Source organism: Stenotrophomonas nitritireducens (assembly GCF_001431425.1).
GTDB lineage: Bacteria > Pseudomonadota > Gammaproteobacteria > Xanthomonadales > Xanthomonadaceae > Stenotrophomonas > Stenotrophomonas nitritireducens.
The window spans coordinates 1-86,673 of sequence record NZ_LDJG01000019.1 but is presented as its reverse complement, the minus strand read 5'-3'; the positions used below and the strand labels follow the sequence as shown (position 1 = coordinate 86,673).

At 68.6% G+C, this 86,673-nt stretch carries 73 protein-coding genes and 1 riboswitch; of the genes, 40 read left to right on the top strand and 33 right to left on the bottom strand.

The window, feature by feature from the left end; translation table 11 throughout:
* From ABB22_RS18260 to ABB22_RS13275, 3 genes are all read left to right on the top strand, one after another.
* The coding region (locus ABB22_RS18260) for an L-serine ammonia-lyase, iron-sulfur-dependent, subunit alpha (protein ID WP_152984175.1) at window positions 1-106 on the top strand (106 nt) is incomplete at its 5' end.
* Between the two features lie 151 nt (window positions 107-257).
* The gene (locus tag ABB22_RS13280; RefSeq protein WP_055771042.1) at window positions 258-3,281 is read left to right on the top strand and encodes a ligand-binding sensor domain-containing diguanylate cyclase; all 3,024 of its coding nucleotides are present in this window, start codon (window positions 258-260) and stop codon (window positions 3,279-3,281) included.
* A 117-nt stretch (window positions 3,282-3,398) separates the two neighbouring features.
* Window positions 3,399-4,247 carry a hypothetical protein gene (locus ABB22_RS13275; RefSeq protein WP_057505271.1) on the top strand — a complete coding sequence of 283 codons (849 nt, stop codon included), beginning with the start codon at window positions 3,399-3,401 and terminating at the stop codon, window positions 4,245-4,247.
* A gap of 229 nt (window positions 4,248-4,476) precedes the next feature.
* On the opposite strand, the gene ABB22_RS13270 is transcribed toward ABB22_RS13275, so the two are convergent.
* The 3 genes from ABB22_RS13270 to metX are packed head-to-tail and all read right to left on the bottom strand — an operon-like array spanning window position 4,477 to window position 7,801.
* The gene (locus ABB22_RS13270; protein ID WP_057505270.1) at window positions 4,477-5,544 is read right to left on the bottom strand and encodes a homoserine dehydrogenase family protein; all 1,068 of its coding nucleotides are present in this window, start codon (window positions 5,542-5,544) and stop codon (window positions 4,477-4,479) included.
* Window positions 5,541-6,785 (bottom strand): O-succinylhomoserine (thiol)-lyase, encoded by a 1,245-nt coding sequence (locus ABB22_RS13265; protein ID WP_057505269.1) that lies wholly within the window; start codon window positions 6,783-6,785, stop codon window positions 5,541-5,543. Before ABB22_RS13265 ends, ABB22_RS13270 begins: the two co-directional genes overlap by 4 nt.
* Entirely contained in the window at window positions 6,782-7,801 is a 1,020-nt protein-coding gene (gene metX / locus ABB22_RS13260) for a homoserine O-succinyltransferase MetX (RefSeq protein WP_055771054.1), read from the bottom strand. The genes ABB22_RS13265 and metX overlap by 4 nt, the downstream gene beginning before the upstream one ends.
* A 72-nt stretch (window positions 7,802-7,873) precedes the next feature.
* A riboswitch (SAM riboswitch) is annotated at window positions 7,874-7,993 on the bottom strand.
* A 113-nt stretch (window positions 7,994-8,106) separates the two neighbouring features.
* Here metX and ABB22_RS13255 point away from each other — a divergent pair.
* The 7 genes from ABB22_RS13255 to ABB22_RS13225 all read left to right on the top strand — a co-directional run bounded on the left by ABB22_RS13255 (window position 8,107) and on the right by ABB22_RS13225 (window position 16,468).
* Entirely contained in the window at window positions 8,107-8,934 is an 828-nt protein-coding gene (locus ABB22_RS13255; RefSeq protein ID WP_082443699.1) for a M23 family metallopeptidase, read from the top strand.
* A 63-nt stretch (window positions 8,935-8,997) separates the two neighbouring features.
* On the top strand, window positions 8,998-9,390 hold the full coding sequence (locus ABB22_RS13250) for a GntR family transcriptional regulator (protein WP_055771056.1): 393 nt from the start codon (window positions 8,998-9,000) through the stop codon (window positions 9,388-9,390).
* Window positions 9,387-10,301: an ABC transporter ATP-binding protein gene (locus ABB22_RS13245; protein WP_055771059.1), complete on the top strand. Its 915-nt coding sequence runs from the start codon at window positions 9,387-9,389 to the stop codon at window positions 10,299-10,301. Before ABB22_RS13250 ends, ABB22_RS13245 begins: the two co-directional genes overlap by 4 nt.
* On the top strand, window positions 10,298-11,692 hold the full coding sequence (locus ABB22_RS13240) for a hypothetical protein (protein WP_055771063.1): 1,395 nt from the start codon (window positions 10,298-10,300) through the stop codon (window positions 11,690-11,692). Before ABB22_RS13245 ends, ABB22_RS13240 begins: the two co-directional genes overlap by 4 nt.
* Window positions 11,693-11,799: 107 nt before the next feature.
* Entirely contained in the window at window positions 11,800-13,404 is a 1,605-nt protein-coding gene (locus ABB22_RS13235) for a peptide chain release factor 3 (protein ID WP_055771065.1), read from the top strand.
* 339 nt (window positions 13,405-13,743) lie between these two features.
* Window positions 13,744-14,397 (top strand): PAQR family membrane homeostasis protein TrhA, encoded by a 654-nt coding sequence (gene trhA, locus ABB22_RS13230; protein WP_055771069.1) that lies wholly within the window; start codon window positions 13,744-13,746, stop codon window positions 14,395-14,397.
* Between the two features lie 100 nt (window positions 14,398-14,497).
* A complete protein-coding gene (locus ABB22_RS13225) occupies window positions 14,498-16,468 on the top strand; it encodes an AsmA family protein (RefSeq protein ID WP_055771072.1) in 1,971 nt (656 codons plus the stop codon).
* A 21-nt stretch (window positions 16,469-16,489) separates the two neighbouring features.
* Here ABB22_RS13225 and ABB22_RS13220 read toward each other — a convergent pair whose 3' ends face one another.
* The 3 genes from ABB22_RS13220 to mtgA are packed head-to-tail and all read right to left on the bottom strand — an operon-like array spanning window position 16,490 to window position 18,690.
* Window positions 16,490-16,921: a CBS domain-containing protein gene (locus ABB22_RS13220; protein WP_055771075.1), complete on the bottom strand. Its 432-nt coding sequence runs from the start codon at window positions 16,919-16,921 to the stop codon at window positions 16,490-16,492.
* Window positions 16,881-17,900: a glycosyltransferase family 2 protein gene (locus ABB22_RS13215; protein WP_055771078.1), complete on the bottom strand. Its 1,020-nt coding sequence runs from the start codon at window positions 17,898-17,900 to the stop codon at window positions 16,881-16,883. Before ABB22_RS13215 ends, ABB22_RS13220 begins: the two co-directional genes overlap by 41 nt.
* 58 nt (window positions 17,901-17,958) lie before the next feature.
* Window positions 17,959-18,690, bottom strand: coding sequence for a monofunctional biosynthetic peptidoglycan transglycosylase (gene mtgA, locus ABB22_RS13210; RefSeq protein ID WP_055771080.1), 732 nt, complete (start codon window positions 18,688-18,690; stop codon window positions 17,959-17,961).
* Window positions 18,691-18,764: 74 nt separating this feature from the next.
* Between mtgA and hslO the strand changes: the two genes are divergently transcribed.
* The 3 genes from hslO (at window position 18,765) to ABB22_RS13195 (ending at window position 23,724) form a co-directional block, all read left to right on the top strand.
* On the top strand, window positions 18,765-19,658 hold the full coding sequence (gene hslO / locus ABB22_RS13205) for an Hsp33 family molecular chaperone HslO (RefSeq protein ID WP_055771084.1): 894 nt from the start codon (window positions 18,765-18,767) through the stop codon (window positions 19,656-19,658).
* A 119-nt stretch (window positions 19,659-19,777) separates the two neighbouring features.
* Window positions 19,778-20,641 carry an XOO1806 family protein gene (locus ABB22_RS13200; RefSeq protein WP_057505268.1) on the top strand — a complete coding sequence of 288 codons (864 nt, stop codon included), beginning with the start codon at window positions 19,778-19,780 and terminating at the stop codon, window positions 20,639-20,641.
* Between the two features lie 245 nt (window positions 20,642-20,886).
* Entirely contained in the window at window positions 20,887-23,724 is a 2,838-nt protein-coding gene (locus tag ABB22_RS13195; RefSeq protein WP_057505267.1) for a TonB-dependent receptor, read from the top strand.
* A gap of 135 nt (window positions 23,725-23,859) precedes the next feature.
* Here ABB22_RS13195 and ABB22_RS13190 read toward each other — a convergent pair whose 3' ends face one another.
* Complete coding sequence (locus tag ABB22_RS13190; protein ID WP_055771092.1) at window positions 23,860-24,462, bottom strand: TetR/AcrR family transcriptional regulator; 603 nt, start codon at window positions 24,460-24,462, stop codon at window positions 23,860-23,862.
* 185 nt (window positions 24,463-24,647) lie between these two features.
* On the opposite strand from ABB22_RS13190, the gene ABB22_RS13185 reads away from it, so the two are divergent.
* From ABB22_RS13185 to ABB22_RS18250, 4 genes are all read left to right on the top strand, one after another.
* Window positions 24,648-25,538: an alpha/beta fold hydrolase gene (locus tag ABB22_RS13185; protein WP_055771095.1), complete on the top strand. Its 891-nt coding sequence runs from the start codon at window positions 24,648-24,650 to the stop codon at window positions 25,536-25,538.
* Window positions 25,535-28,006, top strand: coding sequence for an acyl-CoA dehydrogenase (locus ABB22_RS13180; protein WP_055771098.1), 2,472 nt, complete (start codon window positions 25,535-25,537; stop codon window positions 28,004-28,006). Before ABB22_RS13185 ends, ABB22_RS13180 begins: the two co-directional genes overlap by 4 nt.
* Window positions 28,007-28,073: 67 nt before the next feature.
* Window positions 28,074-28,550 carry a hotdog fold domain-containing protein gene (locus ABB22_RS13175; protein WP_055771101.1) on the top strand — a complete coding sequence of 159 codons (477 nt, stop codon included), beginning with the start codon at window positions 28,074-28,076 and terminating at the stop codon, window positions 28,548-28,550.
* 136 nt (window positions 28,551-28,686) lie between these two features.
* On the top strand, window positions 28,687-28,938 hold the full coding sequence (locus tag ABB22_RS18250; RefSeq protein ID WP_055771103.1) for a hypothetical protein: 252 nt from the start codon (window positions 28,687-28,689) through the stop codon (window positions 28,936-28,938).
* Window positions 28,939-28,968: 30 nt separating this feature from the next.
* Here ABB22_RS18250 and ABB22_RS13170 read toward each other — a convergent pair whose 3' ends face one another.
* Window positions 28,969-30,270 carry an NTP/NDP exchange transporter gene (locus tag ABB22_RS13170; protein WP_055771108.1) on the bottom strand — a complete coding sequence of 434 codons (1,302 nt, stop codon included), beginning with the start codon at window positions 30,268-30,270 and terminating at the stop codon, window positions 28,969-28,971.
* 112 nt (window positions 30,271-30,382) lie between these two features.
* Here ABB22_RS13170 and ABB22_RS13165 point away from each other — a divergent pair, with 112 nt between their 5' ends.
* Both ABB22_RS13165 and ABB22_RS13160 read left to right on the top strand, forming a co-directional pair.
* Window positions 30,383-31,990: a GMC family oxidoreductase gene (locus tag ABB22_RS13165; protein ID WP_057505266.1), complete on the top strand. Its 1,608-nt coding sequence runs from the start codon at window positions 30,383-30,385 to the stop codon at window positions 31,988-31,990.
* Between the two features lie 121 nt (window positions 31,991-32,111).
* Window positions 32,112-33,524 (top strand): serine hydrolase domain-containing protein, encoded by a 1,413-nt coding sequence (locus ABB22_RS13160; RefSeq protein WP_055771189.1) that lies wholly within the window; start codon window positions 32,112-32,114, stop codon window positions 33,522-33,524.
* A 423-nt stretch (window positions 33,525-33,947) separates the two neighbouring features.
* Here the strand turns inward: ABB22_RS13160 and ABB22_RS13155 are convergent, their stop codons facing one another.
* From ABB22_RS13155 to nudE, 11 genes are all read right to left on the bottom strand, one after another.
* A complete protein-coding gene (locus ABB22_RS13155; protein ID WP_055771192.1) occupies window positions 33,948-34,427 on the bottom strand; it encodes a hypothetical protein in 480 nt (159 codons plus the stop codon).
* Between the two features lie 452 nt (window positions 34,428-34,879).
* Window positions 34,880-35,203, bottom strand: coding sequence for a hypothetical protein (locus ABB22_RS13150; RefSeq protein WP_152984172.1), 324 nt, complete (start codon window positions 35,201-35,203; stop codon window positions 34,880-34,882).
* Between the two features lie 118 nt (window positions 35,204-35,321).
* Window positions 35,322-35,717 (bottom strand): glycine cleavage system protein GcvH, encoded by a 396-nt coding sequence (gene gcvH, locus ABB22_RS13145; RefSeq protein WP_055771195.1) that lies wholly within the window; start codon window positions 35,715-35,717, stop codon window positions 35,322-35,324.
* A gap of 88 nt (window positions 35,718-35,805) precedes the next feature.
* Window positions 35,806-36,912 (bottom strand): glycine cleavage system aminomethyltransferase GcvT, encoded by a 1,107-nt coding sequence (gcvT, locus tag ABB22_RS13140; protein WP_055771198.1) that lies wholly within the window; start codon window positions 36,910-36,912, stop codon window positions 35,806-35,808.
* Between the two features lie 290 nt (window positions 36,913-37,202).
* Complete coding sequence (locus ABB22_RS13135; RefSeq protein ID WP_055771200.1) at window positions 37,203-37,634, bottom strand: NfeD family protein; 432 nt, start codon at window positions 37,632-37,634, stop codon at window positions 37,203-37,205.
* A gap of 3 nt (window positions 37,635-37,637) precedes the next feature.
* Entirely contained in the window at window positions 37,638-38,609 is a 972-nt protein-coding gene (locus tag ABB22_RS13130; protein WP_055771204.1) for an SPFH domain-containing protein, read from the bottom strand.
* Window positions 38,610-38,669: 60 nt separating this feature from the next.
* Entirely contained in the window at window positions 38,670-38,972 is a 303-nt protein-coding gene (locus tag ABB22_RS13125) for an Mpo1-like protein (protein WP_055771896.1), read from the bottom strand.
* A gap of 39 nt (window positions 38,973-39,011) precedes the next feature.
* Window positions 39,012-39,344 (bottom strand): YnfA family protein, encoded by a 333-nt coding sequence (locus tag ABB22_RS13120; RefSeq protein ID WP_055771209.1) that lies wholly within the window; start codon window positions 39,342-39,344, stop codon window positions 39,012-39,014.
* A complete protein-coding gene (mazG, locus tag ABB22_RS13115) occupies window positions 39,341-40,156 on the bottom strand; it encodes a nucleoside triphosphate pyrophosphohydrolase (RefSeq protein ID WP_055771899.1) in 816 nt (271 codons plus the stop codon). The genes ABB22_RS13120 and mazG overlap by 4 nt, the downstream gene beginning before the upstream one ends.
* Before the next feature lie 14 nt (window positions 40,157-40,170).
* Window positions 40,171-40,977, bottom strand: a complete 807-nt coding sequence (gene cysQ, locus ABB22_RS13110) for a 3'(2'),5'-bisphosphate nucleotidase CysQ (RefSeq protein ID WP_055771212.1) — start codon at window positions 40,975-40,977, stop codon at window positions 40,171-40,173.
* Window positions 40,974-41,522 carry an ADP compounds hydrolase NudE gene (nudE, locus tag ABB22_RS13105; protein ID WP_055771215.1) on the bottom strand — a complete coding sequence of 183 codons (549 nt, stop codon included), beginning with the start codon at window positions 41,520-41,522 and terminating at the stop codon, window positions 40,974-40,976. Before nudE ends, cysQ begins: the two co-directional genes overlap by 4 nt.
* A gap of 124 nt (window positions 41,523-41,646) precedes the next feature.
* Here nudE and ABB22_RS13100 point away from each other — a divergent pair, with 124 nt between their 5' ends.
* On the top strand, window positions 41,647-42,381 hold the full coding sequence (locus ABB22_RS13100) for a 16S rRNA (uracil(1498)-N(3))-methyltransferase (protein ID WP_055771218.1): 735 nt from the start codon (window positions 41,647-41,649) through the stop codon (window positions 42,379-42,381).
* Between the two features lie 808 nt (window positions 42,382-43,189).
* On the opposite strand, the gene ABB22_RS13090 is transcribed toward ABB22_RS13100, so the two are convergent.
* The 7 genes from ABB22_RS13090 to pilG all read right to left on the bottom strand — a co-directional run bounded on the left by ABB22_RS13090 (window position 43,190) and on the right by pilG (window position 55,061).
* Window positions 43,190-43,660 carry a chemotaxis protein CheW gene (locus tag ABB22_RS13090; RefSeq protein WP_055771223.1) on the bottom strand — a complete coding sequence of 157 codons (471 nt, stop codon included), beginning with the start codon at window positions 43,658-43,660 and terminating at the stop codon, window positions 43,190-43,192.
* Between the two features lie 25 nt (window positions 43,661-43,685).
* The gene (locus tag ABB22_RS13085; protein WP_055771227.1) at window positions 43,686-45,041 is read right to left on the bottom strand and encodes a chemotaxis protein CheB; all 1,356 of its coding nucleotides are present in this window, start codon (window positions 45,039-45,041) and stop codon (window positions 43,686-43,688) included.
* On the bottom strand, window positions 45,028-51,564 hold the full coding sequence (locus ABB22_RS13080; protein ID WP_057505264.1) for a hybrid sensor histidine kinase/response regulator: 6,537 nt from the start codon (window positions 51,562-51,564) through the stop codon (window positions 45,028-45,030). Before ABB22_RS13080 ends, ABB22_RS13085 begins: the two co-directional genes overlap by 14 nt.
* 108 nt (window positions 51,565-51,672) lie before the next feature.
* Complete coding sequence (locus ABB22_RS13075) at window positions 51,673-53,709, bottom strand: methyl-accepting chemotaxis protein (protein WP_055771233.1); 2,037 nt, start codon at window positions 53,707-53,709, stop codon at window positions 51,673-51,675.
* A gap of 41 nt (window positions 53,710-53,750) precedes the next feature.
* Entirely contained in the window at window positions 53,751-54,281 is a 531-nt protein-coding gene (locus ABB22_RS13070) for a chemotaxis protein CheW (RefSeq protein WP_055771237.1), read from the bottom strand.
* The gene (locus tag ABB22_RS13065; RefSeq protein ID WP_055771240.1) at window positions 54,281-54,643 is read right to left on the bottom strand and encodes a response regulator; all 363 of its coding nucleotides are present in this window, start codon (window positions 54,641-54,643) and stop codon (window positions 54,281-54,283) included. Before ABB22_RS13065 ends, ABB22_RS13070 begins: the two co-directional genes overlap by 1 nt.
* 16 nt (window positions 54,644-54,659) lie before the next feature.
* The gene (pilG, locus tag ABB22_RS13060; protein WP_054667142.1) at window positions 54,660-55,061 is read right to left on the bottom strand and encodes a twitching motility response regulator PilG; all 402 of its coding nucleotides are present in this window, start codon (window positions 55,059-55,061) and stop codon (window positions 54,660-54,662) included.
* A gap of 249 nt (window positions 55,062-55,310) precedes the next feature.
* Here pilG and gshB point away from each other — a divergent pair, with 249 nt between their 5' ends.
* Window positions 55,311-56,261 carry a glutathione synthase gene (gene gshB / locus ABB22_RS13055; protein ID WP_055771243.1) on the top strand — a complete coding sequence of 317 codons (951 nt, stop codon included), beginning with the start codon at window positions 55,311-55,313 and terminating at the stop codon, window positions 56,259-56,261.
* Complete coding sequence (locus ABB22_RS13050) at window positions 56,258-57,148, top strand: energy transducer TonB family protein (RefSeq protein ID WP_055771246.1); 891 nt, start codon at window positions 56,258-56,260, stop codon at window positions 57,146-57,148. The genes gshB and ABB22_RS13050 overlap by 4 nt, the downstream gene beginning before the upstream one ends.
* Window positions 57,149-57,187: 39 nt before the next feature.
* Here the strand turns inward: ABB22_RS13050 and ABB22_RS13045 are convergent, their stop codons facing one another.
* The 6 genes from ABB22_RS13045 to ABB22_RS13020 all read right to left on the bottom strand — a co-directional run bounded on the left by ABB22_RS13045 (window position 57,188) and on the right by ABB22_RS13020 (window position 67,818).
* The gene (locus ABB22_RS13045) at window positions 57,188-59,125 is read right to left on the bottom strand and encodes a S9 family peptidase (protein ID WP_055771248.1); all 1,938 of its coding nucleotides are present in this window, start codon (window positions 59,123-59,125) and stop codon (window positions 57,188-57,190) included.
* 31 nt (window positions 59,126-59,156) lie between these two features.
* The gene (locus ABB22_RS13040; protein ID WP_082443711.1) at window positions 59,157-61,874 is read right to left on the bottom strand and encodes a TonB-dependent receptor domain-containing protein; all 2,718 of its coding nucleotides are present in this window, start codon (window positions 61,872-61,874) and stop codon (window positions 59,157-59,159) included.
* A 385-nt stretch (window positions 61,875-62,259) separates the two neighbouring features.
* Window positions 62,260-64,611 (bottom strand): TonB-dependent receptor, encoded by a 2,352-nt coding sequence (locus ABB22_RS13035; protein WP_055771253.1) that lies wholly within the window; start codon window positions 64,609-64,611, stop codon window positions 62,260-62,262.
* 147 nt (window positions 64,612-64,758) lie between these two features.
* The gene (locus tag ABB22_RS13030; RefSeq protein ID WP_055771254.1) at window positions 64,759-66,450 is read right to left on the bottom strand and encodes an amidohydrolase; all 1,692 of its coding nucleotides are present in this window, start codon (window positions 66,448-66,450) and stop codon (window positions 64,759-64,761) included.
* A gap of 125 nt (window positions 66,451-66,575) precedes the next feature.
* Window positions 66,576-67,277, bottom strand: a complete 702-nt coding sequence (locus tag ABB22_RS13025) for a glycine zipper 2TM domain-containing protein (RefSeq protein ID WP_055771257.1) — start codon at window positions 67,275-67,277, stop codon at window positions 66,576-66,578.
* 106 nt (window positions 67,278-67,383) lie between these two features.
* Entirely contained in the window at window positions 67,384-67,818 is a 435-nt protein-coding gene (locus tag ABB22_RS13020) for an OsmC family protein (RefSeq protein ID WP_055771259.1), read from the bottom strand.
* A 332-nt stretch (window positions 67,819-68,150) separates the two neighbouring features.
* Between ABB22_RS13020 and ABB22_RS13015 the strand changes: the two genes are divergently transcribed.
* The 3 genes from ABB22_RS13015 to ABB22_RS13005 all read left to right on the top strand — a co-directional run bounded on the left by ABB22_RS13015 (window position 68,151) and on the right by ABB22_RS13005 (window position 70,068).
* A complete protein-coding gene (locus tag ABB22_RS13015) occupies window positions 68,151-68,549 on the top strand; it encodes an HU family DNA-binding protein (protein WP_055771902.1) in 399 nt (132 codons plus the stop codon).
* A gap of 430 nt (window positions 68,550-68,979) precedes the next feature.
* Window positions 68,980-69,390, top strand: coding sequence for a DUF3861 family protein (locus ABB22_RS13010; protein WP_425477804.1), 411 nt, complete (start codon window positions 68,980-68,982; stop codon window positions 69,388-69,390).
* Between the two features lie 90 nt (window positions 69,391-69,480).
* Window positions 69,481-70,068, top strand: a complete 588-nt coding sequence (locus ABB22_RS13005) for a YceB family lipoprotein (RefSeq protein ID WP_055771262.1) — start codon at window positions 69,481-69,483, stop codon at window positions 70,066-70,068.
* Between the two features lie 474 nt (window positions 70,069-70,542).
* Here the strand turns inward: ABB22_RS13005 and ABB22_RS13000 are convergent, their stop codons facing one another.
* Window positions 70,543-71,010 (bottom strand): SET domain-containing protein, encoded by a 468-nt coding sequence (locus tag ABB22_RS13000; RefSeq protein WP_055771908.1) that lies wholly within the window; start codon window positions 71,008-71,010, stop codon window positions 70,543-70,545.
* A 178-nt stretch (window positions 71,011-71,188) separates the two neighbouring features.
* On the opposite strand from ABB22_RS13000, the gene ABB22_RS12995 reads away from it, so the two are divergent.
* The 15 genes from ABB22_RS12995 to ABB22_RS12925 all read left to right on the top strand — a co-directional run bounded on the left by ABB22_RS12995 (window position 71,189) and on the right by ABB22_RS12925 (window position 86,493).
* A complete protein-coding gene (locus tag ABB22_RS12995) occupies window positions 71,189-71,635 on the top strand; it encodes an SUF system Fe-S cluster assembly regulator (protein ID WP_055771265.1) in 447 nt (148 codons plus the stop codon).
* A gap of 17 nt (window positions 71,636-71,652) precedes the next feature.
* Complete coding sequence (gene sufB, locus ABB22_RS12990; RefSeq protein ID WP_055771268.1) at window positions 71,653-73,128, top strand: Fe-S cluster assembly protein SufB; 1,476 nt, start codon at window positions 71,653-71,655, stop codon at window positions 73,126-73,128.
* On the top strand, window positions 73,125-73,535 hold the full coding sequence (locus ABB22_RS12985; RefSeq protein WP_055771272.1) for a lysozyme inhibitor LprI family protein: 411 nt from the start codon (window positions 73,125-73,127) through the stop codon (window positions 73,533-73,535). The genes sufB and ABB22_RS12985 overlap by 4 nt, the downstream gene beginning before the upstream one ends.
* The gene (gene sufC / locus ABB22_RS12980; protein ID WP_425477805.1) at window positions 73,532-74,338 is read left to right on the top strand and encodes a Fe-S cluster assembly ATPase SufC; all 807 of its coding nucleotides are present in this window, start codon (window positions 73,532-73,534) and stop codon (window positions 74,336-74,338) included. The genes ABB22_RS12985 and sufC overlap by 4 nt, the downstream gene beginning before the upstream one ends.
* The gene (gene sufD, locus ABB22_RS12975) at window positions 74,338-75,600 is read left to right on the top strand and encodes a Fe-S cluster assembly protein SufD (RefSeq protein ID WP_055771276.1); all 1,263 of its coding nucleotides are present in this window, start codon (window positions 74,338-74,340) and stop codon (window positions 75,598-75,600) included. The genes sufC and sufD overlap by 1 nt, the downstream gene beginning before the upstream one ends.
* The gene (locus tag ABB22_RS12970) at window positions 75,597-76,853 is read left to right on the top strand and encodes a cysteine desulfurase (RefSeq protein WP_055771279.1); all 1,257 of its coding nucleotides are present in this window, start codon (window positions 75,597-75,599) and stop codon (window positions 76,851-76,853) included. The genes sufD and ABB22_RS12970 overlap by 4 nt, the downstream gene beginning before the upstream one ends.
* A 222-nt stretch (window positions 76,854-77,075) precedes the next feature.
* Window positions 77,076-77,612 carry a GNAT family N-acetyltransferase gene (locus ABB22_RS12965; RefSeq protein WP_055771911.1) on the top strand — a complete coding sequence of 179 codons (537 nt, stop codon included), beginning with the start codon at window positions 77,076-77,078 and terminating at the stop codon, window positions 77,610-77,612.
* A complete protein-coding gene (locus ABB22_RS12960) occupies window positions 77,609-77,941 on the top strand; it encodes a non-heme iron oxygenase ferredoxin subunit (protein ID WP_055771282.1) in 333 nt (110 codons plus the stop codon). Before ABB22_RS12965 ends, ABB22_RS12960 begins: the two co-directional genes overlap by 4 nt.
* 292 nt (window positions 77,942-78,233) lie before the next feature.
* The gene (locus ABB22_RS12955) at window positions 78,234-80,516 is read left to right on the top strand and encodes a TonB-dependent receptor (protein WP_055771285.1); all 2,283 of its coding nucleotides are present in this window, start codon (window positions 78,234-78,236) and stop codon (window positions 80,514-80,516) included.
* 144 nt (window positions 80,517-80,660) lie between these two features.
* Entirely contained in the window at window positions 80,661-81,380 is a 720-nt protein-coding gene (locus ABB22_RS12950) for a tetratricopeptide repeat protein (protein WP_055771288.1), read from the top strand.
* An 8-nt stretch (window positions 81,381-81,388) separates the two neighbouring features.
* Complete coding sequence (locus tag ABB22_RS12945; RefSeq protein ID WP_055771291.1) at window positions 81,389-82,066, top strand: Fe2+-dependent dioxygenase; 678 nt, start codon at window positions 81,389-81,391, stop codon at window positions 82,064-82,066.
* A gap of 93 nt (window positions 82,067-82,159) precedes the next feature.
* Window positions 82,160-82,627, top strand: coding sequence for a hypothetical protein (locus tag ABB22_RS12940; RefSeq protein WP_156358028.1), 468 nt, complete (start codon window positions 82,160-82,162; stop codon window positions 82,625-82,627).
* A gap of 110 nt (window positions 82,628-82,737) precedes the next feature.
* A complete protein-coding gene (locus tag ABB22_RS12935; protein WP_057505263.1) occupies window positions 82,738-85,158 on the top strand; it encodes a TonB-dependent receptor domain-containing protein in 2,421 nt (806 codons plus the stop codon).
* Window positions 85,159-85,303: 145 nt separating this feature from the next.
* The gene (locus ABB22_RS12930; protein WP_055771300.1) at window positions 85,304-85,948 is read left to right on the top strand and encodes a PepSY-associated TM helix domain-containing protein; all 645 of its coding nucleotides are present in this window, start codon (window positions 85,304-85,306) and stop codon (window positions 85,946-85,948) included.
* A 26-nt stretch (window positions 85,949-85,974) separates the two neighbouring features.
* The gene (locus ABB22_RS12925) at window positions 85,975-86,493 is read left to right on the top strand and encodes a DUF2271 domain-containing protein (RefSeq protein ID WP_055771303.1); all 519 of its coding nucleotides are present in this window, start codon (window positions 85,975-85,977) and stop codon (window positions 86,491-86,493) included.
* Window positions 86,494-86,673: the final 180 nt, after the last annotated feature.

The window sequence follows — 86,673 nt, the reverse complement described above, 5'->3', positions numbered from 1 at the left end:
TGAGACAGAGGTCATCAGAGCCATGCGCGACACCGGCCGCGACATGCAGGACAAGTACAAGGAAACCAGCCGCGGTGGGCTGGCCGTCAACGTCATCGAATGCTGAATGCGGCAAACAGGATTCAAGTCGGCACGTACGGGGCCGCTATGGTTTTCGATGTAACCTGACGTCAGTACGGGATTCAGGGGGAATCTCGATCGACAATCCATCCACCATCCGCCATCCGCGCCGGTCGCTGGCAGCCGGCGCCGGACTGTTGGCTCGCCTGTGGCTGCTGGTCCTGCTGGCGGTTTCCCTGCCGGCTGCCGCACTGGAAGCCGGCAAACCTTTCCGTGACTACGTCACCGACACCTGGGGCGTGGACCAGGGGCTGCCGCAGATCAGCGTGCTGGCCATCGCCCAGGATCCTGCCGGCTACCTGTGGTTCGGCACCCAGACCGGGCTCGCGCGGTTCGACGGGGTGCGCTTCGTCCGCTACACCCAGCACGATGCCCCCGAACTGGGCAACAACATCCTGGCCCTGCTCGCCGACGACAACGCCCGGCTGTGGATCGGCACCTCCCAGGGGCTGCTGGTGCTGGAGGACGAACGCTTCCGCGCCATCGCCCCCACCGTCGCCGACCGCCCTGCGCCGGCCAGCGCCCTGCTGAAGGTCGACGACCGCATCCTGGTCGGTTGCGCGGAAGGCATCTGCGCGCCGCAGGAGGGACGGCTGCGGCGGGTGCATGTCCTGCCGGAGCCGGCCCTGAGCCTGCTGGCGCGCGACGACGGGCTGTGGGCCGGCGGCGAAGGACGGGTATTCCACATCGTCGGCGGCAAGGTGCGCGCCCTGCCCCTGCCGGCCGCAGCCAACGGCGCATCGGTCACCGCGCTGGCGCAGGCCGATGGCGATCTCTGGGCCGGTACCCGCCACGGCCTGTTCCGCCTGCGCAACGGCAGCTGGCAAGCGGCGGATGGCCACCTGGGCGACGCCCTGACCGTGGAGGCGATGCAGGCCGACCGCGACGGCAACCTGTGGGTCGCCACGCCGCAATACCTGGAACGGCTGCGCGCCGGCCGTCCGCCCGAACGCATCCGCAACGCGCCCGGCGCCATCGCCGTCCGCTCGATCTTCGAAGACCGCGACGGCAACCTGTGGCTGGGCAGCATGGTCGAGGGCGTGACCCGCGCCTGGAACGGCTGGGCCCGGCGCCTGAGCCAGGCCGATGGACTGGAAGACCCGCTGCTGTGGTCGATCGCCGCGGCGCCCGACGGCGGCATCTGGGTCGGCAGCAGCGATGGCGTCGCCGTCTGGCGCGATGGCCGTTTCCGCAGCCGCGTGACCGGCAACCGGCTGCCGCACCCGGAGGCCTACAGCCTGCTGCCCGAACGCGACCAGACCTGGATCGGCACCCGCGCCGGCGTCGCCGTGCTGCGCGGCGACCGGCTCGAGGAACCGCCCGAACTGGCCCCGCTGCGCGACGCGCAGATCAACGGCATCCTCCGCGACCATGCCGACAGGCTGTGGTTCGCCACCACCCGCGGGCTGTTCCTGCTGGAGGACGGCAAGCGCCTGTCGCGCTATGGCGAACGCGACGGACTGGCCGATCCGCGCATCCGCCTGGTCCACGAAACCCGCGACGGCCGCATCCTGCTGGGCACCTACCAGGGCCTGTACGAATGGCGCGATGGCCGCATCCTGCCGACCGGCCGGCTGGGTGGACTGCCCGACGACACGCCGGTCACCGCCTTCCTCGAACTGGAGGACGGGCGCTGGGTGCTGGGCACCAGCAACGGCGAGAGCCTGCGCCTCTACGATGGCCGTCGCTGGCACTGGCTGGACCGCGAACGCGAACTGCCGGCCAATGTCGCCTTCCATCTGGCCGAGAACGGCAACGACCTGTGGGTCGCCGGCATGCGCGGCGTCTATCGCCTGCCGCTGGCGTCGCTGGACCGGGCGCTGGCCGACCCGCAGCAGCCGCTGGCCGCGCAGATCGTCATCAACTCCGGCGCCGACCGCGCCGGCGGGCAACAGGACAAGTGCTGCAACGGCGCCGGCAACAGCCGCGGGGTGCTGCGCGATGGCCAGCTGTGGCTGCCCACCCGCGATGGCGCGCTGCTGGTGGACGTGGGCACGGCCGCGGACAGCACCCCGCGCAGGATCAGGATCGACGACGTACAGGTCCAGGGCCGCCGCCTGGCGGCCGGCCAGGGCACGCTCAAGCTGCCGCTCGACGCCCGCGACCTGCGCTTCGAATTCAGCCTGCCCGACTTCCAGCCGATGCATACCCCGCAGCTGCGCTACCGCCTGGCCGGCTACGAGAAGGACTGGCACGAGCTGGACAACCCGGCGATGCGCAATGCCAGCTACGCCAGCCTGCCGCCCGGCTACTACACCTTCGAAGTCGCCGATTTCAGCCACCCCGAGCCATTGCGCAACGCCGCCCATGTCGCCGTGGAGATCCCGCGGCGCCTGCATGAGACCCTCGCCTTCCGCCTGCTGGCCGTGCTCGGGCTGGCCGGACTGATCTGGCTGGGTTACCTCGGGCTGCAGCACCGCTACGCCCGCCAGCGCGCGCAGCTGGAACGGCTGGTCCAGGAGCGCACCCGCGACCTGCAGGCCGCCAACGCTCAGCTGAAGGCGATCAGCTTCACCGACCCGCTCACCGGCCTGCACAACCGGCGCTACCTGTCCCAGCAGATTCCCACCGACCTGTCGTTCTACGAGCGCGATGACGGTTACCGGGATGGCAGCGAGGCGGTGGTGTTCGCCCTGCTCGACGTGGACCATTTCAAATCGGTCAACGACACCCACGGCCACGCCGCCGGCGACCGGGTGCTGGAGCAGATCGGCCAGCTGCTCGGCGAACTCAAGCGCAGCGGCGACTACGTGGCGCGCTGGGGCGGCGAGGAATTCCTGCTGGTGTTCCGCCCGCTGCCGCGCGGCAGCCTGGCGCGGCTGGGCCAGCGCCTGTGCACCCGCATCGCCGAACACAGTTTCGACCTGGGCAACGGCCAGCGGCATCGCCTCACCGCTTCGGTCGGCCTGATCGAATGCCCGCTGTTCCCCAGCCATCCGCGCCTGCTCGGCTGGGAGCAACTGGTCACCCTCGCCGACCGTGCGCTGTACCGGGCCAAGACCTCCGGGCGCAACGGCTGGATCGCCTACCAGCCGGTACCGGGCGCGCAGTTGCCCGACGATCTGTCCGCGCTTGCCGGCGACCCTTGGTGGCTGGTGGAAAACGGCCTGCTGGAGATGTTCGGCATCGAAGGCGAAATCCGCTGCGAAGCCACTTCGTAGCCCGTCGCCCGCACGGACGGGCTCCCGCCGCTTTCCGTTGCGCACGCCGCAGCGTATTGCACTGGCTCCCGGCGACGCACCAGAATTCCGCATCGCCATCGAGCTTAGGGGTCAGGGATGCAGAATGGGCAGCAACCCGACGTACCGGCGCCGCCGCGCCGTCCGCGCACGGCCACGCCGGCCCCGCGCGGCGGTGGCGGCCTGACGCTGCCCCGGCTCGTCTCCGCGGTGATCGTGCTGCTGGTGCTCGCCTGGTTCATCGGCAGGAAGCCGGCGGCGGTGGAGACAGCCGTCGCCACGCCGGAAGCCGCAGCGCCCGTCGCGCGACCGCAGGCACACCTCGTCCATGGCGAGAAATCGACCACGCTGGCCGACATCGGCGAAGCCCGCATGATCCTGCAGGAACAAGGCAATGCGCTGCGCGTGGAAGGCGGCGTGGGCCGGAACTTCGCCAACGACCTGAAGGCGATGCTGGATGCGACGCCCTCGGTACGCCGCATCGACATCACCAGCGGTGGCGGCTATGCCGTCTCCGGACTGGAAGCGGCGCGCATCGTCCGCCGCAACAACCTCACCGTGCGCGTGCGCGGCTATTGCGCCAGCATCTGCGTCGCGCTCTGGGCCGCCGCCGCGCAACGCCAGATGGAGGCCGACGCCGTGATCGGCCTGCACCAGCGCAACGCGCAGTGCGATGCCCTGCCGTCGCCGGCGCGGGAGGAATGCCGCTACCAGGACCAGTTCGCCACCGAACACGACTCCAGCTACAGCGCATGGCTGCAGGCAGCCGGCTTCAACAAGCGCCTGCTCGACCTGCAGGCCCGTACCGCCGCGCAGGACATCGCCGTACTCACCGCACCGCAGCTGTGGGACAACGGCGTCGACTTCAACGCGGTCGACCGCGAGGGAGCGCGCATGGGCCGCGCCGAGGTCGAACGCTTTCTGAGCGAGAAGTCCGCACGGCATTGAGCCTGCTGCCAGCCCCCGTCATCGCGGCCCCATGAGCGGCACCCGACCGCGGGTCGGGCGGGGACCTGCATGCGGGCCGGCACCCTCGTGGTTCAGCAGGGCCCAGCCCGCTGCACCGGCACATCGCCGGGCAGTCCACCTGCGGGGCAGGCCCCGCATCCACGAAGGACGTCGCGGCAGCACCTGCCCGCCTGTCGGCAGTCAAAGCGAGCGCGGCCGACCTTCGTCCTCAACGATTGGCGATGTCCAGCACGTCGTCCAGCAGCGCGGCCGCGGTGACTTCGGCACCCGCTCCCGGACCCTGGATCAGCAAGGGTCGTTCGCGGTAACGGTCGCTGTGGATCGCCACGCGGTTGTCGGTGCCGCGGCCACCGGCCAGCGGGTGGTCCGCCGGCAGCGCGCGCAGGCCGACGCTGGCGCCGTGCCCATCCAGGCGGGCGACGAAACACAGCGACAGGCCTTGTTCGCGTGCGCTGAGCAGATGACCGGCGAGCGGCGCGTCCAGTTGCGCCAGGGCGGCATCGACCTGCGCGGCCGGCAACGCGGCCAGCGCCGGCGGCACCAGCGATTCGACCGCCACCTGCTCCGCTTCCAGCGCCACGCCGGCGGCGCGCGCAAGGATCAGCAACTTGCGGCGCACGTCCTCGCCGGACAGGTCGATGCGCGGATCCGGCTCGGTGTAACCGGCCGCGGCCGCCTCGCGCACGCAGGCCGAGAACGGCTGGCTGCCGTCGAAGCGATGGAACAGCCACGCCAGCGAACCGGACAGCACGCCTTCGATGGCATGGATGCGGTCGCCGCCGGCCACCAGTGCGCGGATGCTGGACAGCAGCGGCAGGCCCGCGCCGACCGTGGCCGCATCGCCGTAGCGCGCATTGCCAGCGGCCACGATCCCGCCGATCTGGCGCGCGCGCGCCAGCGTGGTGCCGTTGCCCAGCTTGTTGGCGGTGACCACGTGGATGCCCCGCGCCAGCCAGTGCGCGTGTTCGGCGGCGACGTCCTCGCTGGCGGTGGCATCGACCACGATGTCGCCCGCCTGCAGGCGCCCGACTTCCTCATGGTGCGCCGGCGCCTCGCCCTGCCGGTCCGCGTCGCGGGCGCGCGACAACACGGCCTCGGGCGTATCGCCGCAGGCCAGCGCGATGCGCGAGTTCGCCACCACGTGCAGCGACGGCAGCGTGAGCTGCCGCTGCAGCAGGGCCTGGTAACGGGCCACGAAGGCCGAACCGACGGTGCCGGTGCCCAGCAGCACCAGCCGCGCCTGCGCTGCCGCCTGCGGACGCAGCTGCGCGCTCATGCATCCACCGTTTTTCGCTGGGCATCGAGGCGGCCGTCGGCCAGCACGCGCGCGGCGCGCAGCAGCCCGGCCTGAAGGTCGGCCACCAGGTCCTCGCTGGCCTCGATCCCGACCGACAGCCGCAGCAGGCCGTCGCTGATGCCGGCCTTGGCGCGCGCTTCGGCGGTCATCGCGGCATGGGTCATGGTGGCCGGGTGCGCGACCAGGCTCTCCACGCCGCCCAGCGATTCGGCCAGGGTGAAATAGCGCAGGCCTTCGACGAAGGCGCGCACCGCCGCGTGCGGATCGGCGCCTTCGCACTGCGCCAGCTCGAAGGACAACATCGCGCCGAAGCCCTTCTGCTGGCGCGCGGCCACCGCATGGCCCGGATGCGATTCCAGCCCCGGGTAATAGACCCTGGCCACCACGTCGCTGGTGGCGAGCAGGTCGACCAGGGCGCGGGTGTTCTCCTGGTGCACGCGCAGGCGCGCGTCCAGCGTGCGCAGGCCGCGCAGGGTCAGGAAGGCGTCGAACGGCGAACCGGTCAGGCCCAGCGCGTTGGCCCACCACGTCAGCTGCTGGTGCACCTCGGCCTCGCGCGCGATCACCGCGCCACCGACCACGTCGCTGTGGCCGTTGACGTACTTGGTGGTCGAGTGCAGCACCACGTCGGCGCCGAAGGCGATCGGATTCTGCAGCGCCGGCGACAGGAAGGTGTTGTCCACCACCACCCTGGCGCCGGCCTTGTGCGCGGCGTCGATCACGAAGCGCAGGTCGGTGATGCGCAGCAGCGGGTTGGACGGGGTTTCCACCAGCACCAGCGCCGGCGACTGCGCCAGCGCATCGGCCAGCGCGCGCGGGTCGGTCAGGTCGGCGGTGATCAGCTCGAAATGGCCCTTGGTCGCCAGCGCGTTGAACAGGCGCCAGCTGCCGCCGTAGGCGTCGTGCGGCACCACCAGCTTGTCGCCCGGCTGCAGCAGCGCGTTGAGCACCAGGTTGATCGCGCCCATGCCGGTGGAGGTGATGACGCCGCCGGCGCCGCCTTCCAGTTCGGCCAGCGCCTCGCCCAGCAGGTCGCGGGTCGGATTGCCGCTGCGGGTGTAGTCGTACTGGCGCTTGTTGCCGAAGCCGTCGAAGCTGAAATTGGACGACAGCACGATCGGCGGCGTCACCGCGCCAAAGGCGGTATCACGGTCGATGCCGGCACGCACGGCCGCGGTGGCGCGGCAACAGGACACATCGGAAGCGGTGGACAGGCTCATGCGTTTTCTCCGGGAAGGCGAAGGGCGTTGGCGAGGATCGCGTCGATGCGATCGGTTTCTTTCAGGAAAGCGTCGTGGCCATAGGGCGAGCGCAGCACGCGCAGGCTGCCGCGCGTGCCCAGGCCCTCGACCAGCGAGACCAGGTCGGACAGCGGCACCAGGCGGTCGCCCTCGACCGCCACCACCAGCGTCGGCACGCCGACGGCGGCCGGATCGATGCGGTGCAGGTCGATGGATTCGGACAGGCGCAGGTAGGCGTCGACGCGGGTGCGCGCCACGTACTGCGCGCCGGCGGCGTCGAGGTAGTCCTCGGCGGCCACGCGCACGCGGCCGTTCACCACTTCCGGCGCGGCGTCGAAGCGCTCGCCGAATTCTTCCGGGGTGCGATAGCTGAGCATGGCGAACTGCCGCGCCAGCGCCAGCCCGTGGGTTTCGGCGCACTGCAGCTGGCCCAGTGCGACCGCGCGCCGCTGCAGCGCGCGCCAGGCCGAGGCATAGGGATGCGGACGATGCGCGCCGCTGACCGCGACCAGCCGGCCCAGCCGCTGCGGGTGGCGGATGGCCAGCTGCTGGCCGACCAGCGCGCCGTAGGAATAGCCGACGTAGCCGTGCAGGCAGTCGATGCCCAGCGCGTCCAGCAGCAGGGCGACGGCATCGGCCTGGTCGGCGGTGTCGATCGGCACGTCCAGGTCGCCATCGGCGCCGATGAAATCGAAACCGAGCAGGCGCCGGCGCGCCGGGTCCAGCGCGCGGCCGCTGCCGACCAGGCCGTCGGCCCAGCCCTTCTCGCCGAACACCGCGTTGGCGGCGATGTGGCGGTGCGCGGAAATGCCGCCGGCCACCAGCACCACCGGCGCATGGGCGCGGCCGACCAGTTCATAGCGCAGGCGCAGGACGCGCTCGCCGGCGTGGCGCATCGCCAGGCGCACCGTCACCTCGCCGCGCACGGCGGACGGCGCGGCGTCGATGGCGGCGGGGGAAACGTCGTTGGCGGCGATGGCGGTAGCGAAACTCATGGCGGTATTCCGGTGAAGGAGCGGCCATCGAGCTTCGCGGAGCTCATGCGTTCGCCGTGCGATGCACGGATCGAACCATCTTTCGGCGGACACAGGGGTCACCGCAGGATTTGGCACCAAACACAGACGCTTGCGCAGCTGCTGGTTGCCCCGGCTTCAAAGGGCCTGTCCCTCTGCCGGTCTCGATGGTGGGCACACGATGCCAGCCGCCCCGACCCTTGTCAATCTCTTTATTCGGATAGAGCGATGGAGTTTCCATTGCAACCATGCCGGCATAATCCGGCCACCTCCTCCGTCGCCACCGCATGCGCCGCCTGCCGCTCCTGCTCCTGTCCGCGACACTCGCCCTGCCCGCCCACGGCGATGGCCCCGCGCCGCGCTGGCGCCAGGGCTGGGGGCTGGCCGCCTCCACCCCGGCGGCGCAGGAAAACGGCATCGGCCACGACACCGGCTTCGCGCGTCTGATCCTGCAACGCCGGGCCGGCGGCCACGAGGCGCAGGTGCGCAACCTGCTGGCCGGCCCGGTACAGGTCCGCCTGCGCAACGGCGCCGATGGCGCCGACGTGGTCGCGCCGGTGCTGTTGCCAGCCGGCGGTCAGCGCCAGCTGCTGTGGCTGGCCGACGATGGCGGCCCCATCCGCCTGCTGCTCGACGCCTTTCCCGGCGACCCGTCCGCCCGGCCCGACGCCCATCTTTACCGACTGCCGTTCGACGGCGTCCCGGTCCGCGTCAGCCAGGGCATCGGCGGACCGCGCAGCCATGGCGACGCGCAGAACCGCTACGCCATCGACTTTCCCTTGCCCGACGGCACGCCGATCCTCGCCGCCCGCGCCGGCACGGTGATGCAGGTGGTGGCCGATTCGCCCGAGGACGGCTGCCTGGTCCGGGTACTGCATGGCGACGGCAGCATGGCGCTCTACGCACATCTGCAATCGGGCAGCCTGTCGGCCCGGCCCGGACAGGCGATCCTGGCCGGACAGGTGCTGGCCCGATCCGGCAACACCGGCCACAGCACCGGCCCACACCTCCACTTCGCCGTACAGGCCAACACCCGGCTGGCGCTGGCCTCGATCCCGTTCCGCATGGCCGGACCGCAGGGAGAGCTGCGCTTCCCGCATGCCTCCGTCCCCTGATCCACCGGCATCTGGCCACGCAGGCACTTGACAAAAACCAAGTGTATTGTTGTATTGATACACATGGACGCAAGACTGCTGCACATCAATCCCCAGGATGCCGAGCCGATCTATCGCCAGATCGCCGAGCAACTGCGCCGGCTGGTCAGCGCCGGGCAACTGCGTGCCGGCGACCTGCTGCCCTCGGTGCGCGAAGTGGCCAGCGCCCACGCCATCAATCCGATGACCGTGTCCCGCGCTTACAGCCAGCTGGAGGCCGAAGGCGTGCTGGAGCGGCTGCGCGGCAAGGGCATGGCGGTGGCCGCCGGCAGCCTCCGCCGCGACAGCGTGAACTCGCGCATGCAGTTGGCCGAACCGCTGCTCCGGCAGCTCGCCCGCCATTGCCAAGAACTGGAACTTCCCAGCGATCGCGTGCTCGCGCGGTTGCAACATCTGCTCGACAAGGACCCGACATGAACGCACTGGCCGCACCCGCCTCCGCCATCGCCGCCGATCTCGACCTCGACCTGCCGCTGGGCGCGGACAACCTGCACCTGTCCTATGGCAGGCATGCGGTGCTGCGCGGCGTCGACCTGCACCTACCGCGCGGGCAGGTACTGGGCCTGATAGGCCGCAACGGCGCCGGCAAGAGCAGCCTGATCGGCTGCCTGCTCGGCCTGCTGCGTCCGCAGGGCGGGCAGGCGCGGCTGTTCGGCGCGCCGGCATTGGCGCTGGACGACGCCCGCAAGCAGTGCCTGGGCTACGTGCCGCAGCAACCGCAGTCCTTCGGCTGGATGAAGGTCGGCCAGTTGATGGGCTATCTCGCCCAGCTCTATCCGCAATGGCAGCGCGCTCATGCCGATGCCCTGCTCAAGCGTTGGGACCTGGATCCGGCCCAGGCCATCGGCAAGCTGTCGCCCGGCCAGGCGCAACGGCTGGCGGTGGTGCGCGCGCTGGCGCCGCGCCCCGCGTTGCTGGTGCTGGACGAACCGGCCTCGGCACTGGACCCGGTGGCGCGCCGCGAACTGCTGCGCGACATCGTCGAGCAGGCCATCGACAACGGCACCACCGTGCTGTTCTCCAGCCACATCATCAGCGACCTCGAGCGCGTGGCCTCGCACGTCGCCTTCCTGCACGAAGGCCGCATCCTGCTGAACCAGCCACTGGACGAACTGAAGAGCCAGACCATGCGATTGTTCGTCCCGGGCGCCGGCGCCGCGCAGTTGCCGGCCAGGCTGCCCGGCGAACTGGCGCGCAAGCCGCTGGCTGACGGCGCGTTGGGCCTGGTCGTCAGCCGGCGCGAAGGCTGGCAGGATCTGCTGCAGATGGAAGGCATCCACGCCGATCCGTTGAACCTGGAAGACCTGTTCATCGAGGTGGCCGAATGACCGCCCTCGCCACACGCCGCCCGTCATCGGCGGCGACCGCCCTGCGCACCGTGTTGGCGGCCGGCACCTGGACCAACGGGCTGCTGGCGTTGGCCTGCGTGTTGGGCGTCGCGCTGCCATGGCTGGGCATCGGCGAGGAAAAAGCCGCCGGCCTCGGCTCGGCCCTGGCCGCCGTCCTGGTGATGTTCTGGGCCATGCTCGGCGGCAGCCGGCTGATCGCGCTCTCGGTGCAGGCCACGCAGCTGCGCCTGCCGCGGGTCGCCGGCCAGAACCTGCGCCACGCGGCAGCCGCCCTGCTGCTGGCGGTTGTCGCACCGGCCATCCTGCTGACCCTGTCCGGCACCCATCCGCTGCCGCTCAACCTGGCGATCCTCGGCGTCGGCCTGCTGGCCGGCCTGTTCTGGGTCAGCATCCCGCCGTGGCTGGTTTTCGCAATGATCGCGCTCGGCTATGTGCCCTATTGGCTGGTGCTCTGGCTCGAGCCCGCGTGGACGTTTGAACCGACGCTTGCGCAAGGCCTGGCGTTGGCCCTGCTCGCCCTGCTCGCCGCCAACGCCTGCTGCTGGTGGCGCATGGCACGGCGGCGTGTGCCCGCCCAGGGCTGGCACACGCCGCTGGCGCTGGCCTTCGCCAACGGCGTGCAGGCAACCACGGCCCGGACCCAGCAGGCCCAGTACAGCTCGGCGTTGTTCACGCAGGACACGCCCATCGGCCACGACCTGCACCGGCAGCCGGAACAGGCGCTGGGCATCGCCCTCGGGCCGGGCTTCGGTCGCAGCACGTTCAAGAGCGTGCTCGGCTCGCAGGGGCCGATCCTGGCCGTGGCGGTGTTCTGGCTGCTGCTGGCGCAGGGCAACCAGGAGGGGCCTGACATCCCCCTGTTCTTCGCCCCGTTGCTGGCCATCAGCCCGGCGCTGGCGCCGCTGATGCGGCTGCAGACGCTGTTCCGGCTGCCGGGCATGGGCCTGCACGAACTGGCGCTGCTGCCGGGCCTGCCCCGCCCGGGCGCACCGGCGCTGACCAGGCTGCTGACGCGGCAGATGCTGCTGCGGATGCTGCCAGCACTGGTCATCATGGCCGCCACGGGATTGCTGATGGGAGCCGGGAGGCCTTTCTACTCCCTGCTGTTCTGGAGCAGCTTCGGCAGCCTGATCCTGCTGCAGGGCGCCGGCCTGCTGGCCCTGAACAGCCAGCTGTTCCGCTGGATACTGGGCGCGCTTGCAGTCGCGCTGACCGCGGCGATCTTCGCCAGCATGCTGGCCGGCCTGGGGCCACGCCCACCCGTCTGGCTGCTGCCGGCGTGGCAAGGCGCCTGCGCGGTTGGCGCCATCGTGTCGGGCATGGCGCAGAGCCGCCTGCGCGCACTGCCGCATCCGTGGCTGGCGAACTGAAGCCTTCCGATCCAGACGCGCCATGGGCATCCCGACCGCAAGGGAGCCGGCAGGTATAATCGCCGGCTTCCTTTCCCCAATGCGCGCCCGTCGCGGGTGCTGTCGCCATGTCCGAAGTCGCCTCCGAAGCCGCGCGCCGCCGCACCTTCGCCATCATCTCCCACCCTGACGCCGGCAAGACCACGCTGACCGAAAAGCTGCTGCTGTTCGGAGGCGCGATCCAGATGGCCGGCTCGGTGAAGTCGCGCAAGACCAGCAAGCACGCCACCTCGGACTGGATGGCGCTGGAGAAGGAGCGCGGCATTTCGGTCACGTCCTCGGTGATGCAGTTCCCCTACGAGGACAAGATCGTCAACCTGCTCGACACCCCCGGCCACGCCGACTTCGGCGAGGACACCTACCGCGTGCTCACCGCGGTGGACTCGGCGCTGATGGTGATCGACGTGGCCAAGGGCGTGGAGGAGCGCACCATCAAGCTGATGGAGGTGTGCCGCCTGCGCGATACGCCGATCATGACGTTCATCAACAAGCTCGACCGCGAGGGCAAGGACCCGATCGAGCTGCTGGATGAAGTGGAAACGGTGCTCGGTATCCAGTGCGCGCCGGTGACCTGGCCGATCGGCATGGGCCAGCGCCTGAAGGGCGTGGTGCACCTACTGACCGGCGAAGTGCACCTGTACGAACCGGGCCGCAATTTCACCCGCCAGGATTCGACCATCTTCCCGTCGCTGGACGCGCCCGGCCTGGCCGAGCGCATCGGCGAGAAAATGCTGGCCGACCTGCGCGACGAACTGGAACTGGTGCAGGGCGCCAGCCATCCGTTCGACCTGGACGAATACCTGGCCGGCAAGCAGACCCCGGTCTTCTTCGGCTCGGGCGTGAACAACTTCGGCGTGCAGCCGCTGCTGGACTTCTTCGTCGAGCACGCGCCGGCGCCGCAGTCGCGCGCCACCACCGGCCGCGACATCGCCCCGCAGGAAGACAAGCTCAGCGGCTTCGTGTTCAAGATCCAGGCCAACATGGACCCGCAGCACCGCGACCGCGTGGCGTTCATGCGGGTGTGTTCGGGCAGGTTCAGCGCCGGCATGAAGACCTTCCACGTGCGCACCGGCAAGGAAATGAAGCTGGCCAACGCGCTGACCTTCATGGCCAGCGACCGCGAGATCGCCGCCGAAGCCTGGCCGGGGGATGTGATCGGCATCCACAACCACGGCACCATTTCCATCGGCGATACCTTCACCGAGGGCGAGGCAGTCACCTTCACCGGCATCCCCAACTTCGCCCCGGAACTGTTCCGCCGCGCGCGGCTGAAGGACCCGCTCAAGCTCAAGCAGCTGCAGAAGGGCCTGGCGCAGCTGTCCGAGGAGGGCGCCACCCAGTTCTTCCGCCCGATCATGAGCAACGACCTGATCCTGGGCGCGGTGGGCGTGCTGCAGTTCGACGTGGCCGCCTATCGCCTGAAGGACGAGTACGGCGTGGAAGCCATCTTCGAGCCGGTCGGCGTGGTCACCGCCCGCTGGGTGCATTGCGACAACGCGAAGAAGCTGGAGGAGTTCCGCGAGAAGAACGCCAGCAACCTCGCCGTGGACGCGGCCGGGCAACTGGTCTATCTCGCGCCGACCCGGGTCAACCTGCAGCTGGCGCAGGAGCGCGCGCCGGACGTGCGCTTCGCGGCCACGCGCGAGGCCGCGCACACCATCTCGGTCGAGTAATCGCCCCGGCCCCTCTCCCCCCGGGTGAGAGGGGGGCTTCCCTGCCGTCGCTCCGCCACCTCCGGGCGCCCCCTGCGCGAGGCCCGCGGGCGCGGGACGGGCACCGCGGAAGGCGACAGGCAAAGCTTCCTGCTACCAGGTACCGCCAGGCTCTACCCACGCCCTGGCCCGTCCTGGCGTGGCGTCGCATTCGGCGTCTCCCGGGGCCCCACAGGCAGCTTCGCCGCGCGGCCTGGCAATGCCTGCACTGCCTTCCGGAGAAAGGAGCCCGCCGGACCATCCTGGATCGCCAGCAGGCGTACGGATGCGTCCCGTGCTGCATTGCGGTAACTTGCCGCCATGCCTACCGTCGCCCCCCTGCCGCATCACGTCGCCGACATCCGCGAGGAAATCGCCAGCGCCCTGACCCATGGCCTGGGCGCGGTCACCGCGCTGGGCGCCAGCGCGGTGCTGATCACCCTGGCAGCGATCTATGGCGATGGTTGGCAACTGGCCAGCGCCATCGTCTTCGGCATCGCCCTGCTGCTGCTCTACACCGCCTCCACCCTGTACCACGCCATCCAGCATCCGGTGGCCAAGGGCAGGCTGAAGATATTCGACCACTGCGCGATCTACGTGCTGATCGCCGGCACCTATACGCCGTTCACCCTGATCGGCCTGCGCGGCCCATGGGGCTGGGGCCTGTTCGCGGCGATCTGGACGCTGGCGCTGGGCGGGGTGGTGTTCAAGCTGTTCTATACCGGGCGCTTCAAGCGGCTTTCCACCGCCATCTACATCGCGATGGGCTGGCTGGTGATCGTCGCCATCGAGCCGATGTGGAATTCGCTCGACGGCTTCACCCTGGGCTGGCTGCTGGCCGGCGGCGTCTCCTACACCCTGGGCACCTACTTCTATCACCGCGAATCGGTGCGCTATTCGCACGCCATCTGGCACCTGTTCGTGATCGGCGGCAGTGTCTGCCACTTCGTCTCGGTGACCGCGCAGATCCTCTAGCCTGCACGGCGGCACCGCGCACGCCGCGGCAACGGAACCTGCACGCGGCGCGAATGAGCGCTTCGCGCCGCGTGCACGATGCCGCGGCAACCATGGCCGCGTGAATACTCCGCCTGCACCCGCCTCGCCGCGCGCGTCGCGCTGGCGTTTCAGCCGCCCCGGCAAGCACGGCCAGCGCTGGCTGGCCGCGATCGCCCTGCTGTTCGCGGCCATCGTGGTGCTGTTGCTGCTGTGGGACTGGAACTGGTTCAAGGGCCCACTGGAGCGCATGGTGCAGGCGCGCACCGGCCGCGCCCTGCACATCGGCCATCTCGACGTCGACCTGGGCAGTACCAGCACCCTCCGCGCCGACCGCGTCAGCTTCGCCAATGCCGGGTGGGCGCAGCGACCGGACATGGCCCACGCCGACCGCATCGAGATCGACCTGCGCCTGTGGCCGCTGTTGCGCGGCAGCGTGCAGCTGCCGGAAGTGCGCCTTACCCGTCCCGACGTGTTGCTGCAGACTTCGCCCCGGCGCGGCGAACCCGGCAACTGGTCCTTCCTCGGCAGTGGCGGCGGCCAGTCGCTGCAGCTCAAGCGGCTGCGCGTGGACGATGGCAGGCTGCAGTTCCTCGACGAGGCCGGCCGCACCGACATCCAGCTCGCGGTCCGCAGCGGCACATCGAAGCAGGCCAGCGCCGCGCCGCCGCTGCTGCTGGAAGGAAAGGGCCACTGGCGCGGCGCGTCGTTCAGCGTGCGCGGCGGCACCGAATCGCCGCTGGAACTGGCCGACAGCGACCATCCCTTCCGCCTCCACCTGGACGGCCAGGCCGGCGCCACCCACGCCATCGCCAGCGGCACGCTGACCAACCCGTTCCGGTTGCAGGTCTTCGATCTGCGGCTTCGCCTCAGCGGCAAGGATCTGGAAGACCTGTATCCGCTGGTCGGCATCGCCATGCCGTCGTCGCCGCCCTATCGCCTCGACGGCCGGCTCAAGCGCGAGCATGACGTCTGGCGCTACGAAAAATTCAGCGGACAGGTGGGCGACAGCGATCTCGCCGGCAACGCGCAGATCGACGTGGCCGGCGAACGCCCGCGCCTGGCCGCCGACCTGGTTTCGCGCCGGCTGGACTTCGACGACCTCGCCGGCTTCGTCGGCGCCCCACCGAAAACCGGTGCCGGCGAGACCGCCAATCCCGGGCAGAAGGTCAGGGCCGCGGCGCTGGCGGCCAGATCCACGGTATTGCCCGACACGCCCTACAACCTGGAAAAACTGCGCGCGATGGACGCGGACGTGCGCTGGAAGGCCCACCGCATCAATTCTCCATCGCTGCCGCTGGACGACATGGACGCCCACCTGCTGCTCGACGCCGGCCTGCTGCGGCTGGAACCGCTGAACTTCGGCGTCGCCGGCGGCAACATCCGCAGCACCATCCGCATGGACGCGCGGCAACCGCGCATCACCACCGCGCTCGAGGCCAGCGTGCGCGGCGTGCAGCTCGGCCAGCTGTTTCCCGACGCGCGCCTGGTCAAACAGGCGTCCGGCGGCATCGGCGGCCAGCTGCGCCTGACCGGGAACGGCAACTCGGTCGCCGCCATGCTCGGCAGCAGCGACGGCAACGTGGCCATCGGCATGGGCCGCGGGCACATCGGCAACCTGCTGATGGAGCTGGCCGGCCTGGACGTGGCCGAATCGCTGAAGTTCCTGTTCACCGGCGACCGCCAGATTCCACTGCGCTGCGCCTTCGCCGACTTCGAAGTGAAGGACGGGCGGATGCAGGCGGACGCGCTGGCCTTCGACACCACCGACACCCTGATCGTCGGCGAGGGCAGCATCGACCTCAAGCACGAGCGGCTGGACCTGCTGCTGCGGCCGCGCCCGAAGGATGTCAGCATTCTCGCGCTGCGCTCGCCGCTGCATATCGACGGCAGCTTCAAGAACCCCTCGTTCCGCCCCGACTTCAAGGCGCTGGGCCTGCGCGGCGCCGTCGCGCTGACGCTCGGCAGCATCGCGCCGCCGGCCGCGCTGCTGGCCCTGATCGAAACCGGGCCCGGCAAGGATGCGGACTGCGGCGGCCGTTACGCGAAGTAACGCCGCCGGCACGCCATGGCGTCAGCCACCGACGATGTACTGCTGCAACTGCCCCAGTTCCTGCCGCTGCTGCTCGATCACCGCCTTGACCAGGTCGCCGATGGAAATCACCCCCAGCACGACGCCACCTTCCACCACCGGCAGGTGGCGGATGCGGCGGTCGGTCACCAGTTGCAGGCAGTCCTCCACCGTCGCCGCGGGCGTCACCGTGACCAGTTCGGCGGTCATGATCGAGGCCACCGGCGTATCGCGCGAGGAGCGGTCGCGCAGCACGATCTTGCGCGCGTAGTCGCGCTCGGAAAGGATGCCTGCCAGGCGCGCGCCGTCCATCACCAGCACCGCGCCGATGCCCTTCTCGGCCATCAGGCGGATCGCATCGATCACAGCGCTCTGCGGCGCTACCGCGTGGATATCAGGGGACTTGGTCCCGAGCAACTGACGAACGGTCTGCATGGCGTTCTCCCTTGCTGGCGGATGCGTCCGATAGTGCCACGTCCGCCGGCCGCCAGGTGTCAACCAGGTACAGCGGCCGCTGCTTGGCCTCCATGTACAGGCGGCCCAGGTACTCGCCGATCAGGCCCAGCGCGATCAGCTGCACGCCGCCCAGGAACAGGATCACCGCCATCATCGTCGGCCAACCCGCGACGCGGTCGCCATACAGCGCCGCCTTGCCCACCACCCAGGCGCCAAAACCGAACGACGAAGCCGCGGTCAGCAATCCCAAGTATGTCGCAACGCGCAGCGGCGCGGTGGAAAAACTGGTGATGCCTTCCAGCGCGAAGTTCCACAGCTTCCAGAAACCGAACTTGCTGCGCCCGGCTATGCGCGGCGCACGGTGATACGGCAGTGCCACCCGGCGGAAACCGACCCAGCCGAACAGCCCCTTCATGAAACGCTGCCGCTCGCGCAGCTGCCGCAGCGCCGCCAGCGCGCGCGGCGACAGCAGGCGGAAATCGCCGGTGTCGGCCGGGATCGGCGTCTTCGACAAGCGCCCGATCAACCGGTAGAACGCCGCGGCGGTGGCCCGCTTCAACCACCCTTCGCCATCGCGCGCCAGGCGCGTGCCATACACGTCGTCATGGCCTTGCCGCCACAGCGCGACGAACTGCGGGATCAGCTCCGGCGGATCCTGCCCGTCCGCGTCCAGGATCAGCGCAGCGCCTTCGTCCACCAGGTCCAGCCCCGCGGTAAGCGCGGCCTCCTTGCCGAAGTTGCGCGACAGGCGCAGGGCCGCCACCCGCGGATCGACATCCGCCAGTTGCTGCAGCAGCGGCCAGGTCGCATCGGTGCTGCCGTCGTCCACGTAGAGCACGCGGCCGTCGATGTCGGGCAGCCGCTCCAGTTCGGCGCGGACGCGCGGATGCAGCAACGGCAGGGCGTCCTGCTCGTTGCAGGCGGCGATCACGATGGTCAGCCGGTCGCGGTGTGTCATGCGCGCATTCTACGGAAGATGGGGCCCGGGCCCGACGCGCTTCGCGCGCACGGCGGTTTCAATCATCGCCCACGGCATAGCCGGAACCGCCGAGCTGCCGCGCCTGGCGCTGGATCCAGTCGGCGCGGCGCTGCACGAACGGGCCGGGATTGGTCGCGCTGTAGCGGCGCGGCGACGGCAGCACCGCGGCAAGACGCGCGCTCTCGCCCGCCGACAACCGCGCCGCATCCTTGCGCCAGAACCGCTGCGACGCGGCCTGCACGCCGTAGACGCCATCGCCGAACTCGGCGACGTTGGCGTACATCTCCAGGATCCGCTGCTTCGGCCAGAGTGCTTCGATCAGCACCGTATACCAGGCTTCCAGCCCCTTGCGCAGCCAGCTGCGGCCCTGCCACAGGAACAGGTTCTTGGCGACCTGCTGGCTGATCGTGCTGCCGCCGCGCAGGCGCTTGCCGCGGGCGTTGTGGTCCATCGCCTTCTCGATCGCGTCCAGGTCGAAGCCGTTGTGCAGCGGGAAGCGCTGGTCCTCCGCAGCCACAAGCGAGATCGGCACGCTGGCCGCCATCGCGTCCAGGTCGCGCCACTGGTAATGGATGCGGAACCCCCAGTCGCCCTGTCCCCAGGCTTCGACCTGGCGCAGCGCCATCACCGTGGAAAACGGCGGATCGACGAACCGCAGCACCGCCACCTGCACGATGCTGAACACCGCCAGCGCACAGGGAGTGATCCACAGCCAACGCCGCCACCTGCGTCGCGGCCGCATCTTGCGCTTGTCCTGCTCCGTCCCCATGTGACTGCCTGACTCCATGAATCCCGACATCGGTGCATTATCCGGCACCGGCGTCCCCATACGTGCAGATTCCCATGACCGAAACGTCCGACCTCCTTGTCCGCTTCCTCCTGCCCGAGGCCGGCGTGCGCGGCGTCCATGTCCGGCTCACCGACAGCTGGCGCGAAATCCTGTCCCACGGCGGCTACCGGCCTTCGGCCATGCGCCTGCTGGGCGAGGCCTGCGTCGCCTCGGCCCTGTTCACCGGCCACATCAAGATCGACGGGCGGCTGTCGGTCCAGCTGCGCAGCAGCTCGCCCCTGCGCACCCTGTTCGCCGAATGCACTTCCGCCGGCACCCTGCGCGGCATCGCCCAGGTCGAGGAAGGCCAGGACGCCCCGGCCGACCTGTCCCAGCTCGGCGAAGGCGCCCTGCTGGCCATCACCATCGAAAACCCGGGCCTGGACCCGCGCGAACCGCAGCGCTACCAGAGCCTGGTAGCCCTGCAGGGCAGCAGCCTGGACGAGGCGTTCGAGGACTATTTCCGCCATTCCGAGCAGTTGCCCACGCGCCTGCTGCTGGCCGCCGACGGCGAACACGCTGCCGGCCTCCTGCTGCAGAAGCTCCCCGGCGACCAGGGCGACGACGACGGCTGGGTCCGCGCCGGCGCCCTGTTCGACACGCTGGGACGGGACGAACTGCTGGCGGCAAACGGCCAGGAGCTGCTGCACCGCCTGTTCCATGAGGAACACCCCGAGACCATGGGCGACAAGCAACTGCGTTTCGGCTGCTCCTGCTCGCGGGAGCGGGTGGTCGGCATGCTGCAGTCGCTCGGCGAGGAAGAGGCCCGCGCCGCCGCGGTCGACACCGGCCAGGTGGAGGTGCGCTGCGAGTTCTGCGGACGCGAATATCACTTCCCTTTGACCGAATTCGGCGTATTGTTCGATTTCACACCAGCCAGCCAGGCCGCTCCAGAGCGGCTGCAGTAACGGCACCGACGAGCTGCGTTCCGGGGAGGACGGAGTCTTGTTAAGAAAACATAAACGACATACGATCAGAACCTCACGCGCCGGGAACTCCCCGGCCTTGGCCCTGTCTGATTGAGTCCATGAACACCCTCCTGCGCCTGCCGCTAGCCTTGCTGATCGCCCTCGGGGTGGCTACGGGCGCGCATGCGCAGGGCAAGCCGCGTGCCACCCCGGACAGCACCGTGCTGCCGGTCTGGAACAAGGGCAGCGGCAAGGTAGAGGCCCTGTTGTACCTGGAGCCAACCGGCGAACAGATGGCCGGCGCGCGCTGGCACTTCGGCCGCAATTCCCTCGACGCCGCCTTCGGGCTGTCGTCAGGCGACTCGCTCGGCCTGCTGTGCAACAGCAGCCGCGGCAGCAGCATCAGCGGGCTGGCCAGCCACTGCATGCTCGCCAGCCTCGGCGACGACGATGACATCGCCGCCGGCCGCCACCTGTCCGCGACCACCGCCTTCAACCGCCCCGGCGGGCGCATCGGCCTGAGTGCCGGCACCGGCCGCGACACGCTGCCGGCCTGGCTGTCCGGCAACACCCGCGCGCCTGCCGCGCGCATGGAACAGAACGACCTGACCGTTTTCGGCCAGAAGAACATCGGCCGCGAAGGTTTCGTCTCCATCGGCGGCACCTACGCCAAGGCGCGCCTCGTCCCGCTGAGCGACGCCTCGCCCGCCCTTGTCGACCAATGGGACAGCAAGAGCCTCAGTCTCGGCGGCGGCTACGGCCCGTTCAGCGCCAACATCATCGGCCGCGTCGTCGACGCCCCCGGCCAGGCCGGCAAGTGGGAAGGCATCGGTCTCGGCCTGACCTGGCGCACCCCTTGGAGCGGCCAGCTTACTGTCGGCGCCGAGAACGTCATCACCCGCGGCAAGAACCCGTTTTCTCCCCGCAACGAGAGCAATGACGAGGGCGCGATCCCTTACGTCCGGTACGAGCAGGATCTTTGAGCGTCCTGAGAACGAACTACTCCCAAGTTCATCCGAACGCCTCCGCAAGGGGGCGTTTTTGTTGCACTCGCAACAATTTCTTTGCCGAATTTCACCAAATTCACGCAATTCATTAACGAAGCTTTAATTTCACAAGAGACGGAAGTACTATCGGATCAGCCTCACGGTTTTGGGACCGCATGTTTCGTTCCCACCGCGCAGGCGATTCCACTTGTAACTACCAAGATCACTTGGAGAGAGAGCCCATGTATTGCAAGTCCAACAAGCTGCGTGACGCAGTAGTACTGGCCCTGATTGCGGGCGCCGGCACTACCGGCAGCGCCTTTGCCCAGAACAGCGGTGCTGCCACCAACCTCGACCGCATCGAAGTCACCGGCTCGCGCATCCGCCAGGTCGACGTGGAGACCGCACAGCCGGTCCTGACCATTTCCCGCGACCAGATCGAGCAGCAGGGCTTCAGCTCCGTCGCCGACATCCTGCAGAACATCTCCGCAGCCGGCAGCCCGTCGTTCAGCCGCGCCTCGCCGCTTACCTCCAACCAGGAAGCTGGTGGCCAGTACATCGACCTGCGCAACCTGGGCGCCCAGCGCACCTTGGTGCTGGTCAATGGCAAGCGCCTTGGCATCAGCCCGGCCGGCTACCAGGATATCTCCTCCATCCCGTCCGTCATCGTCGAGCGCATTGAAGTCCTGAAGGACGGCGCCTCCGCGATCTACGGCTCCGACGCGATGGCAGGCGTGATCAACATCATCACCCGCAAGAATTTCGATGGCGCCGAAGCCAACGTCTACACCGGCCAGTACGGCCAGGGCGATGGCAAGAAGCAGACCTACGACTTCATGGTCGGCTTCTCGGGCGAGCGTGGCTCGGTCACCATGGGTGCCGAATACCACAAGGAAGATCCGGTGTGGGCGCGTGACCGTTGGTACACCGCCGAAACCGATCCGCGCGATGTGGGCGGCAACAACACCCCGGTTGGCCAATGGGGCAACTACGATTCTGGCCTGAAGGATTCCAAGGGTAATGTCATCTGGTACGCCCCCAATCGTGGTAGCAATGCCATCGGTAGCGGTAATTTCCATCCGCAGAACGGCGACGACACCAGCAATTCCATCGACCAGATGCAGTTGCTGACCCCGCTGGAGCGCCGCTCGCTGTTTGTCAGCACCAACTACGACATCAACGACAACGTCCGCTTCACCAGCGACTTGGCCTATACAAAGCGTTCGTCGGACCGTCAGATTGCTGGTTATCCGCTGCAATCCAGCGCAACTGGCGCACAGATGTCGAAGAACAGCTACTTCAATCCGCGTCCGGGTACCGACATCAACTGGCGTCGTCGCGGCTGGGAAATTCCGCGCACCACCGCCACCGACCAGACCACGTGGCGTTTCACCGCTGCTCTGGAAGGGTCGTTCGAAATCGGTGACCGCTATTTCGACTGGGATGCCGGCTACCTGTTCAATGAAGCCGACACCAGCATCATCAACAACGGCAACTTCTACATTCCGAACGTCCGCGCTGCGGTGGGCCCGTCGTTCAAGGACCCCACCACCGGCAAGATCGTCTGCGGAACGCCGGGCAATGTGATCGCCGGCTGCGTACCGTGGAACCCGTTTGCCGGCTTCGGCACTGGCGCAGTCCAGAACTCGCTGGACGACCCGGCCGTGCGCAACTTCCTGTTCAAGGAAGAGCATGCCATCGGCAAGACCAAGACCCACGACTACTTCGTCAACATCGCCGGCTCGATCATCACCCTGCCGGCAGGCGACCTGGGCTTCGCGCTGGGCTATGAGCACCGCAAGGAAGAAGGCGGCTTTACCCCTGACGCCATCGCCCAGTCCGGCAATTCGACCAACCTGGCCTCCGGGCCGACCCGTGGTTCGTACAAGGTCGACGAGGGCTACCTGGAACTGAACGCGCCGATCCTGGCCGACCTGCCGGGCGCCAAGGAGCTGACCTTCAACGCGGCGACGCGTTATTCGAAGTTCGACACCTTCGGCAACACCACCAACAACAAGTTCGGCCTGAAATGGCGTCCGATGGACGACCTGCTGGTCCGTGCCACCTACGCCGAAGGCTTCCGCGCTCCGACCATCGGCAACCTGTACGGCGGCGGTTCGCAGACCTTCGCTAACGGCTTCCAGGATCCCTGCGACGTCCTTTACGGCAAGGCCGCCAACTCGGCACGCTGCCTGAAGGACGTCGGCGCGAACTTCCGCCAGCTGAAGCAGGGCTTCGTGCCGATCACCGGCCCGAATGGCAACCAGACCCCGGTACCGTTCGTCTCGGGCTCCAACCCGTTCCTGAAGCCGGAGACCTCCACCTCCAAGACCGTCGGCCTGGTGTACTGCCCGAAGTTCGTGCAGGGCCTGACCATGGCGCTGGACTGGTGGAAGATCCGTATCGACGACACTGTCGTTTCGGATTCGCCGAACGCCATCCTGAATGACTGCTATGTCAACCTGATCGAATCGCGTTGCGCCATGTTCAAGCGTGACCCGGCGCAGGGCGGCATCGTCAGCGATCTGACCTACGGTACCCGCAACGCTGGTTACTACCTGACCGAAGGCTTCGACTTCGACGCAACCTACGGCCTGGATACCGAATGGGGTCATTTCAGCGCCAAGTGGGCCACCACCTATGTCAGCAAGTTCGAGATCAAGAGCACCAACGACAAGGGCACCATGCCCGCCCAGGCCAATGGCTTCGAGGACTACTTCCGCATCCGTTCCAACCTGAGCCTGGGCTGGAACAAGGGTGACTGGGCCGCCAACTACGGCGTGCGCTACTACTCCAGCACCAAGGAAGACTGTACTCCCGGCTACAGCTGTACCGATCCGAACTACTACAGCCCGAACGCCGGCAAGGTCATCCCGCAGAACCGACTGGGCGCCGTCACGTTCCACGACGTGCAGGTCTCCTGGCAGGCCCCGTGGAATGCGCGCATCGCCATCGGTGCCAACAACGTGTTCAACCGCGTCGGCCCGATCATGTACAGCCAGGGCGCGTCGAACTTCTCGTACTACGGCGGCTTCGACACCGGTCGCTTCCTGTACATGAAGTACAACCAGAAGTTCTGATCGGCTGATTGATCAGTGTCTGGAACAACGGCCCCGAAAGGGGCCGTTGTCTTTTGCGCGGGATATGGACCGCTGGACGAAGCGCATAAAAAAGCCGCGGCATGCGCGGCTTTGCACGGATCGATCTTCCTGCGCTCACCCGTTCGGAATCAAGGTCTCGATCACATGCTCGACGTAGGATTCGAACTCCTCGCGCGCCTGCTTCGGCTGCTGTAGTTGCAGGGATAGCTGCAGGAAGCCGACATACGCGGCATAGGCCAGGCGCGCGCGGTGGCGGGCGTCGGTGGAACTCAGCCCGGCCTGGCGGAACGAGGCCATCAGGTAGTCCAGGCGACGCTGCGAGACGCGGTCGATCACCGGGCGCACCAGCGGGTTGTCCAGCGCCTTGAGCAGTTCGCTGTAGATGACATGCGGCGTCACTTCGTGCGCGACGAGCTGGAACAGCGCGCGCAGGCGGGTGCGCGGATCCGGAACCTCTTCCAGGCTTCCGAACACCTGCTGCTGCTCGACCAGCTCCCAGCGCTCCAGCGCGGCCTGCAACAGGGCGTCGCGGGACGGAAAGTGCCAGTAGAAGCTGCCCTTGGTGACGCCGAGGCGGCGGGCCAGCGGCTCCACCGCGACGGCCCCGACCCCCTGCTCCGCGATCAGGTCCAGGGCCGCCTGGGCCCAGTCGTCCGCACTGAGGCGGCTGTTGCGTGTACTGCGGGTTTCCGCCGGGGAAGCTGAAGATTCGTTCATCCGCTGATTTAACCATACGCCGGGGACTGGTTGCAGTATGCGCCGCGCCAATACCCCGCGCGACAGCCCATGGATGCTCGCCAAAGCCATGGCGGACAAGGCATTTTCCATCCATACCACCCAGTATTGACAGGCATGGCCACGAATCCATACCATCAGGTACGGTTCCATCTCTGTGACCTCGCATGCACGCGCAAGACATCCGCCTGGAAGGTGCCCATGGCATCGGACTGGCCGCCTCGAAAACCACCGGAAGCAGGCCGCCGATCCTGTTCGCGCATGGCTTCGGACAGACCCGCGGCGCGTGGACGGCCGCTGCCGAAGCGCTCCATGCCGCCGGCCATGCCACGCTGGCCTTCGATGCGCGCGGCCATGGCGGCTCGGACTGGAATCCGGCCGACCTGCCGTATCACGGCGAACAGTTCACCGACGACCTGATCGTCGTCGCCGGCGAGCTGCCGCGCCCGCCGGTATTGGTCGCCGCATCGATGGGGGGCCTGTTCGGCCTGATGGCCGAGGCCCGCTGGCCGGGACTGTTCTCGGCGATGGTGCTGGTGGACATCACCCCGCGCTGGGAGACCCGTGGCGTCGAACGCATCCTGGCCTTCATGAGCGCGCATCCGGAAGGCTTCGCCTCGCTGGCAGCGGCCGCCGACAGCATCGCCACCTACATGCCGCACCGCCCGCGCAAGAGCGAGGACGCGCTGCGCGCGCTGCTGCGCCCCACCGCCGCGGGCCGCTGGAACTGGCACTGGGATCCGCGGCTGGTGGAAGAGCTGGCGCGCGACAGCGAACAGCACCAGGACGCCATCGCCGAGGCCGCGCGCCGCGTCCAATGCCCGGTGCTGCTGGTCAGCGGCGGCCGCAGCGACCTGGTCACCCCGGAGACCGTGGCCGAATTCCTGGCACTGGTACCGCATGCCAAGCACGTGCATCTGCCCGACGCCACGCATATGGTGGCAGGCGATGACAACGACGCGTTTACCGCCGCCGTGTTGAACTATCTGGACGCACTTCCCCCGGCTTCCGCCGCAGCGTCCGTCCGTACCGAGCACGTTACCGGAGCAAGTCCATGAGTATTGTCGTTCCCTTCCTGGCCCTGCTGCTGGCAGCTGCCTTCGTCGCCTACCACCGCATGCGGCTGCTCACCTGGACGGTGATCGGCGCCGTGCTGCTGGGCATCTGCTGGTTCGCCGGCGTCCACCAGACCGCGGTCATCGTCGCTGCGGCGATCCTGGCGCTGGTCAGCGCGCTGGTGCTGCTGCCGTTCCTGCGCAAGCCGCTGATCACCTCGCCGTTCATGGGCGTGTTCCGCAAGGTGCTGCCGCCGTTGTCCAAGACCGAGCGCATCGCGCTGGAAACCGGCTCGGTCGGCTTCGAGGGCGAACTGTTCACCGGCGACCCGGACTGGCAGAAGCTGCTGGACTATCCCAAGCCGCAGCTCACCGCCGAAGAACAGGCCTTCCTCGATGGCCCGGTCGAAGAACTGTGCCGCATGGTCAACGACTGGGAAATCACCCACGTCCATGCCGACCTGCCACCGGAACTGTGGGCTTTCATCAAGAAGAACAAGTTCTTCGGCATGATCATCCCCAAGCAGTACGGCGGCCTGGGTTTCTCGGCGCTGGCGCACCACAAGGTGATCCAGAAGCTGGCCTCCATCTCCAGCGTGGTCAGCTCCACCGTTGGCGTGCCCAACTCGCTGGGCCCGGGTGAACTGCTCAACCACTACGGCACGCAGGAGCAGAAGGACTACTACCTGCCGCGCCTGGCCGAAGGCATCGAAGTGCCCTGCTTCGGCCTGACCGGCCCGTTCGCCGGCTCCGACGCCACCTCCATTCCCGACTTCGGCATCGTCTGCAAGGGCATGTGGAAGGGCGAGGAAGTGCTGGGCCTGAAGCTGACCTTCGACAAGCGCTACATCACCCTGGCGCCGGTCGCGACCCTGATCGGCATGGCCTTCCGCATGTACGACCCGGACGGGCTGCTCGGCGACACCAAGGACATCGGCATCACCCTGGCCCTGCTGCCGCGTGACACCGACGGCGTGGAAATCGGCCGCCGCCACTTCCCGCTGAACTCCACCTTCCAGAACGGCCCGATCCGCGGCAAGGATGTGTTCATCCCGCTGAGCCAGCTGATCGGCGGCGCCGAGAAGCGCGGCCTGGGCTGGAACATGCTCAACGAGTGCTTGGCCGTTGGCCGCTCCATCACCCTGCCCTCCACCGCCTCGGGCGGTGCCAAGGCCGGTGCGGTGGTGACCGGTGCCTATGCGCGCATCCGCAAGCAGTTCGGCCTGTCGGTCGGCCGCTTCGAGGGTGTGGAAGAAGCACTGGCCCGCATTGGCGGCAAGGCTTACAAGATCAGCGCGCTGTCACAGGCCACCGCGGCTGCGGTTGACCGTGGCGACGTGCCGTCGGTGCCGTCGGCGATTGCCAAGTACCACTGCACCAACATGAGCCGCGAAGTCATTTCCGACGTGATGGACGTGATCGGCGGCAAGGGCATCATCCTCGGGCCGCGCAACTTCGCCGGCCGCAGCTGGCAGGCCGCACCGATCGCCATCACGGTGGAAGGCGCCAACATCATGACCCGCTCGCTGCTGATCTTCGGCCAGGGCGCGATCCTGTGCCATCCGTGGGTGCTGAAGGAAATGAAGGCCGCGCAGGACGAGGACCGCAAGGCCGGCCTGCGCGAGTTCGACCAGGCGCTGTTCGGCCATGTGCGCTTCGGCATCTCCAATGCCGTGCGTTCGCTGTGGTTCGGCCTGACCGGCGCGCGCTTCGGCGCCGCGCCGGGCGACGCCTACACCCGCCGCTACTTCCGCAAGCTCGACCGCTACTCGGCCAACCTGGCGCTGATGGCCGACATTTCGATGATGACCCTGGGCGGCAAACTCAAGTTCAAGGAATCGCTGTCCGGCCGTCTCGGCGACGTGCTCAGCCACGTCTACATGACCAGCGCCATGCTCAAGCGCTACCACGACGAGGGCGCGCCGAGCGCCGACCAGCCGCTGCTGGCCTGGGCGTTCCATGACAGCGTGCACCGCATCGAGGAGTCGCTGTCGGCGGCGCTGCGCAATTTCCCGATCCGTCCAATCGGCTGGCTGATGTGGGCATTGATCTTCCCGTTCGGCCGCCGCGCCGAGGCCCCGGGCGACCGCCTGAGCCGCCGCGTCGCCGCCACCCTGATGTCGCCCAACGAGGCACGCGACCGCCTCGCGCAGGGTGTGTTCCTGACCCCGTGCGAGAACAATCCGGGCGGCCGCATCGCCAGCTATCTGGCCAAAGCGGTCATGGCCGAGCCGGTGGAGCGCAAGTTCCTCAAGGCGCTCAAGACCAAGGGCATCGAGGCGCTCACCTTCTCCGCGCAGCTGGACGAGGCGGTGGCCGAAGGCGTCATCACCCAGGACGAGCGCACCCTGCTGGAAGAACTCCGCGCGATCACCCTGGACACGATCACCGTGGACGACTTCGAACCGCACGAGCTGCGCGCGGCCTCGTACTACGACCGCGAAGGCCGGCAGCCCTCGCAGGTCGCCTGAGTCCAGACAGCCATCGGCAAGCGGAAACGGCGGGCGCATGCCCGCCGTTTCCTTTCGGGAGGAAACCATGACCACCCCATTGCTCTCGCTCTACCGGCGCCTGTCGCGCTGGCCCTGCGGCCGCTGGCTGTTCACGCGCGCGGTGTGTTTCAAGGCGCCCTATTTCGCGAGCATCTCCCCGCGCATCACCCTGCTCGAGGCCGGCCGCTGCGAAGGCACGCTGGCCGACCGCCGCAAGGTACGCAACCACATCGGCACGGTGCATGCGATCGCGCTGTGCAACCTGGCCGAGCTCACCGCCGGGCTGATGGTCGATGCTTCGCTGCCGGCCGACATGCGCTGGATTCCCAAGGGCATGGAGGTGCGCTACCAGGCCAAGGCGCGCGGCACCCTGAAGGCGGTGGCGGTACCGGAGCTCCCTATCGCCAGTGCCACGGCAGGTTACGAGCTGCCGGTGCGGGTCGGCATCCACGATGCCACGGGCACCGAAGTATTCGTCGCCCGCATCGCGATGTGGGTGTCGCCGCGCCGCGGGAACGGATGAGCCATGGCTCCGCCGGACTGCGGGTACGCCCGGGCGGCGTGCACAGGCTGGGCTTCGCGGCATTCCCCTGACCTTCTGGAAACTGTTCGACGGGAAGCGCGACCTCGCCCATGACAGCCCGGCCAACCGCGCGGTCATGCCGGTCCTCAATCGGTGCCGGGTCTATGTGTTCCCGGACATGGGCGCGATGTCGCTGACTTCCAGCGGGGAACTACCCGCTACGCCGCTGGGGCGGGCTCTGCGTGGATTCATGGCGCTGTTCCGGCGGGGACGCGGCAAGGCGCAACTCGCGCTCCTGCGCATCGACGACTGGCGCGTGCACTGGTTGAGCGCACCGTTCGTACTGGGCGCGGCGCTGCAAGCAGTGCCGCTGTGGCTGGTCTGGTGAGCATCCCTCGACGCCCGCCAGGCTCCAGCATCAGGCCGAAGGTCGCGCCTCCTGCGCCGACACGCCTTCGGGACGGCGCGACAGGCGCCAGCCGATGCCGGCGGCGACCACCGCCGCGGTCGCGCTGACGCCGGCGAAACCAGCTGCCCCCATGCCGAGCAGGCGCAGCCAGTTCATGCCCAACGCGATGGACATGTCGCCGAACCGCCACACCGCGGTATCCACCGCGTTCTGGCCCTTGTAGCGCACGTTGCGCGGCACGCGCGTGTACAGGCTGTGCCGCGCCGGTTCGGCCATGCCATAGGCCAGGCCGCGGCTGACGATCAGCGCGATCGCCACGGCCGGCATGCCCAGAAGCAGGGGCGCATGCGGATCGCGGGCGAACAGCACCAGCGCCAGCGCACAGACGCTGACCAGCGCCCAGATCATGATGACGATGCCCGGTCCCTTCCTCGGCAGCAGCCAGCGGGTCAGGGTGAGCTGGGTGATCGCGGTCAGCGCGTTGCCGGCCAGGTCGATGTTGGCGGCGAAGCGCGTGCGCGCCACCGCGTCGGCGAACGTGGCGCCGGAATAGTCGGTCACCAGTGCGTAGTTCACGGTGCCGATGCCGTCGGCCAGCAACAGCAGGATCGACATGTTGCGGATGAACGGGTCGGCGAACACCTGCTTCAGGCCGTCGAACATGCCACCACCGACCGCCGCTTCGTTGCCGGGCTCATTCCGGCGTGCGCCATGCTGCCGCGCCCAGCGCCCGAGCGCGACCACGCAGCCCAGCGCCAGGCACAGCAGCGCCGCCGATACCAGCAGCAGTGGCGCCACGCCGATCACGCCGACCAGCGAACGGGTCAGCACCGGGCCGGTGATCGCGCCCACCGTGCCGGCCACCGCGATGACCGGGAACAGGCGCCGCGACTGCTCGCTGTCCCATATGTCGGACATGAAGCTCCAGAACACCGACACCACGAACAGGTTGAACACGCTGACCCAGACGAAGAACATCACGCCCAGCGTCTTCGGCGCCAGAAGATCCGGCCATGCGAACAACGGCACGAAGCCGACCAGGCAGGCGATGAAGAACACATAGACCACCGGCATGACCACCCGTCGCGGCCAGCGGGTGACCAGCGCGCCGAACAAGGGCGACAGCAGCAGGGTGCCGACGAAGGTCGCGCCGTAGAACCAGGGCAGCTGGGTCGAGCCCACGGCCGCCGCCAACTGCTCGCGCAAGGGGCGGATCACGTAGTACGCGGCCAGCACGCAGAAGAAATAGGCGAAGGACAGCGCGACCGCCAGCCCCTCCCCCGTATGTACCCTGTCCTGACCGGACCGCATCGGCCTGTTATCCGTCGCAACGAAGCGCGCAAGGTATCCGATGCACTGCAACATCGCCAGTGCGGCCATGCCTGCGCCGGCTATGCTGGCCGCACGTCCACGGGGGAGCGCGATGCGGGAGTTCGATTACATCATCGTCGGCGCCGGCTCGGCCGGCTGCGTGCTGGCCAACCGGCTCAGCGCCGATCCGCAGCTGCAGGTGCTGCTGGTCGAAGCCGGCCCGCGCGACCGCCACCCGTTCATCCACATGCCCGCAGGGCTGGCGCGGCTGGTCAACAACCGCCGCTTGAACTGGAGCTACGACACCGCCCCGGAACCCCAGCTGCAGGGCCGGCGGCTCTGGTGGCCGCGCGGCAAGGTGCTGGGCGGCTCCAGTTCGATCAACGCCATGTGCTATGTGCGCGGCGTGCCCGGCGACTACGACCGCTGGGCCGCTGCCGGCGCCACCGGCTGGGACTGGACAGGCGTCCTGCCCTGGTTCCTCCACAGCGAGTGCAACGGCCGTGGCGGCGATGCGCTGCACGGCGATGCCGGCCCGCTGCACGTTTCCGACCTGCGTCACGTCAACCCGCTCAGCCACGCCTTCATCGAAGCCGGCGTGCAGGCCGGGCATGCGCACAATCACGATTTCAACGGCGACCAGCAGCTTGGCGTCGGCCTCTACCAGGTCACGCAGAGGGATGGCGCGCGCTGTTCGTCGGCCACGGCCTACCTGGCGCCGGTACGGCAACGCCGCAACCTGCAGGTGCTGACCGGCGCGCTGGTCGAACGCATCCTGATCGACGCCGGCCGCGCGCATGGCATCGTCCTGCGCCGCGGCGGACAGCAACAGCGCGTGCATGCGCGGCGCGAGGTACTGCTCAGCGCCGGCGCGATCAATTCGCCGCAACTGCTGATGCTCTCCGGCATAGGCCCGGCCGACGCGCTGCGCGCGCACGGGATCACGGTGCAGCTCGACCAGCCCCAGGTCGGCGCCAACCTGCAGGACCACCTGGACATCTGCACGCTGTACCGCACCGTGCCCGGCGTCAGCTACGACCGCGCCAGCGAATTGAAGATCGGCCTGGACTGGTTCCTGCGCGGCCGGCGCGGTGCCGGCTGCAGCAATGTCGCCGAGGCCGGCGGCTTCGCACGCTCGCGCTTCGCGCCCGACGAGCGCGCCGACATCCAGTTCCATTTCGTGCCGGCGATGCTCGACGACCATGGCCGCCGTCGCCTGCCCGGCGACGGCTACACCCTGCATGCCTGCTACCTGCATCCACGCAGCCGCGGCCGCATCGCCCTGGCCGGCCCCGATCCTGCGATGCCGCCAGGCATCCACGCCAACTACCTGGGCGACAGCGAAGGCTTCGACCTGAAGATGATGGTCGAAGCGGCGCGCCTGAGCCGCGATCTCCTGCGCCAGCCGGCCTTCGACCGCTGGCGGCGCGCACCGATCTTCCCCGGGCGCGAAGACCTGGACGACGCCGGACTGGAAGCGTTCGTCCGCGCCAAGGCCGAGACCATCTACCACCCGGCCGGGACCTGCCGCATGGGCAGCGACGATGCGGCGGTGCTGGACCCGCAACTGCGGCTGCGCGGCGTCGAAGGCCTGCGCGTGATCGATGCCTCGGCGATGCCCACGCTGGTCAGCGGCAACACCAACGCGCCCACGATCATGCTGGCCGAGCGCGCGGCCGCGCTGATCCTCGGCCAGGACGCTCCGCCGCGGCCACGATGAGAGTCCCGACGGAAAAACCAGGAATATCAAAGCGATGCCCATTCATTTTCTCGCCGTTTGTGCAATCGCAAAGAGCGGCGCTAGAATCGCCGACAGCCTTAGCTAGCAGGCATCGATCACGATGAAAGACAACAGCAGACGCCGGCATTTCCGTCCGGTGGCATCGGGATTGCTCGGTGTGTTGATGCCCTTCGCACTGTCGTCCACCGCCCAGACCCCATCCACCCCGCAGCCGCTGCCGGAATCGGCGCCGCAGTTGCCGGTGAACCTGGAAAACGCGCCGATGCAGTCGCCGACGCAGCCGATGCCCTACCGGGCGGCGCTGCGCCCGGACCAGGTGCAGGCCCTGCCCGACGGCTTCAATGTCGCCGCCATCGAATCGATGGCCGAGCAGCTCACCTACGGCAACCGCGTGCCCGGCATCGCCATGGCGATCGTGCAGAACGGCCGCATCCTGTCCGCACGCGGCTTCGGCGTCACCGACATCGGCAACCCGCAGCCGGTCGATGCGCATACCGTGTTCCGCCTCGCCTCGCTGTCCAAGGCGTTCGCCGGCACCATGGCCGGCCTGCTGGTCAACGACGGCACCCTGCGCTGGGACAGCAAGGTCACCGACTACATGCCGGGCTTCCAGCTGGCCACGCCCGAAGCGACCAGCCGGCTCACCGTGGCCGACGTGCTGAGCCATCGCGTCGGCCTGCCGTACAACGCCTACGACCGCGACATCGAAGCCAACACCGACTACTACACGCTGACCCGCAAACTCGCCAGCGCGCCGCTCAAGTGCGAGCCGGGCGACTGCTATGCGTACCAGAACGTCGCCTTCAGCCTGATCGGCGACGTGGTCTACGCCGCCTCCGGCAGCTTCTACGAGCAGGCGGTCGAACGCCGCATCTTCAAGCCGCTGGGCATGAACGACGCCAGCCTCGGCCTGGCCGGCATCCAGGCCAGCCCGCGCTGGGCACATCCGCACGTGCGCAGCCGCAACGGCTGGGTGTCGCTGTCACCCAAGCCCACCTACTACCGCGTCGCCCCGGCCGCCGGCGTCAATGCCAGCGCCAGCGACATGGCGCAGTGGCTGCTGGCCCACACCGGGCACCGTCCCGATGTGCTGCCGGCGCCGTTGCTGGCCACGCTGCACGCGCCGCTGGTCAACACGCCCGGCGAGATGCGTTCCGGCTGGCGCCGCGAGCGGCTGGATTCGGCCGGCTATGCGCTGGGCTGGCGCGTGTTCGACTACGCCGGCCACACCGTGGTGTTCCATGCCGGCGCGGTGCAGGGCTACCGCGGCCTGGTCGCCCTGCTGCCCGAGCGCGATCTCGGCATCGCCGTGTTGTGGAACGGCGAGAGCACGCTACCCAGCGGCCTGATGCCCACGATCCTGGATCGCGCCATCGGCCTGCCCACGCAGCGTTGGCTGGATGTGGACACCGACTTCGGCAGCGACAACCTGATGGCCGAGGATGCGCCGGCCAGCGCGCCACGCGGCAAGAAGGGCGTTGCCTCCGGCCGCGCCACCGCCTCCCCGCGCTGACCCGGGCTGCGGCATTCCTTACGGCAAGGCGGCTTCGGCCGCCTTTTTCATGCGGCCCACTCCGCCCTGAAACGGCCGTCCCGCCGCGCTCCATGCGCGGCGCCGTGCAATCGAACGCATGCCCGCGCACGTGCCGGCGTGATCCCGGCCGTGCTCTTCCATCCGCCGCAGAGGGGGTGGATCAAAAAGATGGCGCTGCATCCCGACACCGCGACCTTCGTCGCCGGACCTCTCGCACGGCGTCCTGCAGTCGCACCTTCCCACCGACCCGGCGAGCCTCGCGTCGTTCCATCCAGCGGCCACACCGTCAACGGCCCAGCGTCCGCCCGCGCTGGTCGGAGCGGCGGTGGCAGGCGCGCATAAAAAAACTCCCTCCCCGCTGGGCAGTCGGGGAAGGAGTTCCAGGTACAGCTCAGCGCTGGATCAGATCAGCGGCGCCGGGGTCGCCGGAAGCGCGACCGGGGCCGCCTTCTTCTTGCGGGCAGCCGGCTTCTTCTTGGCAGCAACCTTCTTGGCGGCCGGCTTCTTGGCAGCAGCCTTCTTCGCGACCTTCTTCACCGCCTTCTTCGCGGTGGCCTTCTTGGCAACGGCCTTCTTGGCGACCTTCTTCACCGCCTTCTTGGCGGTGGCCTTCTTGGCGACCTTCTTCACCGCCTTCTTCGCGGTGGTCTTCTTGGCAACCTTCTTCGCCGCCTTCTTCACTGCCTTCTTGGCAGTGGCCTTCTTGGCGACCTTCTTCACTGCCTTCTTCGCGGTGGCCTTCTTGGCGACCTTCTTCACCGCCTTCTTCGCGGTGGCCTTCTTCGCGACCTTCTTCACTGCCTTCTTGGCAGCAGCTTTCTTGGCGACCTTCTTCACCGCCTTCTTGGCGGCCGGTTTCTTCGCAGCTTTCTTCGTGGCCATTGGATGGCTCCTCGTCAGTGATCTATGGAATTGAAATGCCCAGTTGAAGCAAATCCGCGGTGTATCGCGGAGGACCGACGATGCGTCAACCGCATCGTGACGGATACAGAAACACCCGCAGCGTTTCCCGCCACGGGTGCCATGTCTTGTTCGGGGGTGCTTCGCGGAAGGAAGCGGCTCCTGCTCCACCATCTGTGCGCGTGGCGGACGTCCAGGTTGTGCTTCGCATCTGAATGTTGATCCGGCTCACTCGCTTCCGCAGCAAAGGTCTGCTGGGCGAAACCTAATCACGCTTTTTTTTACTGTCAACTACCCGCGCGCAACTTTTTCCAGAAAGCTTCACGTCGACGGCGCCGGCAACACCCGTCTTCGCCGCGTCCGCATCCTCGGATGATGCCGCGCGTACCGCGCATGCGTTCGCGGTGCACGCGAAAAACATCGTAAAAAAAGCACTATTCGTTCGCGGCGCGCGCGCGCTCCACGCCGCATCGCGCGCGCGGCGCACGTTGGCACGCCGCTCCCGGCGCGTGAAAAAAAAATGCCGCCGGACCCTGCATTCCATCCGCCGCGATCGCACTTTCGCGCACCGCGAGTAACGTTTTGCGCAAACACTTCGCGCCCTTGCGAGCCGTTGCCGCCTTCCCGCTCATCGCGACGAGGACATCCCGGTGCCGCTTCGCCGCCCCGCTCGACCGCCATGCGCGGCCAGCGTCCTTCGACAACGACGACCCTTGAACCGACCGATGGATCTGCGCCGTCATGCCGACGATCGCCATCGGCGATACCGGGGACACCGCCATGGCGACAGAGCGGCGACACGATGCGAACGATCCGGACGCCGGAAAAAGAAACGGCCGCACTGGGCGGCCGTCCTGTTCGTCCGATGCGACCCGGTCAGTGGTCGTCGTTTTCCAGCAGCTCGGCGTAGTCGTCCGGACCGAGCAGTTCGTTCACCTGCTCCGGCTCGGACATCTCCACGACGAACAGCCAGCCATCGCCGTAGGCGTCTTCGTTGATGGTCTCCGGCTTGTCGGCCAGGGCTTCGTTGACTTCGACCACGGTGCCCGAGATCGGGCTGTAGACGTCAGAGGCGGCCTTGACCGACTCGACCACGGCGGCGGCGTTGCCGGCCTGCACCGTGTCGCCCACGCCGGGCAGTTCGACGTAGACCAGGTCGCCGAGCAGGCCCTGCGCGTGGTCGGAAATGCCGACGGTGGCGCGGCCATTGCCTTCGACGCGGGCCCATTCGTGGGATTTGAGGAATTTGAGGTCGCCAGGGATCTCGCTCATGGAACTGCTCCGGAAGAAACGGTGGACGGGATGGACGCTTAGTTTAACGGACCGCGCGGGACGATGCCCCGCGCGGCCGGGATGGCGATCAGGCGTTGATGCCGGCCTGCGGCTGGCCGTCGCGCACGAACGGGAACTTCACCATGCGTACCGGCACCTCCTTGCCGCGGATGTCCACGCGCACGTCGCCGGGCGCGCCGGCCGGCACGCGGGCAAAGGCGATGGCCTTGCCCAGCGTCGGCGAGAACGTGCCGGACAGGATCTCGCCCTCGCCGTTGGCGGTGAGCACTTTCTGCCCGTGGCGCAGCACGCCCTTCTCGTCCATCACCAGGCCGATCATCTGCCGCGCGTCGCCGGCGGCCTTCTGCGCCTCCAGCACGCCGCGGCCGATGAAGTCCCGGCCCTCGTCCAGGCTGACGGTCCAGCCCAACGCCGCTTCGAACGGGCTGACGGTTTCGTCCATGTCCTGGCCGTAGAGGTTCATGCCCGCTTCCAGGCGCAGCGTGTCGCGCGCGCCGAGGCCGGCCGGCTTCACGCCCGCGGCCAGCAGCGCGTTCCAGAACGCGACCACCGCCGTCTGCGGCAGCAGCACTTCATAACCATCCTCGCCGGTGTAGCCGGTGCGCGCGACGAACAGCGGCACGCCGTCGGCCGAAGTGACCTCCAGCGCGGCGAAGCGGCCGAGCTTGTCCAGCGCCGCGCGGTCGGCCTCGGCAACCAGGCCGGCGACCAGCGCGCGCGCCTGCGGACCCTGCACGGCGACGATGGCCAGGTCTTCGCGCTCGACGATCTCCACGCCGAAGGCAGCGGCATGCTGGCCGATCCAGGCCAGGTCCTTCTCGCGGGTGGAGGCGTTGACCACCATGCGGAAGAAGTCGTCGCCCAGGAAGTAGACGATCAGGTCGTCGATGACCCCGCCCTCGGCATTGAGCATGCACGAGTACAGTGCCTTGCCGGTGACCTTGAGCTTGTCGATCGAGTTGGCCAGCAGCTGGCGCAGGAACTCGCGGGTGCGCGCACCCTTCAGGTCGACCACGGTCATGTGGCTGACATCAAACATGCCGGCGGCGCGCCGCACCAGGTGGTGTTCGTCGATCTGCGAACCATAGTGGATCGGCATGTCCCAACCGCCGAAGTCGACCATCTTGGCGCCGAGCGAGCGGTGGGTTTCGTTGAGCAGGGTTTTCAGGGTCATGGCCGTTCCATGCGAGGAAAGGCGCCATTATCCCAGATGGCCGCAGGCAAAGCCCATGGCGGTGCGCCGCCTGCACTGCGGGCCATAGAAGATCGAGCGCGATGGCCTGCCGCCCGCAATGGAGCCGGGCAAGCGCAGCGGACAGGAGCGGCGAAGCATCCTCGCCCATCCCCGGGGCCGCTTCCGCACCGGCACTGCGCGCATGCACGGAACCGCTCGCCCGCCGCACGTCTCTGCCGGGTGCGGCGGGCGGGGCGCAGGACGAGCGCGGCGGGGCCGCGAGCGGTCTTTCAGGCTTCCTGCACTTTCAGCGTCATCCCGTCCACCGCCACTACCCGCACGTGGCTGCCGGCAGGCAGGTCCGGGCCGGCCACCACCCAGAACGCATCGTCGATCTTGGCCCGGCCGGCGCCGTTGGCGATGGCCTGGTCCAGCACCACCACGCGCCCGATCAGCTGCTCGGCGCGGCGGTTGAGCAAGGGCTGGTCGCTGGGCCGCGCGCGCCTGCGGAACCAGGTGCGGTAGATCTGGATCGAGACGAAGCTGAGCGCCACGAACAGCACCACCTGCATCAGCACGGCCAGCCCGTCGTACGCCCATACCACCAGGAACACCGCGCTCGCGGCGAAGCCCATCCACAGCATGAACGCGCCCGGCGCCATCGCCTCGGCGGCGAACAGGATCACCGCCAGCGCCGCCCAGGCCACCACCTCCCAGCGCATGGCTCAGCGCCCCAGTGGCGGCGGGTTGCCGCGCGACGGCGCTGCCCTGCGCTCTTCCTGCTTGGCGAACGCCTCCCGGGCCAGTTCGGCGACGCCGGCGATGGAGCCGATCACGCCGCTGGCTTCCATCGGCATCAGCACCAGTTTCTGGTTCGGCGAGCTTGCAAGTTCGCGGAAGGCTTCCACGTACTTCTGCGCGACGAAGTAGTTGATCGCCTGCACGTCGCCCTGGGCGATGGCCTCGGACACCATGGCCGTCGCCTTGGCCTCGGCCTCGGCCAGGCGCTCGCGCGCCTCGGCGTCGCGGAACGCGGCTTCCTTGCGGCCCTCCGCTTCCAGCACCGCGGCCTGCTTCTCGCCTTCGGCACGCAGGATTTCCGACTGGCGCGAGCCCTCGGCCTCGAGGATCTGCGCGCGCTTCTCGCGCTCGGCCTTCATCTGCCGCGCCATCGAATCGACCAGGTCGCGCGGCGGCTGGATGTCGCGGATCTCGATGCGGTTGACCTTGATCCCCCACGGATTGGTCGCGTGGTCGACCACGCTCAGCAACTGCGCGTTGATGGTCTCGCGCTGGCTCAGCGATTCGTCCAGGTCCATCGAGCCGATCACGGTGCGGATGTTGGTCTGCACCAGCGCGATCATCGCCACCTCCAGGTTGGCGACCTCGTAGGCGGCCTTGGCCGCGTCCAGCACCTGGAAGAACACCACCCCGTCCACGCGCACCACCGCGTTGTCCTTGGTGATGACATCCTGGCTGGGCACGTCCAGCACCTGCTCCATCATGTTGACCTTGCGGCCGACGCCGTAGACCACCGGGATCAGGAAGTGCAGGCCGGGCGACATGGTGTGGGTGTAGCGGCCGAAGCGCTCCACCGTCCATTCATAGCCCTGCGGCACCATGCGCACCGTCTTGAACAGGACGATGGCGCCGGCCACGAGCACCACCAGCGCGAGAAAAGCGGCACTGCTACCCATCAGTACACTCCTTGTTAAAACCGTAGTCTTTCCCGGTCGAGTATAGCCAGCCCACCGCGGCTAGAACGGCAGCCGGCCGCGCAGTACCTCGGCGAACATCACCCAGTCGCCGGCGAAGGAATACAACGGATGGCTGAATGTGGCCGGACGGTTCTTCTCGAAGAAGAAGTGCCCTACCCAGGCGAATCCGTAGCCGCAGAACAGTGCCGCCAGCGCCCACTGCCAGCGCCCGGTCATCAAGGCGGCCAGCAGGCACAGCAGGGCGGCGCTGCTGCCGAGCACATGCAGCCGGCGGCAGGTGCGGTTGCGGTGTTCGCGCAGATAGAACGGATAGAACTCGCGGAAGCTGCCGAAACGGGCCATGGCGCATCCCTCGACGGGCGATGCGCGCAGCATAGCGCCCTAGACCGTACCGCCGCGCGGGCCGGCCATGATCACGCCCATGCCCAGCAGGCACAGGCCGGCGCCGAGCAGGTCCCAGCGGGTCGGCGCCACGCCGTCCACCCGCCACAGCCACAGCAGCGCGACGCAGACATAGACGCCACCGTAGGCGGCATAGACGCGGCCGCTGGCGGTCGGGTGCAGGGTCAGCAGCCAGGCGAACAGGGCCAGGCTGGCCGCCGCCGGCAGCAGCAGCCAGGCGCTACCGTTCTGGCGCAGCCACAGCCAGGGCAGGTAGCAGCCGACGATCTCGGCCAGCGCGGTCAGCAGGAACAGCGCCAGCGTCCTGGTCACGGCGCGCCCTTCTCGTCGCGTTTGACCGCCCGCCACAGCGCTTCCTGCTGGTCCAGGTCCAGCGCGGCCATCGCCTGGCCGCGCGCGGCGGCCAGGGCCTCCATGGCGCGGAAGCGGCGCTCGAACTTCTGGTTGGCCCGGCGCAGCGCGCTGCCGGGATCCACCTTGGCATGGCGGGCCAGATTGGCGCAGACGAACAGCAGGTCGCCGATCTCGTCTTCCAGCCGCGCATGGTTTTCCAGATAGGCGGCCGTCTCGAACTCGGCCTGCACCTCGTCGACCTCCTCGCGCAGCTTGTCCAGCACCGGCGCGACGTCGGGCCAGTCGAAGCCGGTGCGCGCGGCGCGCTTCTGCAGTTTCAACGCGCGCTGCCACTCGGGCAGCCCACGGGCGATGCCGGCCAGCGCCGAGCCATCCGTGTCGCCCGCGTCGGCGCGCTCGCGCTGCTTGATCTGTTCCCAGTTGGCGACGACCTCGCCCGCATCGTCGGCCTGCGCATCGCCGAAAACGTGCGGATGCCGGCGCAGCATCTTGCCGCTGATCGCCGCGACCACGTCGGCGAAGGCGAACGCGCCCTGCTCGCTGGCCATCTGCGCATGGAACACCACCTGCAGCAGCAGGTCGCCGAGTTCGTCCTTCAGGTCGGCCAGATCGTTGCGGTCGATCGCGTCGGCGACCTCGTAGGCCTCCTCGATCGTGTACGGCGCGATGGTCGAGAAATCCTGCTCCAGGTCCCACGGGCAACCGCCCTGCGGATCGCGCAGGCGCGCCATGATCCGCAGCAGGGTGCCGATGTCGCCCGGCTCGCCCATGCCGCCGGTGCCGCTCACAGCCCGGCCACCCAGTCGCGCCACGGCAGCGCCGGATCGCCCAGCGCGACGAAGTCGCCATTGAGCAGGCGTGGACGCTGGTTGTAGTGGAACGGCTCGCCGCTGTCGGCGGCCAGCAGCGCGCCACCGGCCGCTTCCAGCACGCACTGCCCGGCGGCGGTATCCCATTCGCTGGTCGGGCCCAGGCGCGGGTACACGTCCAGCGTGCCTTCGGCGATGCGGCAGAATTTCAGCGAGGAACCCTGCGCGACCAGTTCGATCTCGCCCATGCGCGCGAGCAGTTCACCGGTGCGTGCATCGCGGTGCGAACGGCTGGCCGCCACCCGCAGCGGCAGCGCCGGCGGCCGCCGGGTGATGATCGCGTCCTCGCGCCCGCCCTCGCGGCGCCAGGCGCCATCGCCACGGGCGGCGTGCCAGACGATGCCGGTCACCGGCGCCTGCACCACGCCGAACACCGGCACGCCGCCGCGGATCAGCGCGATGTTGACGCTGAATTCGCCATTGCGCTTGATGAACTCGCGGGTGCCGTCGAGCGGATCGACCAGCCAATAGTCCTGCCATTGGCGCCGGGTCTCCCACGGCAGCTGCGCCGATTCCTCGGACAGCACCGGCAGGTCCGGGGTCAGCTGCGACAGGCCGCGCACGATCACTTCGTGCGCGGCCAGGTCGGCGCTGGTGAGCGGGCTCTGGTCGTCCTTGTGCGCGACGTCGAAGCCTTCGGCATAGACCTGCATGATCGCCGCACCGGCCTGCTGGGCGATGGCGATGACGGCTTCGCGAACGGCCGTGTCCAGGGCGCTCATCGCGTCTTCCCCAGCCATTCGCGGGCGATGAACAGGGCGGCCAGCGAGCGGCCTTCGGAGAAATCCTCGCGCAGCATCAGACCGTCCAGGTCGGCCAGTTTCCAGGGCACCACTTCCAGCTCCTCGGGTTCGTCGCCGGCAAGGCGTTCGGGGTAGAGATCGCGCGCCAGCACCAGCCACGACTGGTGGCTCATGTAGGTCGGCGCCAGGGTCAGGGTGCGCAGCACGTCGATGCGGCGCGCACCGTAGCCGGCTTCCTCCTTGAGCTCGCGGTCGGCTGCCTGCTCCGGCGTCTCGCCGTCATCGATGCGGCCTTTCACCAGTCCCAGCTCGTAGCGGTGCAGGCCGGCCGCGTATTCGCGCACCAGCAGCACCGTCTCCTCGTCCAGCATCGGCACCACCACCACCGCGCCGTGTCCGCGGCTGACCAGCCGCTGGAAATGGCGGCGCTCGCCGTTGGAGAACTCCAGGTCCAGGTGTTCCTGGTGGAACGGACCGATGTCCTCTTCCCGCACGCGGTGGATGACCGGAAGCCGCCGGCTCATGCCCGGCACCGGGCGGAGGGAGGGCGGATCGCTAGAATGCGCACTGGCAGATACGTTTCCATGAGCCCGAAATGCTAGCAGACCCCGCCGTCACGACGTCGATCCCGCCTCGAGGAAGCCGCGCATGCGCCTGACCCGCTGCCCTGTCGAACTGCCGCTGCGCATCGGGCAGACCCTGCCGCTGCCGGAGGAAGCCGCCAATCACCTGGTGCGGGTGATGCGCCTGCGCGAAGGTGATGCCTGCGTGCTGTTCAACGGCGATGGCAGCGATTACACCGCGACGCTGGTCGCGGTGGGCAAACGCGAGGTGCAGGTGCGCATCGACGCCGCGCAGGCGCTGGACAACGAATCGCCGCTGGCCATCACCCTGCTGCAGGGCATCGCCCGCGGCGAGAAAATGGACCTGATCCTGCAGAAGGCCACCGAACTGGGCGTGACCGCCATCGTGCCGGTGAACGCCGAACGCACCGAGGTGAAGCTTGACGCCGCGCGCGCGGAAAAGCGCATCGCGCACTGGCGCAGCGTGATCGGCTCGGCCTGCGGCCAGTCGGGCCGCGCATGCATTCCTGCGCTGTCGCCGCCGCAGGTATTGGCCGCCGCGGCCGCGATGCTGCCCGCGCACAGCCTGCGCCTGACCCTGGACCCGCAGGGCGAGCACCGCCTGTCCGCACTGCCGCCCGCGCCAGCCGGCGGTGTGGTGATCGCCATCGGTCCGGAAGGCGGCTGGTCGCCGCGCGACCGCCAGCAACTGGCCGACGCCGGCTTCCAGGGTCTGCAGCTGGGCCCGCGCATCCTGCGCACCGAAACCGCCGGGCTGGCCGCCATCGCCGCATTGCAGGCGCGCCTGGGCGACCTGTAGGGCGGCGCAACGCTACGCTGCGACGTTAACGTGCAAGCCCCGCCGGGCGTTGCCCGGCGCTACAGGGCCACAGCGCTCCATCCTCTTGTAGAGCGGGACAACGCGCCGCTGCGGCATCACCGCGCAAGCCCCGCCGGGCGTTGCCCGGCGCTACAGGGCCACAGCGCTCCATCCTCTTGTAGAGCGGGACAACGCCCCGCTGCCGCATCACCGCGCAAGCCCCGTCGGGCGCTGCCCGGCGCTACAGGGCCACAGCGTTCCATCCTCTTGTAGAGCGGGACAACGCCCCGCTGCCGCATCACCGCGCAAGCCCCGCCGGGCGCCGCCCGGCGCTACAGGGCCGCAGCGCTTCATCCCCTTGTAGAGCGGGGCAACGCCCCGCTGGGGCATTACCGCGCAAACCTGACCAGGCTCTGCCCGGCGCTACGGCGCGGAGGCGCTAGAGAACGATTCGCCCGCAGCCACATGCAGGCAAGCGCCGCGGGGGCCTTTGATCCAGGCAAGGGGCTGCGGAATCCTGAAAGAAGATCACCACCGCAGAGGCCGCCCGGACAATGGCCAGCACGTACGCTCCATGCAGCCGGCACCGCAACGGCCACATATGGCGCCTGGGCTGCGCGCCCATGATCGCCACGAACAGATCGACCCCGACCGGGTCGATGAAAAGGGCCAGCGGTCTCGACCCAAGGGGCCAGTTGCACACCACGATAGTCAGGACAATGACGGCCGCAGACATCCAGCGGCGTCATTGCCGGGGCTGCATTTCTATTCGACGGGCGCCATGCCGGCGTTCCCGTCCCGACAAGGCTCAGACCACAGCGGCCAGCGCGGCGAGCACCGCGCTTTCGATCGCGTCCAGGTCCGGCAGCAGCGCGCTCTGCTCGCCCAGCAGCACGCGCATGTGCACGCCCTGCGGCAGGCTTTCCTCGGAGGCGTCGGCCAGCAGGCCGTCGCGGGGAACCGCGATCAGCTGCGGGAAGGACTGGGTCAGCAGCGCGAAGTACGGCATCTCCGGGTTGCCGCCCAGCGCCTTGAGCACCACCACCTTGTTGCTGCCGGCGACGGTTTCGTCGCCACCGCTGAAGCGGGCATAGGACAGCAGCGGCACCTCCCAGCCCTGCCAGGCGATATAGCCGGCCAGCCAGTCGGGCGCGCCCTCGATGGGTTCCACGGTCACCCGCGACATCATTTCGGCGACGGTGGCGTTGGGCAGCAGCACGCGTTCGGCGCCGGCCTGGATCAGGACGCCACGGACTTCATCGTTGCTTGCATAACTCATGGTCGATTCCTTGATCGTGTGCGGCTCAGTCGAAGCTGCGCTGGACGAGCTCGCCGGCGAGGTATTCGGGCGGACCGGCCGGATGGCCGGCCACGGCCAGCTGGCTGGCCGCTTCCGGGTCGTAGCAGCCATCGCCGCTCTGCCCGGCCACCCAGCCGCCGCGCCCGGCGAATTCCAGCGCCGCCGGCACCAGCGACGGATCGGCGCCACTGAGCATCACCACCGCCGAGCGCTCCACCGGCAACGCCGGCAGCACCGGCGCCGGCTCGTCGGCGAAACGCAGCCCACCGGCCTGCGCCACCACCCCGACACCATCCTGCAGCACATAGACATTGCCGCCTTCCAGCGCCTGCCCCGCTTCGGCCAGGGCGACCGGCAACATGGCCACGCGCGACATCTGCTTGACCAGATTGGCGTAGCGGCCGCCGTCCAGGCGCATCTGCACCAGCACCGGCAGCGGATAATCGTCCGGCAGCGCGCTCAACAGGCGACGCACCGCATCCGGTCCGCCGATGCCGGCCAGCAGCAGCAACGCGCCCTGGGCGGGGGCATCGGCCGCCGATTCCAGTTCGACCAGCGACAGCGCGCCCAGCGCGCCGGTACCGATGGCGTCGGCCGCGTCCCTTTGCGGCGCGCCGTCCACCTCCGGTGCTGCCACCGGCGACGGCGCGGCATAGGCCTCGTCCTCGAGCAGCGACCAGCTGTGGAAGCTGCCGGGCAAAGGGGCGGGAGCGGCCACGGCCGGCTCCGCGGTGTCCGCCAGCGGCGGCAGTTCGGGGGGCAGCACCGGTACGGCCTCGGGCGCCGGCCTGGACGGTGCCATGGCCATCAATTCCTCGAAGCTCAGCACTTCGGGACGGTCGACGGCGGCCGGCGGCGCATACAGCGTGTCGGCCGGCACCTCGTCGATGTGCAGCACGGCCTCGTCGACATGGAACTGCAGCGGCGCGTCGGCATGACGCTCGTCCGGGCGCTCCGGCATGCCCGGCTCGATCAGCGGCAGCGCTTCTTCTTCCTGTCCCGGCGGCATCACCTGGTCGTGGCCCTGCAGCTTGGCGGCAAGGTGGCGCGTCCAGCGCTGCGCGTCCCAGCCTTCGCGGCGCGCGGCCAGCTCGGCCTCCTCGAACATCAACTCCAGCTGCGGCGCTTCCAGCGCCGGGGCCAGGCGTTCCAGCGCGTCCTCCACCGCCGGCTCCAGCGCCACCAGCACCATCGCCGGCCCGACGGCCTGCAGCGCGGCCGGGTCCAGCGCGCCCGGATCCTCTTCCAGCACCAGCGCGCCGCCAGCGGCGAGCACCGCTTCCCTCAGGCGCTCGCGGGCCGCGCCGGGCCGCGCCAGCAGGGCGACCGGCCTGGTGGCGGAGCGGTCACTCGCGGACACGGGCGATCCCCAGCAGGTCATAGACATTGCGCATCAGATCCAGCTCCTGGTACGGCTTGCCGAGATAGCGCTGCACGCCGATCTCGAATGCGCGCTGGCGGTGCTTGTCGCCGCTGCGCGAGGTGATCATCACGATCGGCACCTCCCTGTAGCGCGGGTCGGCGCGCATCGCGGTGGCCAGTTCGTAGCCATCCATGCGCGGCATCTCGATGTCCAGCAGCATCAGGTCCGGTACGCGCTCCTCCAGCCGTTCCAGCGCCTCGACGCCATCGCGCGCAACCACCACCTCGAAGTTGTGGCGTTCCAGCACGCGGCCGGTGACCTTGCGCATGGTCAGCGAGTCGTCCACCACCATCACCAGCGGCACATGGCGCTGCTGGCCGATCGCGGCGACTTCCACCGGCTGCTGCGGCTGCGACAGGTGGCGGCGCACCAGCGGCGCCACGTCCAGGATCACCACCACGTTGCCTTCACCGGTGATGGTGGCGCCGTAGATGCCCGGCACCGAGGCGATCTGCAGGCCCACCGGCTTGACCACGATTTCGCGGTTGCCCAGCACCTGGTCGATCGCCACGGCGGCGCGCAGGTCGCCCGCGCGCACCAGCAGCAGCGGGATCTGCGGCTGGCCTTCGGCCTTGGCCGCGGCCTGCCCGACCAGCGTGCCGAGGTCGTGCAGCGCGAAATCCTCACCGTTGTAGTGGTAACCGCCCTCGCCGGACTCGAAGCGCTCGCGGGCGATGCGGCCGATGCCGCTGACCGAGGCCACCGGCACGGCGAAGGTGGTCTCGCCGATGCGCACGAACACGGCCTGGGTGACGGCCAGCGTCTGCGGCAGGCGCAGGGTGAAGGTGACGCCCTGACCGCGGACCGAGTGGATGTCCACCGAGCCACCGAGCTGGCGGACTTCGTTGCGCACCACGTCCATGCCCACGCCGCGGCCGGCGAGCTGGCTGACCTGCTCGCTGGTGCTGAAGCCGGAGGCGAAGATGAGGTTGTCCAGCTGCGCGTCGTCGAGCTGTTCGCCGGGCTGGATCAGGCCGCGCTGCTCACCGCGGCGGCGGATCGCCTCGCGGTCCAGGCCGGCGCCGTCGTCGGCCACTTCCAGCACGATTTCCGAACCTTCGCGGCGCAGGCGCAGGGTGATGCTGCCTTCCTCGGGCTTGCCGGCGGCGACGCGCTGTTCCGGCGTCTCCAGACCGTGGGCTACGGAGTTGCGCAGCATGTGCTCCAACGGCGCGACCATGCGGTCGAGCACGTTGCGGTCGAGTTCGCCGTGCGTACCTTCCAGGTTCAGGTGCACCTGCTTGTCGATGTCGTGCGCGGCTTGCCGCACCACGCGGCGCAGGCGCGGCACCAGGCCGTCGAACGGCACCATGCGCGCGCGCATCAGGCCGTCCTGCAGTTCCGAGCTGACGCGCGACTGCTGCTGCAGCAGGGCGTCGTAATTGCGCGACAGGTCGTCGAGCACGCCCTGCAGGCCGCCAAGGTCGGCCGCCGATTCGTTCAACGCGCGGCTGAGCTGCTGCAGCGTGGAGAAGCGGTCCAGCTCCAGCGGATCGAACGCCTGGTCGGCCTGCTCCTGCTCGCGGCGGTAGCGGGCGACGATCTGCGCCTCGGTCTCGAGGTCCAGGCGGCGCAGCTGGTCGCGCAGACGGGCGTTGGTGCGGTCCAGCTCGCCCATGGCGCTGCGGAACGCGCCCAGCTGCTGTTCCAGGCGCGAGCGGTAGATCGCGACTTCACCTGCGTGGTTGACCAGGCGGTCGAGCAGGTCGGCGCGGACGCGCACCTGTTCCTGGGTACGGGTCGCGCCTTCCTCGTCGACGGCCTGCGCTTCGACCACCGGTGCCGACAAGGGCTCGGCGGCGATTCCGGCAGGCGCCAGCGTCTGCGGTTCGCTGGCCCGCGTATCGGCGGCGTAAGCCGCTTCCATGGCGGACGGAACGTCCAAGGCGGCAGCGTCGCCGGCCTCTGCCGCCGACAGCGGCGCCACATCGGTGACCGTCGCTTCCGGTTCCGGCAACGTTTCCGCTTCGGCGACCGGCGTCGATTCGACCGGTTCCGCCAGCTGCGTCGCGGCGTCCGGCATGACCATCGCCGCTTCCAGCGCTTCGGCGCGACCAGCGGTGCGGGTTTCGAACGCCTCGATGAGATCGGCCGGCATCTGCACCGCGCGGTGCGCGCCGGTACGGATCAGCAACTGGTGCAGGCGGTCGAAACCGCGCTCCAGCAGCTGCACGTCGCCGCGGCCGATCTCGGTGCGACTGGCCGCCACTGCTTCCAGCAGCGATTCGATGCCGTGGCCAAGGTCGCCGATGGCGTTGATGCCGGCCATGCGCGCGCCGCCCTTGAGCGTGTGCAGGTCGCGCTGCAGCCCGGCCAGCAGTTCGCGGTCTTCCGGCGCCGAACGCAGTTCGCTGATGAGCCGGTCGCAGTGGTCGAGCAGGTCCTTGCCTTCCTCGACGAAGATATCGACCAGTTCGCGGTCGAGGTCGTCGAAGTCGAGCGGGCCGGCATCGAAGGCAGCCGCTTCGGCGGCGGCCGCGGGAGCCGCGGCTTCCTGCACCGGCGTGGTCAGCGGCGCCAGTTCGACCGGCGCCTCGGCGACCGGTACTTCGGCTTCGGCTTCGGCTTCGGCTTCGGCTTCGGCTTCGGATTCGGATTCGGATTCGGATTCGGATTCGGATTCGGATTCGGCGACAGTTTCGTCTTCTGCGGTCTCGACGGCGACTTCGACCGTTCCCTCATGCCCGGCAGCTGCTTCGGCAACTTCCGGCATCAGCTCGTCCGGAGCGACCGTTTCTTCCACGACCGGTGCGGCATTCAGGTCATCGGACACGGCGCCGGCATCGCCAGCCAGTGCTTCCTCGATTGCAGGCGCCTGCGCGGCACCGGCATCGTCCACCTGCGGCTGTCCGGAAGGCTCCGGTTCCTCGACGGATACCGCGACCGGCACCTCGTCCAACGCCCCCTCGACGGTCTCGACGTCGGCCGGCGCTTCTTCCATCACCGGCTCGGCCACCAGTTCGGTGCCCGCGTATTCTTCCGGCGCGATGCTGTCCAGCGACGGAGCGGTTCCGGCGTCGTCCATCGATCCGCCCGGCGCCGGGTGCGTATCCAGCGCATCGTGCGGCAGGCCCGGGACTTCCGGCTGCGCTTCGCTTTCCGGCTCGGCCGGCCAGTCGAAGACCGACACCTCGGCCGGCGCTTCGCTGCCGGCAGCAGGCGCTTCGGCTTCCACCGGCGGATGATCGGCGGCGTCCTGAGCCGGCAGGCCGGCGAACGAGGCCTCCAGCAGCGCGGGATCGAAATAGGCGGAAAGGTCGCCGATGCCGGCCAGTTCCCCGGCCACCGGCAGCGATGCCGGGGCCGGTTCCGCGTCGGCGGCGGGCGCTGGCACGGCCGCCAGGTCTTCGTCGTCGATCCCCTCGTGCACCTGCGGCGGCCACTGCACCTCCGGCAAGGCATCGGCCAGCGCCTGCAGGCGCGCGGCCAGCGGTGCGAACGACGGGATCAGCGGCGACGGCGCCTGCAGCGCGGTGATGGTGGTGGCCACGGCGATGGCGGCCTCGCCCAGCGCGGAGACGCCGTCGGCAGACGGGACCACCGCGTTGGCGAGCGAGCGCTTCACGAACGACTCGACCGGCGCGGTCACCGCGGTGATCTCCGGCACCTCGGTCATCGCGAAGGCGCCGCTCATGGTGTGTACGGCGCGCAGCAGTTCCTCGCTCACCGGCTGCGGCTCGGGGCGCGACTGCGACAGCCAGGCCTCGACCGTGGCCAGGTGCTGGCCCACTTCGGCTTCAAGGATCTCGCGCAGCACGCTGTCCACCGAAGCCGGCGTACCGCTGGCGGCAGGAGTCGCGGCCACCGGTGCGGCGGCCGGGGGCGCAGCGGGCGCCACGCCGGCGCCAGCGACATAAAAGGCCTCCTCGCCGGCGGCGACGCGGTCGGCGATGTCCTGCAGGCCCGGCACATCGGCATGGATGCGGCCGTTGTCGCGCAGGGCGGCATTGAACTGCGGCAACACCTCATAGGCCTGGTTGACCAGGGCCACCACCGCCGGGCTTGCCGGACGGCTGCCGTCGAGCACGCGGTTGAGCATGCTCTCGATCTTCCAGCTGAACTCGCCCAGCGTGCGCGCGCCGACCAGGCGGCCGCTGCCCTTGAGCGTATGGAACACGCGCCGCACCGGGCGCAGGCGTTCCACGCTGTCCGGCGCGGCGCGCCATGCCGGCAGCAGGCGGCCCAGGTTCAGCAGCTCTTCGTCGAACTCTTCGATGAAGACATCGCGGATGTCCTGGTCGATCTGCTCGGCATCGTTGTCGAAGCCGCCGTCCAGGCCTTCGCCGGCCTGTGCGGGAGGGACAGCCGTTTCGGCCGGTGCCGGCACGGCAGGCGCCGCGTCGACCGGGGCCGCGAGAGGATCGAAGGAGGCGGCGGCCTTGTCCAGTTCGGCCATGAAGGCCGCCATTTCGCTGTCCGCCGCGGGCGCCTCGCCGGCCGGGCCTGCGACGGCCGGAGCTTCGGCTTCCGACGTGGCGGCGTCGGTGGGCGCCGCGTCCACCATGACCGGCTCGGCAACCGGCTCCTCGGGAGTGAATTCGAACGACGATGCATCGATGGGCAGCAGCGCATCGGCGCCGCCCGCTGCGGATGCTTCCTCGACCGGCGCCCATGGCTCGGCACTGACCGGGTCGAAGGCAAGGAATTCGTGGGACCCGGTATGCGCCTCGGCGGTATCTTCGCCGGCATCGGCGACGAAAGGCTCCAGCACGATGTCCGTATGCGACGCCGTTTCCGCTTCCGCGGCGATCGGGTCGAAGGCCAGGAATCCGCTGGAAGCCAGGTGATCCGCCTGCGGCAGGCCAGCGCCGGGCGTCGTGCCCGGCGCCGGCTCGAAGCCGGCATCGAAGTCCAGCGGCGCGACGGTCGGGGCATCGCCTTCCGTCGCGACGGACAGACCTTCGGCAGCCACCGGATCGAACGCCGGGAAATCAGAAGCGGCATCCAACGGCGGCAGCGGCGGTGGCTCGGTGGCCGCTACCGGCGAAGCCGGCGCCGTGAACGCATGGATGGCGTCGCCGAACACCAGCGGCCGGGCCGGCGGCGCGAAGGGCGCGGCGGCGGCTTCCTGTACCACAGGCGCGGCGGACGGCTGCCGCGCGTCGTCGACGGAGGGCGCGACGTCCTGCGTTTCCCGCAGGTCCGGGGCTTCCTCCACGGCAAACGCCGCGACCGTCTCCGACATCGCCGGAGCGGCCTCCTCCTGCGCACCTGCCACGGGCACCGGCCAATAGCGCAGCGCCTCCAGGCTGCTGCGGGTGATGTCCAGGATTTCCTCGCGGCCCGGGCGCCGCTCGCGCAGCGCTTCGAGGTAGTACTCGAGGCTGGCCATGGCATCGGCCAGCGTGTCCAGCTGGCGCCCGCCGGGAATGCGCCTGCGCCCGATCAGTTCGACGCCGATGTACTGGCGGATGCCGTTCATGTAGTCCGCCGGCGCCTGCAGATCGAGCATGCGCAGCGCGCCGGAAACCTCGTCCAGCAGGCGCGGCACGTCCTGCAGGCGCGCGTGCTCCCAGTTGGTCTCGATGAAGGCGACGAAGGCCTCGCGCGCGGCCGCGAAATTGGCGATGGCCTCGTGCGCCAGCACCTCGACCGTGCGCCGGGTCTCCACCGCGGCCGGATCCTCGTCGCCCTCCAGGGTGGCGCCGAGGTAGGCGACCTGGTCGTCCAGCGAGGCGTCGACGTAAAGCAGCGCGCCGGCGATGTCGAGCAGCAGGTTGTCGTCCATGGGACGGCTGCCATCCACCACTTCGCGCAGCGCGTCGCGCTGCTGCGCGACCACGCCGCGGGCCACGCCCAGTCCCATCACGCCCAGCGTGTCGGACACGGCGCCCAGTTCGTTGACCTGGGCCTGCAGGTCGGCGGTCGCGCCGCCCAGGCGCACGTGCAGGTCCAGCGCATCCTTGATGCGCAGCAGTTCTTCCTTCACCGCGTTGCCGACAGTGTCCAGCAGTTCGCGGTTGCGTCCCTGCAGGCTGCCGCGCGCGTGTTCCAGTTCGGCCTCGCTGGCCTTGCCCGCTTCCGGGTCGAAGGCCAGCAGCACGCCTTCGTTGATGCCCTCGGCGGCGCGCGCGGCGCGGATCTCGTTGAGCAGCGGCAGCAGCACGATCGGAATGTCGCGGTGGCCGTTCTGCAGGCGCTCCAGGTAGTCGGGCAGCAGCACGGTGCCGCGCATCAGGGTGGCGCAGGCCTCGTCGCGGTCCGGCACGGCGCCATCGCGCACGGCGTCGGCCAGCAGTTCCAGTTCCTCGGCCACCATCGCCGGGGCATACAGCTCGACCATGCGCAGCGTGCCCTGCACCTGGTGCAGGTAGCCGGCGCAGAAGCGCATGCGGCTGGTGTCGGCCGGGTCCTCGACGAAGTACTCGATCTCGCTGCGCGCCTGGCGCAGGGTCTCGTCCAGCTCGGGCTTGACCCAGCCCAGCGCCGCGTGGCTCATCGCATCGCGCAAGGTACTCATCGCACTCCCCCGTGCAGCATCGTTCGCATGCCGTCCGGGCGGCCCTGCTCTGCGGTATGACGACACATCATCTGCTGGTTCCTTTCCATCCCCGCCCGTTCAACCGGTTCAGGCCGGCAGCTTGAAGTCGGCCACCGAACGGCGCAGGTCCGCGGCCAGCTGGTTGAGCTGTCCAAGCGAATCGGCGGTCTGCCCGGCACCCTGCGAGGTCTGGCCGGTGATCTGCCGGATCACGCCCATGGTCTGGGTGATGTCGGTAGCGGCGGCGGCCTGCTGGTGTGCGGCGATGGAGATGTTCTTGATCAAGGTGTTGAGCGCGTTGGACACGCGTTCGATTTCGGTCAGCGCGGTACCGGCGTCCTCGGCCAGGCGCGCACCCGACACCACTTCGGCGGTGGTCTGCTCCATCGAGGTCACCGCTTCGTTGGTATCGGCCTGGATGGCCTGCACCAGGCCTTCGATCCGGCGGGTCGCGCCGGAGGTGCGTTCTGCCAGCCGCTGCACTTCGTCGGCCACGACCGCGAAGCCGCGGCCCGCCTCGCCGGCCGATGCCGCCTGCACCGCCGCGTTCAACGCCAGGATGTTGGTCTGCTCGGAAATGTCGTTGATCAGTTCCACGATCGAGCCGATTTCCTGCGAGGACTCGCCCAGGCGCTTGATGCGCTTGGAGGTTTCCTGGATCTGGTCGCGGATCTGGTCCATGCCCTGGATGGTCTGGCGCACCACGCCGGCGCCCTCGGTGGCGATGACCACCGAGCGCTGCGCCACTTCGGCCGACTCGCTGGAGTTGCGCGACACCTGCTCGATGGAGGTCGCGATCTCGCCGATGCGGTCCGAGGCGCTGGTGATCTCGTCGGCCTGGTGGCCGGCTGCTTCGGCCAGCTGCATGGCCGTGGCCTGGGTTTCCTGCGCCGACACCGCCACCTTGCTGGAGATGTCGTTGATCGTGGTCACCAGGTGCCGCAGTTCGTCCACGGCGTAGTTGATGGCGTCGGCGATGGCGCCGGTCATGTCCTCGGTCACCGAGGCCTTGACCGTCAGGTCGCCTTCGCCCAGCGAGCTGATTTCGTCCAGCAGCCGCATGATCGCCTGCTGGTTGCGGCTGTTGAATTCCACCTGGGTCTGGTAGCGCAGTTCCTGTTCGCGCGACCGGCTGCGCACCGTGCTCCACACGAAGCCGATGATCGACAGCACCGACAGCGCGCCGAACACCACGCTCCACCAGAAGTTCGGGAAGATGCGGGTGTCGCGGGTGGAACCGAATGCGGAGAAGGCATCGAACAGCTTGCGGCTGTTGTCCAGCATGCGGTCCGAGCCGCTGGCCAGCGCCGCGGCCGAGGACTGCGCGGCGAACAGGTTGCGCGAGCTGGCCAGGATCGCGTCGGCGTCCTTCTTCATCTTGGTCCACTGGGTGGTCGACTGCTCCAGCGCCACCTGCGCGTTGGGGTTGCGCACCGCGGCGATGCCCAGCTCTTCGTTGCCGCTGCGCAGGCCTTCGAGCACCTGGGTGAACACGGTCATGTCGCGCGCCAGCGCATCGCCGGCACCGCTGGCGCCGGGGCCGCCAGCACGGATTTCGGTGACGCGGCGGGCCATGGAGCCGACCACCACGACCTGCTGCAGGCCGTTGTAGATCTGCGTGGACTGGGCGCCGCCGGCGGTCATCGCGCGCACCACTTCGTTCAGCTGTGCCTGCAGCTGCGGCACCGCGCCGACGAAGCTGTCGGCGTTGCCGGCCAGCGCCAGGACGGCGGGCTCGCTGGCCACGATCTGTTCGGCGTTCTTGGACAGCGGCTGCCAGGTCTCGACCAGCTGGCGCAGCGGTGCGGCCACGCCGGCTTCCTCGCCGAAGCGGCTCTTCAGCTCGCCCACGGTGCGGTCGACCTTGGCACGGGTGTCCTTGAACGCGGCGTAGGCCTCGCGGTTGCCCGCCACCGCCTCGCGGCCCTGGTTGGCCAGCTGCTGCGACAGCACCTGCAGGTCGGCCGCGCCGGTGCCCGCGCCTGCCAGGCGGCTGCCCTGCCAGGTCGCGACGCCGGTGTTGGCGCCGAACACGATCATCGACAGTACCAGCAGGCCCAGCCAGAAATTGGTACCCACGTTGCCAAGCTTGCCGGTCTTGGCGGCGTCCGGAGCAGTACTCATGTTTCGACCTCGGTATCCAATACGGAAAGGCGGGCCCGCACTCAGGCGGCGGCCTGCCGGAATTCAGGCGTGCGCGACAGCAGGGAAAGCGAGAACACGCCCCAGTCGTGGCCGCCATCGTTGAAGGCATGCTCGACGAAATGGGCGTAGCGGCCCTGGGCGATGTCGCCGGCCGGGACCTGGGTGGACAGTTCGAAGCTGCGCTGTCCGTAGAGTTCGTCGATGCTGATGGCGACGTCGCCGCCGGTCTGGCGCATGATCAGCACGCGGTGGCCTTCCTGCTGGACGGTGCGCTGCCCTTCCAGGAAGTACTTCAGGTCCACCACCGGGAACAGGTTGCCGCGCAGGTTGCCCACGCCCAGCAGCCACGGCTGCGCGCCGGGCACCGGCGTGACCGGCGGCATCGGCACGATCTCGACCACCTCGCGGAAATCGGATACCAGGCGTCGGCCGCCGATGCGGTAGCCGACGCCGCGCCACACGTCGGTGGAGAAGTGCCGCTCCGGCAGCTGTACCGCGTGCGCCAGGCTGCGCTGCTCGTAAGCCTCGAGGATGTCGAAGGGAGATCGCATCAACCCACCAGTTTGTTGATCCGCGCGATCAGGTCGTCCTCGCGCGGCGGCTTCACCACGTAATCCGACGCGCCCTGGCGCATGCCCCAGGCCATGTCGGTCTCCATGCTCTTGGTGCTGACGATCAGCACCGGAATGCCGCGGGTGGCCTCGTCGCGCGACAGCGCGCGGGTGGCCTGGAAGCCGCTCATGCCCGGCAGCACCACGTCCATCAGCACCAGTTGCGGCGCCTGGCTGCGCGCCATCTGCAGGCCGTCCTCGGCATTGTCGGTGGCGAGCACCTCGTGCCCGGCCTTTTCCAGCCACTGCGTGAACACCGCCCGGTCGGTCGGTGAGTCCTCGATCAACAGGATTCGAGCCATGTGCCTTACCCCCTGGTCAGGCGTTGACGTATGTGCGGATGGCGCCCAGCAGTTCTTCGCGGGTGAATGGCTTGGTCAGATACTGCTCGGAGCCGACGATGCGCCCGCGCGCCTTGTCGAACAGGCCGTCCTTGGAGGACAGCATGATCACCGGCGTGGACTTGAAGAGCTGGTTGCCCTTGATCAGCGCGCAGGTCTGGTAGCCGTCCAGGCGCGGCATCATGATGTCGACGAAGATGATCTGCGGCTGCTGGTCGGCGATCTTGGCCAGTGCCTCGAAACCGTCGGTCGCGGTCACGACCTCGCAGCCTTCGCGCTTGAGCAGTGTCTCGGCGGTACGCCGGATGGTCTTCGAATCATCGATGACCATCACCTTCAGCCCTGCGAGTTCCCCACCCGCAGCCATGTTTTCAACCATTGCGATATTCCCCGGGCGCGCAGCGCGCCATCTGAATGTGGCGCTGCTGCGAAAGCGGTCTATATCCCAGCCCTGCCGCGAACTGTCAAGAGCTGTCGTCGTTGCGGGGGCGGCGCCGCGCGCAGTGTGAACCCCATCGCAGTCGTTGCGCGGGGCCATTCAGCCCCCGCAACGCTCCGGACCGCACATGGCGCTGGGCGCCCGTCGCGCCGGGACGCTACCATCGCCGCTTGACCCGAAAGGCCGTGGATCATGCTGGACGTCATCGTGGTGATGGACCCCATCGCCCAAATCAAGATCGCCAAGGACACCACCTTCGCCATGCTGCTGGAAGCCCAGCGGCGCGGCCATCGCCTGCATTACGTGCGCCCCGGCGGGCTGGCGCTGGAAGGCGGCACCGCCGTGGCCGAGACCGCGCCGCTGCAGGTGCGCGACGACCCGGCCGGCTGGTTCACCCTGGGCGGCTACGTCCGCACCGCGTTCGGCCCCGGCCAGATCGTGCTGATGCGCAAGGATCCGCCGTTCGACGGCGAGTTCCTCTACGACACCCAGGTGCTGTCGGTGGCCCAGGCGGCCGGCGCCTGCGTGGTCAACGACCCGCAGGGGCTGCGCGACTACAACGAGAAACTGGCCGCGCTGCTGTTCCCGCAATGCTGCCCGCCGACCCTGGTCAGCCGCAGCAACGCCGCGCTGAAAGCCTTCGCCCACGAACACGGGCAGGTCGTGCTCAAGCCGCTGGACGGCATGGGCGGGCGCTCGATCTTCCGCAGCGGCACCGGCGATCCGAACCTCAACGTCATCCTGGAAACGCTCACCGACGGCGGCCGCCGGCTGGCGCTGGCGCAGCGCTTCATCCCCGACATCAGCGCCGGCGACAAGCGCATCCTGCTGATCGACGGTGAGCCGGTGGACTACTGCCTGGCGCGCATCCCGCAGGGCGACGAATTCCGCGGCAACCTCGCCGCCGGCGGCCGCGGCGAAGGCCGTCCGCTGAGCGAGCGCGACCGCTGGATCGCCGCCCAGGTCGGCCCGGAGATGAAGCGCCGCGGCATGCGCTTCGTCGGCCTGGACGTGATCGGTGACTACCTCACCGAGGTCAATGTCACCAGCCCGACCTGCGCCCGCGAACTCGACGCCCAGTTCGGGCTGAACATCGCCGGCCAGCTGTTCGACGCACTCGAGGCCGGCCTGCCGCGATGAGCGCATCCGCCGATGCCCTGCCGCCGCCGGCACGGGTCACCGAGCCGCAACGGCTGGGCGCCACGCTGACGCTCTCGCTGCTGGTGCACGGCGTGCTGATCCTGGGCGTGGGCTTCGCGGTCGGCGGCAACGCACCACTGGTGCCGACGCTGGACGTGATCTTCAGCCAGACCAGTACGCCGCTGACGCCGAAGCAGGCCGATTTCCTGGCCCAGGCCAACCAGCAGGGCGGCGGCGACCACGACACGCCGCAGCGTCCGCGCGACAGCCAGGCCGGCATCGTGCCGCAGCCCGACGACGGCCTGGCGCCGGTGCCGATGCAGCGCCAGGACGCGGCGGAACCTCCGCCGCCGCAGGCGCGCGTGGTCAGCAGCACGCAGGGCGAACAGGTCCTCGCCGCGGCGCAGCCGCAGCCCGTGCCCGAGCGCCCCGACATCAATGCCCCGATGACGGCGCGCGAGCAGCGCGATGCGGAGATGGCGCGGCTGGCCGCCGAGGTGCACCTGCGCTCGGAGCAGTACGCCAAACGCCCGAACCGCAAGTTCGTCTCGGCCAGCACCCGCGAATACGCCTACGCCAACTACCTGCGCGCCTGGGTGGACCGCGCCGAGCGCGTCGGCAACCTGAACTACCCCGACGAAGCCCGCCAGCGCCGTCTCGGCGGCCAAGTGGTGATCACCGTCGGCGTGCGCCGCGACGGCAGCGTGGAAAGCAGCCGCATCCTGCGCAGCAGCGGCACGCCGCTGCTGGACGCCGCCGCGCTGCGGGTGGTGGAACTGGCGCAGCCGTTCCCGCCCCTGCCCCGCACCAGCGACGACATCGACATTCTGCAGGTCACCCGCACCTGGGTGTTCCTGCCCGGCGGGCAACTGCACGACGATCGCTGATCCCCGGGCGCCGGCAGCGGCCGGCACCCGGGGCCATGCTCAGTCCAGCAGCGTCTTCTTCCAGAACTCGATCCCGGCCCAGAAGATGTAGTCGCGGTTCTCGCGCTTGTTGAAGCCGTGGCCCTCGTTGTGCGCCAGCACGTGCCAGGCTTCACCGCCCTGCCCGCGCAGCGCCTTGACGATCTGCTCGGCCTCGGAGGCCGGCACCCGCGGATCGTTGCCGCCGGCGGCGACCATCAGCGGAATGCGGATCTTCCCGACATTGCGCAGCGGCGATATCTCCGCCAGCCTGGCGCGCTGCGCCGGGTCGCGCTCGTCGCCGTACTCGACCCGGCGCAGATCGCGGCGGTAGGCCTGGGTGTTCTCCAGGAAGGTGACGAAATCGGAGATGGCGACGGCGCAGCTGGCCGAACGCAGGCGGTCGCTGTAATGCACCGCCGAGGCGTAGCACATGTAGCCGCCATAGCTGAAGCCATAGACCGCGAAGCGCGCCGCATCCAGCTGCTGGTCGCCCGCCAGCGCGTCGATGAACGCGCCCACGTCCTTGACCGAGTCCTCGCGCTTCCAGGGGCCGTTGTCCAGGTCCAGGAAACGGGCGCCGTAACCGGAGGAACCGCGCACATTGGGCAGGAACAGGGCCACGCCCAGTTCGTTGACCAGGTAATTGTCGGCCCCCAGGAAGCCCGGCCGGCTCTGCCCTTCCGGGCCGCCATGGATGTCCATGATCAGCGGGCGCTTGCCGGGGAAGCGGGCGGGATCGGGGCGGTAGAGGAAGCCGGAGACCTTCTCGCCGTCGAAGCTGGTCACTTCCACCAGTTCCGGCTCACGGTTGCGCTCCAGGTCCAGGCCGCCGGCCTCGCTCCAGGTCCAGCGCTTGACCGCCAGGGTCTTCGGATCGACCGAATAGACGTCGCCCGGCACCCGCGCCGAGGACATGCTCAGGCCGATCTGGCCGGTCGCGGACAGCTGCAGCAGCCTGCCGAAACTCCAGTCCAGCACGCCATCGGGCAGCCCCTCGACGGTGCGCATCGCGCCGCCCGTGCCGTCGCCGATGCGCAGGCGCGAAACGCCGGCCTCGTTGATCGCATAGGCGACCATGCTGTCGTCGGCGCTGACCACGTAGTCGGTGACGTCCCAGCGCGGCTCGCGGCTGACCGCCCTGAACGCGCCATTGCGCGGATCGAGCTTGCCGAGGCGGACGAAATCCGAATCGCGGTTGGACAGCACCCAGATCTGGCCGTCGGCGGCATAGTGGGCATCGCCGTAGGACGCCACGCCCTTCTTCGGCGTCAGCACCCGCAGCCCGCCCTTGTCCAGGTCGATCTCGGCGACCACGGCGTGGTTGATCGAGATACGGTTGATCGCCAGCGCCCTGCGTCCGTCGGCCGAGAAATCGGAGATGTTCCAGCCGCCGCCGCTGACCTGCGCCACCATCCGGTCGCTGCCGGGCGTGCGCGGATCGAGCACGTACAGGTCCATGTCGGCGCCGTTGCGGCGCGAGGACGCATAGCCGAGCAGGCGGCCATCGCGGCTCCAGCTGCCGAACCAGTTGCGCGACTTGCCGTCGGTCAGCAGCTCCAGGGCTCCATTGTCCAGCCGGTACAACTGGTAGAACTCGTTGCCGCCGACGTCCTTCTGGATCACCAGCGGGCCGCCTCCCGGCGCCTGGCTGGCGAACGGCACCGGCTCGGCCTCGAAGCTGAGCTGGGTCCGTGCCGCGCCCGGGCCGGCCACCGTGTGCAGCTGGTCGGTGTTGCCGAAGCGGGTCTTGACCAGCGCGGTGCGGCCGGTGGCGTCCCAGCCGAGGAAACTGGCGCGGCGGAACTCCAGGTAGGGACGGGTATCGCGGGCGGTGGCCTCCGGGATCGGCGCGACGCCGTCGGCGGTCACCGCGCCGGGGATGGAGACGGCGGCCGCGGCGGTGTGGGCCGCCGCGACGAGCGCGGCGGCCAGGAGGGTGTTCAGTGCTCTTGCCATGTCTGTTCCTGTGCGTTGCGCGGATCGACGATCAGAACTTCACCCGCACGCCGGCGGTGTAGTAGGCGCCCATGACGTCGTAGTACGGCGAGAACGTCGAGGCGATCGGCGCCTTCTTGTTGAAGACGTTGTTGGCGTTCGCATACAGCTCCACCTGCCCGGAGCGGCCCAGGCGGTAGGCGCCGCCGAGGTCGACGTAGGTGTAGCTGGCGATGTGGTTGTTGACGATGTTCTGGTTGCGGTCGTAATCGCCGGCCGAGATGTAGCGCGCGCGCGCGTTGACCGAGAAGGCCTCGCTGTCGAACGCCACGCTGCTGACCGCACGCCACCTCGGCACGCCGAGGCCGAAGGCATAGCCCTGCGAACCGACGTACTCCATGCTCTTGACGCCGTCGTCGGTGCTCATGCGGTTGACCCAGGTCGCCAGGGTGCGAAAGCGCAGGCGCCCGGAGACGCCGAACAGGCTGGCGTCGCGGCGGTACGAGGCTTCCAGGTCCACGCCATCGGTCTTGTACTGGGACAGGTTGGTGTAGCTGGAAACGATGCGGACGATGTTGCCGCCGGCGTCGCGTTCCACGCGCGCGCACAGCGCCGCGTTGCCGGCCGCGCAGCGGGCGAGGATGTCCTGCAGGCCGATCGTGGTGATCACGTCCTTGATGTCGATGTTGAAATAGTCGACCGAGAAATCCAGCCCATCCACGCTCTTCGGCGACCAGCTCAGGCCGGCGGTCAGGGTATCGGCGGTTTCCGGCTTCAGATCGGGGTTGCCGCCGCCGTTGCTCAATGCATAGACGGTCTGGTTGTTGGTCGGATCGGTGACATAGCTCCAGCCGGTCGTCGTCGTGGTGAACAGCTCGCTCAGGTTGGCCGAGCGGATGTCGCGCGAACGGGCGATGCGGCCACGGAAGCCGTCGAAGAACTCGTTGGTGAGGCCGAGTTTCCAGGACCAGATCGAGCCGGTGGTGTTGTAGTCGGAGATGCGCGCGGCGGCGCTCAGGGCCAGGTTGTTCAGGCCCGGCACGTCCTTGACCAGCGGCACCAGCACTTCGCCGAAGGCCTCCTTGACGTTGAAGGAGCCCTTCATGGCGCTGAAGTTGAACGACCGGAACGCCTTGGCCGCGTCCAGCTCGCCGACGCGCTGGTCGATCGCCTCGTGCCGCCCTTCCACGCCGAACGCGACCGAGACCGCGCCGGCCGGCAGCTCCCAGGGCTCGCCGCGCAGGCTGGCGCCGAACACGTCCAGCGTGGTCTTGGCGCGCTGCTGCGGGGTACCCGTCACGTAGTCGATGGCCTCCTGCGACGGAGCGCCTTCGCCGAACACGTTGATCGGCACGCAATGCACCGCCGGATTGCCCAGGCTGACGCGGCAGACCGGCTTGCCGGTGGCCGGATCGATCACCGAATCGACCGCGTTGGCCCAGGCGTCGCGCAGGATGAACCCCGGGGTGTCGAAGTTGGCTTCGGCCTCGCCATGGCTGTAGTAGGCGCTCCAGCGCCAGTCGCCCGCGTAGCCGTCCAGCGCCAGGGTGGCCTGGGTGGTCCTGCGTTCGAAATCGATGTGCGGATAGTTGATGTCGTTGTTGAAGCGGCCGATGTTAATCGTCTCACGCCCTTCGGCCAGCATCGCATCGCGTACCTGCTGCGGCAGGAAAGCGTTGTCGATCTTGACGGTGAAACCGTCCCCGCGGTTGTGGTCGCCGAACCATATGTAGTTGTTGAACATCCGCGAGTGACGCACTTCGGCGGTCAGGCGCACATCGTCGTTCAGATCGTAACGGCCGCTGGCCAGCGCCGAGTATCGCTTCTGCGGCGCGCTGAGCGGGCTGTAGTCGTCGTTGGAGGGGCCCTCGCCACCGCTCATCAGCGCACCGACAACGCGGCCGTACTGGAAGTCGCGCAGCGAACCATCAGGATTGAACGCCTTGCCCGCCAGTGCAGACGTATCCTTGGCACCGCCGGGCAGCTTCCGCGGCAGGATCAGGCCACCGTATGCCGCATCGGAAAAGCCCACATCGGGCATCAACTCAAGCTGCGTGCCGTTCGACAATGTCGACCAGCGGCCGGCGCGGCTGCGCGAACTGCGCGGCACGATGCCGTCGTTGTCGAGGAACTCGCCACCGACCAGGAAATGGCCGCGCCCGTCGGCGAAGTCGGTTCCCCAGGCGGCCTCGAAACGCTTTTCCTTCGCATCGTCGTAGGTCGACTGCCCGGCCTGTGCGCCGGCCTTGAAGCCGACGAAGTCGTGGTCGAGGCTGATGTTGACCACGCCACCGACCGCTCCCGAACCCCACGCCGCGGAGGCGCCGCCGGTCACCACGTCGACGCTCTTGACGACGATCGACGGGATCGTGTTCAGGTCGTTGTCGCTGGAGATGCGGCGGCCATCCTGCAGCACCAGGGTGCGCGAGATGCCCAGGCCGCGCAGGTCGACCGGCGCGTTGCCCGCGCCGGTGTTGGAGCCGGTGGTCTGCGGCGAGCTGGTGGCGCGGAACTGCGGCAGATCGTTGAGCGCCGCGCCGATGTTGGTGCGCGAATCCAGCATCAACTCTTCGGCGGTGATGGGCAGGGTCGGCGTCGGCGCCACCAGGTCGGGGCGGTCGATGCGCGAGGCGGACACGCTGACCGCGGCGAGATCGCTGACTTTCCGGTCGCTGCCTTCGTCCTTGCTCTGGGCATGGACGCTGGCCGAGGCGGCCAATGTCGCCAGGACGCACAACGTCAGGGGATGAAGCGGGAGTGGCTTGCGCATGTGTTCGTTACTCGAATTCGCGATGGCTGGGGGACGCCCGGCTGGGGGCGCGCAGACAGTGCCAACTCGCAAACGAACAATGAGTACCGTCTACGGAAAGACGAATTTTCTTTCCGGTGAAACAAGAAACCACCAACGATCGAAGCGCCCGTGCAGCGACGCCAAAAGCGCGCAGAAACGCTTGCTCCGCAAGGTGCCGCGCATTCCACGCGGCTCCGTACTCGAACCCCACCCTCTCGCCCGCATTGTGGAATACATCACACTCGACAAGGACACGGCGAGCGGATCGTTTCTTCCGCAACCTCGCCGGCGTTGTGGATTCCGGCCCGGAACCGCGCCAGCCTTCCCGCCCGCGATAGGGGCGGAAAGGCTGGTCGCGACCGGCTCAGCGCCAGTTGTAGTTGAACGACACGCCGACGATGCGCGGCTCGTTGTACACCGCCGCCATGTAGTTCTCGATCACGCCCTTGAGGTTCTTCTCGTTGGTGATGTTGCGCGCGAATGCCGCCACTTCCCACGCACCATAACCGCCGCTGTAGCCGACCCGCAGGCCGCCCTCGAAGTTGCCGTTGGAATGGAACTCGTCGGTGCTGTACAGGACGAACTGGGTCCGGCCCTGTCTGTTCCAGTCGGTGGCGAGGAACACCGCACCGTCGTCGCCCACCGGGATGTCGTAGCGCGCGGCGAGGTTGAGGTTGTACTTCGGCGCGTTCGGCAGCGGGTTGCCGTCGATCTGCGCGTAGACGTTGCTGCCGATCTTGATGGTCGGGTCCTTGACCGTGCACACGACCACGCCGTTGAGCGCGCAGACCTGCGCATACACGCGCTTGTCCTGGATCTTGCTGTGCAGCAGGCTCAGGCCGGCGCTCAGCGAGAGGTTCGGGATCGGGCGCCAGTCCATGTCCGCCTCCAGGCCATAGGCGCGCGCCTTGTCGGCGTTGAACAGCACGCCGTTGCCGTTGGAATCGTTGCCGTTGAGCTGGATGTCGTCGACCGCATAGGTGAAGCCGCTGACGTTCAGGCGCAGGCGGTTGTCGAACAGGCTGCTCTTGATGCCCGCCTCCCAAGACAGGATGGTCTCCGAATCGGCGGTGGTGAAATCGGAATTGAACACCGCCGAACGGCCCTGGATGGTCGGCCCGCGGAAGCCGCGCGCCACGCGCGCGTAGACGCTCAGTGCCGGATTGACCTCGTACATGGCGCTCAGGTCCCAGCTGGGCTGGGTATCGGACATCTCCACGTTGTGACGGCCCTTGTAGGTCACCACGCCGGCGGCGGTATCGGCGGTCTTGAGCAGGCGCGTGCTCTTCTCGTCCCGGGTCGCGCGCACGCCGGCGGTCAGGGTCAGCGCATCGCTGGCCTTCCAGCTCACCTGGCCGAAGCCGGCCCATGATGTGTTGATGTTGCGCAGGCGCACCCAGTTGTTCGGGTTGCGCGCCGCGCCCTGCAGGAACCAGGCGCGCTGGTAGAAATCGGTAGTGTCGCGCCCATCGAAATAGAAGGCGCCAACCTGCCAGGACCACGGATCGATGGTGTTGCTGGCCAGGCGCAGCTCCTGGGTGAACTGGCCCAGGTCGCGCACCTGCCCCATCGACTGGCCATAGCCGTTGGGCACGCCGTTGACCGGGAAGTCGGCCGCGGCGCCGCCATCGGTATCGCCGCGGCTGTAACCGGAGGTGGTCTCGTAGGCGCTGATCGAGGTCAGCGTGGTCGCGCCGAAATCGTAGACCGCCTTGATCGAGCCGCCGTGGGTCCGGTACGCCTGCGGGTTGTTGTCGGCTTCGTCGTAGGCGACCTTGTCGCGCGCCACGTCGACCTTGTTCGAGCCCTTGTGCATCGCCCCGCGCAGGAACAGCGTGGAGGTGCCGTCGTAGTCGCGGGTATGCGCCGAGGCCAGCAGCGAGAACTGCTCGCTGGGCTTGAACAGCATCTGCAGGCGCAGGTTGCGGTCGTCGTAGCCGCCCATGGCGTTGTTCCTCGGGCTGACCGTGCCGTCGGCGCTGGGGCCGCTGTAGGTATTGTCCACCCAGTCGCCGCGGTGCTGGTACAGCGTGGATACGCGGAAGGACAGCACGTCGTTGATCGGCCCGCCGATGCCGCCGTCGATCGCCACGGTGTCGTGGCTGCCGTAGCTGGCGTTGACCCGGCCGCTGAACTCCCCGCCGGGCTTGACCGTGTCGAACTTGACGATGCCGGCGGTGGTGTTGCGGCCGAACAGAGAGCCCTGCGGGCCGCGCAGCACTTCCACCTGGTCCACGTCGTAGACCGGGTTGGACTTGAGCACCACATGCTCGAGCACGACGTCGTCCTGGATGATCGACACCGGCTGCGAAGCGCCCAGGTAGAAGTCGATGTTGCCCAGGCCGCGGATGTAGAAGCGCGGGAAGATGCGGCCGGTGGTGGTCTCGGCGTAGAAGCCGGGCACCTTGCCGGACAGCGCCAGCAGGGTGTCGTCGCCGCCCTCGGTATAGGCGCGCATCGCCTCGCCCTGCACCACGCCTACCGACACCGGCACGTCCTGCAGGTTCTGCTCGCGGCGCTCCGCAGTCACGGTGATCGTGTCCAGCGCGGTGGCGGCGCTGCGCGCGGCCGGGTCGGCCGCCTCTTCCGCCATCGCCGCGGTGGCGCCCATCGACAGCACGAGCAGGGCGCAGGCCCGGGAAAGAGGGGAGCGACGCGGGAAGAAACGGTGGGATGGGCTGCGGTCTACGGCACCGGAGCAGGAGCGGAGCTGCATGGAGTTCGCCTTGATGTTGGCGTGGGGGAAGCCCTCCGGCCGTGGCTGGCCCGATGGCGCGCGATTGAAGCGCGCAGAGCATGGGCAGCCAAGGTTGCAGCATGGTTTCAGCGCCGCGGGGCGATGGCCTCCGCGGCGCCGGGAAGGTCAGCCCTTGTCGGCTGGCGCTGCGGCCTTGTAGACCGGTTCGCCGTCGACCCAGGTGGACAGCACCTTCAGTTCGTCCAGGCGGCCAGCGTTCTCGTCGAGCGGATCGCGGTCGAAGATCACGAAGTCCGCGCGCATGCCGCTGCGCAGTCGGCCGACCTGGGCCTCGTCATGCCCGGCATATGCGGCGTCGCTGGTGAAGCCGCGCAGGGCCTCGGCCGCGCTCAGGCGCTGCTCCGGCTGCCAGCCGCCCGGCGGCCGGCCATCGCGGTCCTGCCGGGTCACCGCCGCGTACAGGCCCAGGCGCGGATCGACCTGTTCGACCGGAAAGTCCGAACCCAGCGCCAGGCGCGCGCCGCTGTGCAGATAGCGCTGCCACGCATAGGCGCCCTTGATCCGCTCCGGCCCCACGCGCTGCTCGGCCCAGCCCATGTCCGAGGTGGCATGGGTGGGCTGCATCGAGGCGATCACGCCCAGCCGGGCGAAACGCGGGATGTCCTGCAGCGTCACCACCTGCGCATGTTCCACGCGCCAGCGGTGGTCGTTGCCCTTGTGCGCGCCCAGGACCTTCTCGTAGGTGTCGAGCACGATGCGGTTGCCGCGGTCGCCGATCGCATGCGTGGCGACCTGCACATTGCAGCCATCGGCCTTGCGCACGGCCACTTCGAAATCCTCCGGCGAGGTCATCAGCAGGCCGCGGTTGTGCGGATCATCGCTGTAGTCGGCAAGCAGGGCCGCGCCGCGGCTGCCCAGCGCGCCGTCCATGAACAGCTTCACGCCATGCATCTGCAGGCGCCCGCCCGGATGGGTGTACAGGCCGTTGGCGCACAGATCGTCGAGCGCGCCGTGGTTGCCGTCGGCGTAGGCATCGATGCGCAACGGCAGCTTGCCCTGGTCGGCCAGCCGCTTCATCACCGCCAGGTCGCCGCGCGAAACGCCCATGTCGTGAACGCCGGTGAGCCCGTTGCTGACCGCCAGCTGCACCGCGGCCTGCAGGCGCTTCTCGCGCACGGCCTCGTCCGGCGCCGGGATATGCGCGCCCACCAGCGACGCCGCACCGTCCACCAGCACGCCGGTCGGCTTGCCGGCGACGTCGCGCAGGATGCGCCCGCCCTCGGGCTGCCAGTCGCCGGACAGCGGCTTGCCCGCCTTCTCCGCGATCCGCAGCGCGGCGCCGTTCACCCACCCGGCATGGCCGTCGATGCGCTCCAGGTACACCGGCCGCTGGGGAAACGCCGCGTCCAGATCGGCCGCCGTCGGGAAGGCGGTGTTGTCCCAGCGGTTCTGGTCCCAGCCCGCGCCGAGCAGCCATTCGCCCGGCGCCAGCGTCTTCTCGAAAGCCTTCAACCGCTCCACCACTTCGGCGCGGCTGCGCGCGCCGGTGAGGTCGGCCTGCGCCAGCGTGTCGCCAAGTCCGACCAGGTGCGCATGCGCATCGATCAGGCCCGGCACCACGGCGACCTTGCCCGCATCGATGCGCGCGGCCTGCGGATAACGCTGCAGCACCGCCGCGCGTTCGCCCACCGCGAGAAGACGGCCGTTGTCCGTGTCCCACGCCAGCGCACTGGCGGTGGGCTGCTGTGGATCGCCCGTGCGGATGGTATCGGCGAGCAGCACCCGCACTTCGGCCGAGGCCGGTGCCGGATGCAGGCAGGGAAGCAGGACGGCGAGACAGGCGGCGGTACGGCGCATGCGGGAACACTCCTGGCCAACGGGAACGGCGACTATGCCGCCATCGGCCAGGCGTGACAACGAAACCGCGGAATCGATGTACCGCAATGCCGGCGCATGGCGACGGCACCGGGCGCCATCCAGGATCAGTCGGCGCTGACGTCCACCCGCACCCGGATGCGTTCGCCCGGATGGTAGTCGCGACGGGTGTGGTACTCGCGGCCGCCGTACTCGTAGGTGACGTCGTAGCCGTCCACGCGCTCGCTCTCGTAACCGTAGCCATCACGGCCGTAACCCCCGCGCCCGGGCTCGCAGACGCGCACGTCCGAACGCCGGTAGACCGGACCGGTATTCGCGTCGTAGATCGCACGCCCGGCGGCACCGCCGGCGACGGTGCCGATCGCCGTGCCCAGGTAGCGCCCATCGCCGCCACCGATGCGGCTGCCGATGATGGCGCCGGCCAGGCCGCCGATCACCGTCGCGACCTGGCGACCGCCATCGCTGCCCTGGCGGTAACCGCCTGCATACCGGTCGTCGCCGTAATCGCGGGTATCGCGACGCTCCTGCCGGTAGCCATCCGGCCCGTATGCGTAATCGCCATCGCTGCGCTCGTAGCAGCGCCCCTGGCGGTCGCCGCCATCGACGATGATCGGATCCACGCGCACCACGCGCGCGTAGTCGTAGACCGGGCCGTTGTCGCCCGTGTAGTAGCGGTCATCGTCCTGGCGCCAGTCGCCGCTGGTCGGCGACGGACGATAGCGGCCGTCGTCATAGCGCTGCGCCGAGGCGGAAAACGCCAGCAGGCAACCGAAGACCAGGACACCTGCAAGAGGCAATGATCGGGACATGGCGGCCGTACCGGCGGGTTGGAATGGACGGATGCTCGGGCGCGGCGCGTGAAACGCCCCTGAACCGGAACGCCGGGGCGGCACGACCGCCGCCCCGGCCGCGGGATCAGGCGGAGAACTCGGTCTCCAGGCTGATCGGCACCGCGCTCAGCGCCTTCGATACCGGGCAGTTCTGCTTGGCATCGTCGGCCACCGCGCGGAACTTCACCTCGTCCATGCCCGGCACCACCGCCTTCACCTTCAGGCGGATCTGCGACAGCTGCGGACCGCCATCCATGGACAGGTCGACATCGGCGCGGGTGTCGAGCGAGCGCGGCGGGAAACCGGCCTCGGCCAGCTTCGCCGACAGCGCCATGGTGAAGCAGCCCGCATGCGCGGCGGCGATCAGTTCTTCCGGGTTGGTTCCCTTCTCGTCGCCGAAGCGGCTGGAAAAGGCGTAGCGCGTGTTCTCCATCAGCCCGCTCTGCGGCGTGCTCAGGCGCCCCTGTCCGCTCTTGAGGTCGCCCTCCCAGTGCGCGGTGGCGTGGCGTGAAATACCCATGGCGTCTCTCCTGTGCATGCGTGGAAGGTCGCTCCAGCGTATGGCAGCGTTCGTTAGCGCCTTGTGCGCCGCAGCGGCACCGCGCACCGCGACCGCTCCCCGACGACACCGCCGTCCATGCCGCGCATCCGCGACGGACGCACCGGACCCCTGCTTTTCCCGCCTGTTTTGCCGCGGACGCCGCCTCATGCCCCGGCTGGAAAGCGGTTGGATGCAATTTTTATGGGGTTTTTGTGCTCCGCCCTATTGGCGATGCACCGCGCATGCCCTACATTTCGCTTGCCGACGGGGTCGGCATGACCAACAACCAACCGTTCACGGAACAGGAAATCATGGCAAAGACCGCTAAGAAGGCTGCCCCGAAGAAGGCAGCGAAGAAAGTCGCTACGAAGGCAGCCGCCAAGCCGGCCGCTCCCAAGCCGATCAAGGAAGCCCTGACCAAGTCGGGTCTGGTTGCGCACCTGGCCGAGGCGACCAGCGTCGCCGCCAAGGATGTCCGCTCCATCCTGGCCGCGCTGGAAGGCGCCGTCGCCGCATCGGTCAACAAGAAGGGCGCAGGCAGCTTCACCCTGCCGGGCCTGTTGAAGATCTCCACCGTGAGCGTGCCGGCCAAGCCGAAGCGCAAGGGCATCAACCCGTTCACCAAGGAAGAGCAGTGGTTCGCCGCCAAGCCGGCCTCCACCAAGATCAAGGTGCGCCCGCTCAAGAAGCTCAAGGACGCCGCGGTCTGATCCGCACGCCCTTGGACGAAAGAACGGGACGGCCATGCCGTCCCGTTTTTTTTTGCGCCGCCCATGGCGCTCCCGCGGACCATCGATGTGCCCTGTCAAAACCGCTCCCGACGGTTTTCTGCGCGGCCTCCACGGCAGGCGGCGTTCTTCCAGGGGCAGTTCGTCCACCGGCCAGGGCGCAACCATCCGGGCTGCGACAATCCGTTGCCGGAATGGCTGCAATCCGTTTTCCAGCCACCGCAATGCATCCGCGGGAGAGCCCCCGGGGTGAAGCGTGCGCCGAAGCCCCCGGGCGCGGTGGAGATCCACGAGAGGGAGCCCACGGTCTGCGCCGCAGCTCGTGGAACGCCCACGCGGGGAAATCGCAGGAGCGGTTTCCAGCATTGCGACGCGACGCCCCACAGGGGTGCCGCCAGGAATGACGGGGGTAATGCGCTGGCGCTTCGCGCTGGAACACAGCGTCATGGGCCGGCGCCTCGCCCGGGCCGCCTGCCGGGCCTATGGTGACGACCAAGCCACAGCCACCTCCCACGTCATGTCCAGCAGCAAGCACCGTTACCGCATCACCGTCACGCCGATCGAAGCCGATGGCCTGCAGTGCAGCGGCCGTTGCACCATCGAATTCGAACAGCGCAGTCCCCGCAACTGGATGCGCGAACTGGAAGGCGCACAGCGGCAGCGGCGCCTGTCCTGCAACGAGGATGCCGGCGTGGTGGTGGCCACCGGCCTGCTGGAGACGCTGGCCGCGGCAGCGCGCGAAGGCGACCACCCGCTGGCGGCGCTGCAGCCGGAGCTCGACGGCCTGATCGCCAAACTGCAGGCGCTGCGCGAAGCGCAGTAGGCGCGCTGGCGATGCTGTTCCGCTAACCGGCCATTCACCGCTTCCAGGTATCGTGCGTTGCTTCCGTCGCACTCTTCCCAGGCCGATACGATGAACTTCCGCTCCCTGCTGCTGCCCGCCGTCGCCTGCGTGGCCATGGCCACCAGTGCCCATGCATCGCCGCAGGTCAGCGGCCGCAAGCTCATGGTCGACGCAGCCGACGTGCAGCATTACCTGGATGGCAGCTTTCCGCGTTCGCAGAAGGCGCTCGGCGGGCTGCTCGCGCTGACGGTCAGCCAGCCGCGGCTGACGCTGCCGGCCGGCAACCGCCTGAACCTGCAGTTCGACCTGGCCATGGCCGCCGCCGGCGGTGCCCCGACGCAGGTGGGCAACGTGCAGCTCAGCAGCAGCCTGCGCTACGACGCGGCCACGCGCGGCTTCCACCTGGAACAACCGACCGTCGACGCCTTCCGCCCGGTGATGGCCGGTGCCGAGCTCGATTCCGGCACCCGCGGCCTGCTCAACAGCTGGCTGGCCGACTATGCGCGCCGCGAGCCGATCTACCGCATCGATCCGGCCATCGCCAACGTGATGGGCGCGCTGCAGGTGAAGTCGGTGGGCATCGAGAACGGCCGCATCGCGGTGGACTTCAACCAGGACCTCGGCCGGCTGGTGCCGCAGGGGTTGCTGGGAAACTGATCCAGCCGGCCGGAAGGCATTCGCGGCGGGGAGTCGTTCCCTCAGAAGCCGGGATGGTCCGCAGCGCCGGCGGGGCTCCAGCGGACAACCCCCCGTGGAGCGTTGCCCGCGCTACGCGGTGACGGATCGCCGCGGTGCGCTGTAGCGCCGGGCAACACGCCCGGCGGGGCCTTTGCCGGGAACGCTCCAGCGGGGCGTTGCCCCGCTCTAGAGGGTGGCGGGGTTCTGTAGCGTCGGGCAGCGCCCGGCGGGCTTTCCCGGCGAAGCTCTAGCGGGGCGTTGCCCCGCTCTACACGGGCAGGGTTCTGTAGCGCCGGGCAGCGCCCGGCGGGCTTTCCCGGTGAAGCTCCTGCGGGGCGTTGCCCCGCTCTACACGGGACAGGGTTCTGTAGCGCCGGGCAGCGCCCGGCGGGCTTTCCCGGTGAAGCTCCAGCGGGGCGTTGCCCCGCTCTACGCACGACACCGGAGAGAAGCTCAGCGCTTGGGCTGCAGCATCGTGCCGGTGCATTTGGGCGAGCCGCAACGGCACTCCCAGATCTTCTTCAGGCGCGGGGTATGGCGCTCGGCCAGGGTGATGCCGTAGTTGTAGGTCAGTTCCTCGCCCGGCTTGATCGCGCGGATCGCCTCGATGAACACCTTGTCGGCGGTACGGTCGTCGCCTTCGGCCTCCTCGATCAGCGCTTCGCAGTTCGGGTCGCAGCTGTGGTTGATCCAGCGCGCGTCGTTGCCCTTGTGGTTGGCATCGATGACGTAGTCGTCGTTCAGCGTGAACAGGAAGGTGTGGCCGCTTTCCACGTCGCCCGCATCGTCGGCGTCCACCTCGGCATGGGTCCGGCGCAGGCCCTTGTACTCGATGACGCGCTCGCCCTTGGCGATGGCCGCCAGCGCGAACACGCCATTGCCGTGGATGGTGGATTTGCGCGCCTGGATCTTCTTGGGCATGTACATGGCCGGGAAACGATGAGGAAGGGGGATTCTCGCGCAGTCGCGCGGGCTTCCCAAGCCCGGGCGAACGATGCGGACCGCTTGACCTGCATCAACACCCCGCCACGGGCCGGGTTTGAGGCGCCGCGCACAAAAGCGTACAATTTCGGTCCACATTGATTTCCACGCCCCACCCATGCTCCGCGTCACCAAGCTCACCGACTACGCCAGCGTCGTCATGACCGTGCTCGCCACACGGCCGGACGAGGTGCTGAGCGCGACCGAACTGGCCGAGGCCGCCGGGCTGGAGCCGCCGACCGTCAGCAAACTGCTCAAACCGCTGGCGCAGGCCGGGCTGGTCGAGGGCCTGCGCGGCGTACGTGGCGGTTACCGCCTCACCCGCCCCGCCACCGAGATCAGCCTGATCGAGATCGTCGAGGCGATGGAAGGCCCGCTGGCGATCACCGAGTGCAGCCAGGGCCAGAGCCAGTGCGGCATCGCCAGCCAGTGCGGCGTGCGCTCCAACTGGCGGCTGATCAACGACGTGGTCGCCGACGCCCTGCGCGGCGTGACCCTGGCGCAGATGCTGCACCCCCTCCCACTTGCCGACCGTCGACGCATCGACGTCAGCATCGTTTCCTGAATTCCGTAGGCAGCCTCATGGCCACCGAGACCATCGAAAACGTCGGCACCGCCGACACCCCCAACCGCGAGATCCACGAACAGCTGGGCCGCAAGTACGAGGCCGGCTTCGTCACCGACATCGAGTCCGATTCGTTCGCGCCCGGCCTGGACGAAGACGTCATCCGCGCGCTTTCGGCCAAGAAGGAAGAGCCGGAGTGGATGACGCAGTGGCGCCTGGACGCCTACCGCCACTTCCTGACCATGCGCCAGCCGGACTGGGCCAAGCTGCAGATCGGCCCGATCGACCTGCAGGCGCTGAGCTACTACTCCGCGCCTAAGGGCCCGAAGTACAAGTCGCTGGACGAAGTGCCCAAGGAACTGCTGGACACCTACGACAAGCTCGGCGTGCCGCTGCACGAACGCGCCAAGCTCGCCGGCGTGGCGGTCGACGCCGTGTTCGACTCGGTTTCGGTCGGCACCACCTTCCGCAAGGAACTGGCCGACAAGGGCGTGATCTTCTGCTCGATCTCCGAGGCCATCCGCGAATACCCCGACCTGGTCCGCCAGTACCTGGGTTCGGTGGTGCCGGTGGGCGACAACTACTTCGCCGCGCTCAACTCGGCGGTGTTCTCCGACGGCAGCTTCGTGTTCGTGCCCAAGGGCGTGCGCTGCCCGATGGAACTGAGCACCTACTTCCGGATCAACGCCAACAACACCGGCCAGTTCGAGCGCACGCTGATCATCTGCGAGGACCGGGGCCACGTCTCCTACCTGGAAGGCTGCACCGCGCCGATGCGCGACGAGAACCAGCTGCACGCCGCGGTGGTCGAGCTGGTCGCGCTGGAAGATGCCGAGATCAAGTACTCCACGGTGCAGAACTGGTACCCGGGCGACGAGAACGGCGTCGGCGGCATCTACAACTTCGTCACCAAGCGCGCCGAATGCCGCGGCGCGCGCAGCAAGGTCACCTGGACCCAGGTGGAGACCGGCTCGGCCATCACCTGGAAGTACCCGTCCTGCGTGCTGCTGGGCGACGACTCGGTGGGCGAGTTCCACTCGGTGGCGCTCACCCACCACCGCCAGCAGGCCGATACCGGCACCAAGATGATCCACGTCGGCAAGCGCACCAAGAGCAAGATCGTCTCCAAGGGCATCAGCGCCGGCCGCGGCCAGAACACCTATCGCGGCCTGGTCAAGGTCGCCGCCGGCGCCGACGGCGCGCGCAACTACACCCAGTGCGACTCGCTGCTGATCGGCAAGAAGTGCGGCGCCCACACCTTCCCCTACATCGAGGTGAAGAACCCCAGCGCCACCGTCGAACACGAAGCCACCACCTCCAAGATCTCCGACGACCAGATGTTCTATTGCCGCTCGCGCGGCATCGACCAGGAGAACGCGGTGTCGATGATCGTCGACGGCTTCTGCAAGCAGGTGTTCAAGGAGCTGCCGATGGAGTTCGCGGTGGAAGCCAAGAAGCTGCTGGAAGTGTCGCTGGAAGGCTCGGTCGGATGAGCCGCCTGCCCCTTCTGCTGCTCGCGCTGCTGCCCTTCGCGGCCCCCGCCTCGCCATTGGGCAAGGCCTGCGACGACGCCCGCAGCCAGCTGGACATCAACGAATGCGCGGCGCGCGAGGCCGGGAAGGCCGATACGGAGCTCAACGCCGTGTACCGGCAGGTGATGCAGAAGCTGCAGGGCCAGCCGGTCGCCATCGAAAAGCTGCGCGGTGCCCAGCGCCTGCGGGTCCAGCTGCGTGATGCCGACATCGACGCGCGATACCCGGTCGGCAAGGACGAGAACCCGCGCGTCCTGTATGGCTCGATGTACCCGGCGCTGTATTCGGCCGACAAGGCCGAGCTGACCCGGCAGCGCACCCACTGGCTGCGCGCCACTTTCCTTGATCGCGCCGAAGGCGAACTCTGATCGCCCCGCCCCCCATTCAAATCGAAGACCGTACCCTCATGCTGAAGATCGAAAACCTCCACGCCAGCATCGCCGGCAAGGAAATCCTCAAGGGCCTTTCGCTGGACGTGAAGCCCGGCGAAGTGCACGCCATCATGGGGCCGAACGGCGCCGGCAAGTCCACGCTTGGCAACGTGCTTTCCGGGCGCGACGGCTATGAAGTCACCGGGGGCAGCGTGCGGTTCGAGGGCGATGACCTGCTGGACCTGGAGCCGGAAGCGCGCGCTGCCGCCGGCCTGTTCCTGGCCTTCCAGTACCCGGTGGAGATCCCGGGCGTGAACAACACCTACTTCCTGCGCGCCGCGCTCAACGCCCAGCGCAAGACGCGCGGCGAGCCGGAGCTGGACTCGATGCAGTTCCTCAAGCTGGTCCGCCAGAAGCTGGCGGTGCTGCACCTGAAGGACGAACTTCTGCATCGCGGCGTCAACGAAGGCTTTTCCGGCGGCGAGAAGAAGCGCAACGAGATCTTCCAGCTGGCCGTGCTGGAACCGAAGCTAGCGATCCTCGACGAGACCGATTCGGGCCTGGACATCGACGCGCTCAAGAGCGTGGCCGACGGCGTCAACGCGCTGCGTTCGCCTGAACGTTCGTTCCTGGTCATCACCCACTACCAGCGCCTGCTCGACTACATCAAGCCGGACGTGGTGCACGTGCTGGCCGACGGCCGCATCGTCAAGACCGGCGGCCCGGAACTGGCGCTGGAGCTGGAAGCCCACGGCTACGATTTCCTGAAGGACCGCGTGGTCCGCGAGGCCGCCAAGTAATGAGCGCGCTCCTGGATTCACTGGCCGCCGGCTTCAGCGGCAGCGATGCCCGCCGCACGCTGCTTGATGCCGCGCTGCAGACCGGCCTGCCCGCTGCGCGCAGCGAGGCCTGGAAGTACACCTCGCTGCGCCAGCTCGAACGCCGCACGTTCGCCGCAGCGCCGCCGCAGGCCGCGGACATCGATGCCGCCCTGCTGGCCCACATCCCGGCGCCGCGACTGGTCTTCGTCAATGGCCGCCACAGCGCTGCGCTGAGCGATCTGTCGGCGCTGGCCGCAGGTGTGCAGGTGCGCACCCTGGCTGCGGTGCAGGCCGAAGAGCCCGAAGCCCTGCGCTTCCTCGATCGCCGCTTCGAGCGCGCCGATGAAGTGTTCGCCCAGCTCAATGCCGCACTTGCCGATGAAGGCGTGCTGGTACAGGTGGCCGAAGGCGCCCACAGCGAGACGCCGCTGCACCTGGTCTTCGTCAGCGCCGCCGATTCCGCCGACCGGGCCTGGCACCACCGCCACCTGATCGAGCTGCGCCGCGGCGCCGTGTTCGGCCTGGTCGAGCATCACCTGTGGGCCGGCGACAGCGCGCACCTGGACAACACCCTGGTGCACGTCCACCTGGCCCAGGACGCACGGCTCTCGCACGCCCGCGTGCAGGCCGACGGCGCGCGCGCCACCTCGCTGCTGCGCACCGACGCGGTGCTGGCCCGCGATGCGCAATACCGCCGCATCGACCTGGAGCTGGGCGCGGCGCTGACCCGCCACGAACTCAACGTGCGCCTGGAAGGCGACAACGCCAGGCTGGTCGCCAACGGCGTGCTGCTGGGCACCGGCCGCCGCCATATCGACACCCGCCTGGGCATCGAGCACATCGCCCGCGACACCAGCGCCGAAATGCTGTGGCGCGGCGTGGCCGCCAACCGCAGCCGCGTGGTGTTCCATGGCGGCATCCACATCCGCGAAGGCGCCGATGGCACCGACGCTAACCTGTCCAACAAGAACCTGCTGCTGTCCGCCGATGCCGAGATCGATACCCAGCCGACGCTGGTGATCGATGCCGACGAGGTCAAGGCCGCGCACGGCGCCACGGTCGGTCAGCTCGATGCCAATGCGCTGTTCTACCTGCGCTCGCGCGGCGTGCCGGCCGACCAGGCGCGCGCCATGCTCAGCGCCGCGTTCTGCCACGAACCGTTGGCCGCGGTGGAGGGCATCCTGACCGAAAAGCTGGTCCGCCACCTGGACCAGGCACTGCAGCAGGCAGGCGTGGCATGAACCTTTCCTCCCCGCGCCCGATCCCGTCCTCGCCCGCCGCTCCGGACTGGGAGCGCGTACGCGCCGATTTCCCGCTGCTCATGCGCGAAGTCAACGGCAAGCCGCTGGTGTACTTCGACAATGCCAACACCGCGCAGAAGCCGCTGTCGGTGATCGGCGCGGTGGACGAGTTCTACCGCCGCTACAACGCCAACGTCAGCCGCGCCGTCCATGCCCTGGGCAGCGAGGCCACCGAGGCCTACGAGGGCGCGCGCGGCAAGCTGGCGCGCTTCCTCAACGTGCGCGCCGACGAGCTGGTCCTGTGCAGCGGCACCACCTTCGCGATCAACCTCGTCGCCTATTCGTGGGCGCTGCCGCGGCTCAAGGCCGGCGACGTGATCCTGGTTTCGCGCATGGAGCACCACGCCAACATCGTGCCCTGGCAGCTGGTGGCGCAGCGCACCGGCGCGAGCATCCGCGTGGCCGAAATCGCGCCCGACGGCACACTGGACATGGACGCGCTGCATGCGGCCATGACGCCGGAGGTGAAGCTGCTGGCGCTGGCGCATGTCTCCAACGTGCTGGGCACGGTCAATCCGGTACGCGAGATCTGCCGCGAGGCGCGCAGGCGCGGCATCGTCACCGTCATCGACGGCTCGCAGGCCGCGCCGCACCTGGAACTGGACGTCGCCGCCGTCGGCTGCGACTTCTACGCGGTCACCGGCCACAAGATGTGCGGCCCCACCGGCACCGGCGCACTGTGGGCGCGCCGCGAACTGCTGCAGGAAATGCCGCCGTTCCTCGGCGGCGGCGAAATGATCAAGGAAGTCAGCTTCGACGGCACCGTGTTCAACGATGCTCCCCACAAGTTCGAGGCCGGCACGCCGAACATCGCCGGCTTCATCGGCCTGGGCGTGGCGGCGGACTACCTGGACGGGCTCGGGCGCAATCACGTCGCCGCCCGCGAGCAGGAACTGCTGGCGCACTTCACCGAGGAGCTGCAGCGCATCGACGGCGTGCGCATCTTCGGCACGGCCCCACACAAGGCCGCGGTGGTCTCCTTCCTGGTCGAAGGCGCGCACGCGCACGACCTGGCCACCCTGCTCGACCTGCAGGGCGTGGCGGTACGCTCCGGCCAGCACTGCGCGCACCCGCTGCTACAGTACTACGGCGTCGCCGCCACCTGCCGCGCCTCGCTCGCCTTCTACAACACCCATGAAGAGATCGAAGCCTTCATGGCTGCATTGAAGAAGGTACGCACGCTGTTGGGGTGAGCGCTCCATGGCGCAGCGCGCTCCCCGCTCCACAGGGAGTGGAGAGGGAGGCTCTGCAGCGCCGGGCATGGCCCGGCGAGGCCGGGTGGGGAGTGCCCCAGCGGGGTATTGCCCCGCTCTACACGGGACGGAACAGGAAAGCCCCGTAGCGCCGGGCATCGCCCGGCGAGGCATTGCCGGGAGCGCTCCAGCGGGGCGTTGCCCCGCTCTACAATGTCCGGCATGGACGCCCTCATTTTCCGCACCGCCACACCGGACGACGTTCCGGCCCTGATCGAACTGGTCACCTCCGCCTACCGGGGTGACACCTCGCGCGTGGGCTGGACCACAGAGGCCGACATCCTCGATGGCCAGCGGGTGGATGCCGAAGGCATCCTCGCCGACATCGGCCGGCCGCGCAGCCTGATCCTGATCGCCGAGCAGGCCGGGCAGATGCTGGCCTGCTGCCATATCGCCGACGAGGACGGGCATGGCTACTTCGGCATGTTCGCGGTCAGTCCGAAGGCCCAGGGCGGCGGCGTCGGCAAGCAGGTCATGCAGCAGGCCGAGCGCCACGTGGCCGGGCAGTGGCGGCTGCCGACCATGCAGATGACGGTGATCGACTGCCGCGACGAGCTGATCGCCTTCTACGAGCGACGCGGCTACGCCCGGACCGGCATCAAGAAGCCGTTCCCCTACGGCGACGAGCGCTTCGGCATCCCCAGGCGTGACGACCTGCGCTTCGAAGTCCTGGAAAAGCGCCTGGAGCCGGCTGCATGAGTGCGACCTGGACCTATGTCTGCGCCAGCGGCGAACTGCTGCCGGGGGAAATGAAGACCGCCTTCGACGAAGTCACCGGCGCGCCCATCGTCGTGTTCAACCTGGACGGCGAACTGTACGCACTGGAGGACCAGTGCACGCACGAGGAGTTCGAGCTGTCCTCGGGCAACCTCGACCCGGCCGAGGGCAGCGTCGAGTGCATCCTGCACGGCGCCCGTTTCGACATCCGCGATGGCCGCGCCCTGTGCGCGCCGGCCTATACCCCGGTGCCGAAATTCCCGGTCAAGTGCGAGGACGGCGGGATCTGGGCCCGCGACGACCGCGACTGAGGACCGCCCCGCACGGCAGCGGCGCGGCTGCCCATGCCGCGGGGCCTGCCGGAGCGCATTCGCAGGCGGGCCCGCCTTTTTGATCCTTGCCGATGCCCCGATACGGGGCTGCATGGCCGGCTCCGGCTACCGCCCACCCAATAATCTCGTTGTTATTGATAACGATTATCGTTAGGATGCGCATCTGCCTCCACCAGCGGCGCCCATACCCGGGCGCCGCTGGGCGATCCGGACGGCATCCACTTCCCCTGCTCTTTGCAAAGGGATCTTTCCCTTCCTTTCCCGACCGCCCATGAACCACATCACGTCCCGCAAGTACGCACCGCGCGCCACCCTGCTGGCCACGGCCACCCTCGCCGCCGGCTTCTCCTCCCTGTCGGCCCAGGCCGCGGACGCCGACAGCGGCGACGCGCCGGCCACCGAGCTGGACAAGGTGCAGGTCCGCGGCAGCTGGTTCGCGCCGTCCTCGCCCAAGTTCACCGCCGAACTGCTGGATACGCCGAAGTCGGTGTCCGTGGTCACCGAGAAGACCATCCAGGAAATCGGCGCGACCAATCTGGTCGATGCGCTGCGCATGGTGCCGGGCATCACCTTCGGTGCCGGCGAAGGCGGCAATTCCACCGGCGACCGTCCGTTCCTGCGCGGCTTCGACGGCCAGAGCAACATGTTCGTCGACGGCCTGCGCGACGTCGGCACCCAGACCCGCGAAGTGTTCGACCTGGAACAGCTGGAAGTGGTCAAGGGCCCGAGCTCGGCCTACGGCGGCCGTGATTCCGGCGGCGGCAGCATCAACCTGGTCAGCAAGACCCCGAAGCTGAAGAACGAAACCAACGTCAGCATGGGCGTGGGCACCGACAGCTATGCGCGCGGCACCGTGGACGCCAACTACGTGCTCGGCGACGGCATTGCCGCACGCCTGAACCTGCTCAAGCACGAGTCGGACATCGCCGGCCGTGATGCCGCCAATGTCAGCCGCTGGGGCATCGCACCGTCCATCGCCTTCGGCCTGAACGGCCCGCTGCAGCTGATTGCCAGCCACTACCACCTGGAAACCGACGACCTGCCCGATGCAGGCGGCTTCCCGTACGGCAACCCGGCCACCGGCACCACCACCGGCAAGCCGCTGGTGCCCAACCGCAACAACTACTACGGGCTGAAGGACCGCGACTTCCAGCGTACCCGCGCCGACATCAGCACCATCGACGCCAGCTATGACCTCGGCGGCCACAAGCTGCGCAACATCGCGCGCCTGGGCAACACCAGCAACGACTACCTGTGGACCCAGCCGGACGACAGCAAGAACAACCCGCTGCAGTACGGCACCTTGTGGCGCCGTACCAACAACCGCGCCATCGATACCAAGACCTTCGCCGACCAGCTGAGCCTGACCGGTGCGTTCCAGACCGGCGGCCTGAAGCACAGCTACAGTGCTGGCGTCGAGTACAGCGAAGAAAAGAGCAGCAAGGGCGGCTACGACATCGGCGGCGGCGGCACCAACAACCCGATCAGCAACAACCAGGTGTGCAAGACCACCGGTGCTGCGACCGGCTACAACTGCACCGACTTCTACAACCCGAACCCGAACGATCCGTGGTCGGCCACCCACCCGGTGACCCGCACCAACAAGGCGCTGGATGTCGAGCAGACCACCAAGACCAAGTCGGTCTATGCATTCGACACCATCGAGCTGAGCGAAAAGTGGCTGGTCAACCTCGGCCTGCGCTGGGACGACTACGACACCGAACAGGTCACCCCGGTCCTGAACAAGGCTCCGACCGTGCTGCGCAACAGCGACGGCTTCCTCAACTACCAGGCCGGCGTGGTGTTCAAGCCGACCGCCAATGGCAGCATCTACCTGTCCTACGGCACCTCCTCGACCCCGCCGGGCATGGACAGCGGTGAAGGCAACGACTCGATCAGCGCCGCCATCCAGAACCTCAAGCCGCAGGAAACCAGGAACTACGAACTGGGCACCAAGTGGGACCTGTTCGACAAGCGCTTGAACCTGACCGCCGCGATCTTCCATACCGAGATGAGCAATGCGCGTGTCGTGATCGACACCGGCAGCACCCAGAACGCTGGCAAGAAGGCGATCAGCGGCGTCGAGATCGGCGTCAATGGCCAGATCACCGACCGCTGGAACGTCGCCGGTGGCTACACCTACATGGATTCGGAGCTGAAGGACAACGGTTTTGTCTGCTCCATTTCCAGCCGTACCGGTTGCCCGGCTCCGGGCGTGTGGATCGTCTCGCCGAACAACGGCAACATGTTCCCGAACACCCCCAAGCACGCCGCCACGCTGTGGACCACCTACATGCTGCCGTTCGGCCTGACCATCGGCGGTGGCGCCAGCTATGTCGACAAGCAGTACGGCGACGTGGCCAACACCAAGTGGATCCCGGCTTACACCCGTTGGGATGCAATGGCCAGCTACGCCATCCAGGACAACATCAGCCTGCAGCTGAACGTGCAGAACCTCACCGACAAGACCTACTTCACCAAGGCCTATGCCTCGCACTACGCAGCGATCGCACCGGGCCGCGCCGCCACGCTGGCACTGAACGTCAAGTTCTGATGCAGGCATGAGCAGCAACGGCGGCAGGCGCAAGCCTGCCGCCGTTCTGCGTTTCCGCTGGCGGCCACGGCAGGCGACCCAGTTCACCCGCAATGGCAACCATCGGCCGACCCTGCCGATTCAAACCAGGTCACAGGCACGACCATGTCCACTCCCCTTCCAAGCGATGCCACCGCGCTGGCGCGGCAACTGCTCAGCGATCCCCAAGCCACCTTCGCGCAGATCCGCGAGGCGGCACTGGCGGGCCAGCTGGATGCACAGCTGCTGCTGGCCCAGCTCTATATCGAAGGCAAGGGCGTGGCGCGTGATGAACACGCCGCACTGCTCTGGTACGAGACCGCCGCCAACAACGGCAGCGCGCTGGCGATGAACATGCTCGGCCGCTGCCATGAGCTGGGCCAGGGCTGCGCACCCGACGCCACGCTGGCCGCCGTCTGGTACCGCAATGCCGCCGAGGCCGGGCTGGACTGGGGCATGTACAACCATGCCAACCTGCTCGCCACCGGCCGTGGCGTGCCACAGGACCGGCCGCGGGCGCTCGCGCTGTATACCCAGGCCGCGCATATGGGCCATGCCAAGTCGATGAACCTGCTGGCGCGCCACCTGGAAGACGGACTGGAAACCGGGCGCGATCCGCAGGCCGCGCTGGACTGGTATCGGCGCTCGGCCGAAGCCGGCGACTTCCGCGGGCAGGCCAACTACGCCTCCATCCTTCTGCAGGATGGCCGTATCGACGAAGCCCTGCATTGGCTGCGGCTCGCGCTCGCGCACGGCAGCCCTGCGTTCATGACCCATATCGTCCCGGAACTGGCCGCGTCGCCGCATCCGCGGGTGCGCGGGCTGGTCACCCACCTCGCAAGCTGAGGCCTCCCATGCTGCTGCACATTCCCAACGTACTCACCCCCGGGCAGGTCGCCGGATTCCGCGCCAGGCTCGACGCCGCGCAGTGGACCGACGGACGCGAAACCGTCGGCCACCTCGGCGCGCAGGCCAAGCGCAACGAGCAGTTGCCCGAGGAGTCGCCGCTGCGGCGCGAACTGGGCGAGACCCTTCTCGTCGCGCTGGCCAAGAACCCGCTGTTCTTCAGCGCCGCGCTGCCGCTGAAGTACCTGCCGCCGCGCTTCAACCGCTACGCCGGCGGCGGCACCTACGGCTTCCATGTCGATGGCGCGGTGATGAACCTGTCCCAGGGCGAGCAGCTGCGCTCGGACGTGTCGTGCACGCTGTTCCTCAACGCCCCGGACGAGTATGAAGGCGGCGAACTGGTCATCAGCGACACCTATGGCGAGCACGAAGTGAAACTGCCGGCCGGCGACCTGATCCTGTACCCCTCCAGCAGCCTGCACCAGGTCACCCCGGTGACCCGCGGCGCACGGCTGGCCTCGTTCTTCTGGGTGCAGAGCATGATCCGCGACGACGCGCGGCGGCGGATGCTGTTCGAGATGGATACCTCCATCGAAACCCTGCGCCGCGGCAATGCCGATGCCGACGCGGTGCTGCAGCTGACCGGCGTGTACCACAACCTGCTGCGGCAGTGGGCCGAGGTCTGAGCATGGCTCCCCTGCGCCCGGTCTGACCTGCGTCAAGCCGGACTCAAATGCAATGAATTCTTATTTGCACCAGGTAACGAATCCCAACTACAATTGAGCGACACCACCGGCCCATCCGGCCGGTGCCTTGCGCCAACGGGGATTCAAGTGCGCCATCTGCTCCAGCCATATCGCCTGCCAGCCGTAGCGCTCCCGCGCGCCGGCCTGCGTGCGCCGTTGCTGGTACTGCTGGCGATGTTCTCGATGCTGATGCCCGGCTGGCCGAGCGCGACCCTGTCGACGGCAGCGGCCGGACTGGCCGTCCATGCGCCCGTCAGCGGCGAGGAAGGACCGACCGGCGAATCCGCCGAACGGGAAAATCCGGCCAAACTCCGCCGCGCAGCCACGCTGCAGGCGCCCCGCGCCGCCTGGAGTCGTCCCGCCCCGCCGCGCCCGTCGGCATCCGCGGGCGATCAGGCAGTCGCCCTGCGCTCCACCGTACCGGTCGCCGCACCGACGCCACCAGATGCCACGCCGGTGCGCTGGCGCCTGCAACGCAGCCAGGCGCCTCCTCTGGCCTGATCGTCCACCGCGGTAGCGCGGCGCGGATCCAGTTCTGTTCATTCCCGTCATGGCGCCCGCAGGCGTCACGGCCAGCCACGCCTTTTCCCTTTCGTTTTCGAGGTCATCCCATGGCTCTGCGCCATCGTTTCCGCGTGCCCGCCGCACGCACTTCCCTCGCCATCGCTGTGCTGACCGCCATGTCGGCCCACGCCTCCGGCGTACCAGCCGGCCAACCGGCCACGCTGGATACCGTGGTGGTCACCGCCTCGGGCTTCGAGCAGAAGATCACCGACGCGCCGGCCAGCATTTCGGTCATCACCCGCGAGGAACTGGCAAGGCGTCCCTACATGACCCTGCTGGACGCGGTACGCGACCTTGAAGGCGTGGACGTGGGTGAAACCCGCGACAAGACCGGCCAGGGTACCATCTCCATGCGCGGCATGGGCTCGGACTACACCCTGATCCTGGTCAACGGCAGGCGCCAGAACAACCACGGCGACATCTATCCCAACAACTTCGGCGGCAACCAGTTCAACCACATCCCGCCGCTGGATGCGATCGAGCGCATCGAGGTGATCCGTGGCCCGATGTCCACGCTGTACGGTGCCGATGCCATGGGCGGGGTGATCAACATCATCACCAAGCGCACCCTCGACGGCTGGCACGGCTCGGCCAGCGTCGCCCGTACCGTCGAGACCAGCGACGAGTTCGGCGACGACAGCACCATGGACTTTTTCCTCACCGGCCCGCTGCTGCCCGGCGTGCTCAATCTCAGCGCGCGCGGCAGCTGGTACGACCGCAAGGCGTCCAACCCGACCTACGCGCCGGTCACCGATCCCGCCGGCGGCCTGCACACCCGCCCGCTGGGCTTCGGCAGCGGCGGCAAGACCGTGGACAACACCAACAAGGCCGGCGGCATCACCCTGACCTGGATGCCCACCGACAACCAGACCGTGTCCCTGGACTACGACGCTTCGCGGCAGGAATACGACAACAGGATCAAGCTCAACGACAGCGGGGTCGAGGAATATCCCGTCGGCACCGTGGACAACATCAACAGCGTCTGGCGCGCCTCCAACTTCTGCTTCGGCGCGGCCGGCGCCAACGCCAATGCCTGCCGTGCGAACGGCGGCAGCTGGGCGCGTCGCGCCGATCCGCGCGTCGGCTACAGTCCGTCGCAGGAATTCACCCGCGACGCCTGGGCGCTGACCCACGAAGGCCAGTGGGATTTCGGCAACAGCTTCGTCTCGCTGGCGCACGTGGCCACCAACAACGATGGCCGCACCCTGCCGTTCACCGTGGCCGAGCGCGAACAGCTGCTGGCGATGATCGACGGCACCGGCCAGTACGCCGGCATGGATCTGGCCGAGCGCCGTGCGCTGGCCGAGTCCACCTTCCTGCCGCGCCCCAAGCGCACGCTGGAGAGCGCGCAGTACACCCTGGACGCCAAGCTCGACATCCCGTTCCAGGCCGCCGGCGAGCACACTCTGGTGGTGGGCACCCAGGTCATCCGCGGCGAATTGACCGACGGCGTGTTCGGTACCGAGAAGGGCACGCCGGGCCTGAAGCAGGAGCACGACATGTACTCGCTGTTCGTCGAGGACAACTGGAAGGTGAGCGCGCCGCTGACCCTCACCGTCGGCCTGCGCTACGACGACCACGCGGTGTTCGGCGACCACCTGAGCCCGCGCCTGTACGGCGTCTATACCCTCAATGGGCAGTGGACGGTCAAGGGCGGCGTCAGCACCGGCTTCAAGACGCCCAAGACCACCGACCTGTACGACGGCGTCACCGGTTTCGGTGGCCAGGGCACCTCGCCGTTCTTCGGCAATCCGGACCTGAAGCCGGAAACCAGTACCAGCACCGAGCTGGCGGTCTACTGGCAGCATCCGCAGGGCCACAATTTCAATGCCACGCTGTTCCACAACCGGTTCGACGACAAGATCGACAGCCAGCCCTGCGGCGCCGGCCTGGCGCTGAGCTGCACCAGCAGCGGCGAGTACGCCGAGCTGGGTTATTCGAGCAGCAGCCGCACGGTGAACATCGACGAAGTGGTGATCCGCGGCGCCGAGCTGTCCGGGCGCTGGAAGATCAGCGATGCCTTCGGCTTCCGCGCCAACTACACCTTCACCGACAGCGAGCAGAAAAGCGGCGCCGAGAAGGGCCTGCCGCTGGGCAACAGCGCGCGGCACATGGCCAATGCCACCCTCGACTGGCAGGCCAACGACCGCTTCGGCCTGTTCCTCACCACCGAGGCGCGTTCCAGACGCTACCGCGGCGTCAGCGCCGTCACCGGCAACGAGCTGTACTACAGGGACTACACGGTGCTGCACCTGGGCGCGTCGTTCGAGGCCACCCGTTGGCTGACGATCAACGCGCGCATCAACAACCTGCTCGACCGCGACTTCACCACCTACCAGGCCTCGTTCAACGACCTCAACGGCAACGGCATCTACGGCGACCTGACCAACGAAGTGCTGTTCGAGGACGACTACAACAACAAGGACAAGGCGCGCAGTGTCTGGCTGAGCCTGAACATGCGCTTCTGATCCGTCCGCCGTGGTGGAGGAAGACCCGTCCCTCCTCTCCGGGAACGGATCTCCTCCTGCCCGGCAGGCAGGGAATGAAGCGATACAAATTGCGAATCATTCTCATCAATGTTCTAATTCCACCTCTTTCTGCCGCATCGCGCACGTGTCCCCAGAACGCTCTCCCACCGATCTCGTCCAGCAGCAGGCCAGCCGCGGTTTCTGGCTGCGCACGCTGCACCAGTGGCACTGGATAAGCTCGGCGGTCTGCCTGGTCGGCATGCTGCTGTTCGCCGCCACCGGCATCACCCTCAACCACGCCGCGAAGATCGAGGCCAAGCCGCAGGTCACCAACCTTCACCTGGAGCTGCCGGCACCGCTGCTGCAGGCGCTGGCTCCACATGAAGACGGCAACGCCCCGCTCCCGGCCAAGGTCGCCGATTGGTTGTCGCGCGAGCTGGAAGTGGCCATCGGCCGACGCGCGGCCGAGTGGTCGCCGGAAGAGGTCTACCTGTCCATGCCCGGCCCCGGCAGCGACGCCTGGCTGAGCATCGACCGCGAAACCGGCGCGGTGGAGTTCGAACAGACCCGCCGCGGCTGGGTGTCGTATTTCAACGACCTGCACAAGGGCCGCAACGCCGGCGCTGGCTGGGGCTGGTTCATCGACCTGTTCGCGGTGGCCTGCCTGGTGTTCTGCATCACCGGCCTGTTCCTGCTGCACCTGCATGCGCGGCAGCGGCGCATGACCTGGCCGCTGGTCGGCCTGGGCCTGCTGATCCCGCTGCTGATCGCCCTGCTCCTCATCCACTGAACACGCTTCCCCTACGGAGTCGCACCATGCGCGTCACCCTGACCATCGCCTTGAGCGGGCTGCTCGCCGCCCCCCCGGCGGCCTATGCCGCCAGCCTGGACATCAACGTCGAGATCCCCAAGCTCAACGTGGCCGAATACCACCGCCCCTACGTGGCGGTGTGGATCGAGGACGCCGGGCAGAAGTCCGCCGCCAATCTGTCGGTGTGGTACCAGCAGACGGCCAATGCCGAAGGCCACGGCACCAAGTGGCTGCCGGACCTGCGCCAGTGGTGGCGCAAGAGCGGCCGTACCCTGCAGGTGCCGGTGGATGGCGTGACCGGCCCCACACGCCCGGCCGGCAAGCATGCGCTGGGCTTCAGCGACAGCCAGCCGCAGCTGCGCGGCCTGCCCGCCGGCCAGTACACGCTGGTGGTGGAGGCGGTGCGCGAAGTCGGCGGCCGCGAGCTGCTGAAGATTCCCTTCGAGTGGAAGGGCAAGGCCGGCAACGGCACCGCCCAGGGCCAGAGCGAGCTCGGCCTGGTCACCCTCGCCATCAAGCCCTGACGTTCCGAACAAGGAGAAACACGCCATGAAACGCACCACCCTGCTCGCCGCGCTGATCGCCGCCACGCTTCCGTTCTCCGCCCCTGACTCTTATATACATCTCCGAGCCCTCGAGACTAAGGCGATGTTCGTACGCCGTCTTCTGCCTGAAAAAAAAAAAGAACCAAACCGTCACAGAAA

Excerpts from the sequence above, each read along its gene's own strand:
- ABB22_RS13275 (WP_057505271.1), top strand. The coding sequence starts at position 3,399 with ATGCAGAATGGGCAGCAACCCGACGTACCGGCGCCGCCGCGCCGTCCG.
- ABB22_RS13270 (WP_057505270.1), bottom strand. The coding sequence starts at position 5,544 with ATGAGCGCGCAGCTGCGTCCGCAGGCGGCAGCGCAGGCGCGGCTGGTG.
- ABB22_RS13265 (WP_057505269.1), bottom strand. The coding sequence starts at position 6,785 with ATGAGCCTGTCCACCGCTTCCGATGTGTCCTGTTGCCGCGCCACCGCG.
- metX (WP_055771054.1), bottom strand. The coding sequence starts at position 7,801 with ATGAGTTTCGCTACCGCCATCGCCGCCAACGACGTTTCCCCCGCCGCC.
- ABB22_RS13255 (WP_082443699.1), top strand. The coding sequence starts at position 8,107 with ATGCGCCGCCTGCCGCTCCTGCTCCTGTCCGCGACACTCGCCCTGCCC.
- ABB22_RS13250 (WP_055771056.1), top strand. The coding sequence starts at position 8,998 with ATGGACGCAAGACTGCTGCACATCAATCCCCAGGATGCCGAGCCGATC.
- ABB22_RS13245 (WP_055771059.1), top strand. The coding sequence starts at position 9,387 with ATGAACGCACTGGCCGCACCCGCCTCCGCCATCGCCGCCGATCTCGAC.
- ABB22_RS13240 (WP_055771063.1), top strand. The coding sequence starts at position 10,298 with ATGACCGCCCTCGCCACACGCCGCCCGTCATCGGCGGCGACCGCCCTG.
- ABB22_RS13235 (WP_055771065.1), top strand. The coding sequence starts at position 11,800 with ATGTCCGAAGTCGCCTCCGAAGCCGCGCGCCGCCGCACCTTCGCCATC.
- trhA (WP_055771069.1), top strand. The coding sequence starts at position 13,744 with ATGCCTACCGTCGCCCCCCTGCCGCATCACGTCGCCGACATCCGCGAG.
- ABB22_RS13220 (WP_055771075.1), bottom strand. The coding sequence starts at position 16,921 with ATGCAGACCGTTCGTCAGTTGCTCGGGACCAAGTCCCCTGATATCCAC.
- ABB22_RS13215 (WP_055771078.1), bottom strand. The coding sequence starts at position 17,900 with ATGACACACCGCGACCGGCTGACCATCGTGATCGCCGCCTGCAACGAG.
- mtgA (WP_055771080.1), bottom strand. The coding sequence starts at position 18,690 with ATGGGGACGGAGCAGGACAAGCGCAAGATGCGGCCGCGACGCAGGTGG.
- hslO (WP_055771084.1), top strand. The coding sequence starts at position 18,765 with ATGACCGAAACGTCCGACCTCCTTGTCCGCTTCCTCCTGCCCGAGGCC.
- ABB22_RS13200 (WP_057505268.1), top strand. The coding sequence starts at position 19,778 with ATGAACACCCTCCTGCGCCTGCCGCTAGCCTTGCTGATCGCCCTCGGG.
- ABB22_RS13195 (WP_057505267.1), top strand. The coding sequence starts at position 20,887 with ATGTATTGCAAGTCCAACAAGCTGCGTGACGCAGTAGTACTGGCCCTG.
- ABB22_RS13190 (WP_055771092.1), bottom strand. The coding sequence starts at position 24,462 with ATGAACGAATCTTCAGCTTCCCCGGCGGAAACCCGCAGTACACGCAAC.
- ABB22_RS13185 (WP_055771095.1), top strand. The coding sequence starts at position 24,648 with ATGCACGCGCAAGACATCCGCCTGGAAGGTGCCCATGGCATCGGACTG.
- ABB22_RS13180 (WP_055771098.1), top strand. The coding sequence starts at position 25,535 with ATGAGTATTGTCGTTCCCTTCCTGGCCCTGCTGCTGGCAGCTGCCTTC.
- ABB22_RS13175 (WP_055771101.1), top strand. The coding sequence starts at position 28,074 with ATGACCACCCCATTGCTCTCGCTCTACCGGCGCCTGTCGCGCTGGCCC.
- ABB22_RS18250 (WP_055771103.1), top strand. The coding sequence starts at position 28,687 with ATGCCGGTCCTCAATCGGTGCCGGGTCTATGTGTTCCCGGACATGGGC.
- ABB22_RS13170 (WP_055771108.1), bottom strand. The coding sequence starts at position 30,270 with ATGCGGTCCGGTCAGGACAGGGTACATACGGGGGAGGGGCTGGCGGTC.
- ABB22_RS13165 (WP_057505266.1), top strand. The coding sequence starts at position 30,383 with ATGCGGGAGTTCGATTACATCATCGTCGGCGCCGGCTCGGCCGGCTGC.
- ABB22_RS13160 (WP_055771189.1), top strand. The coding sequence starts at position 32,112 with ATGAAAGACAACAGCAGACGCCGGCATTTCCGTCCGGTGGCATCGGGA.
- ABB22_RS13155 (WP_055771192.1), bottom strand. The coding sequence starts at position 34,427 with ATGGCCACGAAGAAAGCTGCGAAGAAACCGGCCGCCAAGAAGGCGGTG.
- ABB22_RS13150 (WP_152984172.1), bottom strand. The coding sequence starts at position 35,203 with ATGGCGATCGTCGGCATGACGGCGCAGATCCATCGGTCGGTTCAAGGG.
- gcvH (WP_055771195.1), bottom strand. The coding sequence starts at position 35,717 with ATGAGCGAGATCCCTGGCGACCTCAAATTCCTCAAATCCCACGAATGG.
- gcvT (WP_055771198.1), bottom strand. The coding sequence starts at position 36,912 with ATGACCCTGAAAACCCTGCTCAACGAAACCCACCGCTCGCTCGGCGCC.
- ABB22_RS13135 (WP_055771200.1), bottom strand. The coding sequence starts at position 37,634 with ATGCGCTGGGAGGTGGTGGCCTGGGCGGCGCTGGCGGTGATCCTGTTC.
- ABB22_RS13130 (WP_055771204.1), bottom strand. The coding sequence starts at position 38,609 with ATGGGTAGCAGTGCCGCTTTTCTCGCGCTGGTGGTGCTCGTGGCCGGC.
- ABB22_RS13125 (WP_055771896.1), bottom strand. The coding sequence starts at position 38,972 with ATGGCCCGTTTCGGCAGCTTCCGCGAGTTCTATCCGTTCTATCTGCGC.
- mazG (WP_055771899.1), bottom strand. The coding sequence starts at position 40,156 with ATGGGCGAGCCGGGCGACATCGGCACCCTGCTGCGGATCATGGCGCGC.
- cysQ (WP_055771212.1), bottom strand. The coding sequence starts at position 40,977 with ATGAGCGCCCTGGACACGGCCGTTCGCGAAGCCGTCATCGCCATCGCC.
- nudE (WP_055771215.1), bottom strand. The coding sequence starts at position 41,522 with ATGAGCCGGCGGCTTCCGGTCATCCACCGCGTGCGGGAAGAGGACATC.
- ABB22_RS13100 (WP_055771218.1), top strand. The coding sequence starts at position 41,647 with ATGCGCCTGACCCGCTGCCCTGTCGAACTGCCGCTGCGCATCGGGCAG.
- ABB22_RS13090 (WP_055771223.1), bottom strand. The coding sequence starts at position 43,660 with ATGAGTTATGCAAGCAACGATGAAGTCCGTGGCGTCCTGATCCAGGCC.
- ABB22_RS13080 (WP_057505264.1), bottom strand. The coding sequence starts at position 51,564 with ATGAGTACCTTGCGCGATGCGATGAGCCACGCGGCGCTGGGCTGGGTC.
- ABB22_RS13075 (WP_055771233.1), bottom strand. The coding sequence starts at position 53,709 with ATGAGTACTGCTCCGGACGCCGCCAAGACCGGCAAGCTTGGCAACGTG.
- ABB22_RS13070 (WP_055771237.1), bottom strand. The coding sequence starts at position 54,281 with ATGCGATCTCCCTTCGACATCCTCGAGGCTTACGAGCAGCGCAGCCTG.
- ABB22_RS13065 (WP_055771240.1), bottom strand. The coding sequence starts at position 54,643 with ATGGCTCGAATCCTGTTGATCGAGGACTCACCGACCGACCGGGCGGTG.
- pilG (WP_054667142.1), bottom strand. The coding sequence starts at position 55,061 with ATGGTTGAAAACATGGCTGCGGGTGGGGAACTCGCAGGGCTGAAGGTG.
- ABB22_RS13050 (WP_055771246.1), top strand. The coding sequence starts at position 56,258 with ATGAGCGCATCCGCCGATGCCCTGCCGCCGCCGGCACGGGTCACCGAG.
- ABB22_RS13045 (WP_055771248.1), bottom strand. The coding sequence starts at position 59,125 with ATGGCAAGAGCACTGAACACCCTCCTGGCCGCCGCGCTCGTCGCGGCG.
- ABB22_RS13040 (WP_082443711.1), bottom strand. The coding sequence starts at position 61,874 with ATGCGCAAGCCACTCCCGCTTCATCCCCTGACGTTGTGCGTCCTGGCG.
- ABB22_RS13035 (WP_055771253.1), bottom strand. The coding sequence starts at position 64,611 with ATGCAGCTCCGCTCCTGCTCCGGTGCCGTAGACCGCAGCCCATCCCAC.
- ABB22_RS13030 (WP_055771254.1), bottom strand. The coding sequence starts at position 66,450 with ATGCGCCGTACCGCCGCCTGTCTCGCCGTCCTGCTTCCCTGCCTGCAT.
- ABB22_RS13025 (WP_055771257.1), bottom strand. The coding sequence starts at position 67,277 with ATGTCCCGATCATTGCCTCTTGCAGGTGTCCTGGTCTTCGGTTGCCTG.
- ABB22_RS13020 (WP_055771259.1), bottom strand. The coding sequence starts at position 67,818 with ATGGGTATTTCACGCCACGCCACCGCGCACTGGGAGGGCGACCTCAAG.
- ABB22_RS13015 (WP_055771902.1), top strand. The coding sequence starts at position 68,151 with ATGGCAAAGACCGCTAAGAAGGCTGCCCCGAAGAAGGCAGCGAAGAAA.
- ABB22_RS13010 (WP_425477804.1), top strand. The coding sequence starts at position 68,980 with ATGCGCTGGCGCTTCGCGCTGGAACACAGCGTCATGGGCCGGCGCCTC.
- ABB22_RS13005 (WP_055771262.1), top strand. The coding sequence starts at position 69,481 with ATGAACTTCCGCTCCCTGCTGCTGCCCGCCGTCGCCTGCGTGGCCATG.
- ABB22_RS13000 (WP_055771908.1), bottom strand. The coding sequence starts at position 71,010 with ATGCCCAAGAAGATCCAGGCGCGCAAATCCACCATCCACGGCAATGGC.
- ABB22_RS12995 (WP_055771265.1), top strand. The coding sequence starts at position 71,189 with ATGCTCCGCGTCACCAAGCTCACCGACTACGCCAGCGTCGTCATGACC.
- sufB (WP_055771268.1), top strand. The coding sequence starts at position 71,653 with ATGGCCACCGAGACCATCGAAAACGTCGGCACCGCCGACACCCCCAAC.
- ABB22_RS12985 (WP_055771272.1), top strand. The coding sequence starts at position 73,125 with ATGAGCCGCCTGCCCCTTCTGCTGCTCGCGCTGCTGCCCTTCGCGGCC.
- sufD (WP_055771276.1), top strand. The coding sequence starts at position 74,338 with ATGAGCGCGCTCCTGGATTCACTGGCCGCCGGCTTCAGCGGCAGCGAT.
- ABB22_RS12970 (WP_055771279.1), top strand. The coding sequence starts at position 75,597 with ATGAACCTTTCCTCCCCGCGCCCGATCCCGTCCTCGCCCGCCGCTCCG.
- ABB22_RS12965 (WP_055771911.1), top strand. The coding sequence starts at position 77,076 with ATGGACGCCCTCATTTTCCGCACCGCCACACCGGACGACGTTCCGGCC.
- ABB22_RS12960 (WP_055771282.1), top strand. The coding sequence starts at position 77,609 with ATGAGTGCGACCTGGACCTATGTCTGCGCCAGCGGCGAACTGCTGCCG.
- ABB22_RS12955 (WP_055771285.1), top strand. The coding sequence starts at position 78,234 with ATGAACCACATCACGTCCCGCAAGTACGCACCGCGCGCCACCCTGCTG.
- ABB22_RS12950 (WP_055771288.1), top strand. The coding sequence starts at position 80,661 with ATGTCCACTCCCCTTCCAAGCGATGCCACCGCGCTGGCGCGGCAACTG.
- ABB22_RS12945 (WP_055771291.1), top strand. The coding sequence starts at position 81,389 with ATGCTGCTGCACATTCCCAACGTACTCACCCCCGGGCAGGTCGCCGGA.
- ABB22_RS12935 (WP_057505263.1), top strand. The coding sequence starts at position 82,738 with ATGGCTCTGCGCCATCGTTTCCGCGTGCCCGCCGCACGCACTTCCCTC.
- ABB22_RS12925 (WP_055771303.1), top strand. The coding sequence starts at position 85,975 with ATGCGCGTCACCCTGACCATCGCCTTGAGCGGGCTGCTCGCCGCCCCC.